This is a genomic window from Pseudomonas sp. B22(2017) (assembly GCF_002113105.1).
Lineage (GTDB): Bacteria > Pseudomonadota > Gammaproteobacteria > Pseudomonadales > Pseudomonadaceae > Aquipseudomonas > Aquipseudomonas asiatica.
In genome coordinates, this window is record NZ_NEJN01000002.1 from 345,124 (window position 1) to 451,870 (window position 106,747).

Consider the following 106,747-nt stretch of genomic DNA (forward strand, 5'->3'; position numbering starts at 1 on the left):
CGTGATTACGTGGTGTCGATCAAAGGGCCGCTGACCACCCCGGTGGGCGGTGGCATCCGGTCGCTCAACGTGGCCTTGCGCCAGCAGCTGGACTTGTACGTGTGCCTGCGCCCGGTGCTGTGGTTCCAGGGCGTGCCCAGCCCGGTGAAGAAGCCAGGCGATGTGGACATGGTGATCTTCCGTGAGAACTCCGAGGACATCTATGCCGGCATCGAGTGGAAGGCCGGCTCGCCAGAGGCGAACAAGGTGATCAAGTTCCTCAAGGAGGAAATGGGCGTTACCAAGATCCGCTTCGACCAGGACTGTGGCATTGGCGTCAAGCCGGTGTCTCGCGAGGGCACCAAGCGCTTGGTGCGCAAGGCCCTGCAGTACGTGGTGGATAACGACCGCGAGTCGCTGACGCTGGTGCACAAGGGCAACATCATGAAGTTCACCGAGGGTGCCTTCAAGGACTGGGGTTATGAAGTGGCGCGCGACGAGTTCGGGGCCGAGTTGCTCGATGGTGGCCCGTGGATGAAGTTCAAGAACCCCAAGAGTGGGCGCGAGGTCATCGTCAAGGACGCCATCGCCGACGCCATGCTGCAGCAGATCCTGCTGCGCCCGGCCGAGTACGACGTGATCGCCACCCTCAACCTCAACGGTGACTACCTGTCCGATGCCCTGGCGGCGGAAGTGGGTGGTATCGGCATTGCGCCGGGTGCCAACCTGTCCGACACCGTGGCCATGTTCGAGGCCACCCACGGCACCGCGCCCAAGTATGCCGGGCAGGACAAGGTCAACCCGGGTTCGGTGATCCTGTCGGCGGAGATGATGCTGCGGCACATGGGCTGGACCGAGGCGGCAGACCTGATCATCAAGGGTACCAACGGCGCGATTGCCGCCAAGACCGTGACCTATGACTTCGAGCGCCTGATGGACGGCGCCACACTGGTGAGCAGTTCAGGCTTTGGCGATGAAATGATCAAGCATATGTAGGGCAATGGAAAACCGGCCGCTTCCATTAAAGAAGCGGCCGGCTTTGTTCGTATACCGGCAGGCGGCTCAGCAGATCAGGCGTCGGCAGTGCTGCCGGCTGGCCGTGCGCTGGTCGGCGCAGGCGCGGCAGTGGAAGCGCTGCAGATCTTGACTGCGTGCAGGCCTTTGGGGCCTTGGATAATCTCGAAACTCACGGCCTGGCCGGCCTTGAGCGTCTTGTATCCGTCCATCTGGATGGCTGAGTAATGAGCGAACAAGTCTTCATCCTTGCCCTCTTCATTGATGAATCCGTAGCCCTTGGCATTGTTGAACCACTTGACTTTACCGCTTGCCATCCCTATGTCCCTCTGCAAAGGACTCCATCACTGGAGTATCATCCACTCATCCGCATACGAACCATGCGAAAAATCTGGTTGACTGCGCGGATCTTTATCGACCACGGTGGGTTCTTATTGGTTGTAACACCGTTTTGCCGATAGTCAAGGTCGCCCGGCGCCTGCGCTGGCCGTGCCCTTCGCAGTCAACCCACAACCTTAACCTGTCGCTCATGATGAAATTCTTTCCATGCATGCACCTAGTGAGATTCGACTAACATTCAATCAGGATCGCCCGCAATCGAATGAGGACGACGGCTCAGGTCTTGCAGTTCAGGAAGCCAAGCCGATCCTGCAGGCGCCACCTATGTACAAGGTGGTTTTGTTCAACGATGACTACACGCCGATGGATTTCGTCGTCGAAGTGCTCGAGACGTTCTTCAATCTGAACCGCGAGCTGGCGACCAAGATCATGCTGACCGTCCATACCGAAGGGCGGGCAGTGTGCGGATTGTTTACCCGTGACATCGCCGAAACAAAGGCTATGCAGGTCAACCAATACGCCAGGGAAAGCCAGCATCCGCTACTCTGTGAAATCGAGAAGGACGGTTAATCGCCGACCACTTGGGTATGAGGTGAAGCTATGTTAAACCGCGAGCTCGAAGTCACCCTCAATCTTGCCTTCAAGGAGGCTCGTTCGAAGCGTCATGAGTTCATGACCGTCGAACATCTGCTGCTGGCACTCCTTGACAATGAGGCTGCCGCGACCGTTCTGCGCGCCTGTGGCGCCAATCTCGACAAACTCAAGCACGACCTGCAAGAGTTCATCGATTCCACCACACCCCTGATTCCGGTCAACGACGAAGATCGTGAAACCCAGCCGACCCTGGGCTTCCAGCGTGTACTGCAGCGTGCCGTGTTCCACGTGCAAAGCTCCGGCAAGCGTGAAGTCACTGGCGCCAACGTGCTGGTTGCGATCTTCAGCGAACAGGAAAGCCAGGCCGTGTTCCTGCTCAAGCAGCAGAGCGTGGCCCGCATCGACGTGGTCAACTACATCGCCCATGGCATCTCCAAGGTGCCGGGCCATGGTTCGCATTCCGAAAGCGACCAGGAAATGCAGGACGAAGAGGGCGGCGATACCGCCTCTTCGAGCAACCCGCTGGATGCCTATGCCAGCAACCTGAACGAGCTGGCCCGTGCCGGCCGTATCGACCCGCTGGTAGGCCGCGAGCAGGAAGTGGAGCGCGTGGCGCAAATCCTTGCCCGTCGGCGCAAGAACAACCCGCTGCTGGTGGGTGAGGCAGGCGTGGGCAAGACCGCCATCGCCGAAGGCCTGGCCAAGCGCATCGTCGATGGCCAGGTGCCCGACCTGCTGGCGCAGAGCGTGGTGTATTCCCTCGATCTCGGCGCACTGCTGGCTGGTACCAAATACCGGGGCGATTTCGAGAAGCGTTTCAAGGCGCTGCTCGGCGAACTGCGCAAACGCCCGCAGGCGATCCTGTTCATCGATGAAATCCACACCATCATTGGTGCTGGCGCGGCGTCGGGCGGGGTGATGGATGCGTCCAACTTGCTCAAGCCACTGCTGTCGTCGGGTGAAATCCGTTGCATCGGTTCGACCACCTTCCAGGAGTTCCGTGGCATCTTCGAGAAGGACCGTGCCCTGGCACGGCGCTTCCAGAAGGTTGATGTCAGCGAGCCGTCGGTCGAAGACACCGTGGGCATCCTGCGTGGCTTGAAAGGGCGCTTCGAAAGCCACCACAACATCGAGTACAGCGACGAAGCCTTGCGCGCCGCCGCTGAACTGGCCTCGCGCTACATCAATGACCGGCACATGCCGGACAAGGCCATCGACGTGATCGACGAAGCCGGTGCCTACCAGCGCCTGCAGCCGGAGGCCAACCGCGTCAAGCGCATCGACGTGCCGCAGGTCGAAGACATCGTCGCCAAGATTGCGCGCATTCCGCCGAAGCACGTCACCAGTTCCGACAAGGAACTGCTGCGCAACCTCGAGCGTGACCTGAAGTTGACCGTATTTGGTCAGGACCAGGCGATCGATTCGCTGGCCACCGCTATCAAGCTGTCCCGCGCCGGCCTCAAGTCGCCGGACAAGCCTGTCGGTTCGTTCCTGTTCGCCGGCCCGACCGGCGTCGGCAAGACCGAAGCAGCACGGCAGCTGGCCAAGGCGCTGGGGGTTGAGCTGGTGCGCTTCGACATGTCCGAGTACATGGAGCGCCACACCGTGTCGCGCCTGATCGGTGCGCCTCCTGGCTATGTTGGCTTCGATCAGGGTGGTTTGCTGACCGAGGCGATCACCAAGCAACCGCACTGCGTATTGCTGCTCGACGAAATCGAGAAGGCCCACCCGGAAGTCTTCAACTTGCTGCTGCAGGTGATGGACCACGGCACCCTGACCGACAACAACGGGCGCAAGGCCGACTTCCGCAACGTGATCCTGATCATGACCACCAACGCTGGCGCTGAAACCGCCGCGCGGGCCTCGATCGGCTTTACCCATCAGGACCATGCGTCCGATGCCATGGAAGTCATCCGCAAGAGCTTCACGCCGGAGTTCCGCAACCGCCTGGACACCATCATCCAGTTCGGCCGCCTGAGCCACGAGACGATCAAGAGCATCGTCGACAAGTTCCTTATCGAACTGCAGGCGCAGCTGGAAGACAAGCGTGTGTTGCTGGAGGTCAGCGATGATGCGCGCGGTTGGCTGGCGGCCTCGGGTTACGACGTGCAGATGGGTGCGCGGCCGATGGCGCGGTTGATCCAGGACAAGATCAAGCGGCCGCTGGCCGAGGAGATCCTGTTTGGCGAACTGGCCGAGCATGGTGGCGTGGTGCACGTCGACCTGCGCGATGGCGAGCTGGTGTTCGACTTCGAGACCACGGCTGAGGTTGCGTGACAGCGGGGGCCGCGTTGCGGCCCGTTCGCAGCACAAGGCTGCTCCTACAGGGAATGCATGCTCCCCTTGTAGGAGCGGCCTTGTGCTGCGAGCGGGCTGCAAAGCAGCCCCCTGCAATCTGACAGGCACAAAAAAGCCCGGCACATGGCCGGGCTTTTTCATGGCTAGAGCTTAGCGCGCACGGTAGGTGATGCGGCCCTTGCTCAGGTCGTAGGGCGTCAGTTCGACGCGGACCTTGTCGCCAGTGAGAATACGGATGTAGTTCTTGCGCATCTTTCCGGAGATGTGCGCGGTTACGACGTGCCCGTTTTCCAACTCCACGCGGAACATGGTGTTGGGCAGGGTGTCGACGACAGTACCTTCCATTTCGAAGCTGTCTTCTTTCGACATGCAGTAGAGCCCTCGGATCCAGTGTTGGCCCGACGCATAACCGCACCGGGCAAAAAAGTGGCGTGGATTATGCCCGAAAACTGTGTGTCAAGCCAATGCCTTTCAGTTGAGGGTGACCCAGCGCTGGTTTATCAGCAATTCGATAGGTCGATACTGTGTCTTGTAGTTCATTTTCTTGCAGTTCTTGATCCAGTAACCCAGGTAAACCGCTTCCAGGTCCTGGCGCAGGGCTTCGGTAATCTGCCAGAGAATGGCAAAGCGGCCCAGGCTCCGGCGTTCTTCGTCCGGCTCGTAGAAGGTGTACACAGCCGACAGGCCGTTGGGCAGCAGGTCGCACACCGCCACCGCCATCAAGCGGCCTTCCAGGCGGAACTCATAGAACCAGCAGAACGGCAGGTCGCGCACCAGGAAGGTGGAGAACTGATCGCGGCTGGGCGGGTACATGTCACCGTCGGCATGGCGCGTTTCGATATAGCGCCGGTACAGCTCGAAGTACTCTTCCTTGAACGCCGGGCGTGCGGCGGTCACGGTCAGGTCGGCGTTGCGCTTGAGGATGCGCCGTTGCTGGCGGTTTGGGATGAAGCGCGCCGCCGGGATGCGTGCCGGCACGCAGGCATTGCAGTTCTGGCAGTGCGGGCGGTACAGGTGGTCGCCACTGCGGCGGAAGCCCATTTCCGACAAATCGGCGTACACGTGCACGTCCATCGGCTGGCTGGGGTCGAGGAACAGCGTGGTTGCCTGTTCGTCGGGCAGGTAGCTGCAGGAGTGGGGTTGAGTGGCATAGAACTTCAACCGCGCCAACTCTGTCATGATCAACCCCCTCGGTGAGACTTTGTTTAAGTGTAAGCCAGCTACGGGAACTCGCCTAGGGAAGCCATGTGGCGCTGTTGGGCTGGTCGAGGTGGCGTGCCAGGTAGTCGGCAAACTCGGCGCGGCTGATGGCATGGGCTCCCAGGCTGTGCAAATGGTTGGTTGGCATCTGGCAGTCGATGAGGACGAAACCGGCCTGGCGCAGGTGGTTGACCAAAGTCACGAAGCCGACCTTGGAAGCGTTGTCGGCGCGGCTGAACATCGATTCACCGAAGAACAGCTGGCCCATGGCCAAGCCATACAGACCGCCGACCAGCTCGCCGTCCTGGTGCACCTCCACCGAATGGGCGATGCCGCGTCGGTGCAGCTCGCAGTAGGCGGCACGCATGGTGTCGGTGATCCAGGTGCCGTCGGCGTAGTCACGTGGCGCGGCGCAGGCGGCGATCACCGCGGGGAAGTCTGTGTCGAAGCTGACCTGGTAACGGCCCTGGCGCATCAGCTTGGCCAGCGAGCGCGACACGTGCAGCTGGTCCGGGAGCAGCACCGTGCGCGGGTCGGGTGACCACCAGAGGATCGGCTGGCCGTCCTGATACCACGGGAAGCAGCCATGGCGATAGGCCTGCACCAGGCGCTCGGGGCTCAGGTCGCCGCCGGCAGCGAGCAGGCCGTTGGGGTCATGCAGGGCCTTTTCCAGAGGCGGGAAGGTCAGCGAGTCGCGGGTCAGCCAGGTGAGCATGGTCTATCGTGCGGTGGGGGAGGGGAGAGGGCAGCATGGCGCGGGTGAAAAGCAGGGTCAATCTCTTTGGCTTCTTCGCGGGCGCGCCCGCTCCCACAGGCCATGTGCAGGCTCTGAAGCCTGCGGGGTACCTGTGGGAGCGGGCAAGCCCGCGAAGAGGCCGGCACAGGTGATGAAAATAGGCAATTTCCTACACATTCATGAAACCGCAGGCACCATCCGCTACATTTGCTGTCACACCTGTGCAAAAACACAGCATAAGCCTTTGTCACAAAAGAAAATGCATGCTCAAATTGCAGCTATATGAAAGTCGCCCCCGGCCAAAACCCCATCTGGCGTGCCGCCATGGCGGCTGGCGGGCAGTAATGTTAAAAGTAGTGGTTCATTGGCCGCACCGTCGGCCGATCACTATTGGACGCGCAGCACGCGCAGGAATAGACGCGTTTTGAAGAAATCCACCGCAACTCCAGCTCCCTTGCCCGTCCCTCTGTGGCGGCAGCAGCTGCATTATCGCCTCAAGGAAGGTGCGTTGATCGCTGTCGGCGCCCTGTGCCTGTACCTGTGGATGGCGCTGCTGACCTACGATACGTCGGACCCGGGCTTCAGCCACACCAGCAACGTCGACCAGGTGCAGAACGCCGCCGGGCGTGCCGGTGCCTACTTCGCCGACATCCTGTTCATGGTGCTGGGGTACTTCGCCTACATCTTCCCGCTGCTGCTGGCGATAAAGACCTGGCAGATCTTCCGCGAACGCCACCAGCCCTGGGACTGGAGCGGCTGGCTGTTCTCCTGGCGGCTGATCGGCCTGGTGTTTCTGGTGCTGTCTGGTGCGGCGCTGGCCCATATCCATTTCCACCCGCCTGCGAGCATGCCGTTCTCCGCCGGTGGTGCATTGGGCGAGAGCCTCGGCGACCTGGCGCGCAACCTGCTGAACGTGCAGGGCAGCACGCTGATGTTCATTGCCCTGTTCCTGTTCGGCCTGACCGTGTTCACCGACCTGTCGTGGTTCAAGGTGATGGACCTGACCGGCAAGATCACCCTCGACCTGTTCGAGCTGGTGCAGGGCGCCGCCAACCGTTGGTGGGAAGCGCGCAACGAGCGCAAGCGCCTGGAGGCGCAGCTGCGCGAGGATGAACCGGTGGTCAAGGCCGCGCCAATGGCCGCCGACAAGCGCGAACCGGCCAAGCCGGCGCTGCGCGAGCGCATTTTCAAGCGTGAAGAAGCACCTGCCCAGCCGGTCGAACCACGTGAGCCAACCCTGTCGCGCGAGCCTGTGGTGCCACGTGAGTCGCCGGCACCTCGTGAGCCGGTAATCTCTCGCGAACCACCTGCCGCGGCCCCGATGATCGTGCCGCCGACACCCGCCAGGGCGCCGGAGCCGAGCAAGCGGGTGATGAAGGAGAAGCAGGCGCCGCTGTTCGTCGACAGCGCGGTGGAAGGCACCTTGCCGTCGATCTCCATCCTCGACCCGGCCGAACAGAAGAAGATCGAGTATTCGCCGGAATCCCTGGCCGGTGTCGGCCAGCTGCTGGAAATCAAACTCAAGGAATTCGGCGTGGAAGTGGCGGTGGACTCGATCCACCCGGGCCCGGTGATTACCCGTTACGAAATCCAGCCGGCCGCCGGTGTGAAGGTCAGCCGTATCGCCAACCTGGCCAAGGACCTGGCGCGTTCGCTGGCAGTGACCAGTGTGCGTGTGGTCGAGGTCATCCCCGGCAAGACCACCGTGGGTATCGAGATCCCCAACGAGAACCGGCAGATGGTGCGTTTCTCCGAAGTGCTGGCCACGCCGCAGTACGACGAGCAGAAATCGCCGGTCACCCTGGCCCTGGGCCACGACATCGGCGGCAAGCCGGTGATCACCGACCTGGCCAAGATGCCGCACTTGCTGGTGGCCGGTACTACCGGTTCCGGTAAGTCGGTGGGTGTGAACGCGATGATCCTGTCGATCCTGTTCAAGTCCAGCCCGGAAGACGCGCGGCTGATCATGATCGACCCGAAAATGCTCGAACTGTCGATCTACGAGGGCATCCCGCACCTGCTGTGCCCGGTGGTCACCGACATGAAGGACGCCGCCAACGCCTTGCGCTGGAGCGTGGCCGAGATGGAGCGGCGCTACAAGCTGATGGCGGCCATGGGCGTGCGTAACCTGGCCGGCTTCAACCGCAAGATCAAGGACGCCCAGGAAGCCGGCGAGATCATCCATGACCCGCTGTACCGCCGCGAGAGCATGGACGACGAGCCGCCTGCGCTGAAAACCCTGCCGACCATCGTGGTGGTGGTCGACGAATTCGCCGACATGATGATGATCGTCGGCAAGAAGGTCGAAGAGCTGATCGCCCGTATCGCCCAGAAGGCGCGGGCCGCCGGTATCCACCTGATCCTCGCCACCCAGCGCCCGTCGGTGGACGTGATTACCGGCCTGATCAAGGCCAACATCCCGACCCGCATGGCGTTCCAGGTGTCGAGCAAGATCGACTCGCGGACCATCATCGACCAGGGTGGTGCCGAGCAGCTGCTGGGCCACGGTGACATGCTGTACATGCCGCCGGGCACCAGCCTGCCGATTCGCGTGCACGGCGCGTTCGTCTCCGACGACGAGGTGCACCGCGTGGTCGAAGCGTGGAAGCTGCGCGGCGCCCCGGACTACAACGACGACATCCTCAACGGCGTCGAGGAGGCCGGCAGCGGCTTCGAAGGCGGCGGTGGTGGTGGCGATGGCGAAGATTCGGAAAGCGACGCCCTGTATGATGAGGCCGTGCAGTTCGTGCTGGAAAGCCGCCGCGCGTCCATCTCGGCCGTGCAGCGCAAACTGAAGATCGGCTACAACCGCGCCGCCCGCATGATCGAAGCCATGGAAATGGCCGGCGTGGTCACCCCCATGAACAGCAACGGCTCGCGGGAAGTGATAGCCCCGGGCGGCCCGCGCGACTGACGAACACCTTGCCGTGCGCCAACGGTGGCGCCCGGCCTTTTCAATGCTCGATGAGGACTCCCATGCGCGCGATTCGCATGCTGTTGGTTTCTGCCCTGGCCGCGGCTTCTGTGTCGGCCACCGTATCGGCTTATGCCGGTGAGCAAGACGTACAACGCCTGACCCAATTGCTGGAAAAGTCGCAGACCATCGAGGCCAACTTTTCCCAGCTGACCCTGGACGCCGGCGGCACCAGCCTGCAGGAAACCTCCGGCAAGATGACCGTCAAGCGCCCTGGCCTGTTCTACTGGCACACCGATGCGCCGCAGGAGCAGGTGGTGGTATCCGACGGCAAGAACGTCACCCTGTGGGACCCGGACCTGGAGCAGGCAACCATCAAGAAACTCGACCAGCGCCTGAACCAGACCCCGGCGCTGCTGCTGTCCGGTGACGTGTCGAAGATCAGCCAGAGCTTCGACATCAGCTCGAAGGAGCAGGGCGAAGTGATGGACTTCACCCTCAAGCCGAAGACCAAGGACACCCTGTTCGACTCGCTGCGCGTGTCGTTCCGCAAGGGCCTGATCAACGACATGCAACTGATCGACAGTGTCGGCCAGCGCACCAACATCCTGTTCAATGGCGTGAAAGCCAACCAGGCGGTGCCGGACAGCAAGTTCAAGTTCGACATCCCCAAAGGCGCGGACGTCATCAAGGAGTAACCAGAGCTCGCCATGGACCTGTTTCGAAGCGAACCCGTCGCCCAGCCCCTGGCTGCTCGTCTGCGCCCGTCCAACCTGGACGAGTACGTCGGCCAGGAGCACCTGCTGGCGCGCGGCAAACCGCTGCGCGAAGCGCTGGAGCAGGGTGCGCTGCACTCGATGATCTTCTGGGGGCCGCCGGGCGTGGGCAAGACCACCCTCGCGCGGCTGCTGGCGCAGTTCTGCGATGCGCACTTCGAAACGGTGTCGGCGGTATTGGCCGGGGTGAAGGAGATTCGCCAGGCGGTCGAGGTGGCCAAGCAGCAGGCTGGCCAGTACGGCCGCCGAACCATCCTGTTCGTCGACGAAGTGCACCGCTTCAACAAGTCGCAGCAGGATGCCTTCCTGCCCTATGTGGAAGACGGCACCCTGCTGTTCATTGGCGCCACCACCGAAAACCCGTCGTTCGAGCTGAACAACGCATTGTTGTCGCGGGCGCGGGTGTATGTGCTCAAGAGCCTGGACGAGGCGGCGCTGCGCAAGCTGGTCAACCGCGCGTTGACTGAAGAGCGCGGCCTGGGCAAGCGCAACCTGCGGGTTGGCGACGACGCCTTCAAGATGCTGATGGCCGCCGCCGACGGCGATGGCCGGCGCATGCTCAACTTCCTGGAAAACGCCTCGGACCTGGCTGAAGACGGCAGCGAGATCGATGTCGAGATGTTGCAGAGCCTGCTCGGCGACAGCCGCCGCCGCTTCGACAAGGGTGGCGAGGCGTTCTACGACCAGATTTCCGCGCTGCACAAGTCAGTGCGTGGCTCCAACCCCGATGGCGCCCTGTACTGGTTCGCGCGCATGCTCGATGGCGGCTGCGATCCGCTGTACATTGCCCGCCGCGTGGTGCGCATGGCCAGCGAAGACATCGGCAACGCCGACCCGCGCGCGCTCAGCCTGTGCCTGGCGGCCTGGGATGTGCAAGAGCGTCTGGGCAGCCCCGAGGGCGAACTGGCGGTAGCCCAGGCCATCACCTACCTTGCCTGTGCGCCGAAGAGCAACGCGGTGTACATGGGCTTCAAGACCGCCCTGCGCGAGGCCGCCGAGCATGGCTCGCTGGAAGTGCCGTTGCACCTGCGCAACGCCCCGACCAAGCTGATGAAGCAACTGGGCTACGGCGACGAGTACCGCTATGCCCACGATGAACCCGACGCTTATGCCGCCGGCGAAGACTACTTCCCCGAGGAACTCGAGCCGCGCCAGTACTACCAGCCGGTGCCCCGTGGCCTGGAACTGAAGATTGGCGAGAAGCTGCGCCACCTGGCCGACCTTGACCGCAACAGCCCCCGCCAGCGGAGAAAGCCGTGATTGCACTGATTGCCGCCGTCAGCGCTGGCGGTATTGCCGGTACCTTGTTGCGCTTTGCCACCACCAACTGGGTGTCTGCCCACTGGCCACGGCACTTCTATCTCGGTACGCTGGCGGTCAACCTGGTTGGCTGCCTGCTGATCGGCCTGCTTTATGGTCTGTTCTTGCACAAGCCGATCGTGCCGGTCGAGCTGCGCGCCGGGCTGATCGTCGGCTTCCTCGGCGGCCTGACGACTTTTTCCTCCTTTTCGCTGGATACCGTACGCCTGCTGGAAAGCGGGCAAGTGCCCTTGGCTTTGGGCTATACCGGTATCAGCGTGGTGGGCGGGCTGCTCGCGACCTGGGCCGGCCTGTCCCTGACCCGATTCTGAACCAACACCTACACATAACGAGAGAACGATATGCTCGATTCCAAACTGTTACGCGGCCAACTTCAGGAAGTGGCGGATCGCCTGGCCTCCCGTGGCTTCAGCCTGGATGTCGCGCGCATCGAATCACTGGAAGAGCGCCGCAAGGCGGTGCAGACCCGCACCGAGCAGCTGCAGGCCGAGCGTAACGCCCGTTCCAAGTCCATCGGCCAGGCCAAGGCCAAGGGCGAAGATATTGCGCCGCTGATGGCTGACGTCGAGCGCATGGCCAACGAACTGGCTGCCGGCAAGACCGAACTGGACGGCATCCAGGCCGAACTGGATGGCATCCTGCTGACCATCCCCAACCTGCCGGACGCCAGCGTGCCGGTTGGTGCCAGCGAAGACGACAACGTCGAAGTGCGCCGTTGGGGTACGCCGAAGGCTTTCGACTTCGAAATCAAGGACCATGTCGCCCTTGGCGAAGTCAGCGGTGGCCTGGACTTCGAAGCTGCCGCCAAGCTGTCTGGCGCGCGTTTTGCCGTGCTGCGTGGTCCAGTTGCCCGCCTGCACCGCGCCCTGGCGCAATTCATGATCAACCTGCACACCGGCGAGCACGGTTACGAGGAGCACTACACCCCGTACCTGGTCCAGGCCCCGGCCCTGCAGGGTACCGGCCAGCTGCCGAAGTTCGAGGAAGACCTGTTCAAGATCAGCCGCGAAGGCGAGGCCGACTTCTACCTGATCCCGACTGCCGAAGTGTCGCTGACCAACCTGGTGGCCGGTGAAATCCTCGATGCCAAGCAGCTGCCACTGAAGCTGGTTGCCCACACCCCGTGCTTCCGCAGCGAAGCCGGTGCTTCCGGTCGTGACACCCGCGGCATGATCCGCCAGCACCAGTTCGACAAGGTCGAGATGGTGCAGGTGGTCGAGCCGTCCAAGTCGATGGAAGCCCTGGAAGGCCTGACTGCCAACGCCGAGCGCGTGCTGCAGCTGCTGGAGCTGCCGTACCGCGTGCTGGCCCTGTGCACCGGCGACATGGGCTTTGGCGCGGTGAAGACCTACGACCTGGAAGTGTGGGTACCAAGCCAGGACAAGTACCGCGAAATCAGCTCGTGTTCCAACTGCGGCGATTTCCAGGCGCGCCGCATGCAGGCCCGCTGGCGCAACCCGGAAACCGGCAAGCCAGAGCTGGTGCATACCCTCAACGGGTCCGGCCTGGCCGTAGGCCGTACCTTGGTTGCCGTACTGGAAAACTACCAGCAGGCCGACGGTTCCATCCGTGTGCCGGAAGTGCTGAAGCCTTACATGGGCGGCGTCGAGGTCATCCGCTAAATGGATTACCTGCCGCTGTTCCACAAGCTGCAGGGCGGCCGCGTGCTGGTCGTTGGCGGCGGTGAGATCGCTTTGCGCAAAGCGCGCCTGCTGGCCGACGCCGGCGCCGCGCTGCGCGTGGTTGCACCGGATGTCGACGGCCAGTTGGCCGCGCTGGCCCGGGAAGGTGGCGGCGAGGTGCTGGTGCGCGGCTATCAGGCAGCCGACCTGGTCGGTTGCCGGCTGGTGATTGCGGCCACCGACGACCCGGGGCTCAATGCCCAGGTGTCGGCGGATGCGCAGGCACTCAGCCTGCCGGTCAACGTGGTGGATGCGCCGGCCCTGTGCACGGTGATCTTCCCGGCGATCGTCGACCGTTCGCCGTTGGTGGTTGCGGTGTCCAGTGGCGGTGATGCTCCGGTGCTGGCGCGTTTGATTCGCGCCAAGCTGGAGGCCTGGATCCCGTCCGCCTACGGCGAACTGGCCGGCCTGGCCGCACGCTTCCGCGACAAGGTCAAGGCCTTGTACCCGGACGTTAACCAGCGCCGTGGCTTCTGGGAAACCGTGTTCCAAGGGCCTATTGCCGAGCGTCAGCTGGCCGGGCAGGGCGCCGAGGCCGAGCGCCTGTTGCAGGCGATGGTCGACGGTGCACCGGTGCAGCAGGGCGGTGAGGTGTACCTGGTGGGGGCTGGCCCGGGCGATCCGGACTTGCTGACCTTCCGCGCCTTGCGCCTGATGCAGCAGGCCGACGTGGTGCTGTACGACCGCCTGGTGGCACCGGCGATTATCGAGATGTGCCGACGTGATGCCGAGCGTATCTACGTGGGCAAGCGTCGCGCCGACCATGCCGTGCCACAGGACCAGATCAACCGCCTTCTGGTCGACCTGGCCCGGCAGGGCAAGCGTGTGTTGCGCCTGAAGGGCGGCGACCCGTTCATCTTCGGCCGGGGCGGCGAAGAGATCGAAGAGCTGGCCGAGCACGGCATCCCGTTCCAGGTGGTGCCGGGCATTACCGCAGCCAGCGGTTGTTCCGCCTATGGCGGGATTCCGCTGACTCACCGCGACTATGCCCAATCGGTGCGTTTCGTGACCGGGCACCTGAAGGATGGCACCAGCAATCTGCCGTGGCATGACCTGGTAGCGCCGGCGCAGACCCTGGTGTTCTACATGGGCTTGGTGGGGTTGCCGACCATCTGTGCCGAGCTGATTCGCCATGGCCGCGCGGCCAGTACCCCTGCGGCGCTGGTGCAGCAGGGGACTACGCGTAATCAGCGGGTGTTCACCGGCACCCTGGCGGACTTGCCGGACCTGGTGGCGCAGCATGAAGTGCATGCGCCGACCCTGGTGATTGTCGGGGAAGTGGTGCAGTTGCGTGACAAGCTGGCCTGGTTCGAAGGTTCGCAGAATAGCTGAAATCGTTGGGGCCGCTTTGCGGCCCGTTCGCAGCACAAGGCTGCTCCTACAGGGGGCCGCGTTTCCTGTAGGAGCAGCCTTGTGCTGCGAACGGGCTGCAAAGCAGCCCCGACAGCCTCAAACCTGCCAAATCCCCTTGCCTGCCAACTGCTCCCGATCATGCGGCAGGTTGAAGTCCTGCAGCGGCCCCTTGGGCACGATCCCGTTCGGGTTGATGGTCTTGTGGCTCATGTAGTAGTGCTTCTGGATATGCTCCATGTCCACTGTGCCCGCCACCCCCGGCCACTGGTACAGTTCACGCAGCCAGTTCGACAGGTTGTGATAGTCGCTCAGGCGGCGCAGGTTGCACTTGAAGTGCCCGTGGTACACGGCATCGAAGCGCACCAGGGTGGTGAACAGGCGCACATCGGCCTCGGTCAGGTATTCCCCGGCCAGGTAGCGGTTGCGGCTCAGCAAGTCTTCCAGGTAGTCCAGTTCGTTGAACACTTCGTCAAACGCAGCCTCGTAGGCTTCCTGCGTAGTGGCAAAGCCTGCGCGATATACGCCATTGTTCACCGCCGGGTAGATGCGCTCGTTCAGCGCCTCGATGGTCGGGCGCAGCGGCTCTGGGTACAGGTCCAGTGTATTGCCGGTCAGTTCGTTGAACGCGCTGTTGAAGATGCGGATGATCTCCGACGACTCATTGTTGACGATGCGTTTCTCTTTCTTGTCCCACAGCACCGGTACAGTCACGCGGCCAGTGTAGTGCGGGTCATCCTGGGTGTAGCGCTGGTGCAGGTACTGCAGCGCGTCGAGGTGGTCGCCGCTGGAACCTTGCTGCTGGTCGAAAGTCCAGCCATGGTCCTGCATCAGCCAGCTGACCACCGACACGTCGATCAGTGGCTCCAGGCCCTTGAGGGCACGGAAGATCAGGGTGCGGTGTGCCCATGGGCAGGCCAGCGAGACGTACAGGTGGTAACGGCCAGCTTCGGGAGCGGGCAGCTGATTGCGGCGTTGGGCGTTTTCGCGTTTGAACGTGCCGTCCTTGCCGTTTTCATACCACTGGTCATGCCAGCGGCCGTCGATCAAAAGGCCCATGGTGAGCTCCTCGGAACAAAGTTGTTTGTCGTTGGAGCCCAGTCTAGGGAAAAACGTTCGAATAACTAGCGCAAAGACTGCACTCTTACTATCTAGTTATTAGATTGGTTGCGTGCGCCCCAGTAACCGCGTGCCGTGGCGAAAGCCTGCTCACGGTCTTGGCCCAGGCCGCGCAGGGCAAGGGCGATGGTTGCGACCACGGCCATCTCACCGTAGCTGTCCTCGGTCTCGCCGCGCCAGACCGCCAGCAATTGCTCCGGCTGCAGGCTTGGCGGCTTCACGTGGCGGCGTTCGCTCAGCGCTGGCCATTCCTCGTCCCAGGCTTCGCCGGCGGTGGTGCCGTATAGATGGCTGATGACATCGGGGTTGACCTCAATCTCGCCGCCATCACCCTTGATTACCACGGCATGGTCGCCCAGCAGGCGGCTGGCCTCGCGGTGTACTGCCTGGTAGCCGGGGTGGAAGATGCTCTGCAGGCCACAACGCGCAGCCAGCGGGTTGAGCACCCGGGCCAGCGAATGGATGGGCGAACGCAGGCCCAGGGTGTTGCGCAGGTCGATCATGCGCTGCAACTGCGGCGCCCAGTCCTGCAGCGGGAAGAAGGCCAGGCGCTGCTGGTCCAGGGCCTGGCTGACGGCAGCCCAGTCACGGCACAGCGGGATGTCCAGCAAGGACAGCAACTGCTCGGTGTACAGGCGCCCGGCGGTGTGCGCACCGCCACCGTGCATCAGGATGCGCACGCCATTGTTGGCCAGGCATTTGGCAGCCAGCAGATACCAGGGCAGATGGCGTTTCTTGCCGGCGTAAGTGGGCCAGTCCAAGTCCACGGCGATACGCGGTGCCTGCAGTTGCGCGCGCAGGGCTTCGGTGAAGCCGGCCAGTTCTTCGGCGCTTTCTTCCTTGTGCCGCAGCAGCATGAGGAAGGCACCGAGCTGGGCATCTTCGACCTTGCCTTCCAGCAGCAGAGTCATGGCCGTGCGGGCTTCTTCACGGGTCAGGCCACGCGCGCCGCGCTTGCCTTTGCCAAGAATGCGCACGAACTCGGCGAACGGGTGTTCGGCAGGGGTTTCCAGGGTAAGCGGGCGAGGTTCTGTCATATGCAGTTGGTCGGCTTGGGCAGGCCCGCCAGCTTGGCGGCCAGTTTGGCGGGAGTGCCGTTGAACAGGCGGTTGAGGTGCGGGCTGTTGCCCTTGTCCGGGCCCAGTTTGAGGGCTGTGTACTTGATCAGCGGGCGCGTGGCCGGGGACAGCTGGTATTCCTGGTAGAACTGGCGCAGCAGTTCGAGGATTTCCCAGTGGTCCGCCGTCAAAGGGATGCCCTCGCGCGCGGCCAAAGCCTCGGCGGCGGCATGCGACCAGTCTTGCAGGTCGACCAGGAAGCCGTCCTTGTCCAGGGCGATCGCCTGATCGCCAACGTTGAGGGTATTCATAGCCAGCTGTTGACCTTGTCGTAATGCAGCGACAGTTCGACGAACCCGGCGTAGTCCACGGCCTTGGCCAGTTCGTTGGCGATCGCGCGGGCCTGCACGTCTTCTTCCAGGGCGAACAGGCGCTGGGCCAGGCCGGCGTCTTGCAGCCGGCGGTGCGGTTCGCTGCCGGTGCGCAGGGCATATACAGCATCGCCGCACAGCAGCAGGGCGTCGTCGGTGCCGAGCAGGCGCAGGCAGCTGGCCAGGCGCTCGTCGCCAAACGGTGAGTGGGCAATTACATGCAGGGTCGTCATCAGAGCGTTACCACCTGGTCGAAACGGGCGATCAGTGCGGTCAGGGCCGCGTCGTCCAGCACTTGCACCGGCAGCGCCAGATTGTCGGCTGCCAGGCCGCGGCGAGTGAGGCTGTGGCTGCAGGCGAACAGTTCCTCGACGCCGAACATTGGCAGCGCCTGCAAGTTGGCGGTCAGGTTCTTCTGTTGCACGACGGTGGGCTGCTGGTCTGCGGCGAGCTGGAGCACGCCGTCATCGAGGAACAGCATGCCCAGCGGCAGATCGAACGCGCCGCCAGCCAGGGCGATGTCCAGTGCTTCACGGGCCGATGGGCCGTTCCAGGGCGCCTGGCGGCTGATGATCAACAAGGATTTGGCCATTTCAGTCGCCTCCGAAGCAGACAAGGCGATCGGCAACTTGCGCCGCCTCATGAAGCTGGCCAAGCCCCGACAGCTCCCAAGGCTTGGGCAGGTTCACGGCCGGGCGCTGGTAGCGGTTGGCCTCGGCCTGGTCGAGCACGCCACGGCGCAAGGCAGCGGCGATGCACACCACCGCGTCCAGCTGGTTGGCTGCAATGAAGGCGCGCCATTGGCCGGCAACATCCAGCTCGTCCTGGGGGGCGACCACGTTGGCAGAGGCACTGTGTACCCCGTCCTGGTAGAAGAACAGCCGGGCAATCTCATGCCCGCCGGCCAGCACCGCCTCGGCGTAGCGCAGGGCACGCCGCGAGGAGGGCGCATGGGCCGGGGAGAACACCGCGATAGCGAATTTCATGGATAACTCATGCAAAAGGAATGGTGCCATGATAAAGCAAAAAAGCCCGCGCCCGCTTGTGCATGGCGGGGCGGGCTTTCTGTCTTGAACCAATCTGAAGGCCGGCGCTATCCCGGTAGGGGCAACTGCCTTGTGTTGTCTGTACTGGCCTCATCGCTGGCAAGCCAGGCTCCTACAGGGACTGCGCATGGCTTCAGATCAATGCGGTCGAGGTGGGAGCTGGCTTGCCTGCGATGGGCTGCGCAGCAGCCCCATGGCCCTGACAGTCGAACACCAGGCTCAAGCCTGTTCCTTGCTCTCCGGCAAGAACCAGTTCAACACCAGGGCACAGATACCCCCGGTAGCCACGCCCGACTCCAGCACATTGCGAATCGCCGCCGGCATGTGCGCCAGGAACTCCGGCACCTGCGCCACACCCAGGCCCAGGGCCAGGGATACAGCGATGATCAGCAGGGCACGACGGTCCAGGCGAGTGCTGGCCAGGATATTGATCCCCGAAGCCGCAACCGCCCCGAACATGACCATGGCCGCACCGCCCAGCACCGGCTCCGGCACCGCCTGGATCACCCCGGCAACGCTCGGGAACAGCCCCAGCAGCACCAGCATCACGGCAATCCACATGCCGATATGGCGGCTGGCGATCCCTGTCAGCTGAATCACGCCATTGTTCTGGGCAAAGATCGAGCTCGGGAAGGTGTTGAACAAACCGGCCAGCAGCGAGTTGGCCCCGTTCACCAGCACACCGCCCTTGATCCGCTGCATCCACACCGGCCCTTCGACCGGCTGGCGCGACACCTTGCTGGTGGCGGTGACGTCACCGATGGCTTCCAGCGAAGTTACCAGGTAGATCACCAGCATCGGGATGAACAGTGCCCAGGAGAAGCCCAGGCCGAAGTGCAGCGGCGTCGGCACCTGGAACAGCGCGGCTTCGTGCATGCCGGTGAAATCCAGGCGGCCCAGGTAGCCGGCCAGCGCATAACCGACCGCCAGGGCGATAACGATGGCGCAGCTGCGCATCCACACCACCGGGATGCGGTTGAGGATGACGATGATCGCCAGCACCACGCCCGACAGCAGCAGGTTCTCGCCATTGGCGAAGGTGCCATTGGCCATGGCGCCGAAGCCGCCACCCATGCTGATCAGGCCGACCTTGATCAGGGTCAGGCCGATCATCAACACCACGATGCCGGTTACCAGCGGGGTGATCAGGCGTTTGACGAAGGGCAGGATGCGCGACACGCCCATCTCGACGAACGAGCCGGCGATTACTACGCCAAAGATAGCTGCCATGACGCCTTCCACCGGGGTGCCTTGCTTGACCATGAGCGCTCCGCCGGCGATCAGCGGGCCGACGAAGTTGAAGCTGGTGCCCTGGACGATCAGCAGCCCGGCACCGAATGGCCCGAAGCGCTTGCACTGGACGAAAGTGGCGATACCCGAGATGACCAGCGACATGGAGACGATCAGGTTGGTATCACGTGCCGAAACACCCAGAGCCTGGCAAATCAGCAGGCCAGGGGTGACGATCGGCACGATGATCGCCAATAGGTGCTGCAGTGCTGCCAGCAGGCCGATCAACAGCCGTGGCTTGTCCTCCAGACCAAGCACCAGTTCATTGGCAGGCGCCGCCGCGCCTGGGCTGTGTTCGTGTGAGCTCATTGCGAAAAGCTGCCCCGGAAGAAAAAAGGAGCGCATTCTACGGGGTGATGGCGAATTGGGGTAGAGAAAAGCACGATGGCGGCATGATCGACGACCATTCGCCCGGTTATCTGACTTTATGGTCAATTATTGGTGCTTTTGGCCTGAATCCTGCGCGGACCCTGTGGGAGCGGGTTCACCCGCGAAGAAACCAGCGCGGTGCCTGGCACCGGCTGCGCCGGTGTTCGCGGGTGAACCCGCTCCCACAAAAAAAGCCCGCCGAAGCGGGCTTTCTCTTGCAGCAATCAATCAGTCATCACGACCCATGATGCCAAACAGCTGCAGCAGGCTGACAAACAGGTTGTAGATCGACACATACAGGCTGATGGTCGCCATGATGTAGTTACGCTCGCCACCGTGAATGATCGCGCTGGTCTGGAACAGGATGCAGACCGACGAGAACAGCACGAAGCCAGCGCTGATCGCCAGTTGCAGGCCGCTGATCTGGAAGAAGAAGCTGGCCACGACAGCACCCAGCAGTACAAAGAAGCCCGCAGTGATGAAGCCGCTGAGGAAGCTCATGTCCTTGCGGGTAATCAGCACATAAGCCGACAGGCCGCCGAACACCAGGGCAGTCATGGCAAATGCCGAGCTGACCACCTCGGCGCCACCGGCCATGCCCAGGTAGCGGTTGAGGATAGGGCCGAGGATAAAGCCCATGAAGCCGGTGAGCGCGAAGGTGGATACCAGACCCCAGGCCGAATCACGCAGTTTGTTGGTAAGGAAGAACAGCCCGTAGAAGCCGATCAGTACCACGAACACGTTCGGGTAGCCGACGCGCATCTGCTGGGCCACGAAGGCCATGACACCGCTGAAGGCGAGCGTGAGCGCCAGCAGGCTGTACGTGTTGCGCAGGACCTTGCTGATCTCCTGCTGCTCGACCTGCTGGCCGTGGTGTACGGCGTAATCCTGTTCGCGCATGGCGACACTCCTTGGTAAACCTGTGGTTTTCAAACGTTCAGATGCTAGGAGTCTATCAGAGCTCCCGCAACCCGCGACACAGAGAGTTTGACAGCTTGTTTCATTACGGTATTATGGCGGCCGCAAAACGAGCTGGAAGCGTGGCCGAGTGGTTTAAGGCAACGGTCTTGAAAACCGTCGATGGGCAACTATCCTAGAGTTCGAATCTCTACGCTTCCGCCATATTCAAAGCCCTGATTATTCAGGGCTTTTTGCGTTTCTGGGGCATAGGAAACCATCCACGGGACCATCCGTGGGAATGGTTTGTTTCGGCGCTTCCGATACTTCTTGCTTGGTCGGTTTCGCCAAGGCTCCAACTTACCTGGCTTCATCCCATTCTTACAGGCACGAAAAAGCCCGCCGAGGCGGGCTCCTCGCTTGCTACTGAGCGCTAGCCGCAGCCTCTCAAGCCAAATTGCATTACTGACAACTGCGCGGAAATCGGATCCGTAGGCTGGACCCAACCTTGCTCCACATCAGTAGCCTGCAGGCGTTTGATGCAGGCGTGGTCATGCCCGCTCCCGCAGGTTTTATTGCAGGGTCACTGGCTTCATCTCATCCGGTAATTGACGAATAGCTGCCTCTATCCGCTCGATCGGTGCCGCAAGTTCGTCCGCCTCCTTGTCCTTGCCCTCCCTTCTCAGGCGGTCACGCTCAAGGCGCAGGTTAAGCAAATTCTTCTGTAGTTTCAGGGCCGAGGTATTGAACGGATCCATGCTTTTCTCATGCTGTAGGCTTCCGTGCCGCTGTAGGAAAACTGGACCGTAGCAGTTCGAATTTGCTGGAGAAACTGATGTTTCATACAGGCAAATCCCACTACATAGATTCTTCCTACATTGCGCGGTAAAAGATCCTACAGTCAGCGTTTCAAATCATGTCTTTCAAACCCTCCTGAGCCCGCATGGTAGGTGGCGATGATAGGTGTTTGGCAATGCAGGCCCTCAAGGCGGATTGATCCAGAGGCTGCAGTGCTTTTCGAAACCTTATGTAGCAATTGCCGCCCCGCGCGCTACAGGTGGTCCGCATCCATCACCGCCTAGGTGAATGTCTGAGGCGCTTCCTGCGGCAAGTTGTTAAGCGGGTCGAAGTCATCCGCCGCTGTAGCGGCTGGCTGGGGCTGCTGTGCTGCAGCCGTGGTGATGTCCGCCGTCAGCAGGCCAGGTGGCAGCAGGGTACAGGCGAGCAGTGTACGGCTGAAACGGTGTGGCAGGGTGGTGGTCGAGTGGCGGGTAGACATCGGGCATCTGCGCCCATCCGCTTCGCCAAGAGCAGGTGCAGATGGTGCGCCCGCTCAATGGCTGGGTCTGGTGTCGCCGCCATGGCAATGACGAGTTGGCTGGTTGCCTGCGCAGAAGCTTCAGCGGTTGACCTGAAGCGAGTCAGCAATCAGAACCTGCTCCGTGCGCAGGATGCGCGCGTAATCCAGAGCCAGGTTGCTCAACGACAGCGCATGTAGATCCTCCGCCGGCCAAAGCCGGCCTTGCAGGTCGTGCTGGTCAAAGGTGAAGCAGGCATCTTCCACCACCACCACATCGAAACCGAGATTGCCCGCCGAGCGTGCGGTGGATTCCACGGAGTTGTTGGTAATTACCCCGGCGATGACCAGTGCGTTGATGCTGCGCGCATGCAGCCAGCGCTCCAGGCCGGAGTTGGCGAAGGCATCGGGCACATGTTTGTCGAACACGGTTTCGCTGGCCAGTGGGGTAAATGCGGGCTGGAATTCGCAACCGGACTGGCCCGGCCAGAACACCGAGTCTACCGAGCGGGACAGGTGGCGCACATGGATCACCGGGCGTCCTGACCGACGCCACGCAGCCAGCAGATCGCCTATACGCAGTTCGGCCTCATGGTTGTTGCGCCGGCCCAGGCGCGGGTGGTGGATACCAATCTGAAGGTCGATCAACAACAAGGCAGCGTTGGTCGCGAAAGCGGTCATGAAGGGATGGCACTCCTGGCAGGTTCGAGCGCTTGACCCTAGCACAGCGTGGATGACTGCAAAAATTGCTGTCACGCGTAAGGGCCAGATGCGCCGCTCTTGTGGGAGATGGCCCAGCTCTTTGGGCTGCGCTGTCGCGTAGATAACTGAAATTGCAAGCAATCCGCGTACCCGGTGGGAGCGGCTTTAGCCGCGAAGAATCCAACGCGGTGCATGGCACCGGCTGCGCCGGTGTTCGCGGCTGAAGCCGCTCCCACAGGGCCCCTGCTAATTCAATGAGTTATGTGCAGTTTTATGGGAGCGGCGCCTTGTGTCGCGAAAGGGGCGCGCAACGGCCCCAGGTTTTCGATGCATCCCTCAAGATTGCCGGGGCCGCCCTGCGGCCCTTTCGCGACGCAAAGCCGCTCCCACAAAAGAACCGGTGCCTCACATCTGATCCGCTTTTTTTCCATAAAGCTGAATCTGTAACGGTATCAGCCCAAGCCCGACAATATGCCCATTCCCGCATCACACTTGTAGAGGTTCCAATGGGCAAGCTCGCGCTATTCCTGGGTGGTTTTCTGCTGCTGACCATTCTGATCGGTATCCTTGGCACCATTCCGCCAAGCTGACGTTCACCACACCTATCCCTCGCGGCCTGCCTGTCCTTCGGGCGGGCCCATTCCTCTTCATTGTTGGCCGATTCACCCTACCGATTTGTACGATAAGTCATTCTTTGCACTGGGAAAACTGTCCACAAAAAACGTGGGTAGGTCTGTGGATAAAGTTCTGCAAGCCAAGCCCGTGGCGGGCTCTGTCAAATTGAGCAGAAATTGAACAGCCGTTTCAGGGCGTTGTTTCAGTAGGCCAGGCCGGCGCGGCGCAGGGCTGCCAGCAGGTCGCGTACCCGCGCCGGCAGCTCGCCGGCGGGGTACACGGCATGCATCTGCGGGTCCCGGCCGTTGCTGGAGGTCAGGCGGTACTGCGGGCATACCCGCACCAGCCGCCCGGCCTTGACCTGCGCTTCGCCGACCCAGGCGGCCAGGCGGGCGATACCGGCGCCGGCCAAGGTGCTGTGGTACACCGCGTCACCTGAGTCCAGGCGCAGCCTGGGCCTGGGGCGCAGGCTGGTGATCTGGCCGTCGCGGCAGAAGTGCCAGGCCTTGAGGATGCGCGGGGCGGTGTGCAGGATCAGCGCGTGGCCCTCGAGGTCCTCGGGTTGTTGTGGCGTGCCGGCCAGTGCCAGGTATTCAGGGCTTGCATACAGGTGACGCTGGTAATCCCACAGCGGGTAGCCGATCAGCTCGCTCGACTGTGGGAAGGCACCGCGCACCACGAAGTCGAACTTGCCTTGCAGCGGGTCCAAGGCCCCGTCGCTGTACTGCACGTCCAGGGTTACCTGGGGGTGGCAGCGGGAAAACTCGGCAAGCACCTGGGGCAGGACATGTTCGCCCAGTACCTGCGGCACGGCGAAGCGGATCCAGCCTTGTGCACTGCCGCTGAGCGCGGCCAGTTCGTCGGCGGCATCACGTTGCACATCCAGCAAGCGTTCGGCGTGTGGCAGCAGGCGCTCGCCGGCTTCGGTCAGGGTCACGGCATTGGCGTTGCGGTTGAGCAGTTTGCTCCCGGCGTTGTCTTCCAGGGTTTGTACCGCGCGGGTTACCGCGCTGGGGGAGCGCCCCAGGGCGCGGGCGGCGGCGACGAAGCTGCGCTTGTGCGCCACGCTGACGAACGCCTGGATTTCCCGCAGCATGTCCAATGCCATTGCCTGCTCCTCGTTGCAGTTTTCGCAATATGGCATTTCAACACAAGCGCGGCACTTTGATTAGCCTTGCAGGCGTCTTCACTGCCTGGAACCGCGTCATGATGGATATCGCTGTGCTTTCCGTGTTCGCCTTCGCCGCTGGGCTGATCGACGCCGCCGTGGGTGGCGGTGGGCTGATCCAGATTCCGGCCTTGTTCAACGTGCTGCCCACCGCGCAACCGGCGGCATTGCTCGGAAGCAACAAGCTGGCGTCGGTGTGTGGCACGGCCTTCGCTGCGCGTTCGTTCATCCGCAGGGTGACGCTGGACTGGGGGTTGATCGTGCCGGCAGCGCTCAGTGCGTTCGTAATGTCTTTCGCCGGTGCCGCCACGGTGTCGCTGGTGCCGCCCAGCGTGATGCGCCCGGCGGTGCTGGTGCTGATCGTGCTGATGGCCATCTACACCTTCTGCAAGAAGGACTTCGGCACGCTGCACAAACCCACAAGGATCGGCCGCAAGGAGCAGTGCCTGGCGGTGCTGATCGGTGGCGCGATCGGTTTTTACGACGGCCTGTTCGGTCCGGGTACTGGCAGCTTCCTGATCTTCCTGTTCATCCGCTTCTTCGCTTTGGACTTTCTGCACGCCTCGGCGTCGGCCAAGGTGGTGAACATCGCCACCAACCTGGCGGCGCTGGTGTTCTTCGTGCCATCAGGCAATGTGCTGTACGCCATCGCCTTGCCCATGGCGGCTTGCAACATCCTCGGCGCGCTGACCGGTACCTGGCTGGCGGTGCGCAAGGGCGCGGGCTTTGTGCGTGGGTTGTTCCTGGTGCTCTTGTGCGTGCTGATCGCCAAGTTGACGTGGGACCTGCTGGGTGGCTAGTTCACATCGCCTGGCGTTGTGGCTCGGCCTGTTCGACGCGATTGCGGCCATGGGCCTTGGCGCGGTACAGCGCCTGATCGGCGCGTGCCAGCAGTTCATCGAGGGTGGGGGCCGGCATGTCGGCGGCACAACCGGCCAGGCCGATACTGACGGTAATCTGCAGGGACTGGCCGGCCTGCATCACATGCAGGTCCTGCACCGCACGGCGCAGGCGCTCGGCAGTGAACTTGGCCCGATCTGGCGCCAGACCCGGTAGGACCACGACAAATTCCTCGCCGCCCAGGCGAGCGAACAGTTCACCATCGTGCAACTGGTCCTGCAGGGTGCTGGCGAACTGGCGCAGCACCTGGTCACCGACCGCATGGCCATGGACATCATTGATCGACTTGAAGTGGTCGATGTCCAGCATCATCAGGGTCAGCGGCAGCGCCTGGGCGTGTTGCTGGCGGCTTTCCAGCAGCGCGTTGGCGCGGCGGGTGAAGGCGCTGCGGGTGAGCACACCGGTGAGGTGGTCGATGCTGGCCTGATGCGCCAGGCGGGCCATCAGGCTGCGGTTTGCCTGGCTGACGCAGGCCACCACCAGCGGCCCGAGCACCAGCATGGCGATGCCCAGGCGCGCCGACATCAGTGTGGTCACTCCGGGCTCGCTTTGCGGCACGCTGAAATGCATGAGGTTTTGCGCCACCGCCACGATCAGCGTGCTGCCAGCGGTGAGTGTCAGCAGAGAAACCAGGAACGGTGAGTAAGTCCAGGCGCACCACAGCAGCGCGGCAATCGGGAAGGCAATGGCCCCGGGGCCGCCGAAGGCAATGCTGAACGCCAGCGAGGCCAGCAGCACCAGCAACGGCGCCAGGCGGATGGCCTGGGCGCCACCGCGCACCAGCGCTCGTGCCGTAGGGGCTGTCAGCAGCACTGGCAGCACCAGCACGCTGGTCGAGAACTGTTCACTGAACCAGGCCAGCCAGGTGGCGCGCAACGACTGTTCGAACCACGGCGCGGCCACTGCCGCCGCCATGCTGGCAGCCACTATTGCCCCGGCGGCACTGGCGCCGAACACGCTGAGGACGCCGTGGGGAGTACGCATCCGTCGGTGCAGGCGTGGCAAGCGCGAGAGCATCAGCCAGAGGGTGACCACCACGCCCAGGTTGCACAGGTTGAACCACAGGGCAGGCACCCAGGCGCTGCCGCACAGCAGGTCGGCGCCGACCATGGCCAGCCAGACCAGGGTAAACCCCGTCAGCGTGGCTTGGCGGGGGTAGCGCAGTAGCACCCCAGCCAGGACCGCATTGACCGGCCAGAACAGCGACAGGGATTCGATCGGGCGGGCCAGGATGCCGCCCAGGGTCAGGGCGAAGGTCAGGCCGAGTAGAACGACGTAGTGCAACAAGCGCGATTGGGCTGGAAAAACCATGGGCTCGACCGGCAAGGCGGGAACGAAATCCAGGACAACGGCTTGAAGCACCTGGGGCAATTGCGCATAAGTGTGTTTCGTCAGGGGACTTGATGTCAATCTGCCGCGATCGGTCGAGATAATGCCAAATTGCCTTCATTCGTAGCCAAACCCTACAGCCCAAAGAACCACGGCACCATCAACACGGTCACCAGCATCACCAGTATGGTGAACGGCACGCCAACTTTGACAAAGTCAGCGAAGCGGTATTGCCCCGGGCCAAGTACCAGGGTGTTCACCGGCGATGACACCGGCGTCATGAAGGCCGCCGAGGCAGCCAGCGCCACGGTCATGGCAAACGGGTAGGGCGACATGCCCAGCTGCGTGGCGGTGCTGACGGCCACGGGTGCCATCAGTACCGCAGTGGCCGTGTTGGAGATGAACAGGCCGATCACCGCCGTGACCGCGAACAGGCAGGCGAGGATGGCGCTGGGGCCGGCACCGCCCAGCACGCTGACCAGGCCGCCCACTGCCAGGTCGATGCCGCCGGTTTTCTGCAGTGCCTGGGCAAAGGGCAGCATACCGACGATCAGCACCAGGCTTTGCCAGTGGATGGCCCGGTAGGCGCTGTTCATGTCGATGCAGCGGCCTGCGCCCATCAGCAGGCAGCCGATCAGCGCGGCAATGACATTGGGGACCGCGCCGCTGACCATCAGCCCGACCATCACCGCCAGGCTCAGCAACGCCTGTGGTGCGCGGGTGCGGGCGGGCGCGACCAGGTCGATTTCTGCGGGCAGGCTCAGTACCAGGAAGTCCTTGGGCTTGCTTTGCAACTGGCGCACGGCTTTCCACGGGCCGACTACCAGCAGGGTGTCGCCCAGGCGCAGCTTTTCTTCCACCAGCTGTTCTTCGATCGCCACCTGCTCGCGGCGCAAGCCGACAACGTTGAGGTCGAAGCGAGTGCGAAAGGCCAGTTCGAGGATGCTCTTGCCGAGCAGTTTCGAACCTGGTGGCAGCAATACCTCGGCCATGCCCAGCTCCTGGGACTGGTCAATGAAGTAGGCGGCCTTGAAGTGCAGCGGCTCCAGCTGCATGGTCTGGCACAGGCTGCGCAGGTCGTCGCGGTTGGCGAACAGGTCGAGCAGCAGCACATCGCCCTGGTGCAGCACGGTGCTGGAGTCGGCGGCGATCACCCGCGTGGTGAACTTGTGCTGGCGCTCGATACCGATCACGTTGGCGCCATGCCGGGTGCGCAGCTCCAGCTCGCCCAGGGTATGACCGATCAGCGGTGAATGGGGGCGGATGCGCAGGCGCCGTTCACGGCCATTGAGCTTGTAGTCCAGCACCAGGTCCAGCAGGGTGCGGCGGCTTTCCACGCGGCCGTCCTTGCGCACTTCGCCATTCAGCCAGTGCCGGGTCAGCAGCATGTAGCCGATGCCCAGCACCAGCACCACCAGGCCGAACGGGGTGAAGCTGAAGAAGCTGAAGCCCGCTTCGCCATGGCGTACCAGCTCGCTGTGTACCACCACGTTGGGCGGTGTGGCCACCAGGCTGAGCATGCCGCTGATCAGGCCGGCGAAAGCCAGCGGCATCATCAGGCGGGCGGGCGAAAGCTGCAGGCGTGCAGCGATGCTCAGCACCACCGGAATGAAAATGGCCACCACGCCGGTGGAGCTCATCATCGAACCCAGCCCCGCCACGGCTACCATCAGCAACACCAGCAGGCGTGCCTCGCTGTTGCCGGCCCGCTCGCTCATCCATTCGCCGATACGGTAGGCAATGCCGGTGCGCACCAGGCCTTCACCGATCACGAACAAGGCGGCGATCAACACCACGTTGGGGTCACTGAAACCGGCCAGCGCCTGCTCCACGGTGAGGATGCCCGACAGCGGCAGGGCGAGGATCACCAGTAGCGCGACCACGTCCATGCGTGGGCGGTTGATGACGAACAGGGTGATGACGATGGCCAGCAGGCCGAGGACCCATAGCAGCTCTTGGTTCATGGGGAGGGGGTGTTCCTTCACACGGGGGCACGATAGACAGTAGCAGCCAGTGTGCCGGATTGTGCTGAAGGGGGTGTTGATGTACTGCAGGGTTTGCAAAACAAAAGGGGCCGCATTGCGGCCCCTTTGTCACTGGAATCAGTGACGGTGACGGTGGTGCTTGCCGTTGTTGTCGCCCAGGTGGTTGCCGATGGCACCACCGGCCGCACCACCCAGGCCGGCACCCACGGTGGAGCCGGTCTTGCCGCCCACCGCGCCGCCCAGCAGCGAACCGCCCGCCGAGCCCAGGCCACCGCCAATGGCGGCTTCGGTACGGTTGCCCTTGCGTGCACCTACCGCACTGCCGGCTGCGCCGCCGAGGCCGGCGCCGATGGCCGCCCCCGTTTTGCCGCCGATCTGTTGACCGACAACGTTACCCAGAACACCACCCAGGCCACCGCCAATGGCGGCGGTACCGTCACCGGCGAAAGCGCCCTGGCACAGCAGCAGGCCGAGGGCAAGGGAAGGCAGAGTCAGACGCATGATACGAACCTCAAAGGAATCATCAGGTTAAGGTGCCGCGCAATGGGCGGCGGGCCAGGGTTGAAAAAGACGTTTCAGCGGTAGTAGCGGTCACCACGATATCGACGATAGTCGTCATCATCGTCGTCGCGGTCATGCCGATGGTGGTGGCGATGGTCACGGTCACGGTCACGGTCACGCCAGCCATCGTCGTCGTCGTCATGGTAGCGATGGCTATGGCACCCGGCAGTCAGCAGGACAACAGCAATCAGCGAAAGGCTTGCAAGACGGGTCATCACGATATAGGTCCTTGATCCGCAATGGTTTACGGCACACCTCCTGAGACTGGAAAGGATCCATTTGGTTTCGCTGGCAGGCAAAAAATTGTCGTGCCAGCGAGAGCGGCGGGAGTGAAGAGTGTTGAATCAGCGGGCTGGCTGGATCGCCAGCACCACACCGTTGGTGATCTGCACCAGCACGTAGCGCCCACCCATGTTTACCCAGTGGCTTTCCTTTTCCGGTGCTGGCAGGCCCTTGGCTTTCCAGTCCTTGATAGCCTGGTCATCGCGTTTGTACTGGTCGGGTGCCTTGTCGCCGACCTTGAGCTCTCGGTTGTGGGTTTCTGGTGTGGTGACGCTTTCTTCGCTGGAGGGGGCTGCGGTGGCAGCCAGGGGCAGGCTGGCAAGGACGGCGAACAGCAGGTGGTGCAGTTTCATGGTTATCTCCTTGTGACGGAATGCCTTATCTGCGACAGCCACCTGAGCGCGACAATTCACTCGCGATGCTTGCCAGTGCTAGAGTCGCCTTCTTTTTTATCCTGAGGATGGAACATGCGTGCGATTCTGCCGATGGCCGCGGCGTTGATGCTGGTCGGTTGTGCTTCTGCGACCATGGAAACGGCCCGAGGCGGCAAGCCGACCGCGCAGCTCGACTCGCACAAGGCGCCAGAGCTGGTGGCCCAGTGCATCCAGTTCAGCTGGCAGGAAGAGAAGGTATTCGGCGACGACGCCAGTGGTTATCTGGAACCACGCAAGCAAGGTGGCTTCACCGTGTATACCCGTGAGGCCGAGGCGTTCGTGGACGTGTACCCGCAGGTGGGTGGGGCGCGGGTGGATTACTACGCGCAGAAGAACGACGGTGTGGCCCTGCAGCGCCGGGCGGCGGCGGCGACCTGCCTGTAACGGCTGGCGACTTCACATGGCTGGTTGACTTGGCAGGGGCTCTGTGGGGTCGGGTGGGAGCGCGCCAGCTTTACAATTTTTAGCAAGGCAGTCCTGTCGCAGGGAGATTGGTGGGGGCTAGCATGAGCCCCCACGAATCAAGGAAGACACCATGGACCGCTCACTGCAACTCAACCGCGCCAGCTGGGATGAACGTGCCCCGCTGCACGCTGCTTCCAACGACTACGAAGTCGAACGGCTCGTCCAGCATCCCGAACACCTTTCCGAGACCGTACGCTTCGACCTGCCATTGCTTGGCAATATCGACGGGCTCAACGCCGTCCACCTGCAGTGCCACATCGGTACCGATACCCTCTCGCTGGCGCGCCTTGGTGCCAAGGTCTGTGGCCTGGACTATTCCGCGGCTTCGCTGGCCGAGGCGCGTGCGTTGGCCCAGCGCTGTGCGGCACCCATCGCGTATGTCGAGTCCGACGTCTACGCCGCCGACAAGGTGTTGCCGGCCGGCACGTTCGACCTGGTCTACACCGGCATCGGCGCGCTCTGCTGGCTGCCTCGCATCGAGCCGTGGGCGCGTACTGTCGCGGCCCTGCTGAAGCCGGGTGGTCGGTTGTTCCTGCGCGACGGGCACCCGATGCTGATGGCAGTCAACGAAGACCACCAGGACCGCCTGCAACTCGAATACCCGTATTTCGAACACGAAGAGCCGACGGTGTGGCACAACGACCAAACCTACGTCGAAACCGAGCAGCGCCTTTCCCACACCGAAACCCACGAGTGGAACCACGGCCTGGGCGAGGTGATCAGCGCCTTGCTGGCCCACGGCCTGCAACTGACCGCCCTGGTCGAGCACCAGAGTATCCCCTGGGAGGCGCTGCCGGGGCAGATGGTCAAGGGCGACGACGGTGAATATCGCCTGCGCGAGCAGCCCGCACGCCTGCCCCTGAGCTACACCCTGGTTGCAGTAAAAGCCTGATCAGGACAGGTAGCCACCGTCGACATTGAGTGCGGTACCGGTGGTGTAGCTGGAAGCATCGCTGGCCAGGTATAACACGGCGCCGGCCATTTCCTTGGGGTCGGCCACGCGCTTGAGCGGGATCTGCTGCAGCGCGGCGTTGAGGATGGCGTCGTTCTTCACCAGTGCCGAGGCGAACTTGGTGTCGGTCAGGCCTGGCAGCAGGGCGTTGCAGCGGATCCCGAACTGCGCGCACTCCTTGGCGAAGACCTTGGTCATGTTGATGACTGCCGCCTTGGTCACCGAGTAGATGCCCTGGAACAGGCCGGGTGAAACCCCGTTGATAGACGCCACGTTGATGATGCTGCCGCCACCATGCTCGCGCATCAGCTTGCCGGCCTCGACCGACATGAAGAAGTAGCCCCGGATGTTCACGTCCACGGTCTTCTGGAAAGCACCCGGGTCGGTATCCAGCACGTTGCAGAACTGCGGGTTGGTAGCGGCATTGTTGACCAGGATGTCCAGCCGCCCGAATTGTTCGCGGATGCCGGCAAACACCTGCTGGATCTGCTCCAGTTCACCGATGTGGCAGGCTACCGCCGTTGCCTTGCCACCGGCGGCGATGATGGCGTCAGCCACCTGCTGGCAACCGTCGAGCTTGCGGCTGGACACGATCACATGGGCACCTTGCTGGGCCAACAGGTGGGCGATGGCCTCGCCGATGCCACGGCTGGCGCCGGAAACGAAGGCAATCTTGCCGTCGAGGTCGAACAGGTGGGTCTTGGACATGCTGTTTTCCTTGTTATCCGTCGTCTAGGTCGGGGCTCAGAGGCTGGACTTGGCGATGACCTGCATGGTCATCTGCTCCAGCAAGCGGTTCATGTGGATGAACTGGGCGAAGCGCTTGTCCTGGGTCTGGCCGTGGTAATAGCGGTAGTAGATCTGCTGGACGATGCCGGCCAGGCGGAACAGGCCATAGCAATAGTAGTAATCGAAGTTGTCCAGGCGGATGCCGGCGCGCTCGGCGTAGTAATCGACGAACTGGCGGCGGGTGAGCATGCCCGGCGCGTTGCTCGGCTGGCGGCGCATCAGCTGCACTGGCGCCGGGTCGTCGGCCTCTATCCAGTAGGCCAGGCTGTTGCCCAGGTCCATCAGCGGGTCGCCCAGGGTGGCCATTTCCCAGTCCAGCACACCGATGATGCGCATGGGGTTGTCGGCATCGAGGATCACGTTGTCGAAACGGTAGTCGTTGTGCACGATGCCGGGCCGCGGGTGGTCGGCGGGCATTTTCTCGTGCAGCCAGGCGGTCACCTGTTCCCAGCGCGGGGCGTCAGGGGTCAGGGCCTTTTCATAGCGGCTGGTCCAGCCCTCGATCTGGCGCTGCACATAGCCTTCCGGTTTGCCCAGGTCGGCCAGGCCGCAGGCGTTGTAGTCCACCTGGTGCAGTTCCACCAGGCGGTCGATGAAGCTCTTGCACAGGGCTTCGGTGCGGTTGGCGTCAAGGTCCAGCTCGGCCGGGATGTCCGAGCGCAGGATGATGCCCTTGACCCGTTCCATCACGTAGAACTCGCCGCCGATCAGGCTGCTGTCGGTGCAGTGCACATAGGCCTTGGGGCAGTAGGGGAAGCCGCTGTTGAGCTGGTTGAGGATGCGAAACTCGCGGCCCATGTCGTGGGCCGACTTGGCCTTCTGCCCGAACGGTGGACGGCGCAGCACGAAGTCGCGGCCCGGGTAGCTGACCAGGTAGGTAAGGTTGGAGGCGCCGCCAGGGAACTGGCTGATGCTCGGCAGGCCATCCAGGCCGGGGATGTTGGCTTTGAGGTAAGGGTCGATGACAGCCGCGTCGAGTTCTTCGCCGGGGCGTACCTGGGTGGACTGGTCGGTGAGCGTCATGCGTTTTCCTTATTCTCGATCGCAAGGACTATTGGCTAATCTAATGGTCCGCCGGGGATGGGACAAGCGTGCCAGATGCCATATAGGTGAGGGTGTTGCTGTTTGATCAACTGCCTTGATAGCGCTCACTTGTTTTTGTGGAAGTGCCCACAAGCCAGGCGGCCTTGTGCGGGCTGTTGGGCACGGGCAAAAAAAAACCGAAGCCGGTCAGGCTTCGGTTTTTCGATCATCCGCTATTTCCAGCCCTCAGGACGGGAACAGCTCGCTGAGCTTCATCGACAGCATCATGTCGCCTTCAACGCGCAGCTTGCCGCCCATGAATGCCTGCATGCCGTCGGTTTCGCCGCTGACGATACCCTTCAGGGTTTCGCTATCCATCACCAGGGTGCAGTTGGCATCCGGGTTTTCGCCTTCCTGCAGGTCGCAGGTGCCGTCCTTGACGATCAGCGCGTAGTGCTTGTCTTCGTCGGTGATGTTGAAGCCGAACACCAGGTCCAGGCCGGCGGCAGCGGATGGGTTGAACTTCTCTTGCATCTTTTTGACGGCATCAGCTACGGAGGTCATGGCGCATTCCTTATAGAGTGATTTACACGTCCCCGCAGGGACACAACAAGCCGGGCTCATCGATAGGTGACAAGCTCCGGCGCCCTCAACAGCTGCACATGGGCCTGGCTGTTGAAGGAAGCCAGTGCCACGTCGCGGCCGCGGAACTTCAGCTGGCTGAGCGACGTGTTGATGATCTGCCAGTTCAGCGCGAACGCCTGTCCGGGGGTAATACGGGTAACCAGGTGGAGCAGGGCGGCAATGGTACCGCCCGAGGTGAAGATGGCGATATTGTCGCCGCTACCGGCAGCATCCAGTACGCGCTGCAGGCCGCCTTGCACGCGGGCGGTGAACGCCTGCCAGGTCTCCAGGTCATCGTCGGCATGTTCGCCATCGTGCCAGCGCTGCACCATCAGTGCGAACAGGCGCTGGAACTCGCTGCGGTGCTGCGCGCCATTGCGCAGGATGTGCAGGGCGTCGGGCTCCTGAGGCAGCAGCCCGGGCAACAAGGCGCGGATCACACCATCGGCATCGAACTCATTGAATGCTGTATCGGTCTCAACAGCCGGCACCGGGCAGCCATTGGCGTGCAATGCATCCAGGGCTAGGCGCGCGGTATCCTGCTGGCGGCGCAGGTCGCCTGCCACGCAGCGGTCCAGCCTTACACCGAGCTGGGCCAGGTGCTCACCCAGGGCCTGGCTCTGGCGCACGCCCACGGGCGAGAGGACATCGTAGTCATCGGCGCCGAAGGAGGCTTGGCCATGTCGGATCAGGTAGAGGTTGCCCACGAAAGGTTCCGGCCTGTTGGAGGTTGCTGCGAGGTTAGGATGCGGCACACGGGCTGTCAACGAAAAAACATACAAGCGTTTGAAAAGGTTGTTTGAAAGGTGTTGCCAGCGTTTGCCACGGCTGGCAGCACCTCAGGCGCAACGGTATGCTTGCTACAGTTACGCGCCGTAGTGGCGCAAGTCTTTAAGGAGTCAACGTGGAGTTTCTTGCTGAATACGCAAGCTTTCTCGCCAAAACCGCCACCCTGGTCATCGCCATCCTGATAGTGCTGTCGGCCATCGCCGGGCTGCGCGGCAAGGGGCGGCGCAAATCGGGTGGGCAATTGCAGGTCACCCGCCTGAACGAGTTCTACAAGGACCTGCGCGAGCGCCTGGAATCCGGCCTGCTCGACAAGGCCCAGCTCAAGGCCCTGCGCAAGCAGCAGGCCAAGGCGGAAAAGCGGCAGAAGAAGGGCAAGGCCGAGGAAAAGGGCCGGGTCTTCGTGCTGGATTTCGATGGCGACATCAAAGCTTCTGCCACCGAAAGCCTGCGCAACGAAATCACCGCGCTGCTCACCCTCGCCACCCCGCGCGACGAGGTGGTGCTACGCCTTGAAAGCGGTGGTGGCCTGGTGCACAGCTATGGCCTGGCCGCATCGCAGCTGGCGCGCATTCGCCAGGCCGGCATCCCGTTGACCGTGTGCATCGACAAGGTAGCCGCCAGTGGCGGGTACATGATGGCCTGCATTGGCGAGAAGATCGTCAGCGCACCGTTCGCCGTACTGGGTTCCATTGGCGTGGTGGCGCAGCTGCCAAACGTCAACCGCCTGCTGAAGAAGCACGACATCGATTTCGAAGTGCTGACCGCCGGTGAATACAAGCGCACCCTGACCGTGTTCGGCGAGAACACCGAGAAAGGCCGGGAGAAGTTCCAGGAAGACCTGGACATCACCCACCAGCTGTTCAAGGACTTCGTTTCCCGCTATCGCCCGCAGCTGCACATCGACGAAGTGGCCACCGGCGAAGTCTGGCTGGGCGTCGCGGCACTCAACCGCAAGCTGGTGGACGAGTTGCAGACCAGCGACGAGTACCTCAGCGAACGCGCGCGCAACGCCAACCTGTTCCACCTGCACTACGCCGAACGCAAGAGCCTGCAGGAGCGAATCGGCATGGCTGCCAGTGGCACCGTGGAGAAAACAGTGGTGGGCTTGTGGAGTAAACTCGGCCGCCTGCGCTAACACCTTGAACCCGTTGAAATTTTTTTTCGTTCAGGGGGTTGCAAGGTTAAAGGAATGAAGACATAATGGCGCCCATCGAAACGCAGCAAACTTTGAAAAAGGTTCAGCGTTTCAAGGAGATAGCGAAGCGCAAGCTGCTAGATCCGACCTTTGAGGCCGAGTAGCAAAGTGGTTATGCTCCGGATTGCAAATCCGTCTACGCCGGTTCGATTCCGACCTCGGCCTCCACCATTCGAAAGCCCCGCAACCATTGAGGTTGCGGGGCTTTTTTAATGCCTGCGGATTTTGTTGACCCCGGCCATTTGGGACAATCCTGGGGCTCACGGCTGATACCTCTCATCAATCCAGCGCCCAGGCGCCAGAGCGGGTGTAGGTTCGGGTTGGGTTTCGTGCGGGGAAAGCTGGAGCTGGTTGCCGGCCTGCAGCTGGCTGTCGGGGATGCAACTTATGCCGTCGCGCCAGTCGAAACCGAAGGTCCAGCAGGTTGCGCCGCGCTCGTCGTCGTGGAAGACGTCAACACCTTTGGGCAATTCGCCTGCGCTGGCGCCGGTGGCCAGCAGCAGGAGGCAGAGGGCGAGGCGGGTCATTAATAGTCATCCCGGTTCAGTTCTTTGATGAAGTCGCCACCCGAGCACAGTCGCTCGTCTGCAATCGCGTCCACGCCATTGAGATCTTCCAGAGCAGTCTTGGCACGCTCCATGGCGAGCTGGGCATGTCCGAGCTGGTGCCGCTTCCTCACTTTGTAGGAATGAAGGGCCTTCGCTTTATCCGGGTACGCAAACCGGCGCCTATCCCGTCAGTGCTAATCTCGTCGATATAGCGGAAGTGGTCCGGCCAAGCCGGTTGCTGTCTTCAGGCATGACTTCGTCCTTGGCCGCCATATCGCGGCAGTTGGCGAAAAAAGTTTAAGTTCTGGTGACTTTAATCTGTGGCGGGGTGTCCACCGGTCACGAGGAGTGCTTCGCTCCTCATTAGCGGTGGATCACATGAGCTCTATTAGCAAGGATCAACAGTTTCATGCGTACGAACTGCTTCGAAAGCTCGATACCTACACGGCTCAAACGATGAGTCAGGTTGTGTATGGTGTGACGTCCTCCTCCAGCTGGCGATCGGATTGCGACCAGCACCGACGCATTTTTGAAGAATGGATGGCTTTTGCTGCAACGATGCACCTGCCTGAGCCGCCGGACGAAGACTGATCGCCGCTTGTCCGATTCAGTTTTCAGTATCTCCCGCTGCGGTTGATAACCGCTTCGTGTTCGCTATTGTGAAAGTTCACCTATCGCATACAACTAAAGTCGTAGGAGATCGACATGAGGATACGCGGTGAAGTTTTCTGGCAATGGGCTGATCCTTCGCTTCACCACCGCACTCATGACGAGACCCTTGGCGATGGAACGCACATAGATGTACAGGTGCGACTGTCGCGCGCAGGTAACACGCAAATGTTCATTGGAGTCTATGCCTCGACGGGCATGGCCCTTCACGAGGAGGCGTTCGATTCCCGTCCCGGTGAATCAATGACCAGGGCTTTAGCCTGGGGCGTCGGACGGGCTCGCCGCATTGCCACAGAAACTCTCCCAAAATTCGACCAGGTAGCCTGCTCGTGATAGGGGAGAGGGGTTGCTGGTGCGTTTCGCGGTAGCCAGCCAGGAACAGCAGGTAGTCGCTGTGGGTGCGCTGGTCTTCGAAGTCATTACTGTCCTTGCGCAGTACTTGCTCGCTCAGGCCGAGCGGGTTGAGCCTGATGAACACATCGCGTGGGTCGGTGTTGCTGGACCGGTTTTCTGTGGGCTGGGAAAGCCTCAATTACAAGATGCGCGCCTGTCGCACGGAGGACGCGCAATGTCGGGAACTGATAGCTTTAAGAATCTGTACAAGAAGCTGGATGCCACGTCGAAAACTAGGTTTTATGCCTCTCGGCGCCTGCGCCTGCATGCGAAGCTTTCGACCTATACGGTCGTCATCCTGTCGGGTTGCTCGGCCCAGAGAGCTGCCACGTCCACCTTGATGACGCCGGCGACGTAGGATGGGCATACGCATCGGCGCTGAAGCCCAGCATGGACAGGGCTTTCTTGATGGCGTCGGTCAACGACTTCTTCGGCGCCTCACCATCAGAGGTCATGCCGTACTTGGTCTTGTACTGGTGCCGGGTGCACCCGTACTGCTCGACCTCGCCGCGCTGGCCGTCCTGCATGAACCAGAGCTGGATTTTGACGGTGTGGCCGATCTCCCGGCCCAAGCAGATTCGCTTGTCGCCTTCGCCGGAAAACACCTCGTGACCGTCGTCGAATCGCTCCTCAAGCACCTTCCAGCCCCAACCGATACCGACCGGGCCGAACATTTCGGTCGCCTTCATGACCATCGCGGTGCCGTTCAGGTTGGTGATCTTCTGGCCGCCGACCTCGGCGTTCTTGGTGTAGCGGGTATCGGTGGTCTGCACCTGCTCCCAGATGCGCATGTTGGTTGTGGACATTGGAAAACCTCGCGCCAGGCCGGCGCCGTCAGTTGTAATAGGGGAAATGCCAGGTCAAGCCCTGATGTAGGCCAAGCGGCCTGGGCGTCGGCTATGGTTGTGCGCTCTGGCGGGCATTTGCGCCTCACCGGGACGCGAAGAAAAGCGGCGATAAATGCTTGCAGATGCTGCGTTATAGCGGCGGCGGATGGTTTGGTTTACGGATTTCTAAACAAAACTTGCAGGATTTTGCGTTTATTATGTTGGCATTTTTCAGTATCTGGCTCTAATTCCCACGGGTGCTTCAAATTCCCTGTATAGTGGCTGCGTAGCCGTTTTCTGCGGCTTCTCACTAAGAGGTAGCTTTTATGCACCAGGCCATTTCCCCAGAGACGCAGCGTGCCCATGAGCGCTTGAATGAACAGACTGACTTGTTCATCAAGCAGGGAGGCCAGATTGAAAGCGTTCCTTCTGGAGTCAGCGGCGTGCTAGCGAGCAAGCCGAAGGTCGTTTGGACGAACCCTCACACGGCCAAGCCGATTCACAAACGATAGCGCGCCCAGATGCACTGCTTGCTCGCTCCATGGTGAACGTGAGGGCACAACCGTGTTTGATGCGCCAAGTGATTCAGATATTGCCGTGCGGATTGGAGTGAGCGAGGCGGATGTAGCTCTTTACCGGGGTGATACATTTCGATTGAAAGATGGTTCGTGGCTCATCCATTTTTCCTTCGCAATGCCCCAAAAGCTACGGCAAAGCCTTACCGGCAGTTTCACCCTCCTTTTCAAAATGAAAGAAACAGGCGACAGGCGTATGAGTGAGCTGGATTGAGCATACGATCTGGATGCCAACTCAGCCCAAGCCCTGTCCCAGTGGTCCGCTTTATCTCTTCTGGAAGAGTGGGAAGCGCATACTCAAATAGCTCAGGACTTCTGAGCATTGAGAGGTGTGTATGTCCAGAGATAGGTATGGCGTAGATAGTGACAGACAGGTCAGTCAGCCAGCCGATAATGAGGGGCGGCTACAGAGATCAGTCGATCAGAGTGAGAGCGCTTTCCAAGAGAACTGTGACGACAATTTCGACAGCCCTCCCTTTCGAAGAGGGCAGAAGCAGGGCCCGCCGGACCCATCGAGGGTATCCCATGCAGAGCGTTATAGTTATCACAAGCGCCCATTGGAATAACGTTCAGCTGTAGATGGGCCTAAATGTAAAAGCCTGGCCCGGTGCCGGGCTCTTTGGGTGTTGATTTCGCGCCAAATGACCAAGTGGCGGGCCCGCTGGTAGGAGTTCACACCCGAACCTCGTAGCCCAAGGTCGACTCTCCGCAGATGCAGGCCCGGCAGTTCCAGGCCTGCGGATTTTCGATACTGGCCAGTTCGGCCTGGTGCATCGCGGCCGCGAAGGTCGGACCCTTGAACAACATCAGCACCCGGTCGCCGGGCATTGCCTGACTCTCGGGCAGTTCAGCGACCTGCTCATCAATGAGCGTGGTGATCAGTGGCGTTGTCATGCAGCCTCCTTGCGCCGAACGGCAATACGCCGAATGCGCTCGCAGTAATGTTTGAACTCGTTGGAGTCGATGACGAGGATCGAGGATGGAGAAGTAGGCGACGACCATCGTCTCGGCCTTCGCATCCTCCACCGGGCCAGACCCGGTAGAAGCATCGTCTCGATTGCTGCCTCGATGGCGCTCACCGCCACGCTGTGGGGATTCATTCCGCGTCCTCGGCCTGGGCCAGCACCGTTTCCTTGGCAAAAGGAGTGAGTAGCTGCCGAGCTATCTCTTCAAGCTGGCCCATCGCGAACTCATCCACCGCTTGGGCGAAGCGCTCGTAGGTCACGCCACGCTGGTGGAAGTTGCGCTGGAAGACTACGTTACGGCGCGCCAACAGCTCCGCGATGCCATCGTCGAACCAGCGCGCCTCAGCTTCCTCAGCCGCGCTCTCGCTCACCGGAGGCGGCAACTGGTTGTCGTACTGCCATTGTGCTGCTCGAAGTGCGCCCATGGCGGTCCTCCTACACAGATGGGGTGGATGGTAGGTTTGTTTGTGGGCGGGGTAAGTCGTGAATAGCGCTCGGATAAAGTCGCGTAGTGCGCTGATGTATGCAATTGCCTTAGAATGCTCGCCTTTCACCCCTCAAAGGAATGAATACGTGGTGAGCAATAACGCAATCTGCTGCCCGCAATGCCAAGGTCAAAACGTCCAGCTTCTGTCTATCATCCATGCTGCTGGCACTTCTCACATACAAGCAACCCACCAAGCGCAGTCCCAATCCGGATTCGGACCAAGCGTGACCGTTGAAACTTCAGGTCGGCATCAGACCAATTTGGCGGCAAGCGTCGGTCCACCTCCAGGTAAGCGCTTGCTTGGCCCGGTCATCCTTACGGGGGTTGGTGCAATCATCTTGTACGATGGCCTCAAGCTTATGAACACCTTCTGGGGCGTTGATTGGTCAAGGTTCTTCATAGGCGCGACATTTATCACCGTCGGTGTAATTGGATTCGTTCGCCACTGGAAATTCAACGTCGCACAGTACGACAAACTGGAAGAGTGGCGCCGCACTTGGATGTGCCACGCTTGTGGCACTCGATTCATTCCGTAAACGGTATTGAGAGGGCACCTGCGGGTGCCTTTTCTTTTGGCAGAGCTGTTCAGTATTGCGCTGGAGGAGAGGAACAATGCCGGACGCTATCGTCCCATGGCATCCGTATCAGCGAACCCTTGATCAGCCTAAATCCCCCTCAACGATAAGCAACTCACGACGATAGGCGCGTAATGCCATCGCCTTTGCTTGCGAATAGGCGGGATCGGCATAGCACGCCTGGGCCTGGGCATAACTGTCGAACTCGACCGCCAGCGCCCGTGTGCTGGTATGCGACTCGACCAGCGCTGTCGAATCGAGAGCCTTGAGCCTGGCGCCATAATGCTCGGCGATTGGCGCCCACAACCGGCCATATTCCTGCTGCGCCTGCGTGTCGGTAACAGCAGTCCCCAGAATGATCCAGTAACCTTTCATCAATTACTCCTGTTTGCATGTTCTGTACGAGAAGCCTGCCTCAGGGAGCCAGCCAGCAGGATTGCCACAATCCTTCATGGCGCAGGAAGCGCGCCCGTTGCTGAATGGGTCGTGTGAGATCCAGCCACTCAAGCGCTCGCGGCTCGATGCATAGGATTGCGAAGTGCTCGAAACCGCCCTGGATGCGTTCGTAGGCGACTTCAGGGCTTTCAATCACCTGCCCCGGCACAGCGCCATGACGGAACAATGCCTGTGTCTTGTCACGCGCCGTCGACCAGCAGCGTCGTCGATACTCGATGTCCTCGACCAGGGTGGCAAGCCCCTCCATGCGCACCTGGGTCAGGCCGCAAGGGCTCAGTGCCGTTAGTGCAACGCGTGGATCAACGGCAATCTGCGTGCATTTTGCCGAGCGCCTGTCCGCGTAAAAGTACAGCGCGCCTGCACGGGCGTCGGCATCTCGCAGTACAACTGTCCTGGAGACGGGCCATCCTTGCTCGTCCAGGGTGGACAGTTGCATGAGCCGATAAGGGTTGCGCACCGGGCCGACCGGGATCGCCAGTTGCGCCCATATGCTTTGAAACAGATCGTCCAGCATGAAAAAACCAGGCTCCATGAAACGAGGGCCGCAGCAGTGCTGCGGCCACGGACGATCAAATGCTGCGTGTTACGCCGCCATCGACCCTGATGTTCTGCCCAGTGATGTAGGCCGCGCCTTCGCTAGCAAGGAACGCAATGGTCGCAGCGATTTCTTCGCTGGTGCCGTAGCGCTTGAGCGGCACGCTGTCGCGGCGTTGCTCGGTGCTCGGCAAGCTGTCGATCCAGCCGGGGAGGACATTGTTGATGCGCACGTTATCGCCGGCGAAATTGTCGGCGAAGATCTTGGTGAATGCGGCAAGGCCCGAGCGGAATACCGCAGAAGTCGGGAACAGCTCGCTGGGTTCGAACGCCCAGGCAGTGGAGATGTTGATGATCACTCCGCTCTTCTGACGCTGCATGTAAGGCGTCACCAGGCGAGTCGGGCGAATGACATTGAGCAGGTAAGTATCCATGCCCTTGTGCCAATCCTCGTCGCTGATTTCCAGGATTGGCGCGCGTGGACCATGGCCGGCGCTATTGACCAGCACATCGATACGGCCCCACTTCTCCACGACAGCGTCGACCAGGCGTTGCAGGTCTTCAACCGACTGGTTGCTACCGGTTACACCAATACCGCCGAGCTCGGCAGCCAACGCCTCGCCCTTGCCCGAAGAGGAAAGAACCCCAACCTTGAAGCCTTCGGCGGCCAGGCGTCGTGCTGCCGCAGCGCCCATGCCGCTGCCACCTGCCGTGATAATTGCAACTTTTTCTACTGACATGCTGCCTCCAATCTCTCAATGCTGATTTTTCAGGTGCATTCACCTTAGCAGCAGCCCCATTGGTGAGGGAGACAGCTAAACTTCACTATTACGATAGATTAACTATCGGCAGCTTGTTGCTTGAGCCAGCATTGGACCACGCTCAACGAGTCTGGCTGTTTCATCTTGCGTGGCCAGACCAGATAAAACGACTTGTCGATCCTGAGTTGCTGGGTAAAAACCTGCATCAGCCGGCCTGCGGCAATGTCATCACCGACGAACGCAGGGCTGGCCAGGGCAATGCCCTGACCGCTGATTGCCGCTTCAATGGCCAATGAGGTCTGATTGAAACGCAGGTTTCTGGCTGTGGGCTGCATGTGTTGTGGGAACAGCTCTGCAAGGAACTGAGGCCAGAAATTATGGGCATCGTGCAACATGACGAAATCCTGCAATTGCGCAAAGCTTGCAGGTATTTCGCTGCCTTCGAACAGCTTTGGGCTGGCCACCGCAACGATTAGCTGCTCCATCAGCAGTTCGCTATTCAAGCCCGCTCCGAACTCGGGCTTGCCATAACGGACAGCGATATCCACACCATCGGTGCTGAAGTGCGACAGCCGATCGGTTGCCAGCACACGCAAATCGATGTCTGGATGACTCTGCGCAAAATTGCCGAGCCTGGGAATCAGCCATTTTGAGGCGAAGGTAGGTGTAACGCTGACTGTCAGGTGAGAAGTCTGTGGCCGAAGCAGGCGTGTTGCCTCGTCGATCATGGCCAGTGCACTTCGAATGCTCCCGCTATAGCCCAGGCCTGCATCAGTCAACGCCAAACCGCGGGGTAGGCGTTCAAACAAACGCAGATCCAGGCTCGCTTCCAGCCCGCGTATCTGCTGGGCAACTGCGGCCTGGGTCACACCCAGTTCCTCGGCAGCCACACGGAAGTTCAAGCGGCGAGCCACCACTTCAAAAACACGCAACGCGTTCAGCGAGGGCAAATCAGGGAAACCGTCTGGCATGGCAATGAAAATTCTATCGAGTTGTGCAGTTTTTCTGTTTCTCTGATGCCTTCACAAGGCTGATAACCTGATCGGGCTCGAAAGATTCACTGTGTCGAGGCTACTCCCCGAAAATAGCTAAAGAAACCCGTGCCAATCGAAAGCATCGCTTGGCTAGCTTGCTGAAACGTTTCTTCGAGTCTATAAAAGGGAACAACTCCAAGAAAGGCAACCTGCCATGCCCCTCCTCAAACTATTCGTTGCGCTTGGCGCCCTGACTGCGGCTTCCAACACCCTGGCCTGGGATTACGTTTTGCTCGACACCGACAAAGCCGCCCAGAACTGGCAGATCACCAGCCAGCAACTTGGCGTAAAAACCGACAAGCCCTTCAGCGTTACCTTGCGCACCTTGCACGGCGGTCGGCAAGAGGGTGTCAGCATCGTCGACATCGATAACGGTACGATGAAACTTTCGGTCGTGCCGACCCGTGGAATGAACGTTTTGCAGGCGTCGGTCGGCAATGTGCGCATGGGCTGGGATTCGCCGGTCAAGGAAGTGGTCAACCCGTCCTTCATCGACCTCAACGGGCGCAATGGCCTGGGCTGGCTGGAAGGTTTCAATGAACTGGTCACCCGCTGCGGTTACGAATGGGTCGGCCACCCTGGCGTCGACAACGGCGAACTGCTGACCCTGCACGGTCGGGCTGCCAACACTCCTGCGAACCAAGTCACCCTGCACATTGATGAGAAGCCCCCTTACGCCATTACCTTGCGTGGTGTACTGAAAGAGCAGGCATTCAAGAAAGTCGACTTCTCCGTCGTGACCGAACTGGTCACCGAACCCGGCAGCGTGAAGTTCGCCCTCAACGACACCTTGACCAACAGCGGTGACTATCCGACGGAATACCAGGCGCTTTATCACAGTAACTTCAGCACCCCGTTTCTGGAGCAGGGCGCTCGTTTTGCCGCGCCAGTGAAACAGGTGTCGCCATTCAACGACAAGGCAAGGGCAGATCTGCCCGACTGGCAAACCTACCGAGCGCCTACCAAGGACTATGACGAAACGGTTTACAACGTGGTGCCGTATGCCGATGACCAGGGCAATACGTTGACCGTGTTGCATGACAAGGCTGGCAATCTGGGCGTTTCGGTCGGCTTCAATACTCGGACATTGCCTGTATTTTCCCTGTGGAAAAATACCGATACACAAGGCCAGGGTTATGTGACCGGGCTCGAGCCGGGGACGAGTTTTTCCTACAACCGCCGTTACCAGCGGCCACTGAACCTGGTGCCGACAATCGGGCCGAAGGAACACAGGCAGTTCCACATCAGCTACAGCTTGTTGGCGGACAAGGTGGCAGTGGACAAGGCCTTGAAGCAGGTTGGCGAGATACAAGGTGGGCGCGAAACCGAGGTGCGGCAGACGCCATTGGTTGATCTGACCAAGGGGTAACGCCGACCAGGGCATGTCGGCCCTGTCGACTAGTCAGATCTATCAAGTTGTTGGGTTCATACCTTTGCTGAAAGGCTGCTTTCGACCCACGGCGGACACTGATCCAAAGCTCTGTAGTCAGTACCGGCCTCATCGCCGGCAAGCCGGCTCCCACAGGAATATCACCAGCCGTCAGGCATGCGCTGTACCTGTGGGAGTCGCGCTTGCCGGCGATGGGCCGCGAAGCGGCCCTGGTTACAGATTTCCGCTATGGGTCGATAGCTGTCTGTCGACTACGGCCCTAGGATCCATCGCCCGCCGCTCCGCCCATTCAAACGCTAGCCTTCAGGCGGGGATATCCCACAAACGAATTCATCCGATCCCAGGCGGTGCGAGCCGAACTCCACAACATAGCCTGCCCCGCGGCGCACCGCCTCGGCCCTGGCGGTCCTCTGGTCGGCAAACACATCGACGAAATGCCAGGGATGCCGGTCTCTCAGTACGCCCCATCCAAGTACCCAGCCGTCATTGTCCGGGTCGGGTGGCAGGTTTTTCGCCAAGCTGCGGATGCCCATACGTTCACTCCGATGTGCTAGCCAGTCTTCTGCTTGCGAACCGACTACAAACCACGACTTGGATAAAATCGTGTATCAAGCATAGCGCTTACCTGAAACCAGGACCTAAGGCGCGCCCATTTCAGGGTAGTGTGCGCTGCACCAACAGCCAGCGCACATGGGTCATCACCCCTCGAACTGAATCACCATCCGCCCTTTGATCTTGCCCTCCAGCATCTCATCGAAGATCTGGTTGATATCCTCGATCGGTCGCAGGGTCACCTTCGGCACCACTTTCCCTTCCGCCGCAAACTGGAAAGCTTCCTGCAGGTCCTGGCGGGTACCGACCAGCGAGCCGATCACTTCGATACCGTCCAGCACCAGGCGAGGGATGTTCAGGTTCATGGCTTCCGACGGCAGGCCGACCGCAACCAGGCGGCCACCCGCACGCAGGGCGTCAACGGCCGAGTTGAAGGCAGCCTTGGCAACGGCGGTAACCACGGCGGCATGGGCGCCACCGGTCTTGGCCTGGATGACCTTGGCGGCATCCTCGGTGCGTGAGTTTATGACCAGGTCAGCGCCCATCTCGCTGGCGAAGCGCAGTTGCTCTTCGTTGACGTCGATGGCGATCACTTTGGCGTTGAAGACGTTCTTGGCATATTGCAGGGCAAGGTTGCCCAGGCCGCCGAGGCCGTAGATGGCGATCCATTGGCCGGGGCGGATGTTGGAGATCTTCACCGCCTTGTAGGTGGTGACGCCGGCGCAGGTAATACTGCTGGCGGCAGCGGAGTCGAGCCCGTCGGGCACTTTGACCGAGTAGTCGGCCTTGACGATGCAGGCTTCGGCCATGCCGCCGTCCACGGTGTAGCCGGAGTTCTTCACTTCGCGGCACAGGGTTTCGTTGCCGCTGTTGCAATACTCGCAATGCCCGCAGCCCTGGTAGAACCAGGCCACGCTGGCGCGGTCGCCCGGTTTGAGCGAGGTGACGCCTGGCCCTACTGCCTGGACCACGCCGATGCCTTCGTGACCTAGCACCACACCGGTCTTGTCACCGAAGTCGCCATTTTTCACATGCAGGTCGGTGTGGCACACACCGCAGCATTGCATCTTCAGCAGCGCTTCACCGTGCTCGAGGGGGCGCAGGGTTTTCTCCACCACTTCCACGCGACGGCCTGGTGCAACAACAGCAGCTTTCATACGAGCCTCCGTATCCTGTTCCGAATGGGCTTGCTTATCGCCGGCTAAGCATAGCCCTGGGCCGATACGGTAAAACTGCCTCAGGTCATGGTCAGAGGCACTGTGCATGCCACAAAAAGAAAAGCCCGCGGCAACGATGCGGCGGGCTGTAAGAACATAGGGAGCAGGGTTAGTGTGCCCAGCGGGATGTCAGCATTTTGTGAAGCTCAGGTGATGGACTTGTCATGCATGGCTCAGCTCGAGTGTGGTCAGCATGGGCCGGGTTCCATGTGATTTCACTGCACTGGACGCAGGGGGAGTGGCAGCAATAAAAAAGCCCGCCGGGTATGGCGGGCAAGCAACGTTTGAAGGGAGAGCCTGCAGCTTGGGTCCGGCCGGTTAACCCAGCATTAAGCGGTAATGCATTGACCTGTGCAGCCGATCCGCCTATACAGGCCTGCCACCAGCCCAGGAGTCAGCATGCGCGACGAAGATGACCTGCACGAACCCGAACATGATCACCTGCTTGATCACGAATTCCTCTACGACGACACTGAGGCAGAAGCCGATGCCAGAGGCGTCGAGGATGACATCGAGGAAGACGAAGAAACGCTGGATGACCTTGATGAAGAAGAGCGTGGTCACCCAGCCTGGTTCGACGACTGCGAAGACGACTGACTCAGCGCCCGTCCACCGAAAAACGCCCGGGGCCGCTTACCGCCAGTAACAACATGCCGCCCATGATGCTGAGGTTTTTCAGGAACTGGGTCATGTTGGCGCTGCGCTCAGGGTCGACCATGTTCCAGAACGGGTGGCCCAGCAGCGCCGTGCCCAGCACGAACAACGCAAACAGGAAGGCCAGCGGCCGGGTGTAGAATCCGAGGATCAGCAGGATGCCAACGGCGAATTCCATGAGCACGGCTACTGCCGCTGCCAGCATGGGGGCAGGAGCGCCCAGTGAAGTCATGTAGCCGACCGTGCCTTCGAACCCGGTCAGCTTGCCCCAGCCAGACAAGACGAACAGGATCATCAGCAGCACACGGGCAATCAGGATAATGATGTCGCGTTGACCATCGAACAGGGAGTAGCGCATGGCGGCGTTCCAGTGGACGGGTTCAAGCTCCACTCTAGCAGCTGCGCAACACCTTGCAGGCGGGCAGCAAAAAGGCGCCGCGAGGGCGCCTTTTGCGAAGAAATTTGGTGCGAGTGGCGGGACTCGAACCCGCAAGGCTCACGCCGACAGATTTTAAGTCTGCTGTGTATACCAATTCCACCACACTCGCACGCTTGAAGGGGCCGTAACGACCAGCTCGCTTCTAAGCAGAAGGGCTTCGCAATCAAGCGCGCTTTATAACCCATTGTTATAGTTGAGTCAACCACAGCGCCTATGATCAACAGAATGAAGGTCGATCGAATGGGCAATTGACACCTTGCTATCATTACGCCACTGTTGCCCTTTTATTGGATCCAAAGAGTATGCGGTGATGACTCTGTCCGATACTCCCGAGCGTATAGTGCACCCACGGCTATTGTGGCGACTTTTGTTCGTGCTGGTCGTCGTGCTGGCGGCATTTCTCTACCTGAGCCTGATCAGCCTGGGCGGTTATCTGCTGATGCTTGGGTTCGATGCCGAACACTCTCAACCGCAGCGGCTGATGGCCCTGGCCGGTGGAGGGCTTATCCTGCTGGTCGGCTTGTGGCTGCTGAAAGTGGCGATGCCTCGGCGCATCAGCCTTGTGCTGGTTGAGCCTGGGCGTTGAACCTCGCAATGTTTTCCCTCCTGCTGTGCCGGTGGAGTTCGCATGGTTTCAGCTGACTGTCTCGACCACTCTGTCATGCCTGCCCACCGCTATGAACAGCTGGTTCAGTCGGTGGTGGATTACGCCATTTACATGCTCGATCCTTCCGGCCATGTGGTGTCGTGGAACGCAGGCGCGCAACGTATCAAGGGGTACCGTGCCGATGAAGTGATCGGCCAGCATTTCTCGTTGTTCTTCACCCCGCAGGATTGCACCGAGGGCCGCCCGGAGCGCTTGCTGCGCCAGGCGCTGGAGCAGGGCGAGGCGCAGGATGAGGGCTGGCGCGTACGCAAGGATGGCACGCAGTTCTGGGCGCTGGCCGCCCTGGATGTGATTCGCGATGACCAGGGCCAGATTGTCGGCCTGGCCAAGGTGACCCGGGACATCACCGACCGTCGCGAGACGGCGCTGCAACTGGACGCGGTGCGCGCCCAGCTGTTCCAGGCACAGAAGCTGGAGGCCCTCGGCCAGTTGACCGGTGGCCTGGCGCATGACTTCAACAACATGCTGACCATCATCATCAGCTCGGCGCGCTTGGCGCTGGCCACCCAGGACCCGGCACGCGCCCAGCGCATGTTGCAGCACATTCTCGATGCCGGGCAGCGGGGCACCGAGCTGACCCAGCAGTTGCTCAGCTTTGCCCGCCACCGCAAGCTTGATGTGGCTTGCGTCGCCCCGGCGAACCTTGTTGCCGCCACCCGTGGTCTACTGGAGCATGCGCTGCCTGGATCGATTGACCTGGAGGTGGTACTGCAACCGGACCTGCCCCTGATCGAGGTGGATGCCGGGCAACTGCAGATGGTACTGCTCAACCTGTTGTTCAATGCCCGCGATGCCATCACGGGGCAGGGCCGGATCGGCTTGACCGTCGAGGTGGTCGAACTGACCGGTGAGGTGGAGGGCCTGCACGGCGGGTTTGTGCGTTTCGAGGTCGAAGACAGCGGCGAGGGCATCGCGCCAGCGGTACTGCCGCGGATCTTCGAACCGTTTTTCACTACCAAGCCCTTTGGCAAGGGGACTGGCCTGGGCCTCAGCCAGGTGTATGGTTTTGCCAGGCAGACCGGTGGTGCCATTTGCGTCGACAGTGAGCCCGGCCGGGGAACTTGCATGCAGCTTTACTTGCCAATCTATCAGCACACGGACAGCCAACTCGACAGGTAGAACACCATGGCACAGGCACTCAGGCGGCTGGTGACGGGGATCGATGGGCTCGATGCGTTGCTCCAGGGTGGCCTGGTGGCTGGCGCGTCCTACATCATTCAGGGCCCGCCGGGGGCGGGCAAGACCATCCTCGCCAATCAGCTGGCCTGCGGGCATGTGCGCGGTGGTGGCCGGGTGCTGGTGGCCACCTTGCTCAGCGAGTCGCACGAGCGGCTGTTCCAGTACCTGGCGACCCTGGAGTTCTTCGACCCGGCGCTGGTAGGTGATCCGATCCAGTTCGTCAGTGCCTTCGATACCCTGGAGCAGGAAGGCCTGGACGCCGTGGTACGGCTGCTGCGCCAGGAAATCGCCCGCCAGCAGGCCAGCCTGCTGATCGTCGATGGCGTGCTCAATGCCCGGGTGCGTGCGGAAACCGCGCTGGACACCAAGAAATTCGTCTCCGAACTACAGGGCCATGCGGCCTTTGCGGGCTGCACCGTGCTGCTGCTGACCAGCGCCCGGCTGGAAGAGGGCAGCCCGGAGCACACCATGGTCGACGGGGTGATCGAACTGGGCGAGCAACTGTTTGGCAGCCGCGCCGTGCGTCATATCCAGCTGCGCAAGACGCGGGGCAGTGCGGCGTTGTCGGGGCGCCATGAATGCCTCATCGATGAAACCGGCATGCATGTATACCCGCGCCTGGAGTCACTGTTCAGCCACCCCAGCCAGGCGGGCAGCGCCACCTTGGAGCGCATCCGCAGCGGGGTGGCGACCCTGGATGAAATGCTCGGTGGCGGCCTGGCCACGGGCTCGGTCAGCTTGCTGATCGGGCCCTCGGGTATTGGCAAGACGTCATTGGGCCTGGCATTTCTCGGTGCCAGCAGCCTGCAGGCGCCGGGGCTGCATTTCGGCTTTTACGAAACGCCGGAGCGCCTGCGTATCAAGGCCGCGTCGCTGGGTTACGATTTTGCAGCCATGGAGCAGGCTGGCATCCTGCAGCTTTGCTGGCAGCCGACTACCGAGGGCCTGCTGGACCAGGTCGGTGCGCGCCTGCTCGAGCGGGTCGAAGCGCAAGGCAGCAAGCGCGTGCTGATCGACAGCCTGGGGGCGTTCAGCCGCCTGGCCATCGACCCGGCGCGGCTCAATGCGTTTTTCCGCGCCTTGGTCGGCGAACTGCGCGCGCGCGATGTCAGCGTGATGCTGACCTGGGAAATGCGCGACATTTTCGGCGCGGAAATCAGCGCCCCGGCCCCGGACCTGTCGAGCATCGTCGACAACTTGATGCTGATGCGCTTCGTCGAGCTGGATTCGCAGCTGCGGCGCATGCTGTCGATCCTCAAGGTGCGTGACAGCCACCATGACCCTGCCTTGCACGAGCTGCTGATCGGGCCGCAGGGCATTACCCTGCGCAAGGCGTTCGAAGGCGCTTGCGGTGTGCTTTCGGGAACGCCGGTGCCGCAGGGGAGCGGGTGACGGGGCGGGCGATGAACACCATCCTGATCGTCGATGACGAGTACCTGATTGCCGACATCCTCGGTTTTGCCCTGGAGGACGAGGGTTTTCTGGTGGAAAAGGCGAGCAACGGCTGCAAGGCGCTGGAGGCACTGAAGGAAAAGCGCGTTCAGCTGGTCATCACCGACTACATGATGCCACTGCTCAACGGTGAGGAGCTTGTGCGCTCGATGCGTGAAGACCCGGCCTTGAGCGAGTTGCCGGTCATCCTCATGAGTGGCGCGCAGGCCAACCAGGGATGCCCGGAACTGTTCGCCGCGGTGTTCGACAAACCGTTCGACATGGACTGTATGATCGCCAAGGTGCGCGAACTGCTGGGCACCTGAGGCGCGGCGCGATCAAGCGCGTCCGTGCGGCTTGAGGCAGGTCGCTCAGTGCGAGTCGTCGTGCTTTTCCGGGGCCGGGCTGCCGGCCTGAATACGCTTGAAGATCTCTTCTCGATGGACCTGGACGTCTTTCGGTGCATCGATACCGATCCTCACCTGCATCCCTTTGACGCCCAGAATGGTGACTTTGATGTCATCGTTGATGACGATGCTTTCGCCAACCTTGCGGGTGAGTATCAGCATGTAGTTCTCCTTGGTGATGTAAAAGTCCGTCGGGCTAGTTGCCACGGCGGCGGGAGCTTGTCCCTCTTCCTTCTCATTAAAGACGCTTTCGGCGGATAGTAATTCCCCGACAGACAAATTCTGTTGCGTGTCTTCAGTCGCAGGTGCCGAAGCAAACCGCCAGCGGTTTGTCGGCCAAAGTGCTCGTGGCAAGAATAGGGGGCTTGGCGGCCAATGGGAAATTTCTTCGCATCATGGTCTGAATAGACCGGGTTAATGGTCATCCTGTTCCTCGAGTGCCTGAAGAAATAACAGCAAGGCTACTTCTTCACGGTCCAGGCCTTTGCGCACACGGTTCTTCGGCAAGTTGGCCAGGCGCCCCAGGGCATAGTGTTCAAGTACAGCCGGGTGAATGTAGCAGCGCCTGCACACTGCCGGTGTATTACCCAGGCGTGATGCTACCTGACGGACGATGGCGGCGACCTGGCGCTTGGCTTCGCTCTCGGGCTCCCAGGCCAAGGGCCTCAGCAGGTCCAGGGCGAGGCTGCTACCGGCCCAGGTGCGGTAGTCCTTGGCGGTGAAGTCGGCACCGGTCAGCTGCTGCAGAAACTGGTTGACCTCGCTGGAGCCGACGCTATGGCGCTGGCCGTCGTCGTCCAGGTACTGGAACAACGCTTGGCCGGGCAGTTCCATGCAGCGCTTGAGCAGGTTGGCCAGGCGCCGATCGTTGAGGCTGACGTTGTGCTCGACGCCGCGCTTGCCGCGGAACTGGAAGCGGATGCTGCTGCCCTTCACCTCGACATGGCGGTTGCGCAGGGTGGTCAGTCCATAGGACTGGTTGTCACGCAGGTAGCGCTGGTTGCCGATGCGGATCAGGGTGTGGTCCAGCAGGCTGATCACCAGCGCCATCACCTTTTCCCGGTCCAGGCCTGGTCGGGCAAGGTGGTCGTGCAGCTGTGCGCGCAATTTCGGCAGGGCCTGGGCAAACGCCAGCATGCGCCCGTACTTGTGCTGGTCGCGTATTTCGCGCCACTGCGCGTGGTAGCGGTATTGCTTGCGGCCACGGGCATCGCGACCTGTGGCTTGCAGGTGGCCTTGCGGGTCGGCGCAGATCCACACCTCGGTATAGGCCGGGGGGATTGCCAGTGCAGCGATGCGGGCAAGGGTATCGCTGTCACGCACTCGCTGGCCGTCGGCATCCAGGTAGATGAAGCGCCCTCTCCAGCGCCGCCGGGTCAGGCCCGGCTGGCTGTCATCGACGTAGTGCAGGGTGCGCGGCAGGGGGCAGTCAAGCATGGTTGGCAGGCCTCGATCAGGTCACTGATCAATGGACACCAGCGACGGGGCCGATGCTCAGCCCAGCAGCGCCACCGACTTGATTTGGGCAAACAGCACCTGGCCCGGGTGCAGGCCGAGCTGGTCTGCCGAGAAGCGGGTGATGCGCGCGAGCAAGGCATTGCCGCCAGCATCCAGGCTGACCAATACATGGGCCGGGTTGGCGGCCGGGCGGCTTTCGCGCACGCGCACCGGCAAGCGGTTGAGAATGCTCGAAGTGCTGTCGGCTGCCAGGGCCAGGCTGACGTCACGCGCCTGCACCTTGACCCGCAAGGTGCTGCCCATCACCTGGGCAGGGTGGGTGATACGCAACAGCGGCCCGTCGTTGCCGGGCAGGCGCAGGTCGAGCAGGTCGTAGTGCGCGTCATGTGCCACCACCAGGCCTTCAAACACCACGCCGGCATCCTCGCCCTCGGCCAGCGACAGGTCGAGACGGGCCAGGGTTTCGCCGATCGGGCCGCTGGCCACTGCCTGGCCTTGCTCCAGCAACACCAGGTGGTCGGCCAGCCGCGCCACTTCTTCCTGGGCATGGCTGACATACACCAGCGGAATGTCCAGTTCGTCGTGCAGGCGTTCCAGGTAGGGCAGGATTTCGCGTTTGCGCGGCCCGTCGAGGGCAGCCAGTGGCTCGTCCATCAACAGCAGGCGCGGGCTGCTGAGCAGGGCGCGGGCAATGCCCACTCGCTGCGCCTCGCCACCGGACAAGGTCGCCGGCCGGCGTGCCAGCAAGTGGCCGATACCCAGCAGCTGGCAGGCCAGGTCTAGGCTGACCTTGCGCTCGGCAGCGGCCACCCGGCGCCAGCCGAACTCCAGGTTGCCGCGTACCGACAGGTGCGGGAACAGGCTGGCCTCCTGGAACACGTAGCCTACCGGGCGCAGGTGTGGTGCCAGGAAGAATCCGCGGGCGCTGTCTTCCCAGACTTCGCCGTTGACCTCGATGTAGGCGCTGGCGGCCCGTTCCAGCCCCGCCAGGCAACGCAGGCAGCTGGTCTTGCCAGAACCGGAGTGGCCGAACAACGCACTGATGCCGCGGCCGGGCAGGTGCAGGTCTACGTCCAGGGTGAAGTCGTCGCGTGCCAGTTGCAGGCGCGCCACAATCGATGCGCTCATTTCAGCTCCAGCCAGCCTTGCCGCGGCGTCCTGCGTAAAGCAGGAGCAGCACCAGGAACGAGAACACCAGCATGGCACCGGCCAGCCAGTGCGCTTGCGAATAGGCCATGGCCTCGACATGGTCGAAGATCTGCACCGAGACCACGCGTGTCTTGTCGGGGATGTTGCCGCCAATCATCAACACCACGCCGAACTCGCCCACCGTGTGGGCGAAACCGAGGATGCTGGCGGTGATGAAGCCCGGACGGGCCAGCGGCAGCACCACGTGGACGAAGGTATCCCAGGGGCTGGCGCGCAGCGTCGCGGCCACTTCCAGCGGGCGCTGGCCAATGGCGCCGAAGGCATTCTGCAGCGGCTGGACCACGAACGGCATGGAATAGATCACCGAGCCGATCACCAGGCCGGTGAAGCTGAACACCACGCTGCCCAGGCCCAGCGCCTGGGTCGCCTGGCCCAGCCAGCCATGTGGGCCGAGGGCGATCAGCAGGTAGAAGCCGATCACCGTGGGTGGCAGCACCAGCGGCAAGGCCACTACCGCGCCCACCGGCCCGCGCAGCCACGAGCGCGTGCGCGCCAGCCACCAGGCGATGGGCGTGCCGACGATCAGCAGGATGAGGGTGGTCATGCTGGCCAGTTTCACGGTCAGCCAGATGGCACCCAGGTCACTGGCATCCAGTGGCATCAGATTTCATAACCGTAGGATTTGATCACTGCCGCGGCTTTCGGGCCTTTCAGGTAGTCGACCAGGGCCTTGGCGGCGGGGTTGTCCTTGCCTTTTTCGAGGATTACCGCGTCCTGGCGGATGGGTTCGTGCAGGGACGAGGGAACGATCCAGGCCGAACCGCTTTCGACCTTGCCGTCCTTGTAGATTTGTGAAAGGGCGACAAAGCCCAGCTCGGCGTTGCCGGTGGATACGAACTGGAACGCCTGGGTAATGTTCTGCCCTTCGACCAGCTTGGGCCGGGTGGCTTCGGTCAGCTTCAGCTTGTCCAGCACCTGTGTGGCGGCCAGGCCGTAGGGCGCGGTTTTCGGGTTGGCAATGGACAGTTGCTTGAACTGGTTGTTCTTCAGCACTTCGCCGTTGGCGTCGACATAGCCGGGCTTGGCCGACCACAGCGCCAGGGTGCCGATGGCGTAGGTGAAGCGTGAGCCCGGGGCAATCGCGTTTTCCTGCTCGAGCTTGGCTGGGGTGCTGTCGTCGGCAGCGAGAAATACCTCGAACGGCGCGCCATTCTTGATTTGTGCGTAGAACTGGCCGGTGGCGCCATAGGCAGCGACCAGCTTGTGGCCAGTGTCTTTCTCGAAGTCCTTGGCAATGGCCTGGATAGGAGCTGTGAAGTTCGCTGCGACCGCGACCTGGACTTCATCGGCCCAGGCAGTGTTGAGGGCAAGCAGGCTGGCCAAGGCGGTGGCAGCCACGTGGGGCGGGCGGATACGCATGAAGACAGCTCCTTGGGGCTTATCGTTATATCCTTAACTATATAGCGATAGGTCATGGGCCGGGAAGAGGGGGCAGGATGATGTATGGGCAGGTCCGGCCCCTTCGCGGGCTTGCCCGCTCCCACAGTACTGCGCAGCATTCAAAACCAGTGGTGAACCTGTGGGAGCGGGCAAGCCCGCGAAGAGGCCGAACCTGCTTATGCAGACGCCTGGCGGCCGATCACTGCCAGCGCCTTTTCGGCAATCTCCCGGGTCAACTCACCCGCCGGCATATGCCTGCCCAGCCGCAACGCCTGCCCCGACCAGAGGTTGCTGAAATCGCTATTGCCCTGCGGATCCGTAATCGCCCGCAAAGGCATCAAGGCGCCGCCGGCCAGCGGGAAGTGCGGGGCCAAATCGCTCATCGGCCCCAGCTCGCGCATGATGCGGTTGTTGATGCCACGCGCCGGTCGGCCGGTGAACAGGTTGGTCAGCGCCGTGTCGCTGGCCGGGGCGCTGTCCAGGGCCTGGCGATGCGCCGGCGACACCTTGGCCTCGGGGCAGAACAGGTACGCCGTTCCGATCTGCACTGCCGAAGCACCCAAGGCCAATGCCGCCAACAGGCCGCGGTGGTCAGCAATGCCGCCAGCGGCAATCACCGGCACGCTGACCGCATCGGCCACCTGCGGCACCAGCGCGAAGGTGCCGATCTGGCTGGTGATATCGTCGCTGAGGAACATGCCGCGATGGCCGCCCGCCTCATAGCCCATGGCAATGATCGCATCACAGCCGTGATGCTCCAGCCACACGGCTTCCTCTACTGTAGTGGCGCTGGACAGCACCTTGGCACCACTGGCCTTTACCCGTTGCAGCAGGCCGGCATGTGGCAGGCCGAAGTGGAAGCTCACCACCTCCGGGCGCAGTTGCTCGACCAGCTGGCAGCTATGTTCGTCGAAAGGCGCCCGGTTGGACACCGGCGTGGGCGCCGTGAAGTCGGCACCCACTTCGCTGTAATAGGGCTGTAGCGCCTGCTTCCAGCGTGCATCGCGCTCGGCATCGGGCGCTGGCGGCTGGTGGCAGAAGAAGTTCAGGTTCAACGGGCGGCCCGGGCAGCCGGCGCGGAAGGCGGCGATCTCGGCGCGCACCTGGTCGCCCGTGAGCATGGCGCAGGGCAGGGCGCCCAAACCGCCCGCCAGGCCCACGGCAATGGCCATGCCCGAGCCCGTCGCACCGGCCATGGGGGCCTGCAGAACGGGCAACTCGATGCCCAGCAGGTCGAGGATGCGGCGGTCGGGCCAGTGGCTCATGCGATTCTCCTTGCGCGGGCGGGCGGGCGGTACGGTGGGGCGGGTATTTACAAGGCTTTGCTGACCTGGATGTCGCTGATCTTCTCGGCGTCTTCGCCGTGAATCTTGCGCAGGGCTTCCAGGGCTTGTTCGAGGGAGGCGTCGGGCATCAGCGCGAAGTCCCAGCGGCGCTGGCCGTCGAGTTTGTACTTGATGACGTACTTGGTGGTCTGGGTCATGGTGGCCTTATCTGAGTTTCGACGATGAACGACGGACGATCTTGATCTTGTGGGTCAAGGTTGGCTTGCGGGTAACCGAGATCGGGCGGGTGGTCACGGTATCGATGGTGATGTTCCAGAAACCGGTGCTTGGCACGGTTATCTTCGCCGGGAACTTGTCGAAATGGCCACCGTGGTAGGTATGACGACCGCCGTTCTTGAAGCTGCGGAAGTTGGCGTCGTTCATCAGGCGGATATTGCAGCGCTGGGAGCACTCGATGACGACGATATCGTCCTCGTTCAGGTGCTCGCGCTGGTGTACGAATTTCATGTGATGCTCCGCAAGGATTGGTTCTGCAAAGACGAAAGATACCACGATGTCGGGTTACACTGCCGCGCTGTTCCGCCCGGCATAGATAAATCTGCCAAAGCAGGGAGCAAAACAGCCTGGCTGTGGTCAAAGCGGATTCTTGAAGGCAGAGGTGCTGCAAATGAAGTGGATGGTGGCGGCGTTGGCGATGACGCTGGGTGGCTGTGTGAGTGTTACGGAACTGGAACAGTCGCATGAAACGCTGGATGTAATCTCGGGCAAGTCCCCACGCGCGTATGCCGATTGCGTCAAGCAGAAGCTGGCCGATACCCGGGACCCGCTTGTGGAAGAGCAGCGTGGCGATGGCCTGCGGCTGATCGTGCCGCAAAAAATCAGCTCGGGCGTGGGCCCGGCGGCGCTGGTGGATATCGACAAGCGTGGCAGCGGCAGCAGCATCAAGTTGCACGAGCGGCTGAACAATTTCCCGCTGCGCCTGGGCGACGTGCGCACCGCAGCCACCCAATGCATTTCCGGTAGTTGATCCAGGGCAACTGATCACGCTCCTTTTACTTATATGTTTTAAGCCTAAGCTTATAACAATAGAAAAGGAGATTCGTGATGACACCGTTGAGTCGCGCCTTGGTCGGCAGCCTGCTGATCCTGGCCTGGCCCACGGCGCATGCCGCCGATGGCCAGAAAGTCTTCACCCAGGGTGGGGCCAACCCCGCCGCCATGGCTTGCCTGGGTTGCCATGGCCCGGACGGCAAAGGCATTGCCGCTGCCGGCTTCCCACGCCTGGCCGGGCTGCCGGCCGCTTACCTCAGCAAGCAATTGCATGATTGGCGCAACGGCAGCCGCAAGCAGCCGGTGATGGAGCCGCTTGCCAATGCCCTGAGCGAGGATGAGATCGAGGCGGTCAGCACCTATCTGGCCAGCCTGCCGGCAGACCCTGCCGGCGACCTGCGTCGCCAGCAGATCGCCGATGACCCCACCACCCGCATGGCCCTGTACGGTGACTGGAGCCGGCAGATTCCTGGTTGCGTGCAATGCCATGGCCCGGGCGGTGGCGGGGTTGGCGAACACTTCCCGCCCTTGGCCGGCCAGCCCGCCAGTTACCTGGTGGCGCAGCTCAATGCCTGGCGTGACGGCACGCGCAGCAATGACCCCAACCAGCTGATGGTCGGCGTGGCCAAGGCCATGACCGATGACGAGATCAAGGCCGTTGCCGAGTTCTTCGCCCGCCCCGCCAGCCAGGAGGTCAAGCCATGAAACCGATGATTCCAGCCCTGCTGCTGCTGGCCATGGGCAGCGCACACGCCGCCCAGATTGCCATGGAAGACCAGTCGCAGTTGAAAGTGCCTGGCGTGCAGGCCGCGCCGCAGTTCGTGCCACCAGCGGAAAGCGAGTTGCCTGACAATGCCTTTGGCAAGATGGTACGCGAGGGGCATGCCTTGTTCGTCGACACCCGCAGGTTGATGCCCCAGGCTGTGGGCAACGGCATGAACTGCAGCAACTGCCACCTTGACCAGGGGCGGCTGGCGCATTCCGCGCCGATGTGGGGGGCGTACCCGATGTACCCCGCCTACCGCAAGAAAAATGACAAGGTCAACACCTATGCCGAGCGCATCCAGGGCTGCTTCCAGTTCAGCATGAACGGCAAGCCGCCTGCGGCCGATAGCCCGCAGATGACGGCGCTGGCGGTGTATTCGTACTGGCTGTCGACCAAGGCGCCGACCGGCGTCGAGATTGCCGGGCGCGGGTACCCGGAGGTGCCGCAGCCAAAGGGCGGATACGACTTCAAGCGCGGTCAGCAGGTTTATCGTGAGCAGTGTGCGATTTGTCACGGCGACAATGGCGAAGGGCAGAAGGTGGCGGGCGAGTACGTGATGCCGCCGTTGTGGGGCAAGGACTCCTACAACTGGGGCGCCGGCATGCACCGGATCAATACCGCGGCGTCGTTCATCAAGTACAACATGCCGCTGGGCAAGCCGGGCAGCCTTAGCGATCAGCAGGCCTGGGATGTGGCGGCCTGGGTCAATCGCCATGAACGGCCGCAGGACCCGCGGCTGGTGGAGGGTTCCATCGAGAAAACGCGGGTGAAGTTCCATGCCAATGACGGGGTGAACCTGTATGGGCAGAAGGTCGATGGTGTGCTCATAGGGCAGGGCACCGGTAGCTGATGTATTGCCTGTACTGGCCTCCTCGCGGGCTTGTCCGCGAAGAGGCCAGTACAGGAAACCCCGATTTCCTGTCATCCATCTGTCATGGATGACAGCAATATTTACGATCCCCCGGAACTATCTACACTGGGTTATCTCTATCTTCCCATCGATCGGCCACAGGTAGGGCATTGTAAGGTGACTGCCGCCTGATTAGACTGCGCCGAATTCCACTGGCCTAGCCTTTTGTAAGGACGTATATGATCAAAAAATGCTTGTTCCCGGCAGCCGGTTACGGCACCCGCTTCCTGCCCGCTACCAAAGCCATGCCCAAGGAAATGCTGCCGGTGGTCAACAAGCCACTGATCCAGTATGGCGTTGAAGAGGCACTGGATGCCGGTCTGAACGAGATCTCCATCGTCACCGGGCGCGGCAAGCGTGCTTTGGAAGACCACTTCGACATCAGCTACGAGCTGGAAAACCAGATCAAGGGCACCGACAAGGAAAAATACCTGGTTGGTATCCGTCGCCTGCTCGACGAGTGCTCGTTCTCCTACACCCGCCAGACCGAAATGAAAGGCCTGGGCCACGCCATCCTGACTGGCCGCCCGCTGATCGGCGACGAGCCGTTCGCCGTGGTGCTGGCGGACGACCTGTGCGTGAACCCGGAAGGTGACGGCGTACTGACCCAGATGGTCAAGCTGTACAACCAGTTCCGTTGCTCGATCGTCGCCATCCAGGAAGTCGATCCGCAGGAAACCAACAAGTACGGCGTGATCGCCGGCGACATGATCCGTGACGACATTTTCCGTGTCACCAACATGGTCGAGAAGCCAAAGCCGGAAGACGCCCCGTCGAACCTGGCGATCATTGGTCGCTACATCCTGACCCCGGACATCTTCGACATCATCGCCAACACCGAGCCGGGCAAAGGTGGCGAGATCCAGATCACCGACGCCCTGATGCAACAGGCGCAGAACGGCTGCGTGATCGCCTACAAGTTCAAAGGCAAGCGTTTCGACTGCGGTGGCGCCGAGGGTTACATCGACGCGACCAACTTCTGCTTCGAGAACTACTACAAGACTGGCAAGGCTTACTGATAAGCCGCTACTTGTATCAAAGCTGATAACTGGGGCTGCTTTGCAGCCCTTCGCGGGCACGCCCGCTCCTACAGGTATTGTGCAGGCCTTCAAGGTTGCGCCGGTACTGTGGGAGCTGGCGGGCCCGCGAAGGGTCGCAAAGCGGCCCCAGTGCGTTATGCTGGGCGCCTGCCTAGGAGAGTGAATACATGGCCTACGATTTTGATCTGTTCGTGATTGGTGCCGGGTCCGGCGGTGTGCGCGCGGCGCGGTTTGCCGCCGGCTTCGGGGCAAAGGTGGCAGTGGCCGAGAGCCGCTACCTGGGCGGCACCTGCGTCAACGTCGGCTGTGTGCCGAAAAAGCTGCTGGTGTACGGCGCACACGTCGCCGACGAACTGGAGCAGGCCGCAGGCTTCGGCTGGACCCTGGAAGAAGGGCACTTCGACTGGGGCACCCTGATTGCCAACAAGAACCGGGAAATCGAGCGCCTCAACGGCATCTACCGCAACCTGCTGGTCAACAGCGGGGTTACCTTGCTGCAGGGGCATGCGCGTCTGACCGGTGCCAATGAAGTGGAAGTGGAAGGCCAGCGCTACACCGCCGAGCACATCCTCATCGCCACCGGTGGCTGGCCACAGGTGCCGGACATTCCGGGCAAGGAACTGGCCATCACCTCCAACGAGGCCTTCTACCTCAAGGACCTGCCACGCCGGGTGCTGGTGGTGGGCGGTGGCTACATTGCCGTCGAGTTCGCCGGCATCTTCCAGGGCCTGGGGTCGGCTACCACACTGCTGTACCGTGGCGACCTGTTCCTGCGTGGCTTCGACGGTTCGGTGCGCACGCACTTGAAGGAAGAACTGGAAAAGCGCGGCCTCGACCTGCAGTTCAATGCCGACATCCAGCGCATCGACAAGCTCGAGGACGGCAGCCTCAAGGCCACCCTCAAGGATGGCCGCGAGCTGGTCACCGATTGCGTGTTCTATGCCACCGGCCGGCGCCCTATGCTGGACAACCTGGGCCTGGAAAACACCGGCGTCGAGCTGGATGCACGCGGTTACATTCGCGTTGACCAGCAGTACCAGACGACCGCGCCGTCGATCCTGGCCATTGGCGACGTGATTGGCCGCGTGCAACTGACCCCGGTGGCTCTGGCCGAGGGCATGGCCGTGGCCCGGCGCCTGTTCAAGCCTGAGCAATACCGCCCGGTGGACTACCAGAACATCCCCACCGCAGTCTTCAGCCAGCCTCCCATCGGTACCGTGGGCCTGACCGAAGAGCAGGCGCTGGAGGCCGGGCACAAGGTGCAGGTATTCGAGAGCCGCTTCCGTGCGATGAAACTGACCCTGACCGACATCCAGGAAAAGACCCTGATGAAGCTGGTGGTCGATGCCGAGACCGACAAGGTGCTGGGCTGCCACATGGTTGGCCCCGACGCCGGCGAGATCATCCAGGGCCTGGGCATTGCCCTGAAGGCCGGTGCGACCAAGCAACAGTTCGACGAAACCATCGGCGTGCACCCGACGGCGGCCGAAGAGTTCGTGACCATGCGCACCGCGACGCGCTGACTCAACGGAACGCATACCGTTGTAGGAGCGGCCTTGTGTCGCGATGGGCTGCGAAGCAGCCCCCAGTATTTCTGCAATCGTGAGATACACAGGGGCTGCTTCGCAGCCCATCGCGACACAAGGCCGCTCCTACAGGAGTGACACGACCATGGAGTCAGGGGTATGACCCCGCAATCCTTTGCTCAGCCCATTCCCTTCTATTAGTTACTACCGGTTATAGCCAAAACCAATCAAAAGCATGAGCTTTGCCAATGAGCCTTTATCGGGACCAGCGGTTAGGATTCTCTCCATCAACTGATTCCAACCCCATGAAGGAGCGTCTCTCATGCCAATCATCAACAGCCAGGTCAAACCGTTCAACGCCACCGCCTACCACAAAGGCGAGTTCGTCCAGGTCAGCGAAGCCGACCTGAAAGGCAAGTGGTCTGTCGTGTTCTTCTACCCGGCCGACTTCACCTTCGTCTGCCCGACCGAGCTGGGTGACCTTGCTGACAACTACGCCGAGTTCCAGAAGCTGGGCGTGGAAATCTACGGTGTGTCCACCGACACCCACTTCACCCACAAAGCCTGGCACGACACTTCGGACACCATCGGCAAGATCCAGTACCCACTGATCGGTGACCCGACCCACGTCATCTCGCGCAACTTCGACGTGCTGATCGAAGAAGCCGGCCTGGCCGATCGCGGTACCTTCGTGATCAACCCGGAAGGTCAGATCAAGATCGTCGAACTGAACGACGGTGGTGTAGGTCGCGATGCTGCCGAACTGCTGCGCAAGGTGAAGGCTGCCCAGTACGTTGCCGCTCACCCAGGCGAAGTTTGCCCGGCCAAGTGGAAAGAAGGCGAAGCCACCCTGGCCCCGTCGCTGGACCTCGTCGGCAAGATCTAAGCCGATGTGTATGTCGCGGGCGGTAGCCAGCCGCCAAAGCTGAAGTTCCTACCGCCCCGTAAAGCGCCCGGGCGAGTTCGCCTGGGCGTTTTTGTATCCGAGTTTTGAAAAAGGAATCGCCCGTATGTTGGACGCCACGCTTAAATCGCAACTGAAAACCTACCTGGAGCGGGTCACCCAGCCGATCGAGATCGTTGCCTCCCTCGACGACGGCGCGAAATCCCGCGAATTGCACGACCTGCTGGTGGAAATTGCCAGCCTGTCGAACCTTATTACCTTCAGCGCGGACGGCAGCGATGCCCGTCGTCCATCGTTCTCGCTGAACCGCCCGGGAGCCCACATAAACCTGCGCTTCGCCGGCATCCCCATGGGCCACGAATTTACCTCGCTGGTGCTGGCACTGCTGCAGGTCGGGGGCCACCCGTCCAAGGCCAGTGCCGAAGTGATCGAACAGATCCAGGCGCTGGAAGGCGAGTTCACCTTCGAGACCTACTTCTCGCTGTCGTGCCAGAACTGCCCGGACGTGGTCCAGGCGCTGAACCTGATGGCGGTCCTCAACCCCAACGTGCGCCACGTGGCCATCGATGGAGCGCTGTTCCAGGCGGAAGTGGAATCGCGCAAGATCATGGCGGTGCCGAGCATTTACCTGAACGGCGAAGTGTTTGGCCAGGGCCGCATGGGCCTGGAAGAAATCCTCGGCAAGATCGACACCAACGCAGGCAGCCGTCAGGCCGAAAAGATCAACGCCAAGGACGCCTTCGATGTGCTGGTGGTCGGTGGTGGCCCGGCCGGCGCCTCGGCAGCCATCTATGCCGCGCGTAAAGGCATCCGCACCGGTATTGCGGCCGAGCGTTTCGGCGGCCAGGTGCTCGATACCCTGGCCATCGAGAACTTCATCTCGGTACAGGAAACCGAAGGGCCGAAGCTGGCCACGGCGCTGGAAGAGCACGTCAAGCAGTACGACGTGGACATCATGAACCTGCAGCGCGGTGAAGCGCTGATCCCGGCCACCGATGGCGGCCTGCACGAAGTACGTCTGGCCGGCGGTGCCTCGCTCAAGGCCAAGACCGTGATCCTGGCTACCGGTGCCCGCTGGCGTGAGATGAACGTGCCGGGCGAACAGGAATACCGCGCCCGTGGCGTGGCTTACTGCCCGCACTGTGACGGCCCACTGTTCAAGGGCAAGCGCGTGGCGGTGATCGGTGGAGGCAACTCGGGTGTGGAAGCGGCCATCGACCTGGCGGGTATCGTCGCCCAGGTAACGCTGATCGAGTTCGACAGCCAGCTGCGTGCCGATGCGGTACTGCAGCGCAAGTTGCACAGCCTGCCGAACGTGAAGGTGATCACCAGTGCGCTGACCACCGAAGTGCTTGGCAATGGCGAAAAGGTGACTGGCCTGCGCTACAAGGACCGCACCACCGACCAGCAGCATGAAGTGGCGCTGGAGGGCATCTTCGTGCAGATCGGCCTGCTGCCGAACACCGACTGGCTGAAAGGCACCGTCGAGCTGTCGCCACGTGGCGAGATCATCGTCGATGCCAAGGGCCAGACCAGCATCCCTGGTGTGTTTGCGGCGGGTGACGTGACGACTGTGCCGTACAAGCAGATCGTGATTGCGGTGGGTGAGGGGGCCAAGGCATCGCTGGCGGCCTTTGACCACCTGATCCGCACTTCGGCACCGGCATAAGCCTGTACCGGCCCTTTCGCGGGCATGCCCGCTCCCACAGGTACTGCACAGGTCTTGAGATTTGTGAGGAACCCTGTAGGAGCGGGCATGCCCGCGAATGCGTCAGAACTGACAAAGCTGAATCTGAGGATGTCTATGATTAATGCAGACACCCTCAGGAATCACATCCATGACCCTGATCAGCCGCGAACCCTGGTGGCTAGTCCCCCCAAAGCCCGGGCAGCAAGAGCAGGACCTGCACTGGGGCTACCTGGAAATCTATGCCGACGGCCGCACCGTGTTCGTCGACCAGCGCCCCAGTGACCGGGAGCTGGCCGAGCGCAAGAGCTGCCGCAACTTCCCCGACCCCGAGCCGTGACGGCTCAGCCTTCCAGTTCGGCCAGGCGTGCTTCCAGCGCCGCGATGCGGGCTTCGAGGGCTTCGATGCGTTCTTCCGACACATTGCCGCCGCTGCTGCGTGCCCCACCTTCTTGTTGCCGGGAAGCCAGGATTGCCTCGATTTCGGCCGGGTCGCCCAAAGCATGGGTGTAACGGTCTTCGCGCTGGCCGGCCTGACGCGGCAGGTGCAAGGCCAGGCCGCGCGAGATCAGGCGCTCCAGCTGGTGCTGGATCTGCTCGGTGTCGTCGAAGTCGTGCAGGCGGTTGCTGCGGGTCAGCAGTTCGTTGAGGGTTTGCGGCCCGCGCAGGAACATCAGGCCCATCAGCACCAGTTGCGCCGGCACCAGCTCAAGCGCCTTGTCCACCCGTTGTTCCCAACGGTCGGCGCGGCTGCCCATCTGCAGGCGGGTCATGTCCTGCCCTTCGAGGGCGCGCAGGGCTTGGCCGACCTGGCCTTGGGTGAGGTTCATGACCGGCTCGCGACTGGTCTTCTGGTTGCAGGCCAGGACTAGGGCGTTGAGGGTCAGCGGGTAGCTTTCCGGGCTGGTGGCCTGCTTCTCGATCAGCGAGCCGAGAATACGGATCTCGATGCTGTTGAAGCGGCCTTCGCCGGCGGTTTCGTTTTCTGACATGGCCCTGTCTCATTGCTGGGGAAAGGCCACTAGCCTAGGTAAAGCGCCAGGCTTAAGCAATCACTGGGATCATCGCCGGCAAGCCAGCTCCCACAGGTACAGCACAAGCCGTAAGGCCGGCACTATCCCTGTGGGAGCTGGCTTGCCGGCGAAAGGGCCGCAAAGCGGCCCCGGCAAACTCAAGCGTTGCGCCGCTCTTCAGCCTGGCACGCCGCCGCGGTAAACAGCACATCGGTCGAAGAATTCAGCGCCGTCTCGGCCGAATCCTGCAGCACGCCGATGATGAAGCCAACCGCCACCACTTGCATGGCAATTTCGCTAGGGATACCAAACAGGCTGCACGCCAGTGGAATCAGCAGCAGCGAGCCACCGGCCACGCCCGAGGCGCCGCAGGCACACACCGCCGCCACCACGCTGAGCAGCACGGCGGTCGGCAGGTCCACCATAATACCCAGAGTATGCACTGCCGCCAGGGTCAGCACGGTAATGGTGATGGCGGCGCCGGCCATGTTGATGGTCGCACCCAGCGGGATCGACACCGAATAGGTGTCCTCATGCAGGCCAAGGCGCTCCGACAGGGCCAGGTTGACCGGGATGTTGGCTGCCGAGCTGCGAGTGAAGAACGCGGTGATACCGCTTTCGCGCAGGCAGAGCAGGGTCAGCGGGTAGGGGTTGCGGCGGATTTTCCAATATACGATCAGCGGGTTCATCACCAGCGCCACGAACAGCATGCAGCCGATCAGCACCGCCAGCAGGTGCAGGTAGCCGAGCAGGGCGTCCAGGCCCGACTGGGCCAGCGTGGCGCTGACCAGGCCAAAGATGCCCACCGGGGCGAAGCGGATGACCACGCGTACGATCAGGGTCACGCCATTGGACAGGTCCTCTACCACGGTGCGGGTGGTTTCGCCGGCATGGCGCAGGGCTACGCCCAGGCCGATGGCCCAGGTCAGTACGCCGATGAAGTTGGCGTTGAGCAGGGCGTTGATCGGGTTGTCGACCGCACTCAGCAGCAGGTTCTGCAGCACCTCGGTAATGCCCCCCGGCGCGCTCAGCGCAGCGTCGCTGGTAGTCAGCACCAGGTTGGACGGGAACAGCATGCTGGCGACCACGGCGACTACCGCTGCGCTGAAGGTGCCCAGCAGGTACAGCCAGAGGATCGGGCGAATATGGGTTTCCTGGCCGTGACGGTGGTTGGCGATCGATGCCATGACCAGAATGAACACCAGCACGGGCGCCACCGCCTTGAGGGCGCTGACGAAGACTTTCCCGAGGAAGGCCATGTCGCGGGCGATGGCGGGCGCAAGCAGGGCCAGGGCGATGCCGGCGATCAGGCCGATGACGATCTGCGTCACCAGGCTGGTGCGGTTGAGGAAGCGGAGGACGGGGGTCATGTGCAACGATATCCCAGCATGTTCAAAAAGGGCGCGACTTTACCATAGACCTTCGTCGAGCAGGGCGGCCTGAAGAAGTCAGCGCCCGCGCCGCCGCGACACCCGCGCCTCGATGTTCTTGCGCCCGATCAGCAGTGGCGGCTTCTCCACTACCGGCTCGTCCGCCAGCCACTTGTACATCACCAGGCAGTCCACCAGCCCCAGGCGGGCATGGCGATAGGCCTTGGGCAAGCGGCCAACGGTTTCGAAGCCCAGCTTGTGCCACAGCGCCACCGCTACCTCGTTGGTGGCCACCACCGAGTTGAACTGCAGGGCCAGAAAGCCCTCCTGGCGTGCCTGTTTCTGTGAGTGCTCGCACATCAAGCGCGCGACGCCGCGGCCGCGTGCCGTTTCACAGACCATGTAGCCGCAATTGCCCACGTGCCCACCGGGCCCGGCGGCATTGGCCTTGAGGTAATACGACCCCAGCATCGCGCCGTCTTCCTCGGCCACGAATGTGCGCATGGGCAGTTCCAGCCACAGCTGGCGGGCCTGTTCAAAGCTGAGGGCCGGGTCGAATGCGTAGGTTTCACGGGCTTGTACGACGGCCTGGAAGGTGGGCCAGAAGCGCTCGAAGTCTTCCGGCGTCATGGGGCGGATGTGGATCATGCGGGTTCCTGCAAGGGCTGGGCCGCCCAGTCTGGGTGGCGCGGCGCCGTCGCGCAAGGGCGGCGACGCCATTTGCGCTCAGCTGTTGGCCTTGCCCACTGCATCCATGGCACGTGCCGAGTAGACCAGCGCGGCGCCGGCATTCATCGCCACGGCCACGCCCAGGGCCTCGGCGATTTCCTCGCGGCTGGCGCCGTGTTTGACGGCCTGCTGTGAATGCACGGCGATGCAGCCATCGCAGCGGGTGGTCACGGCCACGGCAAGGGAGATCAGCTCGCGGGTCTTGGCGTCCAGGTGGTTGGTCTTGGCCCCTGCGCCGCTGGCGGTCATGTAGCCAGCCACGGTGTCAGGGGATAGCTGCTTGAGATCGCCGATGCCGGCCATCAACTGCTTACGGTAGGCGTCCCAGTCCATCATGCTCATCGTCTTCACCTTGGGGAGGTTGCGAGTGGAGCTTTCAGGCTAGTCGAAGAGTGGAAAGTGTGAGGCTTGTACTTTGGTTGGTTGCGCGCAGGCCTTTGGACTGCGCGCAACCATATCGATCAGATATAGATGAACACCAGCACCAACGCCGCGACGAACGCCCACTTCTCCAGATAGTAGCGCGTGCGGTTGCGCTTCTTCAGCGCCTTGCCACGTTCGCGGATCTTGTAGATGCGGGTGAACAGCCGGTTGATGCCACCGGTCTTGTCGCCGGCATCGTTGGGGGCGGCGGCAGCGGCCATGACGTTGCGGCTGAACCAGCGGTTGAACGCGGTTGCCCAGCGGTACTTGAGCGGGCGTTCCACGTCGCAGAACAGGATGATGCGGTTGTGCTCGGTGGTATTGGCCGCGTAGTGGATGTAGGTCTCGTCGAAGACCACGCCCTCGCCATCGCGCCAGGAATATTTCTCACCGTCCACATCGATGTAGCAGCCATCGTCGTTCGGCGTGTCCAGGCCCAGGTGGTAGCGGTACGAGCCGGCATACGGGTCGCGGTGGCGCACCAGCTTGGCGCCCGGTGGCAGGGTGGCGAACATGGCGGCCTTGACCGTGCCGATGCCTTTGAGCAACTCGGTGGTGCGTGGGCACAGGGTCATCGCCGAAGGGTGGCTTTCGCCGTACCACTTCAGGTAGAAGCGCTTCCAGCCGGTCTTGAAGAATGAGTTGAAACCGACATCATCGTAATTGTCGGACTTCTTGATTTCGCCCACATGCAGCAGTTGCTGGGCTTCCTCGCGGATTTCCTGCCAATGGTCCTGCAGCGTCTGCAGTTCGGGGAAGGCCTCCACCGGCAGGTACGGCTTTGCAGGGTGCCGGGAAAACAGGTACAGGAAGCTGTTGATCGGCGCCAGGAAGCTGGAGTGGTCGCCCAGCTGACGGGTCAGCTTGTGGCGGACGCGACCGCGCAGGTGAACATAGGCGATCGAGAGGATGAAGATGAGGACTAAGGCGATTTTCATGGGCGGATACGTCAAGTAATGGCCATGCGTGATGGCTAAGCCCGCCAGCATAAACAATCGAGCCGATGCTTTGTAGGAGAATGTTACGCAGCGATGGCAGACCTTGGTACAAGCGTCACCGCTGTACCAAGGTCTGCATGGCGATGCATCAGGCCAGAGTGACCTCGATGCGGCCATCCGTGATGCGATGGTCCCTGCCTTGGTAACTGACTACATAATCAGTAAAGTCGGCGGTCAGGGTCTTTTTATCCACGTTCCACTCATGCTGCAGGCGGCCCCCGCTCAAGAGATAGTGCATACCGCCAATCGAGAAGAACAGGCGTGCATGTTGTTCACTGAACAGCATCATGATGCCTTGGATTGCGTTGTCCACTTGCTGTCTGGCGATGAGTTGGATGCGGCCGTCCTGAAGTATCTTGGATTCGATGGTTTGAGCGTCAAGGTTACCCAGCGAGGGGAAAATGGCGGGGTCGAGGTTGGCGGTGACCTGGCCGGTGCCGTTGGTCCTTGCATCGTCGGCCAGTGACAAGGACAACGAGCCATCCACGATCTCGACCATGCCCATGGTGTGTTCAATGGTGTAGTGGAACGTTGCGGCAAATGCCTTGGAAGCCTCATCCATCTCGGTAATATCGATTGAGCCCCCGGTCGCCCAACCTGAGCGACCAATCGAAGTCGAACCGAAATAGGCGTTGATCTCGGCTTTCTCGCCTGCACCGATCTTGAGGGATGCGCCCGCCACCAGGTAACGTTCCGGGATATTCAGGAATATATAGCTATAAGCGGTATCTGATCCCTCCGTGTACTGAATGGCGAAAAATGAGCGGTTGCCATTACTGACATCTGTATCTATGACATCAGTCGTGAACTCGCGCTCACGCTGGTTGCCCCACTTCAGTTTCGCTTGCATGGCAGGCTGGGTATTCCGTGTTTGCTGTTGCTGTTTCATGGCCGTATCTATGTGATTGAATTGAGGCCTCAGCGTATGGTTTGGGTGCCTGCCCGCGAAACTGACAGACCTGCGGGTTTCCCAACGCATCAGTACGTGCTTTGCCATCTTGAGGAGCGGCACGATGACACCGGTCAGCGGACGTATCGAAAAACCATTCAAGCGCCTGTTCTTCGCCTTGCCGGTCAGCGATGCCCAGCGCCGCGCCCTGGCCCAGTGGCGACGTGGCCTGAACCTGCGCAGCGGCAAGCCGGTGCCGGCCGCCAACTTCCATGTGACACTGCTGTTTCTCGGCGATGTGGATACCGCCCATGTGCCTGCTATTTGCGCGGTGGTCGACCAGCTGGCGCTACCGGCCACGGCACCACGGTTGTTGCTGGACCGCCTGCAGGTGTGGCAGCGGGCCAGTGCACTGGTGCTGGAGGCGCAGCAGACCCCACCGGCCCTGTTGCAACTGGTGTACAGCTTGCAGCAGGCGCTGCTGCCGTTGGGGGTGGAAGCGGCCGACCGCGAGTATCGCCCGCACCTGACGCTGGCCAGGGATTACCGCGGCCAGCCGCCAGAGGCCAGCAGCGCGCCGGATTTCTACCTCGCCGCCCGCCATTTCACACTGTACGAGTCGCGCAAGGGCGCTTACTGGCCATTGGCGCAATGGCCGCTTTCAGGCTGATTCAGGCCATGGCCTCGCAGTCTGCGAACATCTGCTCGCCCAGCGTGCGTGCAGTGTGCAGGTGCAGTGCCGGGGCTGCGCCTTCGCTGTCGTCCAGCAGGGTGGAGCTGAGCACCTCGGCGCCGCAGTATTCGAAGATGCCGTGCTCGATCTGCACGCGCATCGCCTCGCCATAGCCGTGACGTTCGAAAGTGCCGCTGTCGGCACCGGCGACACCGACCAGGTGCACCTTCATGCCGCGCAACTTCTTGACGGTGATGCCCCCTTCATAATCGAAGGCCCAGCCATTGCTGAACACCCGCTCGACCCAGCCTTTGAGCAAGGCCGGCAGCGACCACCAGTAGATGGGGTAGACCAGCACCAGCGCATCGGCGCGTTCAATACGCGCCTGCTCCCTGAGTACATCCGCCGGCGGGGCTGCCAGCCTGCGGTGCACCGCATGGTCGGCCAGGCCGAAGCGCGGGTCGAAACCTTCACTGGCCAGGTCGGCGATTTCGCTGCCGTGGCCGGCGTTGGCCAGGCCGGCGGCGATCTGTCGGGCCAGGGCATGGGTGAGGGATTGCGGGTCGTGATGACCGACGACGATCAGGGCATGCATGGTGGGCTCTCCAAGATTGGGATGCAGGGTTACCCAGAGCGCTATATACTCAAGGTAAGTTACGTTTAGTAAGTTACTTTTGGTAGGTAAGCGATGTCAAGCGATGATCAAGGCCGCTCGCGCAAGCGACTGAGCCGCGAAGAGCGCCGTCTGCAGTTGCTCGATGTGGCCTGGCAGCTGGTACGGGAGGAGGGCACCGATGCCTTGAGCCTGGGGCGTTTGGCCGAGCAGGCGGGGGTGACCAAGCCGGTGGTCTATGACCATTTCGAGACCCGGACCGGGTTGTTGGTGGCGCTGTACCAGCAATACGATGCACGGCAGTCGCGGATGCTGGAGCAGGCGCTGGCGCGTTGTGACGCTAGCCTGGCCAGCCGCGCCGGGGTGATTGCCGAGGCGTATGTGGACTGTGTGATGAGCCAGGGGCTGGAGATACCCGGAGTGTCGGCGGCATTGGCCGGCTCGCCGGAAATGGAAGCGCTGAAGCGGGCCTATGAACAGCCGTTTCTGGACAAATGCCGTGAGGCGTTGGCCAGGTTTTCGCCCAGTGGCAACATCGGGGTGGCGGGCATGCGCTTGCTGGTGGGGGCGGCGGATGCCTTGTCGCAGGCGGCTGCTGCGGGGGAACTGGAGGTGGGGCAGGCCAAGGCCGAATTGCAGGCAGCAATAGTGGCGATGGTCGAGCGGCAATGAAGCCTTGAGAGTGCCGCGGCTGCTCTGCAGCCCATCGCCGGCAAGCCACCACCTCGACTGCATCGACCTCAAGCCTTGTGCAGTATCTGCGGGAGATTGCCCAGCCCTTTTGGGCTGCGCTGTCGCGCAGAGAACAACTATCGCTCGTTTGCCGCGTCCTTTGTAGGAGCAGCCTTGCTGAACCAATAAGTCATGTGTTGTTCCATGAGAGCCGGCTTGCCGGCGATGGGGCCAGGGCAGGCGATTACACCGGCAGGCTCTGGTACGGCAATTCATCCCCCGGGCTGCGGGCGAACTGGCGCTTGTACTCGCGGCTGAACTGCGAGGTGCTCTGGTACCCCACCCGGTGCGCGGTCTGCGCCACCCCCAGGCCTTCGCCGATCAGCATCTGCTGCGCCTTCAGCAGCCGCAGGCGCTTGAGGTACTGCATCGGCGCCATGTCGGTGCAGCGCTTGAAGTGCTCGTGGAAGGTCGAAACGCTCATGTTGGCGCGTGCGGCCAGCGCTTCAACGCTCAGCGGCTCGGTGTAGTGTTCGCGCAGGTGGGCAAGGGCGGCGCCGATGCGGGCGAAGTGCCCTTGTTGCTCCACCAGCGCCCGCAACACGCCCGCTTGTGGGCCGCGCAAGGCGGTGTACAGCACCTCGCGTACCCGCGCCGGGCCCAGCACCTTGGCGTCCACCGGGTCCTGCAGGCAGCGCAGCAGCCGTTCCACGCATTCGCGCATCGGCGCATCGAGTGCAGCCGAGGTCATTGAATGCGGGGTTTGCGCCTGCACCGCGGCATCCGGCGCCAGGGCCATGCTTTGCACCAGTTCACCCAGCACGCCGCGGTCGATGTCCACCGCCACGCCCAGCAACGGTGCTTCGGGGGTGGCAAAGGTTTCGCACATGAACGGCACCGACAATGCCTGCACCAGATAATGCCCGGCGCCATATTCCAGGGTACGCGGCCCCAGGCGCGCCAGCTTGCTGCCCTGGGCCAGGATCATCAGGCTGGGTTCGTAGATCTGCGGGCTGCTGGCCACATAGTGGTCCCAGCTCAGCACCTGCACCTGGGGCAGGTGCGTGGGCACGAAGCCCGGGCGCGTGGCAAGGCTGCGGATCAGTGTGCAAAGCGGCGCATTGGCGTCGACGTGGCGGGTCAGTTGCATGATGGACCTGGGCAGAGAATCAGACAGTTTGATCATCGCAGAATGAACGCTCGGCGCCAGATGCTGCATGGCATCTTCGGAGAATCAGGCATCGATACCGGAGAATCAGTCGTGGGCGAAGCGACGCATGGCGCGCAGAATGTGCAGCCTGAATCGTTTCACTTCATAGCGAGGCCCTGCATGTATACCGCCATCGGTTACGCCGCCCAGACCCCCACCAGCCCTCTGGCTCCCATGACCTTCGAGCGTCGCAGCCCGCGCCCTGACGACGTCGCCATCGACATCCTTTACTGCGGCGTATGCCACTCCGACATCCACCAGGCGCGCAACGAATGGGGCATTGCCGTGTACCCGCTGATGCCTGGCCACGAGATCATCGGCCGCGTCACCGCCGTGGGCGACAAAGTGACCACGCACAAGGTCGGCGACCTGGTCGGCGTTGGCTGCATGGTCGACTCGTGCCGACACTGCGAAGCTTGTGCCAAGGACCTGGAGCAATATTGCCTGGAAGGCCCGACCATGACCTATGCCACCCCGGACCGAGTCGACGGTAGCAACACCATGGGCGGTTACTCCAGCAGCATCGTGGTCAGCGAGCACTTCGTGGTGCGCATCCCGGCCGGCATGGACCTGCCCAGCGCCGCGCCAATCCTCTGCGCCGGCATCACAACCTATTCGCCACTCAAGCACTACGGCGTCGGCCCTGGTCACAAGATCGGCATCCTCGGCATGGGCGGCCTGGGCCACATGGCCATCAAGCTGGCCAAGGCGCTGGGCGCCGAAGTGACCTTGTTCACCCGTTCCCAGGCCAAGGCCGACGAAGCCCGCCGCCAGGGTGCCGACCATGTGATCGTGTCCACTGATGCCGAGCAGATGCGAGCAGCAGCAGGCCGTTTCGACTTCCTGCTCGACACCATCCCGGTGCAGCACGACCTCAACCCGTACCTGGAAACCCTGAAATTCGATGGCGTGCACATCCTGGTCGGCCTGATCGAGCCAATCGACCCGGCGGTTCATGCGGCCAATCTGGTGATGAAGCGCCGGGTGCTGGCGGGGTCGTTGATCGGTGGTATTGCCGAGACACAGGAAGTGCTGGATTTCTGCGCCGAGCACGCGATTCGTTGTGATATCGAGTTGCTGGATATCCGCAACATCAACCAGGCGTATGAGCGAATGATTGCCGGGGATGTGAAGTACCGGTTCGTGATCGATATGGCGACTTTGCATAACTGATTGGTTGCCTGCCCCGGCCTGCTCCCACAGGTAAATCACAGCTTTCGAAATCTGTGCAGTACCTGTGGGAGCGGGCGAGCCCGCGAAAATGCCGGTACAGGCAATGAAGATGCTGCAACTGTTACCAGGCCAATGCCCTGTCCCAGCCTTTCCAGAACAACCACCGCCGTACCTCGCCATGCGCTCCGGTACCGATCTGCCAGGCTGGCCGCCCGTTGTCCAGGGCAATCACCGAAACGAACCCGGCATGGCTCGCCGCTACCAGCGTACGCCCGTTGGCACTGATATCCAGCGCACTGATGGTCGACCCCAGGTAATGCTGCCAATGCTCCGTGCCATCTTCGCCAAATGCCCGCAGGTAACCATAGGCATCCCCCACGATATATTCGCCCTCGCGCGCCACGCCGGCATACACCCGTGCGCCATCCTGTACCAGCGGGGTACGCGGGTCCTGGCTGTAGTAGTCGGTATCCAGCCCCGGCAAGTCGGCCACCCTGACGGCCAGCGTGGCACCGCTATAGAAATGGCAGGCATTGACTATCAACTGGTCACCTGCACGATTGAACAGCGCAAAGTGCGGATACTCGCTGGCCGGGCCGATGGCCGCCACGGGCCGGAGCTGGTCATCCAGCACCAGGTGGCGGCTGCCTTGCTCGCCAACCACGATCAACCGACCATCCGCCGATACCGCACCGTGCTCCATGCTCAGCCCCAGGCTGATGTCGTCCGGGTCGGTGCCTTCGTCCAGTTCGTCGAGCACCCGCGCCTGGTGCGGCAGCAGGCGGGTCGCGCCTTGGCGGGTCAGCAGGAAGATACCCTCGGCGCTCACCAGCAGCACCCGCTGGCCATCCGGGAAGGGGATCAGCGTGGTCGGCGTGGGCGGCAGGTCGAAGGGCTCGAACGGGTAACCCGGCGGCAACCCCTCCAACCCCGTGGGCCAGGCCAGGCGCAGCACCTGCGGGCCGCCCCAGCCATCGGTCACGCGTATGCCCTCGGCATTGGCCAGGGCGAAATAGCGGCGGGCCGGGCAGCGGCCGAAGTGATCGACGCCGATCACCGGGGTCACCCCGAGAGGGTCGATGCGCACCACCTGGCCTTTGTCATGCGGCATGCCGATACGTGCCAGCAGGCTGCCATCCTCCAGCAGCAGGACGTTGCCGATACCTTGCCCGTGCTCCTTGATCAGCGGCAGCAAGGGGTGGTGGGCGGGCGGCCAGGCTTCGCGGAAGGCTTGCTGCTCAAAGGCTTCGACGCCGGGCCGGTTGGCTGCTTGCAGGGCCTGCAGCCAGGCATCGAGCAAATGCTCGGTGGCCTGCGGCAGGGGCTCTTCGAGGTCATCCCAGCCTTGCGCGCGGCCCTGCGCGACATAGTCGTTGACGGCCTGGGCATAGGCGGTGACCGCCTGCTGCCACTGTTGCTGCTGGGAGTGCTGCTGGTCCATGAGCGGATCGGGCTCCTTGTTGCATACGCGTTCGCACAAAGCGCGCATGTTACTCCTTCTGCCCGCCTCGCGGTTGTGAGCCCCCGGCTTGACGCGTACCATGCCGGGCATTCCTTCCAATAACAAAGCGTGCGTCGACACCCCGGCAAGTGGGTGGCTGACGTGCGTCCTGTTGCCTTGCCTGCGGAGAAGCGGTTTGTACCCATGAATGGACCCATACCCACCAACATGCCACCCACGGCGGGTAGCGGCAGCTGGCTGAGCGTCATTGCCCTGGCCCTGGCGGCCTTCATCTTCAACACCACCGAGTTCGTCCCGGTGGCGCTGCTCAGCGACATTGGCCGCAGCTTCGACATGAGCACCGCGCAAGTCGGCCTGATGCTGACCATCTACGCCTGGGTAGTGGCGCTGGCCTCGCTGCCGATGATGCTGCTGACGCGCAACATCGAGCGGCGGCGGCTGTTGCTGTTCGTGTTCCTGGTGTTCATCGTCAGCCACTTGCTGTCGTGGATGTCACAGAGCTTTGCCATGTTGCTGGTCAGCCGTATCGGTATAGCCCTGGCGCATGCGGTGTTCTGGGCCATCACGGCTTCCCTGGCGGTGCGCGTGGCGCCGCCCGGGCAGCAGGCCAAGGCGCTGGGCCTTTTGGCCACTGGCACCACCCTGGCCATGGTCCTGGGTATCCCGCTGGGCCGCGTAGTGGGTGAAGCGCTGGGCTGGCGCATCACCTTCCTGAGCATTGCCGGAGTGGCGCTGGCGACCATGCTGTGCCTGATGAAGTCGTTGCCGCTGCTGCCCAGCCAGAACTCGGGCTCGCTGCGCAGCCTGCCGATACTGTTCAAGCGCCCGGCGCTGGTGATCACCTATGTGCTGGTGACGCTGGTGATTACCGCGCAGTTCACTGCCTACAGCTACATCGAACCGTTTGCCCTGCACGTGGCGCAGATAGGCGGAGAGCGCACCACGCTATTGCTGCTGCTGTTCGGCGGCGCCGGGGTGTTCGGCTCGGTGCTGTTCAGCCGTTACAGCGACCGCTTCCCGCATGGCTTCCTGGTAGGTTCGATCGGCCTGCTGGCGGCGTGCCTGTTGCTGCTGTTGCCGCTGTCGGGCAACTTCTATGTTTTCGCCGCGTTGAGCATGTTCTGGGGTGTGGCGATCCTCAGCTTCAGCCTGTCGCTGCAATCCAAGACCCTGAAACTGGCGTCCGATGCCACCGATGTGGCCATGGCGCTGTTCTCGGGTATCTACAACATCGGTATTGGCGGTGGCGCGTTGCTGGGCAGTATCGTCAGCAGCCAGCTGGATGTGGCGGATATCGGCCTGGTGGGCGGTAGCGTGGCAGTGGCCGGGTTGCTGCTGGCTGTGGCCAGCACCCGGCAGTTCCGCGAGGTGCTGGGCGGGGGGCAGGGCATTCCTGAATGACCGTGCTGTTTTTTTCGCGGGCACGCCCGCTCCCACAGGTACTGCATCAACTTCAGGCGCGATGCAGTACCTGTGGGAGCGGGCGTGCCCGCGAAGAGGCCGGTACTGGCAATAGCGGGCTCAAGCCAGTACGGCAGCCCATGCAGAAATCAACAGCACCCCCGCCAATACCTGGTTGAACACCCGCAACCGCCGCGGTGCCTGCAACCATCGCGCGCTGCCCACCCCCAGCAGCGCCCACGCCGCCATGCATGGCAGGGCAATCAGCCAGAACACCAGCGCCAGCTGCCATACCGGCAACGACGGCGAGGCAAACACCCCGACCACCGCGACGGCCATCAACCACACCTTGGGGTTGACCACCTGCAACGAGGCTGCGCTGAGTGCGCTGAAGCCTTGCGCCGTGGTCGCCTGCAGCGGGGCGGCGGCACTGCGCAGCATCTTCCACGCCAGCCAGCTCAACCACAAAACCCCGGTCCAGCTCATCAACTGCTGGGCCAGCGGGTGGCGCAGCAGCAGTTCACCCAGCCCCAGGCCCACCATCAGCACGATCGCCGCTGCGGCACCGCAGGCCGCAACGACCTGCGCCAGGCTCGCGCACAGGCCAAAGCGTGCCCCATGGGCAAGAATCAACAGGTTGGTCGGCCCGGGGCTGATGCTGGATACCAACGCAAACAGGATGAAGGGCAACAACGACTGCGACATGATCAAGGGCTCCGGATAAACGAAGCACCATGCTCGCTGCCCGCCGCCTTTCAGTCTGGAAGGTTTGAGCAGCGCCTGCGGTAGTCGGCCGGGGTCAGCTGGTAGGCACGGCGGAACCAGCGCCCCAGGTGGCTCTGGTCGGCAAAGCCCAGGGCCATGGCCACTTCGGTGGGAGTCTGGCCCTGGGCGAGCAGGCGCCGCGCCCGGGCCAGGCGCAGCTGGATCAGATAGGCATGCGGCGCCAGGCCGAATGCGGCCTTGAATGCGCGGGTGAGGCGGAAGCGGTCGATGCCACAGGCTTGGGCCAGGTCTTCCAGGCCGATGTCGCGCTCCAGGTTGGCGTGCAGGTAATCCCGCGCGCGCTGCGCGGTCAGCGGCAGGCGCGGGTCCGGGTTCAGGCGCCGGCGCCAGTGCAGGTGGCGGGTCAGGCAGGCCAGCAGGTCGTCCATGGCCGTCTGCCGTACAATGCGCAAGTCCTGGGTATGCACGGCCTGGAAGGCGAGGGCAGTGGCACGCGCCAGGCGCTCATCGTGGCACAAGGTATCGGCGAAGCTGGGCAGGCTGTCGCCCGGCGCGTGTTCGAAAAGTGCCCGCAGTTGGCTGTCCACCCAGGTGGGTTCCAGGTACAGGGTCGAATAGGTGAAGCCGTCCTCGGTGGGCGCATGGCCGTTATGGATTTCACCGGGCTCCAGCAGGAATACGTTCCCCGGCGTGCTGCGATGGCGCACTCGCCGGCAATCGAATTGCTGCACGCCCTGCTCGGTAACGCCAACCAGGAAGCTGTCGTGCCAGTGCGGGTCGTAGGCATGCCCGACGAAATGCGCGCGGACCGACTCGATGCCGGTGTCGGCGTCTTGCTTGAGGTCGATCCAGTTGCTCATGGGGGCGTGCCGTGGCAGAAATCGCTACCTTAGCGCAACGGCCAGGCTCAGTCTGGAACGATTGTGCAGCCGTTGGCCAGCGCCCGGTTGCGCAAGGCCTCGAAGCGTTCGCGCAGCCACAGATGCAGTTGCGCCACTGCGGGCGTGAGCTGCTTTCGGTGCGGGCACACCAGGGTGACCGGGGCGGGTTCACCAAAGTGCTCGGGTAGGATGATTTCCAGTTCGCCGGCCGCGATGTTGGCGCTTACGTCCAGCCACGACTTGTAGACGATGCCTTCGCCCTGCAAGGCCAGGCGGCGGATCACGTCGGCATCGTCGCTGACCAGCGGCCCACGCACCTGCACGGTGCGGTTGCCCACCCGCCACTTGTCGTAGACCCGGTTGTGCTGCATATACAGCAGGCAGGCATGCTGCTGCAGGGCGTCGGGCGTGAGGGGGCGGCCGTGACGGGCCAGGTAGTCGGGCGCCGCCACCAGCACCCGGCGGTTCCAGTCTGCCAGCGGCAGGGCAATGTAGTTGGCGTCCTGGTTGAGGCCGTAGCGGATCGCCACATCTACCGGGTCGCGGTTGAGGTCGGCAATCTGGTCAGACAGGAAGAAGCGAAGGTGCAGGGCCGGGTGCTCGCGGCGGAAGGCGCTCAGCCACGGCAGCAACATGTTGCGGCCCAGGTCGGACGGTGCCGAAACCTGCAGAGTACCGCGCAGGGTGTTGGCGTTGCCATGCAGGTCTTCACGCCCCTGGCGCAGGCTCTCCAGCACATTCAGGGCAGTCGGCAGGTACAACTCGCCTTCGGCGGTCAGGCGCAGGCTGCGGGTAGTGCGGGCGAACAGGCGCACATCCAGGTCGCGCTCCAGGCGCTTGATCGCGGCGGCCACCTGCCCCGGCAGCAGTTCGGCCTCATGGGCGGCGGCGGTGAAGCTGCCCAGCACGCTGCTGCGGACGAACAGTTCGAGGTCGGTGATGCGCAGCATTTTCACTCCAGGGATGAAAGTGTTGCTGCATTGTGCCGGTTTTTCTTTTCTGCAGGAAAGATAAGATGCCCGGCAAATCCTCTGTTCATTCCCGGAGTTGTTGCATGGATACCGTCTCTCTGGCCAAGCGCCGCTACACCACCAAAGCCTACGATGCCTCGCGCCGCATTCCCCAGGCGACTGTCGATGCCTTGCTCGAACAACTGCGCCACAGCCCGTCTTCGGTCAACTCGCAGCCGTGGCATTTCATCGTTGCCGACAGCGCCGAAGGCAAGGCTCGCCTGGCCAAGAGCACCACAGAGCGCTATGCCTACAATTCGCCGAAGATCCTCGATGCCTCGCATGTGATCGTGTTCTGCACCCGAACCGAGATGACCGAAGCGCACCTGGATGCCGTGCTCCACCAGGAAGCCGCCGATGGTCGCTTCCGCGATGAGCAGGCGCGTGCCGGGCAGAACCAGAGCCGCCGGCATTACGTCGACCTGCACCGCTTCGATCAGAAGGACCTGCAGCACTGGATGGAAAAGCAGACCTACCTGGCGTTGGGTACTGCCTTGCTGGGGGCTGCGGCACATGGGCTGGATGCCACCCCGATCGAAGGCTTCGACAGCAAGATTCTTGATGCCGAGCTGGGCTTGCGTGAGCGTGGGTTCACCAGCGTGGTCATTCTCAGCCTGGGCTATCGCAGCGAGGCGGACTTCAATGCCGGGCTGAACAAGTCGCGGTTGCCGGCTTCGCAGGTGTTCACCTTCCTGTGAGTTTGCCGGGGCCGCTCTGCGGCCCCGTCTTTCCGGTCGGCTTGCAAAATACGGCATATGCCGCATACTTGTCGGCAAACGCCGGAAAGGAGAGCGCCATGCTTGCCGAAGTGCTTCGCGACAATGGTTACCACGAGTACCGGGCGCGCCTGCATGCACTGCTGGAAATCCCCGAACTCGCCAGTGACTTCGAAATCCACACCCGTATCACCCATGGCTTCGCTGCCACCTGGCTGGTGAAACTGACCGAACTCGGCGTGTTCACCCCTGTGGAGCGTGACCAGATCATTCCCCTGCGCACGCTGAAAACCCGCATCGAACGTGACCAGCCGTTGACCGTGGAAGAAAGCGACCGGCTGTTCCGCTCGGCCCATATCACCGCCATGGCCGAAGCCGTGTTCGGTGAAGCGGGCAAGGCAAAACGCTGGCTGTCCAAGCCCAAGGAGCGCTTCTCGGGGCTGACGCCGATGCAGATGCTCACCACCCAGCAGGGCACCACCCAGGTCGAGGAGATGTTGCTGCAGATCGCCGAGGGCTTCGGCCTGTGATTCTGTGGCGTATCAGCGCCTATGCAGACTTGAGCGGAACGGGCGGCTTGCGTGTCAGCGGCCGCTGGCACCAGGCGGGCCGGCCAGTGGTATATGCCGCCACCAGCCCGGCCGGGGCAATGCTGGAGGTGCTGGTGCACCTGGAGATCGACCCTGAGGATTTCCCCACCACCATGCGGCTGCTGCGTATCGAGTTGCCCGACACCGTTTCGCAAGCGCAGTTGCCCGCCTTGCAGCCTGGCTGGTCGAGCCAGACCGAACTGACCCGGGGCCTGGGCAACCGTTTTCTGGATGAGTGTTCGGCGTTGCTGCTGCCGGTGCCGAGCGCGATCATGCCCAGCACCACCAATTACCTGTTCAACCCGCGCCATCCGCAGGCAAACAGCGCCAGGCTCGAGGTCGAGGACTTCACCCCGGACAGTCGGCTGTTTTAGGGAAGTTTCACCAAAGTGCCGCTGACGCCGCTGTCAGCACCTGGCCAAACACTTCGAGGGCCTTGTCCACTTCGGCCTCGTTGCTGAAACGCCCGATGCTCAGGCGCACGCTGTTACGTGCCTGGCGTTCATCCAGCCCCAACGCGAGCAGCACATGCGAGGCTGCATTGCTCGCCGAATTGCAGGCCGAGGTGGTCGACAACGCCAGCTCGCTGGCCAGCGCCGCGCTGTTGAAGCCCTTGCTGTCGATACACAGGTTCAGCGTATGGGGAATGCGTTGTTTGGCGCAGCCGTTGAGGGTGACGCCGGGCAGGGCCAGCAGGCCTTCACGCAGGCGCCTGGCCAGTTGTTCGAGGCGCAGGTGTTCGCTGTCGCCGGGCTGGCCGGCCAGGGCAAAGGCGCTGCCCATGCCGGCAATCTGGTGGGTCGCCAGGGTGCCGGAACGCAGGCCTTGCTCATGGCCGCCGCCGTGCATCTGCGCACGCATCAGCGTGCGGGCGCGTGGCCCCACGTAGAGCGCACCGATGCCCTTGGGCCCATACACCTTGTGCGCCGAGAACGACATCAGGTCCACGGCCATGGCGTTCAGGTCGATGGCCAGTTTGCCCACCGCCTGCGCCGCATCCACGTGCAGCAGGGCACCGTGGGCACGTACCTGTTCACCAATCGCGGCAAAGTCGGTGATCGTGCCCAGTTCATTGTTCACCGCCATCAGCGATACCAGGCGGGTGTCGGCGCGCAACGCTGCCTGCACCGCCGCAGGCTGAATCAGGCCGGCGGCATCCGGTGCCAGGCGGGTCACGGCCCAACCCTGGCGCTCCAGTTCGGCCACCGTATCGAGCACGGCCTTGTGTTCCAGTTGGCTGGTGATCAGGTGCCCGGGCTGGCCGAGGCCCTGGGCAATGCCCTTGAGCGCCAGGTTGTTGGACTCGGTCGCACCTGAGGTCCAGACCAGTGCATCGGCCTGTGCGCCGACGCGTTCGGCCACTTGCTGACGGGCCTGCTCCACGGCGTGGCGGGCTGCCTGGCCGAAGGCATGGCCACTGGACGCCGGGTTGCCGAAGTTGCCCTGGCTGCCAAGGCAGGCGAGCATGGTTTCGATGACCCGGTCGTCGACCGGAGTGGTGGCGGCGTAATCGAAATAGAGCGGGGCGCTGGGCATGAGGGCGGGTCCGTGTCTGTCGCCGTGAAATCGGCAATCGTTGGAGCAAGCGTACCCGCTACTTCGGAGATATTTTTCACTTCCAGCGGCTCTATTCTGGAAATGATCAAGAAAAATTTCTATCTATCGAGTTTTTCTTGGAATTTTTTTCTCCGCATCCCGCCATTCTGTTCAGGCTGGTTCCAAGGCCCTCTCTTCCTCGGCCACCACACGTTCGCACAACTCGGTGATCTGCTCGCGCATCCAGCGGTTGGCCGGGTCCTGATCGGTGCTTTCATGCCAGTACAGGTGCGTTTCCAGCGCAGGCACCTCGACCGGCAGTGGCTGGTAACGCAGCTGATGGCGGCGGGCGAAGCGCTCGGGGACGGTCATCGCCATGTCGGTCTGCTGCAACACCTGCGAGGCCATAAGGTAATGCTGCGAGCGCAAGGCAACCTTGCGCTGTACGCCCATCTTGCCCAGGGCCAGGTCGACATAGCCCAAGCCGTTGCGGCGGCTGGAAATATGGATGTGGGTCATGCCCAGGTAGTTGTCGAGGGTCAGCTTGCTGTCGGCCAGCGGATGGCCCTGGCGCAGGGCGCAGACATAGCGGTCTTGCATCAGTTTGACGTGGCGTACCTGCGGGTCGGTGTTCAACGGTGCGTCGATGGCGAAGTCCAGGCGGCCGGCGGCAAGTTCCTTGGTGGTCTCGCGGCGCTTGCACAAAAAGCTTTCGATCAGCACCGCCGGCGCCAGGCGGCGCAAGCGCTGGAACAGCGGCGGCAGGATGACCGCTTCGGTCAGGTCGGTCATGCTGATGCGGAAAGTCTTGTTGGCCTGTTGTGGGTTGAAGATGCGGCTTTCCTGCACCGAGGTGCGCAACAGTGCCAGGGCATTGCGCACCGGGCCGATGATGTTCTGCGCCATGGGCGTTGGCACCATGCCTTGCGCGGTGCGCACGAACAGCGGGTCATTGAAGGTTTCGCGCAGCCGCGAAAGGGCGTTGGACACTGCCGGCTGGGTGATGCCGACGATCTGCCCGGCGCGGGTCAGGTTGGCTTCGGTGTAGATCGCATCGAACACGATGAACAGGTTGAGGTCGACCTTGCTGAGGTTCATGGGCGCCGCTCTTTGTTGGAATTATTGGCCGATCATATATCGGTTATGAATGTTTATACACGCGGAAAATAGGCTAGGTGGATGAGGCCATGCTGCTCTAGGCTCTGGCCCATGTATTCCGAACCGTGAAGGTAGCCCCGATGGATTTCGCCTATTCGCCCAAGGTCCAGGCACTGCGTGAGCGCGTCAGCGCGTTCATGGACGCCTATGTCTACCCCGCCGAGGCGGTGTTCGAGCGCCAGGTCGCCGAGGGTGACCGCTGGCAGCCCACCGCGATCATGGAAGAACTCAAGGCCAAGGCCCGCGCTGAAGGGCTGTGGAACCTGTTCCTGCCCGAATCGGAATACGGTGCCGGCCTGAGCAACCTGGAATACGCCCCGCTGGCGGAAATCATGGGCCGTTCGTTGCTCGGCCCGGAGCCGTTCAACTGCTCGGCGCCGGACACCGGCAACATGGAAGTGCTGGTGCGCTATGGCAGTGAAGCGCAGAAGCGCCAGTGGCTGGAGCCGCTGCTGCGTGGCGAGATCCGTTCGGCGTTCGCCATGACCGAACCGGACGTGGCTTCCTCGGATGCCACCAACATGGCCGCCACCGCCGTGCGTGACGGTGACCAATGGGTAATCAACGGCCGCAAGTGGTGGACCTCTGGCGCTTGCGACCCGCGCTGCAAGGTAATGATCTTCATGGGCCTGTCCGACCCTGAAGGGCCACGCCACCAGCAGCACTCGATGGTGCTGGTGCCCACCGATGCACCTGGGGTGAAGATCGTCCGCCCGCTGCCGGTGTTCGGCTATGACGATGCTCCCCATGGCCACGCCGAGGTGCTCTTCGAGAATGTGCGGGTACCGTATGAGAACGTGATCCTGGGTGAAGGCCGTGGCTTCGAAATTGCCCAGGGGCGCCTTGGCCCTGGCCGTATCCACCACTGCATGCGCTCGATCGGCATGGCCGAGCGCGCGCTGGAACTGATGTGCAAGCGCTCGGTGGAGCGTACCGCCTTCGGCCGGCCACTGGCGCGCCTGGGCGGCAACGTCGACAAGATTGCCGACTCGCGCATGGAGATCGACATGGCCCGGCTGCTGACGTTGAAAGCGGCCTACATGATGGACACGGTCGGCAACAAGGTGGCCCGCAGCGAGATTGCGCAAATCAAGGTAGTGGCGCCGAACGTGGCATTGAAGGTGATCGACCGGGCGATCCAGATTCATGGGGGGGCAGGGGTGAGTGGCGATTTCCCGCTGGCTTACATGTACGCCATGCAGCGCACCTTGCGCCTGGCCGACGGGCCAGATGAAGTGCACCGGGCGGCGATTGGCAAGTATGAGATCGGCAAGTACGTGCCGGCGGAGATGATGCGTAGCGGGCGGTGATTTACCGGCTTGTTCCGGCCTCTTCGCGGGCTTGCCCGCGAAGACGCGCTTGAAGGCTCACTGGTTCCTCTGGATGGTCAGACCCGCATCTGCGGGTCTTCCTCCTTCTCGCTGACTGTACGATCGGCATTTGAAGGCTGCTTGGATTGACCATTCTTGATTTCCGGCTTTCCCCCCCGCGTCTTGACCAACGAAACCACCACCCCACCCAGCAACAACCCGAACGTCACCCCCAGCGACAGCAATGCCGGCACCTTGCCCACCATGCCGTGGTAGAAGATCTTGCAGCCAATGAAGATCAGCACCAGCGCGAGCGCGTACTTGAGGTAAACGAACCGGTGCATCAGCGCCGCCAGCGCAAAATACAACGAGCGCAAGCCGAGGATGGCGAAGATGTTGGAGGTGTAGACGATGAACGGGTCCTGGGTGATGGCGAAGATTGCCGGGACGCTGTCGACGGCGAACACCAGGTCGGCCAGTTCGATCAGCACCAGCGCCATGAACAGCGGGGTGGCATGGCGTAGCGCCTTGTGCTGCCCGGGCGGGGTCTGCTGCACGAAGAAGTGCGAGCCGTGGATCTGCTCGGTGACCCGCATGTGCCGGCGCACGAACTTGAGGATCGGGTTGTTGGCCAGGTCGGGGCGGCTATCTTCCTTCGACAGCGCCATCTTCACCCCGGTAAACAGCAGGAAGGCACCGAAGATATACAGTACCCAGGCGAAGTTCTGCACCAGCGCCGCGCCCACGCCGATCATGATCGCCCGCAGGAACACCACCCCGAGGATGCCCCAGAACAGCACGCGGTGCTGGTAGCGGCGGGGGATGGCGAAATAGCTGAAGATCATCGCCATGACGAACACGTTGTCCATCGACAGCGACTGTTCGACCAGGAACCCGGTGTAGAACTCCAGCGCCGACTGCGCGCCCAACTGGTACCAGACACCGACGCCGAACAGCACGCCGACGCTGAAATAGCCCGAATACAGCAGCAGGCTCTCGCGCATTTCGATTTCCCGGTCGTGGCGGTGCAGCACGCCGAGATCGAGTACCAGCAAACCGATGACGATGGCCATGAACACCAGCCACAACCAGGTGCTGGTGCCGAGGAACGGGGTGGTGAGGAATGTGTGTAGAGCTGTCATGAGCCCCTCCTTGAATGTCGACGTTGCATGGCAACAGTGATCCGACATGGCGGCCTGGCAGCCGTCAGAGGGGCCCGGTATCACATGGGCTTGAGCCTAGACCCGTTTGCCGGTGATGCCGAATGGGGAGCTGTTACATTTCTTTGCCAAGCACGGCACACACTTAAGCACGCTTCTTGTAGGAGCAGCCTTGTGCTGCGAAGAGGCCGGTCAACCTTGCACAAATGTGTTGGCCATACTGGCCTCTTCGCAGCACAAGGCTGCTCCTACAGGGATGTGTGCTGCTTTCAGATCAATGCACCCACACTTCCACCCGGCGATTGCGCAGTCGCCCTTGCTCCAGTTCGTTCCCTGCCACTGGCAATTCATCTCCCATCCCGGTCACCTCCAGCACCTCCACGCCATCGCGCGCCAGCTCGCGGCGCACCGCCTGGGCCCTTAGGCGGGACAGTAGGGCGGCGCGACCGGGTGTTTCCTTGGGGTCGCCAAAGCCCACCAGCACCGCCTTGCGCTGCAACTTGCCCGCTTGGCGCAGGTAGTCGGCAACGCGCTGGACATCGCGCAGGGCCTTGTTGTCGAGGCTGGCGCTGCCTTCCTGAAAGCGGAAGTTAACGCTCAACCGCTGTGCCTGCTGGGCCAGGGTGCGATAGCGCGGCGGCATGTCGGCCTGGGGTGCTACAGATTGGGCCTTGATCTGCTGCGAAACGAAACCCTGCTGGGCGACGATCGCCTGGCCCGCCGGGCTCTGAGCGAAATCGGCCAGGGCCTTGGCCTGGGGCTTGGGGTTGGCCGGCAGATAGAAATACAGGCGCCGCGATAGCGGGTAGTCCTCGCTGGCCACCAGTGCACGCTCCGGCAGCATGGCCGGCGCGTCACCCTCGGCAACCGCCAGCACCTTGGCCCCATGCACCGCCGCCAGGCTGCTGAAGCCGATGGCCTGGCGGTCGGCGCCCACTCGCGCGGCCAGCTCGTCGCTGGACTCGAAGCGTTGGGCCTTGGGCGAGAGCTCGCTTTGCTGGGGTTCCAGCACCAGGGCCTTGAAGGTCTCAAAGGTACCGGAGCGGTCGTCACGGGCGTACAGGTGGATGGCCCCGCCGGCAACACCCAATTGCTCCCAACGCTGGATCTGCCCGGCAAAGATCTGTGCCAGTTGCCCCGTGGTGAGCTGTGGCAGCGGGTTGTCGGGGTGAACGATGACCGCGACGCCATCCAGGCCGATGACTTGTTCGGCGGCAGCAGCGCGCAGGTCGCCCAAAGCCTGCAGTTGGCTTGCTTCGTTGTCGTTGACAGGTCGCGACGCGGCGGCCAGATCGGCCTCGCCATGGCCCAGGGCGACGAAGCCGGTGCTGGAACCGTGTGCGGCGATGTCGATGCGCAAAGGCTGGCCACGCGTGTCGCGAGCGGTGATGACAGTCTCGTTGGCCAGCTTGCCCGGGTATTGTTCGATGGCGGTAGCTTGCTGTGCGCGCAATTGCCCTTGCACCAGCGCCGGCAGCAAGGCCGCGCCGATGGTGTTGGAGCCTTGCACGCGCAGGTGAGCGGGCTCGGCCAGGGTCGCCAGCGGTAGCAGGGTGAGCAGCAAGACAAGCAGGCGGGGCATGCCGGAAGGCCTATGGCATAGAGATGGCCGGCAGATTACGACAGTGGCGTGATGATAATGTGACAGTCCATGGGGCAGTGGGCTTTGCCTGATGCTTGTAAGTTCGCGTTAATGGGGCTGCTGTGCAGCCCATCGCCGGCAAGCCAGCTCCCACAGGGGCCGTGCCAATCCTGAAATCTGCGCTGTACCTGTGGGAGCTGGCTTGCCGGCGAAAGGGCCGCAAAGCGGCCCCAGCGGTATCAATGCGCCCCGGCAGACTTGCTCAGGTCACTTTCTGCCCACTCGGTATAGATGCACGCATCCGCCACCGCCCAGCGCACCTTCACGGTATCCCCCGGCTGCATCGGCATGCCCGCCGCCGACAACGCCTTTACCGTCAGCTCTGTACCGCCCGCTGTCACCACATGGCAGGTCTGGCTCTCGCCCAGGAACAGCACTTCGCCAACCTTGGCGCTGACCTGGTTCCACCCCGCCGGCAGCGGCTCGCGCGCGGCCTGTTCGGCGGTCAGGGCCAGGGCCTTTTCCGGGCGCACCATGATCAGTGCATCCTGCGAGGCGGCCAGGCCCGGGGTCAGGCGGATGGCCACCGGCTGGCCCTCGAAGCTGCCCGCGCCATTGCTGCTGGCCTTGATCCGCAGGAAGTTGGAGTTGCCCAGGAACGAGGCGACGAAGGCATTCGGCGGGTTCTGGTACAGGTCGTAACCGGTGCCCAGGCCGACGATCTTGCCATGGCTGAAGATGGCGATGCGCTGGGACAGGCGCATGGCTTCTTCCTGGTCGTGGGTGACGTAGACGATGGTGATGCCCAGGCGCCGGTGCAACTGGCGCAGTTCGTCCTGCAGGTCTTCGCGCAGCTTCTTGTCCAGCGCGCCGAGCGGTTCGTCCATCAGCAGGATGCGCGGTTCGTACACCAGCGCCCGGGCGATAGCCACGCGCTGCTGCTGGCCACCGGACATCTGCGACGGCTTGCGGTGGGCGAACTTCTCCAGCTGCACCAGCTTGAGCATGGCATCGACGCGCTTGCTGGTTTCGCTGGCACTAAGCTTGCGAATGGCCAGCGGAAAGCCGATGTTGTCGCGCACGTTCAGGTGCGGGAACAGCGAATAGCGCTGGAACACCATGCCGATGTCACGCTTGTGCGGCGGCACGTTGACCAGTGACTGGCCATCGACCAGGATCTCGCCGCTGCTCGGCGTTTCGAAGCCTGCCAGCATCGACAGGGTGGTGGACTTGCCCGAGCCGCTGGAACCGAGGAAGGTCAGGAACTCGCCGTCCTGGATTTCCAGGTCGAGGTTGTCCACGGCGGTGAAGTCGCCGTAGTGCTTGTTCAGGCCGCGCAGGCTGACCAGGGTCTTGCCGTGCGCGTTGTCTTTGATCACTGCACTCATTGTTGTTTTCTCCGCGCGCTCAGGCGTTGGCTTCGGTGCGCCGGCGCAAGGCGGCGGCAATGAACATGACAAGCAGCGACAGGCCGATCAGCAGGGTCGAGGCCACGGCGATGACCGGGCTGAGGTCCTGGCGCAGGGTGGTCCACATCTTCACCGGCAAGGTCTGCAGGTCGGGGCTGGCCATCATCACGCTCAGCACCACTTCATCCCACGACACCAGGAAGGCGAACAGGCCGCCGGCGATCATCCCCGGGCGAATCGCCGGGAAGGTCACCTTGAAGATCGCCTGCAGGCGCGAGGCGCCGCAGATCACCGCAGCATCCTCGATGGACTGGTCGAACAGCTTCAGCGAATTGATGATCGAGATAATGGTGAAGGGCAGGGCGACGATCACGTGGCTGACCACGAAGGCGAACAGCGTGCCGGTGTAGCCGAGCTTGAGGAACAGCGCGTACACCGCCACGGCAATGATCACCAGTGGCACGATCATCGGCATGGTGAACAGCCCGTACAGCAGCTCGCGGCCCGGGAAGCGGCCGCGCACCAGGGCAAACGCGGTGGGCAGGCCGAGCAGCACGGCGGCGATGGTGGTCAGCACGGCCACCTTCAGGCTGGCCAGCGCGGCGTCCATCCACTCCGGGTTGGAGAAGAACTGGCCGTACCACTTGAAGGTCCAGCCCGGTGGCGGGAACACCAGCCACTGCGACGAGCCGAACGACAGCAACACGATGAACACCACCGGCAGCAGCAGGAAGGCCGCGATGACCCCGGTGGTCAGGTACAGGCCCGTACGCAGCGGGCGGCCCATGGCATTGGGAGACAGGAGCATGGCGGTTTACCTCGCGTTGCCAACCGGGGATTCCGGCTGCAGCTTCAGGTACAGGTAGAAGAGCACCAGGGTGATCACCACCAGCAGTGCGGCGGCGGCGCTGGCCAGGCCCCAGTTGAGGAACGACTGCACCTGCTGGATGATGAACTCGGGCAGCATCATGTTCTGTGCACCGCCCAGCAGGGCCGGGGTGACGTAGTAACCGAGCGACATCACGAACACCATCAGTGCCCCGGAGAACAGCCCCGAGCGGCACAGCGGCAGGAACACTTTCCAGAAATTGGTCCACGGGCTGGCGCCACAGATCGAGCCGGCCTGCAGCACCATCGGGTCGATGGCGTGCATGGTCGCCTGCAGCGGCAGCACGATGAACGGGATCATGATGTAGCTCATGCCGATCACCACGCCGGTCAGGTTGTGCACCATTTCCAGCGGGGCATCGATGATACCCATGGCCATCAACGCCTTGTTGATCACCCCCGAGCTCTGCAGCAGCACCAGCCACGAGTAGGTGCGCGCCAGCAGGCTGGTCCACATCGACAGCAGCACGATGTTCAGCAACCAGCGGCCCCAGCCCTTGGGCACCAGGGTAATTGCCCAGGCCAGCGGGAAGCCCAGCAGCACGCTGATCAGGGTGACCACGCCGGCCACCGAGAAGGTGTTGAAAAGCACCCGCGCATAGGCCGAGTTGGCGAACAGCTGCTCGTAGTTGCCCAGGCCCGGCGTCGGCTCCAGCACACCGCGCAGCAACAGGCCGGCGAGCGGGGCGAAGAAGAACAGGCCAAGGAACAGTAGCGCCGGCAGCAGATTGCGGCTGCCTTTCCAGCGCTGGCTCAGGCTGACGCGGCGGGGGGCCGTTCCCGGGGCGCCGGTGCCCGTGGGGGCACCTTGCGCGTTATGCAGGGCGTTGATGGCGACTTTCATTTGACCAACCACTCATTCCAGCGGGCTGCGATGGCCTGGCCGTTCTTGGCCCAGTAGGCGAAGTCGAGGGTGACCTGGTCCTGGGCGTAGGCGGTCGGCAGGTTCTGCGCAAGGTCTTTGTCCAGCTTGGCCACGCTGTCGACGTTCACCGGCGCGTAGGCGGTCTTGTTGGCGAACTCGGCCTGGCCTTCGGCGCTGCTGGCGTTGGCCAGGAACTTCATGGCCGCGTCCTTGTTCTTGGCACCTTTGGGGATGACCAGGAAGTCGGCCATGACCAGGTTCTGCTTCCAGCTCACGCCCACCGGTGCACCGTCTTGCTGCAGGGCATAGACGCGGCCGTTCCAGAACTGGCCGAGCGAGGCTTCACCCGAGGCCAGCAGTTGCTGCGACTGGGCGCCACCGCCCCACCAGACGATGTCTTTCTTGATGGTGTCGAGCTTCTTGAAGGCGCGGTCCAGGTCCAGCGGGTACAGCTTGTCGGGGGCTACGCCGTCGGCCAGCAGGGCCAGTTCCAGTACGCCTGGGCTGGGCCATTTGTACAGGGCGCGCTTGCCAGGGTAGGTCTTGGTATCGAACAGGGCGGTCCAGTCCACCGGTTTGTTGGCACCGAGCTTGCCTTCGTTGTAGCCGAGCACGAAGGAGAAGAAGAACGAGCCGACGCCATGGTCGGAGACGAAGCGCGGGTCGATCTTGTCGCGCTTGATTTGGGTGAAATCGAGGGGTTCTAGCAGGCCTTCGCTGGCGGCACGCAGGGCGAAGTCGGCTTCGACGTCGACCACGTCCCACTGCACGTTGCCGCTCTCGACCATGGCCTTGAGCTTGCCATAGTCGGTGGGGCCGTCCTGGACGACTTTGATGTCGGTGGCTTTGGTGAAAGGTACGGCCCACGCTTCTTTCTGGGCGTCCTGGGTGGTACCGCCCCAGCTGACGAAGTTCAGGCTGTCGGCGGCCTGGGCAGCCTGACATGCCAGGGTCAGCAGGCTGGCGGACAGCACTGCGGTTACACGTTTGCTCAACAGCATGGTTACGCCCTCGTTGCTTTTGTTATTCGAGGCGGGGCTTGTGGTGCGCCCGCCAACAGTGTTCGGGGAGCAGCTAAAACAAAGTGTTTTTTGGCCGTTTTTGATTGTAGGTGCCGGCCTGCAGATTCAAGGTCTACGGGATATCATATTATGGTATTCCAAACTTTTGGCAAGAGGTATGAGGCTACCGGCCATCACTCCGCCCCTTTCAGAAACAGCGCGGGCCTGTGGGAGCGGGTTCACCCGCGAATGCGTTGGTGGCTTCACCATCGCATTCGCGGGTGAACCCGCTCCCACAGGGCCCTGCCAAGTCAGTTGCTTCGGTGTTTTAGCCGACCATGTCCGGCTCGAAGGGGATGCTTTGCACGACCTCCAGCTCATACCCCGCCAGCCCCGCGTATTTCAGCGGCGGGCCCAGGTGGCGCAGCTTGCCCACGCCCAGGTCCTGCAGAATCTGCGCGCCTGTACCCACCTCCGAGTACACCTTCGATTGCCCACGCTGGTAAGGCCGCACCGGCTGGGTCAGCTGCGGCACGCGTTCCAGCAGCGCCTGCGAGGACTCATGGTTGGCCAGGATCACCACCACGCCGGCGCCTTCCTCGGCCACTTTCTGCAGCGCCGCCCAAAGCGTCCAGTTGGCGGGGCCGGCATATTCGGCGCCGACCAGGTCGCGCAGCGGGTCGATCACGTGCACTCGCACCAGGGTCGGCTGCTCGCGGCGGATATCGCCCATGACCATGGCCATGTGTACGCCACCTTCGATGCGGTCTTCGTAGGTGACCAGGCGGAAGGTGCCATGCACGGTCGGCAGTTCGCGTTCGCCGATGCGCTTGATGGTCTGCTCGGTGCTCAGGCGGTAGTGGATGAGGTCGGCGATGGTGCCGATCTTGATGCCGTGCCGGGCAGCGAACACCTCCAGGTCCGGGCGGCGGGCCATGGTGCCGTCATCGTTGAGTACTTCGACGATAACCGACGCCGGGGTGAACCCGGCCAGGCGCGCCAGGTCGCAGCCGGCTTCGGTGTGGCCGGCGCGCGTCAGTACACCGCCTTCGCGGGCGCGCAGGGGGAAAATGTGGCCGGGTTGCACCAGGTCTTCCGGGCGGGCGTTGGGGGCCATCGCCGCTGCCACCGTACGTGCCCGATCAGCAGCGGAAATACCGGTGGTAACGCCCGTGGCAGCCTCGATCGACACGGTGAAGGCGGTGCTGAAAACGCTGCCGTTGGCCGGCACCATCTGCTCCAGGCCCAGACGTTGGCAGTGATCGTCGGTCAGCGTCAGGCAGATCAGCCCGCGCGCTTCACGGGCCATGAAGTTGATGGCCTGGGCGTCGCAACGCTCGGCGGCGATCAGCAGATCGCCTTCGTTTTCCCGGTCCTCGTCATCCACCAGCAGGACCATCTTGCCTTGCCGGTAGTCCTCGAGAAGTTCTTCGATGGTGTTGAAAGCCATGTTGCACGCTCACTGTGGTGGGATGATTATTATGGTATACCATCATACACAAATATTGCCGTAACAGGAGAGCAGCGCATGAAGGCCTATTGGATCGCCCATGTGGACGTGAACGACCCCGAGCAATACCAGCAGTACACCCAGCGCGCCCCGGCTGCCTTCAAGGCATTCGGCGGCCGTTTCCTGGCCCGTGGCGGGCGTAGCGAGGCAATGGAAGGGCGGCCTACCCCTCAGCGTAGCGTGGTGATCGAGTTCGATTCGTACGAGCAGGCGCTGGCGTGTTACCGGTCCGGGCTGTACCAGGAGGCTTGCAGCCATCGCCAGGGGGTGGCGAAGGCTGAGGTGATCATCGTCGAAGGGTTGAGCCCTGAGTGATGGCTGATGGCCCTATCGCCGGCAAGCCAGCGCCCATAGAACAACACATGACTCAATGGTTCGGCGAGGTTCTGTAGGAGCAGCCTTGTGCTGCGAAGAGGCCGGTACTGACAAAGCCTGTCTGTTGCTTGTACCGGCCTCTTCGCAGCACAAGGCTGCTCCTACAAAGGCCGCGTCAGACGAGCGATATTTGTTCTCTGCGCGACAGCGCAGCTCAAAAGGGCTGGGTAATCTCCCACAGGTTAAACACTGCCTTGAAGACCTGTGCAGTACCTGTGGGAGCTGGCTTGCCGGCGATAGGGCCATTACTGTCGAAGCAGAAACTCAAGGCATGCCCGGCAATTCATGCGGCCGCAGGTCGAACACCAGCACCTCGGCATCCACCCCGTTGCCCAGCTCAAGCACCTGTTCCTGCCTCACTCGCACCCCATCCCCTTCATTCAGCACTTGCCCATTGAGCTCGATGCTGCCCCGGGCCACATGCACGTAGGCATGGCGGTTTTCCGGCAAGTTCAGGGTGGCACGCTCGTCACCGTCGAACAGGCCGGCATACACCCGCGCATTCTGCCTTACCTGCAATGACCCCTCGGCGCCATCCGGCGAGATGATCAGGCGCAGCTTGCCGCGCTTTTCCTCGGCACTGAAATGCTGTTGCTGGTAACGCGGCGTTGCCCCCTGCATGTTCGGTACGATCCAGATCTGCAGGAAGTGCACCGGCTGCACCTGGCTGTGGTTGACCTCGCTGTGGGCCACGCCGTGGCCAGCGCTCATCAGCTGCACATCGCCCGGGCGGATCACCGAGCCGGTGCCCAGCGTGTCCTTGTGCTCCAGCGCGCCTTCCAGCACGTAGGAGAAAATCTCCATGTCGCGGTGCGGGTGCTGGCCAAAGCCCTTGCCGGGGATGACGCGGTCGTCGTTGATCACCAGCAGGTCCGAGAACCCTTGCTCGCCCGGGTTGCGGTAGTGGCCGAAGGAGAAGGTGTGGAACGATTTGAGCCAGCCATGAAAGGCCAGGCCGCGGTCTTTGGCGTTGCGAACGGTGAGCATGACGGACCTCCTGAACCGGCAGGGCACCAGGCCCTGCCGCATGCGTGGATAAGGTTACTGCAGGTGCACTTTCAGCTCACCGGCGGCCTGGCGCATGGCCGCTTGCACGGCCGGCACCTGATGCAGCGGGTTGAGCAGCCCGTAGTCATGGATCATGCCGTTGTACCGCACTGAGGTCACAGTCACGCCAGCGGCATTCAGCTTGCGAGCATAAGCCTCACCTTCATCGCGCAGCACGTCGAACTCGGCCGTCTGCACCAGTGCCGGCGGCAGGCCCTTGAGCTGTTCACTGCTGGCCCGCAGCGGCGAGGCGTAGATCTGTTCCCGGGCCTTGGCGTCGGTGGTGTAGTTGTTCCAGAACCATTTCATCATCCCGGTGGTAAGGAAGTGCCCCTCGGCAAACTGCTTGTACGACGCAGTCTCGAAGCTGGCATCGGTCACCGGCCACAGCAGCAGTTGGAAGCGCAGGGCCGGGGTACCGGCCTCTTTGGCTTTCAAGGCCACTGCTGCCGCCATGTTGCCGCCGACGCTGTTGCCGGCCACGGCCAGGCGCTTGCCGTCCACGCCAATTTCCTTGCCGTGCTCGGCCACCCAGCGGGTGGCGGCGTAAGCCTGGTTGATCGCCGTCGGATAGTGCGCTTCCGGCGACGGGGTGTAGTCGACGTAGACCGCCACTGCGCCAGAGCCAACCACCAGGTCGCGGATCAGCCGCTGGTGGGTCGGGAAATCGCCGAGCACCCAGCCGCCACCGTGGAAGAACATGAACACCGGCAGGTCACCCTTCACGTTGGCCGGGCGCACCACTTGCAGTTTGATCGACTCGCCGTTGGCCTGGATGGCGCGTTCCTTCACCTCGATACCCGAGAGATCGACCTTGACCGAGGCCTGGGCACCGGTCAGCACCGCGCGGGCGTCTTTCGGGCTGAGCTGCTCCAGTGGCTTGCCGCCGCCTTGTTCCAGGGCTTCGAGGAAGGCCTGGGTGTGCTGTTCGATACCCGGGCTGCCAGCGGCGAAGGCGCTGGAAACGGACAGGGCCAGAAGGGAAGCGGTAAGGGTTTTGTGGACAATGTTCATGAGCGAATCCTTTTCTGTTGAATGTTGGTAGTGGGCGTCTTGCCTGGCCTTCAGGGCCATCGCTGCGACTTGTGCGTAGATTAGGGAGATGCGTTGATGGGAAAAAGCCGCTATAAAGCGTTTGACTGTCACCAAGAGCGAGACAATGAACCCTTACGAAGACATGCGGATCTTTGCCCAGGTCATGGAAGCTGGCAGTTTCACTGCGGCTGCCGACCGCCTGGGAATGTCCAAACAATCGGTCAGCCGGCGCCTGATGCAGCTTGAGGAGCGCCTGGGCGTGCGCCTGCTCAACCGCTCCACGCGGCGCCTGGATGCCACGCCGCTGGGCCAGCACTACTACCAGTCGGCGCTGCGCCTGCTCGGCGAAGTGCAGCAGGTGGAGCACGACATCAGCGGCCAGGCCCAGGCCTTGCGTGGCACCTTGCGTCTGAGTGCGCCGCTGTCGTTCGCCATGGCGCACCTGGGGTGCCTGCTGACCGAGTTCCTGCAGTTGCACCCGCAGGTGGATGTGGAGGTGGATTTGAGCGACCGCGCAGTGGACCTGATCGGCGAGGGCTATGACCTGGCGCTACGGATTGGTGCGCTGGAGGATTCCAGCCTGATTGCGCGGCGCATTGCCAGTGTCGAGCGGGTGTATTGCGCTAGCCCGGCGTACCTGGAAGCGCGGGGCGTGCCGGCCAGGCCGGAGCAGTTGGCTGGGCATGATTGCCTGCCATATGGGCATTCGCGGCAGGTGCAGTGGCAGTTCGGCCAAGGAGGCAAGACCCAGGCGATCCAGGTGGCCGGGCGGATGCGGGCGAACAATGGCGAGCTGCTCAGGGATGCCGCGATAGCCGGGATGGGCGTAACTTATCTGCCAACCTTCATCGTGGGCCAGGCACTGGCGGATGGGCGGCTGGTGACGGTGCTGGATGAGTGGCGGCCTCCGGCGCTGCAGCTGTCGGCGGTGTACCCGCAGCACCGACAGGTGGCGCGGCCGGTGCAGGGTTTTGTGAACTTCCTGCGTGAGCGGTTGGTGCAGCTCTGACCTTCGGGAGATTGCCCAGCCCTTTGGGCTGCGCTGTCGCGCAGAGAACCAATATCGCTCGTCTGACGCGTCCTTTGTAGGAGCAGCCTTGTGCTGCGAAGAGGCCGGTACAGCCAATAGACAGGCTTTGTCAGCCCCGGCCTCTTCGCAGCACAAGGCTGCTCCTACAGGACCTCGCCGAACCAATGAGTCATGTGTTGTTCTATGAGAGCGGGTTTACCCGCGAAGAGGCCGGTGCAGGTCAACGCATCAGTTCATCTACCCCGACCCACCCACCATCGAACTCATCCATGGCATCCAGCACCGCTTCACGGAAATACGCCAGCGATGCCCGATCAAACAGCAACTGCAGCGCCGGCCTCTCATCGCTCCCCACATTCAGCACGATCACGTTGATCCGCGCCGCCGAGGTCTGCGCCACCGCCCCAACGGGAAACGCCCGGGCGCGCAAGTCCACCCCGCACAACTTGGCCATCACCGCGCTGCAATGCACCCCCGACAGCTGCAGCCAGGCATGGCTATCCTGGCGCGGCAGCAGGTAGTTGCGCCGAGCATCCTGCACCCACCCAGCCTCTTCGGCAGCCACCCGTGCACCGCCGTCGGCCAGGCTGCCCAGCAGCAGGTACTCGGTCTGCGACAAGCGCGCTACCCAGCCACCGTCTTCCTGGCGCACGGCCTGGTTGGGTAGCGACGGCAAGCGGTAGCCACGCACCTGCAGGCAAGCGGCACTGTCGCCCCCACGAAACCCGACCCGTGCCAGATCGGTCAGGTCAGTCAACGCGCAGGTATGCAGCAGTTCGGCCCGCGGGCCGGGTGAAATAAAAGCTTTGGCTTGCAAACTGGTCATGGCTCAGAGCTCCTGGCGCAGGTTGTCGGGATCGTGAAACGGCAGTGGCACCACCTTGGCATTGACCATCACACCGCCCTCCACGCGGATCGGGATGTGCATGCCAGGCGTGGCCTGATGGGCACCGGCGTAAGCCAGGCCGATGATCTGCCCCAGGGTTTGCGAGTATTCGCAGGATGTGACGTTGCCGCTGATGTCCGCCCCGTCCAGCACCAGATGCCCCTCCAGCGGCTGCGGGCTGCCCTTGGGCAGGGTGAAGCCGACCAGTTTGCGCTTGAGCGGCTGCGCTTCGAGGATCTCGATCGAGCGTTTGCCGACGAAGAATGGCTTCTTGCGGCCGATGGCCCACTGCATGTCGATCTCCGCCGGGTGGGTCATGCCGTCGGTGTCCTGGCTGATGATCACGTGGCCCTTTTCCAGGCGCAGCAGGCGTTGGGTCTCGACGCCGAACGGGCGAATGCCCAACCCCGCGCCGGCCTGCATCAAGGTATCCCACAGGCGCTCGGCGTGGCGCGCCGGCACGTGCACTTCGTAGCCCAGTTCACCCACAAAGCCCACCCGCAGGATGCGCGCGGCAATGCCGGCCACTGTGCCCTGGCGTACGCCGAGATAAGGGAAGGCCTCGGCCGACAGGTCCACATCGTCACACACCTTGGCCAGCACCTGGCGTGACAGCGGCCCGGCCAGGTTGACCGCGGCCAGGGCGGCGGTGACGTTGGTGACGTCCACATCCAGGCGCCATTGCGCATTCCACTTCAGCATCTGCTGGTAGATGCGGTCGACACCGCTGGTGGTGGCGGTAACGTAGAAGTGCTGCTCGCCCAGCCGGGCGCACACGCCGTCATCGATCACCACGCCATGCTCGTTGGTCATCAGCGCGTAGCGGGTGCGGCCGATGGCCAGCTTGGCGAAGCCGAAGGTGTAAAGGCGCTCCAGCAGTTCGGCGGCGTCGGGGCCGCGCACATCCAGGCCACCGAGGGTGGAAACGTCGATCAGGCCGACCTTCTCGCGCACATGGCGGGCTTCCTCCTGCATGCAGCGTTCGCGGTCCTCGGGCTTGCCATAATAGGCCGGGCGCTGCCAGATGCCGGCCGGCATCATCTTCGCCCCGGCTTCCAGGTGGCGGCGGTGCATGGGCGTTTGCCGGTACGGGTCGAAGGCGCGGCCGGCGACGTGGGCCAGTTTTTCCGCCTGGAACGGTGGCCGGGCGGTGGTCACCCCGGTTTCGCTGATGCTGCGCCCGGTGGCGTGGGCCACCAGGCGGGCGGTCGGCAGCGCCGAGTGGCGGCCCTGGGACGGGCCCATGCCGACCGTGGAGAAGCGCTTGACCAGTTGCACATCGCGGTAGCCGCTGCGCGTGGCGTTGACGATGTCGCGCACTTGCAGGTCTTCGTCGAAGTCGACGAAATCCTTGCCCTTGGGGTGGGGGAAGATCGGCCAGGGGAAGTTGACCTTGGCTTCGGCACTGAACACGGGCTGCACCGGCGCTTCCAGGCCCAGCGCTGCCAGCGCATCGGCAGCCCCGCGAGTGGCGTCGGCCAGCACATTGCCCAGTGCGTGACGGCCGTTCACCGAGCCGGCGATGTCCAGCCCGGCCGGCAGGTTGCTGATGGCGAACTCGTCGCGGTTGACGTCGTAGGCCAGCTTGCCGCCAGCCTGGCACGGCAACTGGTACACCGGCATGTAGCCTGCCGACATGCACAGCAGGTCGCAGGCCAGGCGCAGGCCATGCGGGCCGACCTTGCCCTGGCCGGTGATCGGGCGAATATCCACGCCACTCACGTGGCGCATGCCCGCTTCGTGCAGGGCTTCGTACACGGTGCTGCCCAGGTGCACGGGTATATCGCGGCGCTTCAGTTCTGCGGCCAGTGCGGCATCGGCTGGCGCAGCGCGCATGTCGACCACCGCGGCCACGGCCACGCCTTGGTCCTGCAGGTCGAGGGCGGCCAGGTAGCCGTCATCGTGGCCGGTGAGGATTACCGCGCGCTGGCCGGGTTTTACCGCGTACAGCTTCATCAGCCGCTGCACGGCGCTGGTCAGCATGACCCCCGGCAGGTCGTTGTTGCGGAACACAACTGGCTGGTCGAACGAACCGGCCGCCACCAGGCAGCGGCTGGCGCGCACCTTGTACAGGCGCTTGTGCTGGATCACCGGCAGGTAGTTGTCGGTGAACCAGCCGTTGCAGGTGGCGTCCAGCAGCACCTGGATGTTCGGGTGGCCCTCGACGGCAGCCAGCAGTTCCTGGCGCAGGCTGGTAGCGCGGGTGCCTGCAATGTCGAAGCGGGCGTAGGTGAGCGAGCCGCCAAGTACCGGCTGTTGCTCGATCAGCAACACCTTGGCCCCGGCATTGGCCGCGTCCAGTGCCGCACGCAGGCCAGCCGGGCCAGCGCCGATGACGGCCAGATCGACGAACAGATAGGCCTTGTCGTAGTACTGCGGCCTGAAGCCTAGGTCGAGCACGCCCAGGCCGGCCTTCTTGCGGATCAGCGGCTCCCACACCTTCCACATGCCCTTGGGCTTGTAAAAGGAGCGGTAATAGAAGCCCACCGGCATGAAGCGCGAAAACTTGCCCAGGTAGGCGTCGCGATCATGCGTCAGGCTACCGTTGAAGTTCTGCCCTTCGACTACCTGGCCATCGCGGGCGGCTTCCAGGTCGGCCAGCACATTGGGCTCGTCCGGCAGCTGCACCAGGGTGTTGGCATCCTGCCCGGCCATGCTCAGCGGGCCGCGCGGGCGGTGGTACTTGAACGAGCGCGACAGCAGCCAGCGGCCACTGCCGAGCAGGGCGCTGGCGATGCTGTCACCGGCAAAGCCCTGGCAGGCCTGGCCGTCGAACTGGAAGTGCAGGGGCTGCTCGCGGTCGATCAGCAGGCCCATGGGCGCGGGGAGGCGAGTGTGGCTGTTCATCCGGCAATCTCCGGGGTGGCGGCGGGGGTGAAGTCGACGCGGCGGTCGAACAGTTCTTTCGGGTCAAAGGTGCGCAGCACCTGGTCGCTCACCGTGTGGCGTTCGGCCAGGAACCAGTAGCTGGAGGCATTGTGCAGCCACCACTCGGTCACCACCCCGGCCAGGTTGTCGCTGTTGAACACATAGTCGGCCCATTGCGCATCGCTGCAGCTGGCCGGGTCGGGCATGTGCCTGAATTCGCCGCCGTAGGTGAACTCGCTGATATTGCGCGGGCCGTTCAAGGGGCAGGTCAGGATCTTCATCGTCGTCGCTCCTTAGTGGCTGGCCGCGGTGGCGCCCATTTCGTTGACTTGCTGGAAGCGGCTGAAGCGCTCCAGGGCAAAGGGTGCGATCAGTTCCGGCACCTTGCCGCCACTGGCGACCAGCTCGGCCATGGTCTTGCCGCAGATCGGCGTGGCCTTGAAACCCCAGGTGCCCCAGCCGGCGTCCAGGTAATAGTTGTGCACCGGCGACAGGCCCATGATCGGGCTGTAGTCCGGGGTCATGTCGGTGATCCCGGCCCACTGGCGCATCAGCTTGGCGTTGGCCATGAACGGGAACATCTCGATGGCGTGTGCCAGCAGGCTCTCCTTGAGGTCGAGGGTGGAGCGGGTGTTGTACAGCGGGTAGGGGTCGGAGCCGCCGCCAAAGACGATCTCGCCGCGGCTGGTCTGCTGCACGTAGCAGTGCAGCGCCGAGGAGCTGACCAGCGGATCGAGAAACGGCTTGAACGGCTGGGTGACCATGGCCTGCAGCGGGTAGGTGTGGATCGGCGCACGAATGCCGGCCTTGGCCATCAGCAGCGAACTGGCCCCGGCCACGGCCTGTACCACGCAACCGCACTGCACGGTGCCACGGTTGGTCTTCACCGCCTCGATGCGGCCATTTCGGATCAGCAGGTCCTGCACTTCGGTCAGCTGGTGGATCTCGACGCCGCGCTTGGCAGCCTGCTTGGCGTAGCCCCAGGCCACCGCGTCGTGGCGGGCGGTGGCACCATCGATGTGCCAAAGGCCGGCGAGTACCGGCAGGTGACCGGGGTCGAGGTTCAGGCTCGGCACCAGCTCGCGGATCTGCTGGCGGTCGATCATTTCAGTGCGCCCGCCAAAGTGCTTGTTGACCTCGGCGCGCTGGCGAAAGGCGCGCACGGTGGCGTCGGTGTGCGCGAGGGTGAGCTGACCGCGCTCGGAATACATGATGTTGAAGTCGAACTCGTTCGACAGATTCTGGAACATGCGCACCGATTCTGCGTAGAAGCGCACACCCTCACTGGTGAGGTAGTTGGAGCGGATCACCGCTGTGTTGCGCGCAGTATTGCCACCGCCCAGGTAGGCCTTCTCCAGCACGGCGACATTGGTGATGCCATGGTACTTGGCCAGGTAGTAGGCGATGGCCACCCCGTGGCCGCCGCCGCCGATGATCACCACGTCATAGCGTGGCTTGAGTTCGCACGGTGGTGGCAGGTCGACCTCCACCGGGTAGTCGGCGCTCAGGCCGTATTTCAGCAGGGCGAAAGGCATGCGGTGCGCTCCTGGTGGGCGGCCTGTTGTTGCAGGTCGAGGGCGAGCAGGGTGTTTTTCATCAGGTAGGCGATGGTCATCGGGCCGACGCCGCCGGGTACCGGGGTGATGCCGGCCACCTGGGGCAGGGCGGCGGCGAAGTCGACATCGCCGACCAGGCGGCTGTGGCCGCCTTCGTCGATGCGGTTGATACCGACATCGATCACCACCGCGCCAGGCTTGAGCCAGTCGGCACCGATCAGCCGTGGCTTGCCCACTGCGGCCACCAGGATGTCTGCCTGGCGACACAAGGCCGGCAGGTCGCGGCTGCGCGAATGCACCACGGTCACCGTGCAGTCGGCCTGCAGCAGCAGGGCGGCCATGGGCTTGCCGACGATGTTCGAGCGGCCGACCACCACCGCATGCTTGCCACGCAGTTCGCCACAGGCATCGCGCAGCAGGCGCATGCAGCCGCTGGGCGTGCACGGGGTGAGCACATCGCGGCCCTGGGCCAGGCCGCCGACGTTCTCGCTGTGGAAGCCGTCCACATCCTTCAGTGGGCTGATCGCCTGGAGAATGCGGTGTTCGTCGATATGGGCCGGCAACGGCAGTTGCACGAGGATGCCGTTGACCTCGGTGTCGCGGTTGAGGCGGTCGATCAGGGTCAGCAGCTCGGCCTGGCTGGTGTCTGCGGGCAGGCGATGCTCCAGCGAGCGGATGCCCACCTCTTCGGCACGCAGCACCTTGTTGCGCACGTACACCTGGCTGGCAGCGTCGGCGCCGACCAGCACCACCGCCAGGCCCGGTTGCACGCCGCCCTGGCGCAGCTCCTGCACCTGCTCGCGTACCTCGGCCAGCACCCGCGTCGCGGTAGCCTTGCCGTCGATCAGCTTGATACTGGGAATGGCGTTCATTTGAAGATCACCGTGCGGTCGTGGTTCAGGAACACCCGATGCTCCAGGTGGTATTTCACGGCGCGGGACAGGGCGATGGTCTCGGTGTCGCGGCCGATGGCCACCAGGTCATCCGGTGTGTAGGCATGGTCCACGCGCTGCACTTCCTGCTCGATGATCGGGCCTTCGTCCAGGTCGCTGGTGACGTAGTGGGCGGTGGCACCGATCAGCTTCACCCCGCGCTGGTAGGCCTGGTGATAAGGCTTGGCGCCTTTGAAACCGGGCAGGAACGAATGGTGGATGTTGATCGCCCGGCCTGACAGCTGGCGGCACAGGTCGTCGGAGAGGATCTGCATGTAGCGCGCCAGCACCACCAGTTCGGTGCCGGTGTCCTCGACGATGCGCAGCAGCGCGGCTTCCTGTTCGGCCTTGGTGTCCTTGCTGACCGGCAGGTAGACGAAACGGATGCCCTGGCGCTCGGCCATCGGGCGCAGGTCCAGGTGGTTGGAGACCACGGCGGTGATCTGCATGTCCAGCTCGCCCTTGGCATGGCGGTACAGCAGGTCGGACAGACAGTGGTCGAACTTGCTCACCATCAGCAGCACGCGCATCGGCCGGGCACTGCTGTGCAGGCTCCACTGCATGTCGAAACGCTGGGCGACATCGGCAAAGCCGGCTTCCAGCTGCGGTGTGTCACCCGTGACACCGGTGTTGTAGCGGAACACCGCGCGCATGAAGAAGCGCCCGTTGTCCTCGTCGTCGAACTGCGCCATCTCGCTGATGTAGCAACCGTGCTCGGCCAGGTAGGTTGTCACCGCGGCGACGATGCCGGACACGGCCGGGCAACTGACGCGCAGGATGAAGTGATCGGGAGCGGGATGCATGTCGGATAGGCCTCGTGATGGAGTGGGGCAGGTCGGGCACAAGGGCAAAAGAGGCTTCGCGTGGAGGCGAAGAAATATTTCTTGGTAGGAATATAAATTTCCTTTTGGCGATTTATAGGCGAAGAGGCGGGTGACGGTCTAGAGTTTTGTGAATTTTTTTTGCCTGGCAGGAAAGTTTTAGCCGGGACCTGTAGGAGCGGGTTCACCCGCGAATAGGCCGGTACAGGCTATGATTGCTCCATGAGCACTACACCGCCTCTGCGCCAACCTTGCCCCCCTGGCGCCTGCGACTGCGGCCGCGAACACCTGGTCGATCACCCGCAGGCCGCTCAGCGCATCCTCCTGCTGACCCGCCAGGAAGAGAAACGCCTGCTCGACCGCCTGGAAAACCTCAAGGACCTGGAAGACCTGCAACGTCTGCAGCAGCGGATGTATGAAAACCTCGGCATTCGCGTGCACATTGCCCCCGGTTTCAACGAAGTGCGAACCATGCGCGGCATCGTCATCGAACTGGACGACCAGCCCGGCCTATGCCGCAAGACCCGGCAGTCGATCCCGGCGGCGATCCGCCGTGGGCTGGAGCGCAACCCGCAGGTGGCCTTCCGCTTGCTCGATACCCACGACCTGTTGCGGGATACCTGAAGACCGCGTCAGCCCCACTAATTTTTTCGCCACTCGCCACGTCTACTTGAAAGCCCCCCTGCGCCAGGCGCGCAGCGGCACCCATCACTCAAGGAGACAGGCAATGACTTCCGTTTTCGACCGCGACGATATCCAGTTCCAGGTAGTGGTCAACCACGAAGAGCAATACTCGATCTGGCCCGACTACAAAGCCATCCCCAGCGGCTGGCGTGCCGTAGGCAAGAGCGGCCTGAAGAAGGACTGCCTGGCCTACATCGATGAAGTCTGGACCGACATGCGCCCGCTGAGCCTGCGCCAGAAAATGGCCGAAGCCGCCGCCCAGTGACTGCATTGAACCTGCTGTGCCTGCCGTATTCCGGGGCCAGCGCCATGGTCTACAGCCGCTGGCGGCGCAAGCTGCCGACGTGGCTGCAGGTGCGCCCGGTGGAACTGCCCGGGCGTGGTGCGCGCATTGCCGAGCCACTGCACACCGACATGCAGGCCCTGGCCCGGCAACTGGCTGCCGAACAGCGCCTGGCGGCCAGCACCCCCTACGCGCTGCTCGGCCATAGCCTTGGCGCCTTGCTGGCCTTCGAGCTGGCCCATGAGCTGCAAGCGCTGGGCTGCCCGGCGCCACTGGCCCTGTTTGCCTGCGGTACCGCAGCGCCGACCCGCCGCGAGGACTACGATGGCAAGAACTGGCGCGAGCCCAAGAGCGACGCCGAGTTGATCGGCGAGTTGCGCGAGCTTCAGGGCACGCCCGAGGAAGTGCTGGCCAACGCCGAGCTGATGAGCCTGACCTTGCCCACCCTGCGCGCCGACTTCCTGCTGTGTGGTACCTACGCCTACCGCCAGCGGCCGGCGTTGCAGTGCCCACTGTACGTGTTGGGCGGCATGCAGGACCGCGCCAGTGACGAGCAATTGCAGGCCTGGCGCAAGGAAACCCTCGGGGCGTTCTCGCTGCAGATGTTCCCAGGCGGCCACTTCTTCATCCATGAGCATGAAGACCGGGTGCTCGCTGCACTCACCGCGTCGCTGCAACCGCTTCGGCTGTCCGCCTGATTGACGTCACCGCTTGCCTGGGGGAGGCTAGGCCTTTTCCCAGGCAAGAGGCAGACAATGCTGATCGATCCCCACAAGGCCACGCTGCTGGTCGTCGACATCCAGGAAAAACTCATCGGCGCGATGAGCGACCCTGAAGGCACCCGCGCGCGGGCCCGATGGCTGCTGGCAGCGACGAACGAGCTGGAACTGCCGACGGTGATTTCCGAGCAGTACCCCAAGGGCCTGGGCCATACCTTGGCCGAACTGCTGGCCGCAGCGCCGGCCGCCGAGGTGGTGGAGAAAAGCCATTTTTCCTGTGTGGCCGCCGAGTGCCTGCCAGCAAGTCTGATGGCGCGCGAGCAAGTGATTGTCTGTGGCATGGAAACCCACGTCTGTGTGTTGCAGACCGTGCTTGGCCTGCTGGCACTGGGCAAGCAGGTGTTCGTGGTCGAGGATGCCTGTGATAGCCGTACGCCGGCGAGCAAGGCCGCAGGGCTGGCGCGCATGCGGGCCGCGGGGGCGCAGGTGGTGACCCGCGAAATGGTTCTGTTCGAGCTCATGGGCAGTGCCAGCCACCCGCTGTTCCGGCACATCAGCAAGACCTACCTGGTCGGTGAACAGCCCTGAACGGCCGGTTACTGGCTGCCGGGTTGATGGCCCTGGCGCTGCTGCAAGGCTGCGCCGGGCGTCGTGAGGAAGCGCCCGAAACGGACCCGGCCAAGGTCCGCGCCCAACTGCTGCGGCTGTTACCCGCCCAGGCCAAGGACCGCGAGGGCTGGGCCCGGGACATTCAGGTGGCGTTCGAGGCCCAGCGAATTGCCCCCAGCAAGAGCAACCTGTGCGCGGTGCTGGCGGTGACCGAGCAGGAGTCGACCTTCAATGCCGACCCGCAAGTGCCCAACTTGGGGCGTATCGCCCGAGAGGAAATCGACCGCCGCGCTGCGCGCCTGCACATCCCCAAGCTGCTGGTCGACGGTGCACTGAAGGCGCCGTCGGGTAATGGCAAGAGCTACCAGCAACGTTTGCAGGCGGTGCGCAGCGAGAAGCAGCTGAGCGAACTGTACGACGAAGTCATCGCTCGCGTACCGCTGGGCAAGACCTTGCTGGGCGGGCTGAACCCGGTGCATACCGGAGGGCCGATGCA

General features: G+C 62.8%; 121 protein-coding genes, 3 tRNA genes and 1 pseudogene (2 of these 125 running past the window's edge). 51 read left to right on the plus strand and 74 right to left on the minus strand.

Annotated features, from left to right (window positions below):
- A protein-coding gene (gene icd, locus CAG18_RS05385; protein WP_085720542.1) for an NADP-dependent isocitrate dehydrogenase crosses the window boundary here: on the plus strand, positions 1-975 show its 3' portion. Its footprint begins 282 nt before the window's first position; the window shows 975 of its 1,257 coding nt (coding positions 283-1,257); the start codon falls outside the window, past its left edge; its stop codon occupies positions 973-975.
- 74 nt (positions 976-1,049) lie between these two features.
- Here icd and cspD read toward each other — a convergent pair whose 3' ends face one another.
- A complete protein-coding gene (gene cspD, locus CAG18_RS05390; RefSeq protein WP_013973291.1) occupies positions 1,050-1,310 on the minus strand; it encodes a cold shock domain-containing protein CspD in 261 nt (86 codons plus the stop codon).
- Positions 1,311-1,539: 229 nt separating this feature from the next.
- Here cspD and clpS point away from each other — a divergent pair, with 229 nt between their 5' ends.
- Both clpS and clpA read left to right on the plus strand, forming a co-directional pair.
- Positions 1,540-1,902 (plus strand): ATP-dependent Clp protease adapter ClpS, encoded by a 363-nt coding sequence (gene clpS / locus CAG18_RS05395; RefSeq protein WP_013973290.1) that lies wholly within the window; start codon positions 1,540-1,542, stop codon positions 1,900-1,902.
- A gap of 30 nt (positions 1,903-1,932) precedes the next feature.
- Positions 1,933-4,203: an ATP-dependent Clp protease ATP-binding subunit ClpA gene (gene clpA / locus CAG18_RS05400; protein ID WP_013973289.1), complete on the plus strand. Its 2,271-nt coding sequence runs from the start codon at positions 1,933-1,935 to the stop codon at positions 4,201-4,203.
- Positions 4,204-4,374: 171 nt separating this feature from the next.
- Here the strand turns inward: clpA and infA are convergent, their stop codons facing one another.
- The 3 genes from infA to aat all read right to left on the minus strand — a co-directional run bounded on the left by infA (position 4,375) and on the right by aat (position 6,139).
- The gene (infA, locus tag CAG18_RS05405; protein WP_002553999.1) at positions 4,375-4,593 is read right to left on the minus strand and encodes a translation initiation factor IF-1; all 219 of its coding nucleotides are present in this window, start codon (positions 4,591-4,593) and stop codon (positions 4,375-4,377) included.
- Between the two features lie 102 nt (positions 4,594-4,695).
- Complete coding sequence (locus CAG18_RS05410; RefSeq protein ID WP_013973288.1) at positions 4,696-5,403, minus strand: arginyltransferase; 708 nt, start codon at positions 5,401-5,403, stop codon at positions 4,696-4,698.
- Positions 5,404-5,458: 55 nt separating this feature from the next.
- Positions 5,459-6,139, minus strand: a complete 681-nt coding sequence (aat, locus tag CAG18_RS05415) for a leucyl/phenylalanyl-tRNA--protein transferase (RefSeq protein WP_085720543.1) — start codon at positions 6,137-6,139, stop codon at positions 5,459-5,461.
- 385 nt (positions 6,140-6,524) lie between these two features.
- Here aat and CAG18_RS05420 point away from each other — a divergent pair, with 385 nt between their 5' ends.
- The 6 genes from CAG18_RS05420 (at position 6,525) to cysG (ending at position 14,184) form a co-directional block, all read left to right on the plus strand.
- Entirely contained in the window at positions 6,525-9,074 is a 2,550-nt protein-coding gene (locus tag CAG18_RS05420) for a DNA translocase FtsK 4TM domain-containing protein (RefSeq protein WP_371034493.1), read from the plus strand.
- A 62-nt stretch (positions 9,075-9,136) separates the two neighbouring features.
- Positions 9,137-9,772 carry an outer membrane lipoprotein chaperone LolA gene (gene lolA / locus CAG18_RS05425; RefSeq protein WP_015270967.1) on the plus strand — a complete coding sequence of 212 codons (636 nt, stop codon included), beginning with the start codon at positions 9,137-9,139 and terminating at the stop codon, positions 9,770-9,772.
- A gap of 12 nt (positions 9,773-9,784) precedes the next feature.
- Positions 9,785-11,110: a replication-associated recombination protein A gene (locus CAG18_RS05430; protein ID WP_013973284.1), complete on the plus strand. Its 1,326-nt coding sequence runs from the start codon at positions 9,785-9,787 to the stop codon at positions 11,108-11,110.
- Complete coding sequence (gene crcB / locus CAG18_RS05435) at positions 11,107-11,481, plus strand: fluoride efflux transporter CrcB (protein WP_015270966.1); 375 nt, start codon at positions 11,107-11,109, stop codon at positions 11,479-11,481. The genes CAG18_RS05430 and crcB overlap by 4 nt, the downstream gene beginning before the upstream one ends.
- A 30-nt stretch (positions 11,482-11,511) precedes the next feature.
- Positions 11,512-12,792, plus strand: coding sequence for a serine--tRNA ligase (gene serS, locus CAG18_RS05440; RefSeq protein WP_003258877.1), 1,281 nt, complete (start codon positions 11,512-11,514; stop codon positions 12,790-12,792).
- Entirely contained in the window at positions 12,793-14,184 is a 1,392-nt protein-coding gene (gene cysG, locus CAG18_RS05445) for a siroheme synthase CysG (protein ID WP_013973282.1), read from the plus strand.
- Positions 14,185-14,301: 117 nt separating this feature from the next.
- Here the strand turns inward: cysG and CAG18_RS05450 are convergent, their stop codons facing one another.
- The 7 genes from CAG18_RS05450 to CAG18_RS05480 all read right to left on the minus strand — a co-directional run bounded on the left by CAG18_RS05450 (position 14,302) and on the right by CAG18_RS05480 (position 19,395).
- On the minus strand, positions 14,302-15,261 hold the full coding sequence (locus tag CAG18_RS05450; RefSeq protein WP_015270965.1) for a glutathione S-transferase family protein: 960 nt from the start codon (positions 15,259-15,261) through the stop codon (positions 14,302-14,304).
- A gap of 92 nt (positions 15,262-15,353) precedes the next feature.
- Entirely contained in the window at positions 15,354-16,358 is a 1,005-nt protein-coding gene (locus tag CAG18_RS05455) for a glycosyl transferase family protein (protein WP_085720544.1), read from the minus strand.
- Positions 16,355-16,690, minus strand: a complete 336-nt coding sequence (locus tag CAG18_RS05460) for a TusE/DsrC/DsvC family sulfur relay protein (protein ID WP_025339766.1) — start codon at positions 16,688-16,690, stop codon at positions 16,355-16,357. Before CAG18_RS05460 ends, CAG18_RS05455 begins: the two co-directional genes overlap by 4 nt.
- Positions 16,687-16,983: a sulfurtransferase complex subunit TusB gene (gene tusB / locus CAG18_RS05465; RefSeq protein ID WP_054573029.1), complete on the minus strand. Its 297-nt coding sequence runs from the start codon at positions 16,981-16,983 to the stop codon at positions 16,687-16,689. The genes CAG18_RS05460 and tusB overlap by 4 nt, the downstream gene beginning before the upstream one ends.
- The gene (gene tusC / locus CAG18_RS05470; RefSeq protein WP_061304155.1) at positions 16,983-17,342 is read right to left on the minus strand and encodes a sulfurtransferase complex subunit TusC; all 360 of its coding nucleotides are present in this window, start codon (positions 17,340-17,342) and stop codon (positions 16,983-16,985) included. Before tusC ends, tusB begins: the two co-directional genes overlap by 1 nt.
- Position 17,343: 1 nt before the next feature.
- Positions 17,344-17,736, minus strand: coding sequence for a sulfurtransferase complex subunit TusD (gene tusD, locus CAG18_RS05475; protein WP_085720545.1), 393 nt, complete (start codon positions 17,734-17,736; stop codon positions 17,344-17,346).
- Between the two features lie 279 nt (positions 17,737-18,015).
- Positions 18,016-19,395: a nucleobase:cation symporter-2 family protein gene (locus tag CAG18_RS05480; protein WP_013973275.1), complete on the minus strand. Its 1,380-nt coding sequence runs from the start codon at positions 19,393-19,395 to the stop codon at positions 18,016-18,018.
- An 83-nt stretch (positions 19,396-19,478) separates the two neighbouring features.
- Here CAG18_RS05480 and CAG18_RS27015 point away from each other — a divergent pair, with 83 nt between their 5' ends.
- Positions 19,479-19,703 (plus strand): hypothetical protein, encoded by a 225-nt coding sequence (locus tag CAG18_RS27015; RefSeq protein WP_167506576.1) that lies wholly within the window; start codon positions 19,479-19,481, stop codon positions 19,701-19,703.
- On the opposite strand, the gene CAG18_RS05490 is transcribed toward CAG18_RS27015, so the two are convergent.
- Positions 19,684-20,355 (minus strand): Bax inhibitor-1/YccA family protein, encoded by a 672-nt coding sequence (locus CAG18_RS05490; RefSeq protein ID WP_003251184.1) that lies wholly within the window; start codon positions 20,353-20,355, stop codon positions 19,684-19,686. The genes CAG18_RS27015 and CAG18_RS05490 overlap by 20 nt on opposite strands.
- 134 nt (positions 20,356-20,489) lie before the next feature.
- On the opposite strand from CAG18_RS05490, the gene CAG18_RS05495 reads away from it, so the two are divergent.
- A tRNA-Ser gene (locus CAG18_RS05495) sits at positions 20,490-20,577 on the plus strand.
- Positions 20,578-20,924: 347 nt separating this feature from the next.
- Here CAG18_RS05495 and CAG18_RS05500 read toward each other — a convergent pair.
- From CAG18_RS05500 to CAG18_RS05515, 3 genes are all read right to left on the minus strand, one after another.
- Positions 20,925-21,110, minus strand: coding sequence for a hypothetical protein (locus CAG18_RS05500; protein WP_085720547.1), 186 nt, complete (start codon positions 21,108-21,110; stop codon positions 20,925-20,927).
- A gap of 320 nt (positions 21,111-21,430) precedes the next feature.
- The gene (locus CAG18_RS05505) at positions 21,431-21,631 is read right to left on the minus strand and encodes a hypothetical protein (RefSeq protein ID WP_013973221.1); all 201 of its coding nucleotides are present in this window, start codon (positions 21,629-21,631) and stop codon (positions 21,431-21,433) included.
- Positions 21,632-21,751: 120 nt separating this feature from the next.
- Entirely contained in the window at positions 21,752-22,330 is a 579-nt protein-coding gene (locus CAG18_RS05515) for a cysteine hydrolase family protein (protein WP_085720548.1), read from the minus strand.
- A 275-nt stretch (positions 22,331-22,605) separates the two neighbouring features.
- On the opposite strand from CAG18_RS05515, the gene CAG18_RS26180 reads away from it, so the two are divergent.
- Positions 22,606-22,941 carry a hypothetical protein gene (locus tag CAG18_RS26180; protein WP_137109024.1) on the plus strand — a complete coding sequence of 112 codons (336 nt, stop codon included), beginning with the start codon at positions 22,606-22,608 and terminating at the stop codon, positions 22,939-22,941.
- Positions 22,942-23,168: 227 nt separating this feature from the next.
- Here the strand turns inward: CAG18_RS26180 and CAG18_RS05520 are convergent, their stop codons facing one another.
- Positions 23,169-24,074, minus strand: coding sequence for a LysR family transcriptional regulator (locus CAG18_RS05520; protein WP_054572110.1), 906 nt, complete (start codon positions 24,072-24,074; stop codon positions 23,169-23,171).
- 98 nt (positions 24,075-24,172) lie between these two features.
- On the opposite strand from CAG18_RS05520, the gene CAG18_RS05525 reads away from it, so the two are divergent.
- Positions 24,173-24,934, plus strand: coding sequence for a TSUP family transporter (locus CAG18_RS05525; protein ID WP_015270913.1), 762 nt, complete (start codon positions 24,173-24,175; stop codon positions 24,932-24,934).
- Position 24,935: 1 nt separating this feature from the next.
- Here CAG18_RS05525 and CAG18_RS05530 read toward each other — a convergent pair whose 3' ends face one another.
- The 5 genes from CAG18_RS05530 to CAG18_RS05550 form a co-directional block, all read right to left on the minus strand.
- Complete coding sequence (locus tag CAG18_RS05530; RefSeq protein WP_015270912.1) at positions 24,936-26,360, minus strand: GGDEF domain-containing protein; 1,425 nt, start codon at positions 26,358-26,360, stop codon at positions 24,936-24,938.
- A 137-nt stretch (positions 26,361-26,497) separates the two neighbouring features.
- A complete protein-coding gene (locus CAG18_RS05535; RefSeq protein ID WP_039614496.1) occupies positions 26,498-28,327 on the minus strand; it encodes an SLC13 family permease in 1,830 nt (609 codons plus the stop codon).
- A gap of 138 nt (positions 28,328-28,465) precedes the next feature.
- Positions 28,466-28,849 carry a glycine zipper domain-containing protein gene (locus tag CAG18_RS05540; RefSeq protein ID WP_013973215.1) on the minus strand — a complete coding sequence of 128 codons (384 nt, stop codon included), beginning with the start codon at positions 28,847-28,849 and terminating at the stop codon, positions 28,466-28,468.
- Between the two features lie 74 nt (positions 28,850-28,923).
- Positions 28,924-29,124: a hypothetical protein gene (locus tag CAG18_RS05545; protein ID WP_085720549.1), complete on the minus strand. Its 201-nt coding sequence runs from the start codon at positions 29,122-29,124 to the stop codon at positions 28,924-28,926.
- Positions 29,125-29,253: 129 nt separating this feature from the next.
- Positions 29,254-29,544 carry an RcnB family protein gene (locus CAG18_RS05550; RefSeq protein ID WP_015270908.1) on the minus strand — a complete coding sequence of 97 codons (291 nt, stop codon included), beginning with the start codon at positions 29,542-29,544 and terminating at the stop codon, positions 29,254-29,256.
- A gap of 114 nt (positions 29,545-29,658) precedes the next feature.
- On the opposite strand from CAG18_RS05550, the gene CAG18_RS05555 reads away from it, so the two are divergent.
- Both CAG18_RS05555 and CAG18_RS05560 read left to right on the plus strand, forming a co-directional pair.
- Positions 29,659-30,009 carry a hypothetical protein gene (locus tag CAG18_RS05555; RefSeq protein ID WP_015270907.1) on the plus strand — a complete coding sequence of 117 codons (351 nt, stop codon included), beginning with the start codon at positions 29,659-29,661 and terminating at the stop codon, positions 30,007-30,009.
- A gap of 151 nt (positions 30,010-30,160) precedes the next feature.
- On the plus strand, positions 30,161-30,982 hold the full coding sequence (locus tag CAG18_RS05560; protein ID WP_085706466.1) for a bifunctional 2-polyprenyl-6-hydroxyphenol methylase/3-demethylubiquinol 3-O-methyltransferase UbiG: 822 nt from the start codon (positions 30,161-30,163) through the stop codon (positions 30,980-30,982).
- On the opposite strand, the gene CAG18_RS05565 is transcribed toward CAG18_RS05560, so the two are convergent.
- From CAG18_RS05565 to CAG18_RS05580, 4 genes are all read right to left on the minus strand, one after another.
- The gene (locus tag CAG18_RS05565) at positions 30,983-31,750 is read right to left on the minus strand and encodes an SDR family oxidoreductase (protein WP_015270905.1); all 768 of its coding nucleotides are present in this window, start codon (positions 31,748-31,750) and stop codon (positions 30,983-30,985) included. It lies immediately after the preceding gene.
- 36 nt (positions 31,751-31,786) lie between these two features.
- Entirely contained in the window at positions 31,787-32,854 is a 1,068-nt protein-coding gene (locus tag CAG18_RS05570; RefSeq protein WP_015270904.1) for a phosphotransferase family protein, read from the minus strand.
- A 246-nt stretch (positions 32,855-33,100) separates the two neighbouring features.
- Positions 33,101-33,418 (minus strand): SCP2 sterol-binding domain-containing protein, encoded by a 318-nt coding sequence (locus CAG18_RS05575; protein ID WP_003257405.1) that lies wholly within the window; start codon positions 33,416-33,418, stop codon positions 33,101-33,103.
- 56 nt (positions 33,419-33,474) lie between these two features.
- Positions 33,475-34,185 (minus strand): histidine phosphatase family protein, encoded by a 711-nt coding sequence (locus CAG18_RS05580; RefSeq protein ID WP_015270903.1) that lies wholly within the window; start codon positions 34,183-34,185, stop codon positions 33,475-33,477.
- Between the two features lie 197 nt (positions 34,186-34,382).
- On the opposite strand from CAG18_RS05580, the gene sohB reads away from it, so the two are divergent.
- Together sohB and CAG18_RS05590 are read left to right on the plus strand one after the other, a co-directional pair.
- A complete protein-coding gene (gene sohB, locus CAG18_RS05585; RefSeq protein ID WP_085720550.1) occupies positions 34,383-35,402 on the plus strand; it encodes a protease SohB in 1,020 nt (339 codons plus the stop codon).
- A 154-nt stretch (positions 35,403-35,556) separates the two neighbouring features.
- A tRNA-Cys gene (locus CAG18_RS05590) sits at positions 35,557-35,630 on the plus strand.
- 92 nt (positions 35,631-35,722) lie between these two features.
- Here CAG18_RS05590 and CAG18_RS05595 read toward each other — a convergent pair.
- On the minus strand, positions 35,723-35,989 hold the full coding sequence (locus CAG18_RS05595) for a hypothetical protein (protein ID WP_054572105.1): 267 nt from the start codon (positions 35,987-35,989) through the stop codon (positions 35,723-35,725).
- 399 nt (positions 35,990-36,388) lie between these two features.
- Between CAG18_RS05595 and CAG18_RS05605 the strand changes: the two genes are divergently transcribed.
- Entirely contained in the window at positions 36,389-36,601 is a 213-nt protein-coding gene (locus tag CAG18_RS05605; RefSeq protein ID WP_054572104.1) for a hypothetical protein, read from the plus strand.
- Between the two features lie 114 nt (positions 36,602-36,715).
- On the plus strand, positions 36,716-37,012 hold the full coding sequence (locus CAG18_RS27255) for a hypothetical protein (protein WP_054572103.1): 297 nt from the start codon (positions 36,716-36,718) through the stop codon (positions 37,010-37,012).
- Positions 37,013-37,437: 425 nt separating this feature from the next.
- Here the strand turns inward: CAG18_RS27255 and CAG18_RS05620 are convergent.
- A pseudogene (locus CAG18_RS05620) lies at positions 37,438-37,878 on the minus strand (Rad52/Rad22 family DNA repair protein); the annotation flags it as partial.
- 347 nt (positions 37,879-38,225) lie between these two features.
- On the opposite strand from CAG18_RS05620, the gene CAG18_RS27450 reads away from it, so the two are divergent.
- Positions 38,226-38,411 (plus strand): hypothetical protein, encoded by a 186-nt coding sequence (locus tag CAG18_RS27450; protein WP_015270896.1) that lies wholly within the window; start codon positions 38,226-38,228, stop codon positions 38,409-38,411.
- 52 nt (positions 38,412-38,463) lie between these two features.
- Entirely contained in the window at positions 38,464-38,688 is a 225-nt protein-coding gene (locus CAG18_RS05630; protein ID WP_085720552.1) for a hypothetical protein, read from the plus strand.
- A 458-nt stretch (positions 38,689-39,146) separates the two neighbouring features.
- On the opposite strand, the gene CAG18_RS05640 is transcribed toward CAG18_RS05630, so the two are convergent.
- Together CAG18_RS05640 and CAG18_RS05650 are read right to left on the minus strand one after the other, a co-directional pair.
- Positions 39,147-39,368, minus strand: coding sequence for a hypothetical protein (locus CAG18_RS05640; RefSeq protein WP_015270895.1), 222 nt, complete (start codon positions 39,366-39,368; stop codon positions 39,147-39,149).
- 202 nt (positions 39,369-39,570) lie between these two features.
- Entirely contained in the window at positions 39,571-39,864 is a 294-nt protein-coding gene (locus tag CAG18_RS05650) for a hypothetical protein (protein ID WP_085720553.1), read from the minus strand.
- 148 nt (positions 39,865-40,012) lie between these two features.
- Between CAG18_RS05650 and CAG18_RS26185 the strand changes: the two genes are divergently transcribed.
- Positions 40,013-40,462: a hypothetical protein gene (locus CAG18_RS26185; protein ID WP_143492629.1), complete on the plus strand. Its 450-nt coding sequence runs from the start codon at positions 40,013-40,015 to the stop codon at positions 40,460-40,462.
- Positions 40,463-40,585: 123 nt separating this feature from the next.
- Here the strand turns inward: CAG18_RS26185 and CAG18_RS05660 are convergent, their stop codons facing one another.
- The 4 genes from CAG18_RS05660 to CAG18_RS05675 all read right to left on the minus strand — a co-directional run bounded on the left by CAG18_RS05660 (position 40,586) and on the right by CAG18_RS05675 (position 43,223).
- A complete protein-coding gene (locus CAG18_RS05660; protein WP_015270891.1) occupies positions 40,586-40,876 on the minus strand; it encodes a DUF1330 domain-containing protein in 291 nt (96 codons plus the stop codon).
- 40 nt (positions 40,877-40,916) lie between these two features.
- The gene (locus CAG18_RS05665) at positions 40,917-41,471 is read right to left on the minus strand and encodes a pyridoxamine 5'-phosphate oxidase family protein (RefSeq protein WP_085720555.1); all 555 of its coding nucleotides are present in this window, start codon (positions 41,469-41,471) and stop codon (positions 40,917-40,919) included.
- A 55-nt stretch (positions 41,472-41,526) separates the two neighbouring features.
- On the minus strand, positions 41,527-42,231 hold the full coding sequence (locus CAG18_RS05670) for an SDR family oxidoreductase (protein ID WP_015270889.1): 705 nt from the start codon (positions 42,229-42,231) through the stop codon (positions 41,527-41,529).
- Positions 42,232-42,329: 98 nt separating this feature from the next.
- Positions 42,330-43,223, minus strand: coding sequence for a LysR substrate-binding domain-containing protein (locus CAG18_RS05675; RefSeq protein ID WP_015270888.1), 894 nt, complete (start codon positions 43,221-43,223; stop codon positions 42,330-42,332).
- 217 nt (positions 43,224-43,440) lie between these two features.
- Here CAG18_RS05675 and CAG18_RS05680 point away from each other — a divergent pair, with 217 nt between their 5' ends.
- Entirely contained in the window at positions 43,441-44,655 is a 1,215-nt protein-coding gene (locus tag CAG18_RS05680) for an aldose 1-epimerase family protein (protein WP_085720556.1), read from the plus strand.
- 317 nt (positions 44,656-44,972) lie between these two features.
- On the opposite strand, the gene CAG18_RS05685 is transcribed toward CAG18_RS05680, so the two are convergent.
- Together CAG18_RS05685 and adhP are read right to left on the minus strand one after the other, a co-directional pair.
- Positions 44,973-45,209, minus strand: coding sequence for a hypothetical protein (locus tag CAG18_RS05685; RefSeq protein WP_013973199.1), 237 nt, complete (start codon positions 45,207-45,209; stop codon positions 44,973-44,975).
- Positions 45,210-45,374: 165 nt separating this feature from the next.
- Positions 45,375-46,385, minus strand: a complete 1,011-nt coding sequence (adhP, locus tag CAG18_RS05690; RefSeq protein WP_013973198.1) for an alcohol dehydrogenase AdhP — start codon at positions 46,383-46,385, stop codon at positions 45,375-45,377.
- Positions 46,386-46,844: 459 nt separating this feature from the next.
- Between adhP and CAG18_RS05695 the strand changes: the two genes are divergently transcribed.
- Positions 46,845-47,042 carry a hypothetical protein gene (locus tag CAG18_RS05695; protein WP_015270883.1) on the plus strand — a complete coding sequence of 66 codons (198 nt, stop codon included), beginning with the start codon at positions 46,845-46,847 and terminating at the stop codon, positions 47,040-47,042.
- 1 nt (position 47,043) lies between these two features.
- Here CAG18_RS05695 and CAG18_RS05700 read toward each other — a convergent pair whose 3' ends face one another.
- Both CAG18_RS05700 and CAG18_RS05705 read right to left on the minus strand, forming a co-directional pair.
- Positions 47,044-47,457 (minus strand): DoxX family protein, encoded by a 414-nt coding sequence (locus CAG18_RS05700; RefSeq protein ID WP_015270882.1) that lies wholly within the window; start codon positions 47,455-47,457, stop codon positions 47,044-47,046.
- A gap of 105 nt (positions 47,458-47,562) precedes the next feature.
- Positions 47,563-47,647 (minus strand) — tRNA-Leu (locus tag CAG18_RS05705).
- Between the two features lie 201 nt (positions 47,648-47,848).
- Between CAG18_RS05705 and CAG18_RS05710 the strand changes: the two genes are divergently transcribed.
- From CAG18_RS05710 to CAG18_RS05725, 4 genes are read left to right on the plus strand one after another with little or no spacing between them, the layout of a single operon-like run.
- The gene (locus CAG18_RS05710; protein WP_043935716.1) at positions 47,849-48,124 is read left to right on the plus strand and encodes a hypothetical protein; all 276 of its coding nucleotides are present in this window, start codon (positions 47,849-47,851) and stop codon (positions 48,122-48,124) included.
- Between the two features lie 42 nt (positions 48,125-48,166).
- The gene (locus tag CAG18_RS05715; RefSeq protein ID WP_085720557.1) at positions 48,167-49,324 is read left to right on the plus strand and encodes a nitrogen regulation protein NR(II); all 1,158 of its coding nucleotides are present in this window, start codon (positions 48,167-48,169) and stop codon (positions 49,322-49,324) included.
- 6 nt (positions 49,325-49,330) lie between these two features.
- Positions 49,331-50,776, plus strand: coding sequence for an ATPase domain-containing protein (locus CAG18_RS05720; protein WP_061551764.1), 1,446 nt, complete (start codon positions 49,331-49,333; stop codon positions 50,774-50,776).
- A gap of 11 nt (positions 50,777-50,787) precedes the next feature.
- Positions 50,788-51,141, plus strand: a complete 354-nt coding sequence (locus CAG18_RS05725; RefSeq protein ID WP_085622082.1) for a response regulator — start codon at positions 50,788-50,790, stop codon at positions 51,139-51,141.
- A gap of 45 nt (positions 51,142-51,186) precedes the next feature.
- On the opposite strand, the gene csrA is transcribed toward CAG18_RS05725, so the two are convergent.
- The 8 genes from csrA to CAG18_RS05760 all read right to left on the minus strand — a co-directional run bounded on the left by csrA (position 51,187) and on the right by CAG18_RS05760 (position 57,062).
- Positions 51,187-51,384: a carbon storage regulator CsrA gene (gene csrA / locus CAG18_RS05730; RefSeq protein WP_004375914.1), complete on the minus strand. Its 198-nt coding sequence runs from the start codon at positions 51,382-51,384 to the stop codon at positions 51,187-51,189.
- A gap of 252 nt (positions 51,385-51,636) precedes the next feature.
- The gene (locus CAG18_RS05735) at positions 51,637-52,659 is read right to left on the minus strand and encodes a DNA topoisomerase IB (protein WP_013973191.1); all 1,023 of its coding nucleotides are present in this window, start codon (positions 52,657-52,659) and stop codon (positions 51,637-51,639) included.
- A 57-nt stretch (positions 52,660-52,716) separates the two neighbouring features.
- Positions 52,717-53,808, minus strand: a complete 1,092-nt coding sequence (gene modC / locus CAG18_RS05740) for a molybdenum ABC transporter ATP-binding protein (RefSeq protein ID WP_061304079.1) — start codon at positions 53,806-53,808, stop codon at positions 52,717-52,719.
- A gap of 1 nt (position 53,809) precedes the next feature.
- On the minus strand, positions 53,810-54,490 hold the full coding sequence (gene modB, locus CAG18_RS05745) for a molybdate ABC transporter permease subunit (RefSeq protein ID WP_015270875.1): 681 nt from the start codon (positions 54,488-54,490) through the stop codon (positions 53,810-53,812).
- Positions 54,490-55,248 carry a molybdate ABC transporter substrate-binding protein gene (gene modA, locus CAG18_RS05750; protein ID WP_085720558.1) on the minus strand — a complete coding sequence of 253 codons (759 nt, stop codon included), beginning with the start codon at positions 55,246-55,248 and terminating at the stop codon, positions 54,490-54,492. The genes modB and modA overlap by 1 nt, the downstream gene beginning before the upstream one ends.
- Positions 55,249-55,445: 197 nt before the next feature.
- The gene (locus CAG18_RS05755) at positions 55,446-56,534 is read right to left on the minus strand and encodes a nitronate monooxygenase family protein (RefSeq protein ID WP_085720559.1); all 1,089 of its coding nucleotides are present in this window, start codon (positions 56,532-56,534) and stop codon (positions 55,446-55,448) included.
- A gap of 47 nt (positions 56,535-56,581) precedes the next feature.
- Positions 56,582-56,752 carry a hypothetical protein gene (locus tag CAG18_RS27065; protein WP_013973186.1) on the minus strand — a complete coding sequence of 57 codons (171 nt, stop codon included), beginning with the start codon at positions 56,750-56,752 and terminating at the stop codon, positions 56,582-56,584.
- 7 nt (positions 56,753-56,759) lie between these two features.
- On the minus strand, positions 56,760-57,062 hold the full coding sequence (locus CAG18_RS05760; protein ID WP_004375922.1) for a DUF1883 domain-containing protein: 303 nt from the start codon (positions 57,060-57,062) through the stop codon (positions 56,760-56,762).
- Between the two features lie 160 nt (positions 57,063-57,222).
- Between CAG18_RS05760 and CAG18_RS05765 the strand changes: the two genes are divergently transcribed.
- The 8 genes from CAG18_RS05765 to CAG18_RS05800 all read left to right on the plus strand — a co-directional run bounded on the left by CAG18_RS05765 (position 57,223) and on the right by CAG18_RS05800 (position 64,778).
- Complete coding sequence (locus CAG18_RS05765) at positions 57,223-57,582, plus strand: hypothetical protein (RefSeq protein WP_015270872.1); 360 nt, start codon at positions 57,223-57,225, stop codon at positions 57,580-57,582.
- Positions 57,583-57,659: 77 nt separating this feature from the next.
- Positions 57,660-58,310 (plus strand): cytochrome c, encoded by a 651-nt coding sequence (locus tag CAG18_RS05770; RefSeq protein WP_015270871.1) that lies wholly within the window; start codon positions 57,660-57,662, stop codon positions 58,308-58,310.
- Positions 58,307-59,221: a c-type cytochrome gene (locus CAG18_RS05775; protein WP_015270870.1), complete on the plus strand. Its 915-nt coding sequence runs from the start codon at positions 58,307-58,309 to the stop codon at positions 59,219-59,221. Before CAG18_RS05770 ends, CAG18_RS05775 begins: the two co-directional genes overlap by 4 nt.
- Positions 59,222-59,460: 239 nt before the next feature.
- On the plus strand, positions 59,461-60,300 hold the full coding sequence (gene galU / locus CAG18_RS05780; protein ID WP_013973181.1) for a UTP--glucose-1-phosphate uridylyltransferase GalU: 840 nt from the start codon (positions 59,461-59,463) through the stop codon (positions 60,298-60,300).
- A gap of 188 nt (positions 60,301-60,488) precedes the next feature.
- Entirely contained in the window at positions 60,489-61,844 is a 1,356-nt protein-coding gene (gorA, locus tag CAG18_RS05785) for a glutathione-disulfide reductase (protein WP_015270869.1), read from the plus strand.
- A 325-nt stretch (positions 61,845-62,169) separates the two neighbouring features.
- On the plus strand, positions 62,170-62,733 hold the full coding sequence (gene ahpC, locus CAG18_RS05790) for an alkyl hydroperoxide reductase subunit C (protein ID WP_004375926.1): 564 nt from the start codon (positions 62,170-62,172) through the stop codon (positions 62,731-62,733).
- A 124-nt stretch (positions 62,734-62,857) separates the two neighbouring features.
- On the plus strand, positions 62,858-64,420 hold the full coding sequence (gene ahpF / locus CAG18_RS05795; protein ID WP_085720560.1) for an alkyl hydroperoxide reductase subunit F: 1,563 nt from the start codon (positions 62,858-62,860) through the stop codon (positions 64,418-64,420).
- Between the two features lie 169 nt (positions 64,421-64,589).
- On the plus strand, positions 64,590-64,778 hold the full coding sequence (locus CAG18_RS05800; protein ID WP_013973178.1) for a hypothetical protein: 189 nt from the start codon (positions 64,590-64,592) through the stop codon (positions 64,776-64,778).
- 4 nt (positions 64,779-64,782) lie between these two features.
- Here CAG18_RS05800 and CAG18_RS05805 read toward each other — a convergent pair whose 3' ends face one another.
- From CAG18_RS05805 to CAG18_RS05830, 6 genes are all read right to left on the minus strand, one after another.
- Positions 64,783-65,430: a YceH family protein gene (locus CAG18_RS05805; RefSeq protein ID WP_085720561.1), complete on the minus strand. Its 648-nt coding sequence runs from the start codon at positions 65,428-65,430 to the stop codon at positions 64,783-64,785.
- A gap of 179 nt (positions 65,431-65,609) precedes the next feature.
- Positions 65,610-66,821 carry a serine/threonine transporter SstT gene (gene sstT, locus CAG18_RS05810; protein ID WP_085720563.1) on the minus strand — a complete coding sequence of 404 codons (1,212 nt, stop codon included), beginning with the start codon at positions 66,819-66,821 and terminating at the stop codon, positions 65,610-65,612.
- Positions 66,822-66,899: 78 nt separating this feature from the next.
- A complete protein-coding gene (locus CAG18_RS05815) occupies positions 66,900-67,469 on the minus strand; it encodes a GNAT family N-acetyltransferase (protein ID WP_015270865.1) in 570 nt (189 codons plus the stop codon).
- Positions 67,470-67,547: 78 nt separating this feature from the next.
- Complete coding sequence (locus CAG18_RS05820; RefSeq protein WP_039614473.1) at positions 67,548-67,892, minus strand: carboxymuconolactone decarboxylase family protein; 345 nt, start codon at positions 67,890-67,892, stop codon at positions 67,548-67,550.
- Positions 67,893-68,011: 119 nt separating this feature from the next.
- The gene (gene lpxO / locus CAG18_RS05825) at positions 68,012-68,911 is read right to left on the minus strand and encodes a lipid A hydroxylase LpxO (protein ID WP_061305723.1); all 900 of its coding nucleotides are present in this window, start codon (positions 68,909-68,911) and stop codon (positions 68,012-68,014) included.
- Between the two features lie 148 nt (positions 68,912-69,059).
- Positions 69,060-69,860 carry a hypothetical protein gene (locus tag CAG18_RS05830; RefSeq protein ID WP_015270863.1) on the minus strand — a complete coding sequence of 267 codons (801 nt, stop codon included), beginning with the start codon at positions 69,858-69,860 and terminating at the stop codon, positions 69,060-69,062.
- 124 nt (positions 69,861-69,984) lie between these two features.
- On the opposite strand from CAG18_RS05830, the gene thpR reads away from it, so the two are divergent.
- The gene (gene thpR / locus CAG18_RS05835) at positions 69,985-70,530 is read left to right on the plus strand and encodes an RNA 2',3'-cyclic phosphodiesterase (protein WP_015270862.1); all 546 of its coding nucleotides are present in this window, start codon (positions 69,985-69,987) and stop codon (positions 70,528-70,530) included.
- 1 nt (position 70,531) lies between these two features.
- Here the strand turns inward: thpR and CAG18_RS05840 are convergent, their stop codons facing one another.
- Complete coding sequence (locus CAG18_RS05840; RefSeq protein ID WP_085720564.1) at positions 70,532-71,128, minus strand: NAD(P)H-dependent oxidoreductase; 597 nt, start codon at positions 71,126-71,128, stop codon at positions 70,532-70,534.
- A 93-nt stretch (positions 71,129-71,221) separates the two neighbouring features.
- Here CAG18_RS05840 and CAG18_RS05845 point away from each other — a divergent pair, with 93 nt between their 5' ends.
- Positions 71,222-71,818 (plus strand): TetR/AcrR family transcriptional regulator, encoded by a 597-nt coding sequence (locus tag CAG18_RS05845; RefSeq protein ID WP_085720565.1) that lies wholly within the window; start codon positions 71,222-71,224, stop codon positions 71,816-71,818.
- A gap of 244 nt (positions 71,819-72,062) precedes the next feature.
- Here CAG18_RS05845 and CAG18_RS05850 read toward each other — a convergent pair whose 3' ends face one another.
- The gene (locus CAG18_RS05850; protein WP_004375934.1) at positions 72,063-72,968 is read right to left on the minus strand and encodes an AraC family transcriptional regulator; all 906 of its coding nucleotides are present in this window, start codon (positions 72,966-72,968) and stop codon (positions 72,063-72,065) included.
- Positions 72,969-73,148: 180 nt separating this feature from the next.
- On the opposite strand from CAG18_RS05850, the gene calA reads away from it, so the two are divergent.
- Positions 73,149-74,201, plus strand: a complete 1,053-nt coding sequence (gene calA, locus CAG18_RS05855; protein ID WP_085720689.1) for a vanillin reductase — start codon at positions 73,149-73,151, stop codon at positions 74,199-74,201.
- Between the two features lie 121 nt (positions 74,202-74,322).
- Here calA and CAG18_RS05860 read toward each other — a convergent pair whose 3' ends face one another.
- The gene (locus CAG18_RS05860; RefSeq protein WP_085720690.1) at positions 74,323-75,642 is read right to left on the minus strand and encodes a hypothetical protein; all 1,320 of its coding nucleotides are present in this window, start codon (positions 75,640-75,642) and stop codon (positions 74,323-74,325) included.
- A 204-nt stretch (positions 75,643-75,846) separates the two neighbouring features.
- Here CAG18_RS05860 and CAG18_RS05865 point away from each other — a divergent pair, with 204 nt between their 5' ends.
- Complete coding sequence (locus CAG18_RS05865) at positions 75,847-77,064, plus strand: sugar transporter (protein WP_085720566.1); 1,218 nt, start codon at positions 75,847-75,849, stop codon at positions 77,062-77,064.
- Between the two features lie 120 nt (positions 77,065-77,184).
- Here the strand turns inward: CAG18_RS05865 and CAG18_RS05870 are convergent, their stop codons facing one another.
- From CAG18_RS05870 to CAG18_RS05880, 3 genes are read right to left on the minus strand one after another with little or no spacing between them, the layout of a single operon-like run.
- Positions 77,185-77,769: a LysE family translocator gene (locus CAG18_RS05870; protein WP_085720568.1), complete on the minus strand. Its 585-nt coding sequence runs from the start codon at positions 77,767-77,769 to the stop codon at positions 77,185-77,187.
- A gap of 50 nt (positions 77,770-77,819) precedes the next feature.
- Positions 77,820-78,650, minus strand: a complete 831-nt coding sequence (locus tag CAG18_RS05875) for an AraC family transcriptional regulator (protein ID WP_015270854.1) — start codon at positions 78,648-78,650, stop codon at positions 77,820-77,822.
- Between the two features lie 47 nt (positions 78,651-78,697).
- Positions 78,698-79,621 carry a LysR family transcriptional regulator gene (locus CAG18_RS05880; protein WP_085720570.1) on the minus strand — a complete coding sequence of 308 codons (924 nt, stop codon included), beginning with the start codon at positions 79,619-79,621 and terminating at the stop codon, positions 78,698-78,700.
- Positions 79,622-79,725: 104 nt separating this feature from the next.
- On the opposite strand from CAG18_RS05880, the gene nfsB reads away from it, so the two are divergent.
- From nfsB to CAG18_RS05895, 3 genes are all read left to right on the plus strand, one after another.
- Positions 79,726-80,379: an oxygen-insensitive NAD(P)H nitroreductase gene (gene nfsB, locus CAG18_RS05885; protein WP_085720572.1), complete on the plus strand. Its 654-nt coding sequence runs from the start codon at positions 79,726-79,728 to the stop codon at positions 80,377-80,379.
- A gap of 98 nt (positions 80,380-80,477) precedes the next feature.
- Positions 80,478-80,927 carry an antitoxin Xre/MbcA/ParS toxin-binding domain-containing protein gene (locus CAG18_RS05890; protein ID WP_013973163.1) on the plus strand — a complete coding sequence of 150 codons (450 nt, stop codon included), beginning with the start codon at positions 80,478-80,480 and terminating at the stop codon, positions 80,925-80,927.
- Positions 80,924-81,361: an RES family NAD+ phosphorylase gene (locus tag CAG18_RS05895; protein ID WP_015270851.1), complete on the plus strand. Its 438-nt coding sequence runs from the start codon at positions 80,924-80,926 to the stop codon at positions 81,359-81,361. The genes CAG18_RS05890 and CAG18_RS05895 overlap by 4 nt, the downstream gene beginning before the upstream one ends.
- Positions 81,362-81,368: 7 nt before the next feature.
- Here the strand turns inward: CAG18_RS05895 and CAG18_RS05900 are convergent, their stop codons facing one another.
- Together CAG18_RS05900 and CAG18_RS05905 are read right to left on the minus strand one after the other, a co-directional pair.
- Positions 81,369-82,523: a cysteine desulfurase family protein gene (locus tag CAG18_RS05900; protein WP_085720574.1), complete on the minus strand. Its 1,155-nt coding sequence runs from the start codon at positions 82,521-82,523 to the stop codon at positions 81,369-81,371.
- Between the two features lie 171 nt (positions 82,524-82,694).
- A complete protein-coding gene (locus CAG18_RS05905; protein ID WP_013973160.1) occupies positions 82,695-83,621 on the minus strand; it encodes a LysR family transcriptional regulator in 927 nt (308 codons plus the stop codon).
- Positions 83,622-83,761: 140 nt separating this feature from the next.
- Between CAG18_RS05905 and CAG18_RS05910 the strand changes: the two genes are divergently transcribed.
- Complete coding sequence (locus tag CAG18_RS05910) at positions 83,762-84,991, plus strand: acyl-CoA dehydrogenase (RefSeq protein ID WP_013973159.1); 1,230 nt, start codon at positions 83,762-83,764, stop codon at positions 84,989-84,991.
- 77 nt (positions 84,992-85,068) lie between these two features.
- On the opposite strand, the gene CAG18_RS05915 is transcribed toward CAG18_RS05910, so the two are convergent.
- From CAG18_RS05915 to ribBA, 7 genes are all read right to left on the minus strand, one after another.
- Positions 85,069-86,133 carry a TerC family protein gene (locus tag CAG18_RS05915; RefSeq protein WP_085720575.1) on the minus strand — a complete coding sequence of 355 codons (1,065 nt, stop codon included), beginning with the start codon at positions 86,131-86,133 and terminating at the stop codon, positions 85,069-85,071.
- A gap of 292 nt (positions 86,134-86,425) precedes the next feature.
- Entirely contained in the window at positions 86,426-87,733 is a 1,308-nt protein-coding gene (locus tag CAG18_RS05920; RefSeq protein ID WP_085720576.1) for a substrate-binding domain-containing protein, read from the minus strand.
- A 239-nt stretch (positions 87,734-87,972) separates the two neighbouring features.
- Positions 87,973-89,121 (minus strand): ABC transporter ATP-binding protein, encoded by a 1,149-nt coding sequence (locus CAG18_RS05925; protein ID WP_061304049.1) that lies wholly within the window; start codon positions 89,119-89,121, stop codon positions 87,973-87,975.
- A 19-nt stretch (positions 89,122-89,140) separates the two neighbouring features.
- Positions 89,141-89,950, minus strand: coding sequence for an ABC transporter permease (locus CAG18_RS05930; RefSeq protein ID WP_015270845.1), 810 nt, complete (start codon positions 89,948-89,950; stop codon positions 89,141-89,143).
- A gap of 6 nt (positions 89,951-89,956) precedes the next feature.
- Positions 89,957-90,874 carry an ABC transporter permease gene (locus CAG18_RS05935; RefSeq protein WP_015270844.1) on the minus strand — a complete coding sequence of 306 codons (918 nt, stop codon included), beginning with the start codon at positions 90,872-90,874 and terminating at the stop codon, positions 89,957-89,959.
- The gene (locus CAG18_RS05940; protein ID WP_013973153.1) at positions 90,871-91,896 is read right to left on the minus strand and encodes an ABC transporter substrate-binding protein; all 1,026 of its coding nucleotides are present in this window, start codon (positions 91,894-91,896) and stop codon (positions 90,871-90,873) included. The genes CAG18_RS05935 and CAG18_RS05940 overlap by 4 nt, the downstream gene beginning before the upstream one ends.
- 328 nt (positions 91,897-92,224) lie before the next feature.
- Positions 92,225-93,346, minus strand: coding sequence for a bifunctional 3,4-dihydroxy-2-butanone-4-phosphate synthase/GTP cyclohydrolase II (ribBA, locus tag CAG18_RS05945; RefSeq protein ID WP_085720577.1), 1,122 nt, complete (start codon positions 93,344-93,346; stop codon positions 92,225-92,227).
- A 78-nt stretch (positions 93,347-93,424) separates the two neighbouring features.
- Between ribBA and CAG18_RS05950 the strand changes: the two genes are divergently transcribed.
- The gene (locus CAG18_RS05950) at positions 93,425-93,721 is read left to right on the plus strand and encodes a DUF1330 domain-containing protein (RefSeq protein WP_085720578.1); all 297 of its coding nucleotides are present in this window, start codon (positions 93,425-93,427) and stop codon (positions 93,719-93,721) included.
- A gap of 324 nt (positions 93,722-94,045) precedes the next feature.
- Here the strand turns inward: CAG18_RS05950 and CAG18_RS05955 are convergent, their stop codons facing one another.
- Positions 94,046-94,768, minus strand: a complete 723-nt coding sequence (locus tag CAG18_RS05955; protein ID WP_085720580.1) for a pirin family protein — start codon at positions 94,766-94,768, stop codon at positions 94,046-94,048.
- A 54-nt stretch (positions 94,769-94,822) separates the two neighbouring features.
- Positions 94,823-95,842: an alpha/beta hydrolase gene (locus CAG18_RS05960; protein WP_085720581.1), complete on the minus strand. Its 1,020-nt coding sequence runs from the start codon at positions 95,840-95,842 to the stop codon at positions 94,823-94,825.
- A gap of 145 nt (positions 95,843-95,987) precedes the next feature.
- On the opposite strand from CAG18_RS05960, the gene CAG18_RS05965 reads away from it, so the two are divergent.
- Positions 95,988-96,872, plus strand: coding sequence for a LysR family transcriptional regulator (locus tag CAG18_RS05965; protein WP_015270839.1), 885 nt, complete (start codon positions 95,988-95,990; stop codon positions 96,870-96,872).
- Positions 96,873-97,113: 241 nt separating this feature from the next.
- On the opposite strand, the gene CAG18_RS05970 is transcribed toward CAG18_RS05965, so the two are convergent.
- Genes CAG18_RS05970 through purU form a run of 6 tightly spaced genes read right to left on the minus strand, consistent with a single transcriptional unit; the run spans position 97,114 to position 103,938 of the window.
- The gene (locus CAG18_RS05970) at positions 97,114-97,719 is read right to left on the minus strand and encodes a sarcosine oxidase (protein ID WP_085720582.1); all 606 of its coding nucleotides are present in this window, start codon (positions 97,717-97,719) and stop codon (positions 97,114-97,116) included.
- 3 nt (positions 97,720-97,722) lie between these two features.
- A complete protein-coding gene (locus CAG18_RS05975) occupies positions 97,723-100,626 on the minus strand; it encodes a 2Fe-2S iron-sulfur cluster-binding protein (RefSeq protein ID WP_015270837.1) in 2,904 nt (967 codons plus the stop codon).
- Positions 100,623-100,928 (minus strand): sarcosine oxidase subunit delta, encoded by a 306-nt coding sequence (locus tag CAG18_RS05980; protein ID WP_013973145.1) that lies wholly within the window; start codon positions 100,926-100,928, stop codon positions 100,623-100,625. Before CAG18_RS05980 ends, CAG18_RS05975 begins: the two co-directional genes overlap by 4 nt.
- 12 nt (positions 100,929-100,940) lie before the next feature.
- Complete coding sequence (locus CAG18_RS05985) at positions 100,941-102,182, minus strand: FAD-dependent oxidoreductase (RefSeq protein WP_013973144.1); 1,242 nt, start codon at positions 102,180-102,182, stop codon at positions 100,941-100,943.
- The gene (folD, locus tag CAG18_RS05990; RefSeq protein WP_015270834.1) at positions 102,164-103,075 is read right to left on the minus strand and encodes a bifunctional methylenetetrahydrofolate dehydrogenase/methenyltetrahydrofolate cyclohydrolase FolD; all 912 of its coding nucleotides are present in this window, start codon (positions 103,073-103,075) and stop codon (positions 102,164-102,166) included. The genes CAG18_RS05985 and folD overlap by 19 nt, the downstream gene beginning before the upstream one ends.
- Positions 103,072-103,938, minus strand: coding sequence for a formyltetrahydrofolate deformylase (gene purU, locus CAG18_RS05995; protein WP_054572076.1), 867 nt, complete (start codon positions 103,936-103,938; stop codon positions 103,072-103,074). The genes folD and purU overlap by 4 nt, the downstream gene beginning before the upstream one ends.
- A 240-nt stretch (positions 103,939-104,178) precedes the next feature.
- Here purU and CAG18_RS06000 point away from each other — a divergent pair, with 240 nt between their 5' ends.
- The 5 genes from CAG18_RS06000 to CAG18_RS06020 form a co-directional block, all read left to right on the plus strand.
- The gene (locus CAG18_RS06000; RefSeq protein WP_015270832.1) at positions 104,179-104,580 is read left to right on the plus strand and encodes a hypothetical protein; all 402 of its coding nucleotides are present in this window, start codon (positions 104,179-104,181) and stop codon (positions 104,578-104,580) included.
- A 103-nt stretch (positions 104,581-104,683) separates the two neighbouring features.
- The gene (locus CAG18_RS06005; RefSeq protein WP_061304041.1) at positions 104,684-104,905 is read left to right on the plus strand and encodes an MbtH family protein; all 222 of its coding nucleotides are present in this window, start codon (positions 104,684-104,686) and stop codon (positions 104,903-104,905) included.
- Positions 104,902-105,621 (plus strand): thioesterase II family protein, encoded by a 720-nt coding sequence (locus tag CAG18_RS06010; protein ID WP_015270831.1) that lies wholly within the window; start codon positions 104,902-104,904, stop codon positions 105,619-105,621. The genes CAG18_RS06005 and CAG18_RS06010 overlap by 4 nt, the downstream gene beginning before the upstream one ends.
- Positions 105,622-105,678: 57 nt before the next feature.
- Positions 105,679-106,230, plus strand: a complete 552-nt coding sequence (locus CAG18_RS06015) for a hydrolase (RefSeq protein ID WP_015270830.1) — start codon at positions 105,679-105,681, stop codon at positions 106,228-106,230.
- Positions 106,231-106,256: 26 nt separating this feature from the next.
- On the plus strand, positions 106,257-106,747 hold the beginning of the coding sequence (locus CAG18_RS06020) for a DUF1615 domain-containing protein (protein WP_039614842.1). It continues 562 nt past the right edge of the window; only the first 491 of its 1,053 coding nucleotides appear in the window; its start codon is at positions 106,257-106,259; the stop codon falls past the right edge of the window.

Bases quoted from the DNA above. Each gene is read 5' to 3' on its own strand.
- CAG18_RS05565 (WP_015270905.1), bottom strand. From the start codon at position 31,750: ATGTCCAAGACCCACCTGTTCGACCTCGACGGCAAGATTGCCTTCGTT.
- CAG18_RS05955 (WP_085720580.1), bottom strand. From the start codon at position 94,768: ATGCTCACCGTTCGCAACGCCAAAGACCGCGGCCTGGCCTTTCATGGC.
- CAG18_RS05775 (WP_015270870.1), top strand. From the start codon at position 58,307: ATGAAACCGATGATTCCAGCCCTGCTGCTGCTGGCCATGGGCAGCGCA.
- CAG18_RS05720 (WP_061551764.1), top strand. From the start codon at position 49,331: ATGGCACAGGCACTCAGGCGGCTGGTGACGGGGATCGATGGGCTCGAT.
- cspD (WP_013973291.1), bottom strand. From the start codon at position 1,310: ATGGCAAGCGGTAAAGTCAAGTGGTTCAACAATGCCAAGGGCTACGGA.
- CAG18_RS05710 (WP_043935716.1), top strand. From the start codon at position 47,849: ATGACTCTGTCCGATACTCCCGAGCGTATAGTGCACCCACGGCTATTG.
- CAG18_RS05970 (WP_085720582.1), bottom strand. From the start codon at position 97,719: ATGACCAGTTTGCAAGCCAAAGCTTTTATTTCACCCGGCCCGCGGGCC.
- modA (WP_085720558.1), bottom strand. From the start codon at position 55,248: ATGCGTATCCGCCCGCCCCACGTGGCTGCCACCGCCTTGGCCAGCCTG.
- CAG18_RS27015 (WP_167506576.1), top strand. From the start codon at position 19,479: ATGATCGACGACCATTCGCCCGGTTATCTGACTTTATGGTCAATTATT.
- CAG18_RS05850 (WP_004375934.1), bottom strand. From the start codon at position 72,968: ATGCAACTGACCCGCCACGTCGACGCCAATGCGCCGCTTTGCACACTG.
- CAG18_RS05665 (WP_085720555.1), bottom strand. From the start codon at position 41,471: ATGCTGGACGATCTGTTTCAAAGCATATGGGCGCAACTGGCGATCCCG.
- CAG18_RS06005 (WP_061304041.1), top strand. From the start codon at position 104,684: ATGACTTCCGTTTTCGACCGCGACGATATCCAGTTCCAGGTAGTGGTC.
- adhP (WP_013973198.1), bottom strand. From the start codon at position 46,385: ATGAAAGCTGCTGTTGTTGCACCAGGCCGTCGCGTGGAAGTGGTGGAG.
- CAG18_RS05870 (WP_085720568.1), bottom strand. From the start codon at position 77,769: ATGTCGCAGTCGTTGTTGCCCTTCATCCTGTTTGCGTTGGTATCCAGC.
- CAG18_RS05555 (WP_015270907.1), top strand. From the start codon at position 29,659: ATGCGTGCGATTCTGCCGATGGCCGCGGCGTTGATGCTGGTCGGTTGT.
- CAG18_RS05640 (WP_015270895.1), bottom strand. From the start codon at position 39,368: ATGACAACGCCACTGATCACCACGCTCATTGATGAGCAGGTCGCTGAA.
- CAG18_RS05925 (WP_061304049.1), bottom strand. From the start codon at position 89,121: ATGAGTGCAGTGATCAAAGACAACGCGCACGGCAAGACCCTGGTCAGC.
- CAG18_RS05820 (WP_039614473.1), bottom strand. From the start codon at position 67,892: ATGAGCATGATGGACTGGGACGCCTACCGTAAGCAGTTGATGGCCGGC.
- CAG18_RS05700 (WP_015270882.1), bottom strand. From the start codon at position 47,457: ATGCGCTACTCCCTGTTCGATGGTCAACGCGACATCATTATCCTGATT.
- thpR (WP_015270862.1), top strand. From the start codon at position 69,985: ATGACACCGGTCAGCGGACGTATCGAAAAACCATTCAAGCGCCTGTTC.
- CAG18_RS05840 (WP_085720564.1), bottom strand. From the start codon at position 71,128: ATGCATGCCCTGATCGTCGTCGGTCATCACGACCCGCAATCCCTCACC.
- CAG18_RS05920 (WP_085720576.1), bottom strand. From the start codon at position 87,733: ATGCCCCGCCTGCTTGTCTTGCTGCTCACCCTGCTACCGCTGGCGACC.
- CAG18_RS05980 (WP_013973145.1), bottom strand. From the start codon at position 100,928: ATGAAGATCCTGACCTGCCCCTTGAACGGCCCGCGCAATATCAGCGAG.
- CAG18_RS26180 (WP_137109024.1), top strand. From the start codon at position 22,606: ATGAGTTATGTGCAGTTTTATGGGAGCGGCGCCTTGTGTCGCGAAAGG.
- CAG18_RS05735 (WP_013973191.1), bottom strand. From the start codon at position 52,659: ATGCTTGACTGCCCCCTGCCGCGCACCCTGCACTACGTCGATGACAGC.
- CAG18_RS06015 (WP_015270830.1), top strand. From the start codon at position 105,679: ATGCTGATCGATCCCCACAAGGCCACGCTGCTGGTCGTCGACATCCAG.
- CAG18_RS05480 (WP_013973275.1), bottom strand. From the start codon at position 19,395: ATGAGCTCACACGAACACAGCCCAGGCGCGGCGGCGCCTGCCAATGAA.
- CAG18_RS05765 (WP_015270872.1), top strand. From the start codon at position 57,223: ATGAAGTGGATGGTGGCGGCGTTGGCGATGACGCTGGGTGGCTGTGTG.
- CAG18_RS05890 (WP_013973163.1), top strand. From the start codon at position 80,478: ATGCTTGCCGAAGTGCTTCGCGACAATGGTTACCACGAGTACCGGGCG.
- clpA (WP_013973289.1), top strand. From the start codon at position 1,933: ATGTTAAACCGCGAGCTCGAAGTCACCCTCAATCTTGCCTTCAAGGAG.
- CAG18_RS05755 (WP_085720559.1), bottom strand. From the start codon at position 56,534: ATGAGCCACTGGCCCGACCGCCGCATCCTCGACCTGCTGGGCATCGAG.
- CAG18_RS05845 (WP_085720565.1), top strand. From the start codon at position 71,222: ATGTCAAGCGATGATCAAGGCCGCTCGCGCAAGCGACTGAGCCGCGAA.
- CAG18_RS05815 (WP_015270865.1), bottom strand. From the start codon at position 67,469: ATGATCCACATCCGCCCCATGACGCCGGAAGACTTCGAGCGCTTCTGG.
- CAG18_RS05490 (WP_003251184.1), bottom strand. From the start codon at position 20,355: ATGCGCGAACAGGATTACGCCGTACACCACGGCCAGCAGGTCGAGCAG.
- modB (WP_015270875.1), bottom strand. From the start codon at position 54,490: ATGCCACTGGATGCCAGTGACCTGGGTGCCATCTGGCTGACCGTGAAA.
- CAG18_RS05805 (WP_085720561.1), bottom strand. From the start codon at position 65,430: ATGTCAGAAAACGAAACCGCCGGCGAAGGCCGCTTCAACAGCATCGAG.
- sstT (WP_085720563.1), bottom strand. From the start codon at position 66,821: ATGACCCCCGTCCTCCGCTTCCTCAACCGCACCAGCCTGGTGACGCAG.
- galU (WP_013973181.1), top strand. From the start codon at position 59,461: ATGATCAAAAAATGCTTGTTCCCGGCAGCCGGTTACGGCACCCGCTTC.
- CAG18_RS05525 (WP_015270913.1), top strand. From the start codon at position 24,173: ATGATGGATATCGCTGTGCTTTCCGTGTTCGCCTTCGCCGCTGGGCTG.
- modC (WP_061304079.1), bottom strand. From the start codon at position 53,808: ATGAGCGCATCGATTGTGGCGCGCCTGCAACTGGCACGCGACGACTTC.
- ahpF (WP_085720560.1), top strand. From the start codon at position 62,858: ATGTTGGACGCCACGCTTAAATCGCAACTGAAAACCTACCTGGAGCGG.
- CAG18_RS05935 (WP_015270844.1), bottom strand. From the start codon at position 90,874: ATGAAAGTCGCCATCAACGCCCTGCATAACGCGCAAGGTGCCCCCACG.
- CAG18_RS05570 (WP_015270904.1), bottom strand. From the start codon at position 32,854: ATGACGCTCACCGACCAGTCCACCCAGGTACGCCCCGGCGAAGAACTC.
- calA (WP_085720689.1), top strand. From the start codon at position 73,149: ATGTATACCGCCATCGGTTACGCCGCCCAGACCCCCACCAGCCCTCTG.
- CAG18_RS05595 (WP_054572105.1), bottom strand. From the start codon at position 35,989: ATGACCCGCCTCGCCCTCTGCCTCCTGCTGCTGGCCACCGGCGCCAGC.
- CAG18_RS05715 (WP_085720557.1), top strand. From the start codon at position 48,167: ATGGTTTCAGCTGACTGTCTCGACCACTCTGTCATGCCTGCCCACCGC.
- CAG18_RS05830 (WP_015270863.1), bottom strand. From the start codon at position 69,860: ATGAAACAGCAACAGCAAACACGGAATACCCAGCCTGCCATGCAAGCG.
- CAG18_RS05985 (WP_013973144.1), bottom strand. From the start codon at position 102,182: ATGCCTTTCGCCCTGCTGAAATACGGCCTGAGCGCCGACTACCCGGTG.
- lolA (WP_015270967.1), top strand. From the start codon at position 9,137: ATGCGCGCGATTCGCATGCTGTTGGTTTCTGCCCTGGCCGCGGCTTCT.
- CAG18_RS05975 (WP_015270837.1), bottom strand. From the start codon at position 100,626: ATGAACAGCCACACTCGCCTCCCCGCGCCCATGGGCCTGCTGATCGAC.
- CAG18_RS05450 (WP_015270965.1), bottom strand. From the start codon at position 15,261: ATGGGCCTTTTGATCGACGGCCGCTGGCATGACCAGTGGTATGAAAAC.
- CAG18_RS05760 (WP_004375922.1), bottom strand. From the start codon at position 57,062: ATGAAATTCGTACACCAGCGCGAGCACCTGAACGAGGACGATATCGTC.
- CAG18_RS05460 (WP_025339766.1), bottom strand. From the start codon at position 16,690: ATGAATACCCTCAACGTTGGCGATCAGGCGATCGCCCTGGACAAGGAC.
- csrA (WP_004375914.1), bottom strand. From the start codon at position 51,384: ATGCTGATACTCACCCGCAAGGTTGGCGAAAGCATCGTCATCAACGAT.
- tusB (WP_054573029.1), bottom strand. From the start codon at position 16,983: ATGACGACCCTGCATGTAATTGCCCACTCACCGTTTGGCGACGAGCGC.
- infA (WP_002553999.1), bottom strand. From the start codon at position 4,593: ATGTCGAAAGAAGACAGCTTCGAAATGGAAGGTACTGTCGTCGACACC.
- CAG18_RS05500 (WP_085720547.1), bottom strand. From the start codon at position 21,110: ATGGATCCGTTCAATACCTCGGCCCTGAAACTACAGAAGAATTTGCTT.
- CAG18_RS05915 (WP_085720575.1), bottom strand. From the start codon at position 86,133: ATGACAGCTCTACACACATTCCTCACCACCCCGTTCCTCGGCACCAGC.
- CAG18_RS05940 (WP_013973153.1), bottom strand. From the start codon at position 91,896: ATGCTGTTGAGCAAACGTGTAACCGCAGTGCTGTCCGCCAGCCTGCTG.
- tusD (WP_085720545.1), bottom strand. From the start codon at position 17,736: ATGAAATTCGCTATCGCGGTGTTCTCCCCGGCCCATGCGCCCTCCTCG.
- ribBA (WP_085720577.1), bottom strand. From the start codon at position 93,346: ATGGCTTTCAACACCATCGAAGAACTTCTCGAGGACTACCGGCAAGGC.
- CAG18_RS05670 (WP_015270889.1), bottom strand. From the start codon at position 42,231: ATGTCAGTAGAAAAAGTTGCAATTATCACGGCAGGTGGCAGCGGCATG.
- CAG18_RS05900 (WP_085720574.1), bottom strand. From the start codon at position 82,523: ATGCCCAGCGCCCCGCTCTATTTCGATTACGCCGCCACCACTCCGGTC.
- CAG18_RS27065 (WP_013973186.1), bottom strand. From the start codon at position 56,752: ATGACCCAGACCACCAAGTACGTCATCAAGTACAAACTCGACGGCCAG.
- CAG18_RS05660 (WP_015270891.1), bottom strand. From the start codon at position 40,876: ATGAAAGGTTACTGGATCATTCTGGGGACTGCTGTTACCGACACGCAG.
- CAG18_RS05860 (WP_085720690.1), bottom strand. From the start codon at position 75,642: ATGGACCAGCAGCACTCCCAGCAGCAACAGTGGCAGCAGGCGGTCACC.
- CAG18_RS06000 (WP_015270832.1), top strand. From the start codon at position 104,179: ATGAGCACTACACCGCCTCTGCGCCAACCTTGCCCCCCTGGCGCCTGC.
- CAG18_RS05545 (WP_085720549.1), bottom strand. From the start codon at position 29,124: ATGACCCGTCTTGCAAGCCTTTCGCTGATTGCTGTTGTCCTGCTGACT.
- CAG18_RS05905 (WP_013973160.1), bottom strand. From the start codon at position 83,621: ATGAACCTCAGCAAGGTCGACCTCAACCTGTTCATCGTGTTCGATGCG.
- CAG18_RS27255 (WP_054572103.1), top strand. From the start codon at position 36,716: ATGAGGATACGCGGTGAAGTTTTCTGGCAATGGGCTGATCCTTCGCTT.
- tusC (WP_061304155.1), bottom strand. From the start codon at position 17,342: ATGGCCAAATCCTTGTTGATCATCAGCCGCCAGGCGCCCTGGAACGGC.
- lpxO (WP_061305723.1), bottom strand. From the start codon at position 68,911: ATGAAAATCGCCTTAGTCCTCATCTTCATCCTCTCGATCGCCTATGTT.
- aat (WP_085720543.1), bottom strand. From the start codon at position 6,139: ATGCTCACCTGGCTGACCCGCGACTCGCTGACCTTCCCGCCTCTGGAA.
- CAG18_RS05695 (WP_015270883.1), top strand. From the start codon at position 46,845: ATGCGCGACGAAGATGACCTGCACGAACCCGAACATGATCACCTGCTT.
- CAG18_RS05960 (WP_085720581.1), bottom strand. From the start codon at position 95,842: ATGAACATTGTCCACAAAACCCTTACCGCTTCCCTTCTGGCCCTGTCC.
- CAG18_RS05680 (WP_085720556.1), top strand. From the start codon at position 43,441: ATGCCCCTCCTCAAACTATTCGTTGCGCTTGGCGCCCTGACTGCGGCT.
- CAG18_RS05875 (WP_015270854.1), bottom strand. From the start codon at position 78,650: ATGAGCAACTGGATCGACCTCAAGCAAGACGCCGACACCGGCATCGAG.
- CAG18_RS05535 (WP_039614496.1), bottom strand. From the start codon at position 28,327: ATGAACCAAGAGCTGCTATGGGTCCTCGGCCTGCTGGCCATCGTCATC.
- folD (WP_015270834.1), bottom strand. From the start codon at position 103,075: ATGAACGCCATTCCCAGTATCAAGCTGATCGACGGCAAGGCTACCGCG.
- CAG18_RS05930 (WP_015270845.1), bottom strand. From the start codon at position 89,950: ATGCTCCTGTCTCCCAATGCCATGGGCCGCCCGCTGCGTACGGGCCTG.
- CAG18_RS05725 (WP_085622082.1), top strand. From the start codon at position 50,788: ATGAACACCATCCTGATCGTCGATGACGAGTACCTGATTGCCGACATC.
- CAG18_RS05540 (WP_013973215.1), bottom strand. From the start codon at position 28,849: ATGCGTCTGACTCTGCCTTCCCTTGCCCTCGGCCTGCTGCTGTGCCAG.
- CAG18_RS05520 (WP_054572110.1), bottom strand. From the start codon at position 24,074: ATGGCATTGGACATGCTGCGGGAAATCCAGGCGTTCGTCAGCGTGGCG.
- CAG18_RS05800 (WP_013973178.1), top strand. From the start codon at position 64,590: ATGACCCTGATCAGCCGCGAACCCTGGTGGCTAGTCCCCCCAAAGCCC.
- ahpC (WP_004375926.1), top strand. From the start codon at position 62,170: ATGCCAATCATCAACAGCCAGGTCAAACCGTTCAACGCCACCGCCTAC.
- CAG18_RS05965 (WP_015270839.1), top strand. From the start codon at position 95,988: ATGAACCCTTACGAAGACATGCGGATCTTTGCCCAGGTCATGGAAGCT.
- CAG18_RS05550 (WP_015270908.1), bottom strand. From the start codon at position 29,544: ATGAAACTGCACCACCTGCTGTTCGCCGTCCTTGCCAGCCTGCCCCTG.
- CAG18_RS05605 (WP_054572104.1), top strand. From the start codon at position 36,389: ATGAGCTCTATTAGCAAGGATCAACAGTTTCATGCGTACGAACTGCTT.
- CAG18_RS05505 (WP_013973221.1), bottom strand. From the start codon at position 21,631: ATGTCTACCCGCCACTCGACCACCACCCTGCCACACCGTTTCAGCCGT.
- gorA (WP_015270869.1), top strand. From the start codon at position 60,489: ATGGCCTACGATTTTGATCTGTTCGTGATTGGTGCCGGGTCCGGCGGT.
- purU (WP_054572076.1), bottom strand. From the start codon at position 103,938: ATGCATCCCGCTCCCGATCACTTCATCCTGCGCGTCAGTTGCCCGGCC.
- serS (WP_003258877.1), top strand. From the start codon at position 11,512: ATGCTCGATTCCAAACTGTTACGCGGCCAACTTCAGGAAGTGGCGGAT.
- CAG18_RS05950 (WP_085720578.1), top strand. From the start codon at position 93,425: ATGAAGGCCTATTGGATCGCCCATGTGGACGTGAACGACCCCGAGCAA.
- CAG18_RS05685 (WP_013973199.1), bottom strand. From the start codon at position 45,209: ATGGGCATCCGCAGCTTGGCGAAAAACCTGCCACCCGACCCGGACAAT.
- CAG18_RS05515 (WP_085720548.1), bottom strand. From the start codon at position 22,330: ATGACCGCTTTCGCGACCAACGCTGCCTTGTTGTTGATCGACCTTCAG.
- CAG18_RS05560 (WP_085706466.1), top strand. From the start codon at position 30,161: ATGGACCGCTCACTGCAACTCAACCGCGCCAGCTGGGATGAACGTGCC.
- CAG18_RS05675 (WP_015270888.1), bottom strand. From the start codon at position 43,223: ATGCCAGACGGTTTCCCTGATTTGCCCTCGCTGAACGCGTTGCGTGTT.
- clpS (WP_013973290.1), top strand. From the start codon at position 1,540: ATGCATGCACCTAGTGAGATTCGACTAACATTCAATCAGGATCGCCCG.
- CAG18_RS05455 (WP_085720544.1), bottom strand. From the start codon at position 16,358: ATGACAGAACCTCGCCCGCTTACCCTGGAAACCCCTGCCGAACACCCG.
- CAG18_RS05410 (WP_013973288.1), bottom strand. From the start codon at position 5,403: ATGACAGAGTTGGCGCGGTTGAAGTTCTATGCCACTCAACCCCACTCC.
- CAG18_RS05770 (WP_015270871.1), top strand. From the start codon at position 57,660: ATGACACCGTTGAGTCGCGCCTTGGTCGGCAGCCTGCTGATCCTGGCC.
- CAG18_RS05865 (WP_085720566.1), top strand. From the start codon at position 75,847: ATGAATGGACCCATACCCACCAACATGCCACCCACGGCGGGTAGCGGC.
- CAG18_RS05650 (WP_085720553.1), bottom strand. From the start codon at position 39,864: ATGGGCGCACTTCGAGCAGCACAATGGCAGTACGACAACCAGTTGCCG.
- CAG18_RS05575 (WP_003257405.1), bottom strand. From the start codon at position 33,418: ATGACCTCCGTAGCTGATGCCGTCAAAAAGATGCAAGAGAAGTTCAAC.
- cysG (WP_013973282.1), top strand. From the start codon at position 12,793: ATGGATTACCTGCCGCTGTTCCACAAGCTGCAGGGCGGCCGCGTGCTG.
- CAG18_RS05910 (WP_013973159.1), top strand. From the start codon at position 83,762: ATGGATTTCGCCTATTCGCCCAAGGTCCAGGCACTGCGTGAGCGCGTC.
- CAG18_RS05430 (WP_013973284.1), top strand. From the start codon at position 9,785: ATGGACCTGTTTCGAAGCGAACCCGTCGCCCAGCCCCTGGCTGCTCGT.
- nfsB (WP_085720572.1), top strand. From the start codon at position 79,726: ATGGATACCGTCTCTCTGGCCAAGCGCCGCTACACCACCAAAGCCTAC.
- CAG18_RS27450 (WP_015270896.1), top strand. From the start codon at position 38,226: ATGCACCAGGCCATTTCCCCAGAGACGCAGCGTGCCCATGAGCGCTTG.
- CAG18_RS05880 (WP_085720570.1), bottom strand. From the start codon at position 79,621: ATGCTGCGCATCACCGACCTCGAACTGTTCGTCCGCAGCAGCGTGCTG.